Raw genomic sequence first — 106,220 nt, 5'->3', positions numbered from 1 at the left:
GCGCGATGTGCTGGAGCGCATGGTCGATGGCCACCCCATCAACCGCCTCGACGAGCTGCTGCCTTGGGCCTGGAAGAGCGGAAATCACGTCAACACCTGACCGACGTGCAGCGGCCGGACGCTTACGAGCAGCCAATCAGACCAAACCCGTCCTCTTCCGGCGACTTTCCCCATCATCAGCAAGCCCGGCTTCATCGGCCTGCCTGCGATGTGATCGGAGGAAACAGAGGCTCTTCGAGAGGCCCGGCCTGAACCTTCGAAGCTGCGAGAGCGCCGCTCACGAACAGACCCGAAGCACGCCATCCGACAAAATTGGGCGCGCGGTCGGGCCATTGCACCGACGCCATCCTGCCCACCCTCGCCCGCACGCGCGCGATGTAAGCAATGGTCTCCGGCGGCAGACTTTTTCTGCCGTCGAGGAACGCTTGGTAGCGCGCAGGGCCAGCATTGTAGGCGGCCAGAAACCCATCCTCGCCGTAGCGATCGAACATGCGACGCAGGTAGACAGCCCCGGCCACGAGGTTGTCGCGCTGGTCGAACGGGTCGCTTCCAAGCCCGAGATCTACCCGCAGCTCGCGCCAGGTTGCAGGCATGATCTGCATCATGCCCATCGCCCCCTTGGGCGAGATCGCCTCCGCCGCGCCGCCACTCTCGACCCAAGCGACGGCCCGGATCCAGCTCTCCGGAAGGCCCGATCGGCGCGACGCTTCGGCCACGTGGAGCCCAATCTCGGGCTGTTCGGCCCCAAGAGGCTGCGCCTGAACCGCCTCCGCTCGACCAAAAGCCAGAGAGATCGCCAGCACGCTGGCGACGGCGGACGCGCGCAGAGCACGCGAAATCTTTGCTCTCGACCCGACCACAAGAAGCGTGCGGCAGTGCTCGTCGCCGTCAAGGGAAGCGCGCAAGGCGCGCCGGCCATCCGGCCGCCCTTGACCGCGCCTGCGCGCGACCGCTGACGCGGTCTTGGCCGGGACGAGGAAAGGCGACGCAAGACGGCCGAACAAGGAAAGGAGATTGGGCAGCGTCACTTCAGCGCCCCCATGTCCAGATCGGATAAAGCCGTCCCATCACGGCTTGGCGCGGCAGCGGGCCGAAATATCGACCGTCGAGGCTGTGAGGCGCGTCGCTGTTGAGGAGAAAAACCTCCCCCTCTCCTACTCGCCGACAGCCGCGGATTCCCTGCAACGGTCTGCGTAGACCGTCATGGGTCAGGACCTTGGCGACCGCCTGGCCGTCTATCAGAACGCGACCGTGGTCACCGCAAACGATCTGACCCGTGACGGCGGCCACGCGCTTGATCAGCGGCACGTTCATCGGCAAGTAGCCGCGCATCGCCATCCAGCGCGCCAAAGGCGGCGGCGGACGAACAAGCGCCAGATCACCGACAACTGGCTCTTGGCCGGCAAGCCAGTAGAAGCCCAAGGGCGCGCTGGCCGTCGTATTGAGGACCAAGCGTTTGGTCGGCTGCACCAGGCCGCCAAAGGCCAAGAGCAGGCAGCTAACCCCGCCGGCGAGCAAGTACCGAGACGCGCCGCCGCTCATCGCCCAAGTCTCCGGCGCAGAAGCCAGGCGCGGTGGCGGGCGCGATCGTACGGCCTGGGCGCGAGCCCAACGCCGATCCGAGCGCCGACGTGACGCCAGTAATCCGGCGCGGCCAGGGCCGGCGCCACCCCGATCTTTTCGACACCGTCGACAGCCTCCAGGACTGATTGAACCCTGGCCCAGCCGCTAAGGCTGAGCAGGATTTCAGCGCCCGGCGCGACGCAGGGATAGGTGGTGAACGCCTCGCCCGGCGTGACGGCCCGCAAGATGGCGATGCGGGACTCGACGGTTCCGTACTCGCCCGCCCGCCACCGCACGAACGCGAAGACCGAGCCGGCTGCGAACTCGACGATGCGATTGCGTCGGTCGACGATCCGCTCGGCGGCGACCTTCCCGAAGCGGATCCAGCGCTCGATCTGGCCATCGAGCCAAAGGAGGTCGACCTGGGTGTTCATCACTTGCGGCCATCAGCATGCTGGAGCCGGGATCCCGCTCCAGGTGCCGGCGCGGGTTTGGCGGGCGACACGAACTGCGCGTCCGGATCGGTGGTCGAGCGCCGCGCGCCGCGCTCCGACCACGCCTGGAGGTCCTCCAGCGTGTAGACGACGCGACCACCGATCTTGCGATAGATGGGCCCGGTTCCGTATGACCGGTGCTTCTCCAGCGTGCGGTCGGAGAGCCCCAAGTAGCGCGCGGCTTCAGCGGTTTTCAGGTGCCGCTGCGGATCGGAAGGATTGTTGCTCATGACGTATCCTCGGCGACGCGTGGATAAGTCCGGCGTCGTCTGGATACGCTGAGGCGACAGGAGGCTCAGGGTGGATGACGAAGATGGGGGGCGCCAATTTCGTCACCCCCTCAGAGACCGCCCCGCAAGAGCTTCAAGTAGCCACCCGACATCAGGTCTCGGCCTGCCTTGACCAGGCGGATGGTCGCCGCTCGAACGGAGCTGGTTCGCCAGGCCTCACGCTCGACGGTGACTGCTCCGAAGATCGATTGCGCGATGTCGCGGTAGGTCTCGCCGGTTAAAGCGCCGTCCAGAGCCGTCAGACAGCGGGCCAAGCGCTCGCGATGCGCCGACGTCAAATGAGAAGGCGGCGCGGCCAGGCCCACAACCGCGCGGTTCAACCGCTCGACGGCGCGTACCCGCAGGCCGAAGTCCTGGTCGAAACCCAGCACCACCAGCAGCGGGCCATCGGGCCGCGCGCGGCCGCGATACTGCAACTGAAGCCCTTCGGGTAGGCGGACATGCAGCCCATCATCCGCGCGCCGGCCCGCGCTGCACGGATGCCACGAGCGCCGCCCGGTGCGCACCGCCGACCGATCCTCCTCGAATGGGACCACGAGGCCGGGCGCAGCCTCGGCGCGCCAGATCACCTCCGCCTCCGGTGCCGCAACTGTCGGGTCAGCGCCGAAGCGAAGTCCCCATCGTGGATCAATCTGGACCGGCCGTGTCGCGACCCTGGCATACTCCGCTGCGTAGTCGGCGTTGCGCCGCAAGAACTCCCACGCCAAATCGGGGACACTAAGCGTCAGCCGCGCGCGCCAACCGCCTCCGGCGCCACCACCGGGCGGCCGTCCCGATCCCGCAGGATGCGTGGGCGCTGCCATGGACGCATGGCGCCAGAAGCGTCACCGGCACGCACAGCTTGGCCTTAAAGAACGCGACGCTCAGAGCCTGGAGAACTGTTCATTGCGTGTTTTCACGCAACAGATTGACCGAAGGACGCAACTCTCCAGCGGTGTGTGCGCACGATCAGTGCGCCTACTCCGACAGCTATGCAGAGCGTCTCAGCTTCAGGGCTGCCGCAACGATCTCATCGACGAACTCAAGCTCGTCTGGTCCCAAAGGTGACAGTCGCGAGATAAGTCTGACGAGCGGATCCTCGCGCCCTTCCTTCGCGGCGTACTCACCCAGGCCGAAAAGATCGCGAACCTCAACTTTCAATGCGGCAGCAAACACCGAAAGAGACTCGAACAGCGGCGAAGACTCGCCGCGCTCAATTCGGCCAATGGTAACGGCGGTTCGATCGACCAGGTCGCCAAGATCCTGCTGCGACAGTCCAAGCTGCTCGCGATGGTGTCGCACGAGGTCGCCGAACTGCTCTTCCAAACTCGCCATACGTTTTGGACACCTGCGCCACTTGATGTCGGATGGTCAGGCAGGGCCGAACGGACACACAGATCGTCGAATGTATGATTTCGCCGTTTTCATACTTCCCTTGTTGCTTCGGCCGTAGGAATCTGTGGGGCAATTTCTGGTTGGAATTACCCTCGTGGACGGTTCGCTTCCCCCCACACCGAACTTGGCCGAACTTAACGCTGCGCTGGAACGCCTCTGCCGTCGCCATGACCGCTGGCTGCGCGACAAGCTTCGAAAGCGCTATGGCGCCGTGCTCGCCGACGATCTGACCCAAGACACCTATCTTCGCGCTGCTCCGTATGAGGTTGCCGGCAGGATCCAACATCCGAAGGCGTTCCTCATGGAGATCGCCGACAACCTGGCGCGAGACTGGTTTCGCAAAACCCGGCGCGAAGTCGGACAGGATGAGAGCGCCAAGGCTTTGGCAGAGGCGGCGGAACTCGCGCAGCAGGAGGACGAAATCAACCTTCGTCGAATCGTGCTGGCCCTGCCGTCTAAGTTGCGCGATGTTTTCCTTCTGACCCACGTCGAAGGCCTGTCCTATGCCGATGTCGCGCAGCTCCGGAACATTCCGGTGACAACGGTCCATCATCGTATGCGCGAGGCGCTGGCCCTGACGCGCCAGGCGTTGCGCGAGACGAATCCGCCGTCATGACCGCTGCGCAACCGACGACCGAGCAAAGGGATCTCGAGGCCGCGGACTGGTACGCGCGGATGAGCCGCACGCCGATCGAGACCGAAGAGCTCACGCGGTTCCAGCGCTGGAGCCGCGATCCCGACAATCTGGCCGCGTACAACCAGATCGAAGACATCAGCCGCGCTGTACGACGCATGCGCGACGATCCGGCGATGCGCGCAGCGGCGCGTGAAGCCTTGGAACGGCCGCCAGAAGCGCGCGGGGCCAAATTCGCTGGGGATTGGCGTGTTTGGGGCGGCGGATTGGCGTTCGCCGCTGTGGTTGGCGGGTTCGCCTTGGCGTTCGAGCCATTCTGGGCAGAATCCTACACCACGCGCGTGGGCGAGATTTCCAGCTTACGTCTCGATGACGGCTCGGAAGTTCGCCTGAACACCGACAGCAAGCTGCGCGTCCGCTTTTCGAAAGGCGCTCGGCGGGTCGAGCTTCTACGCGGCCAAGCCTACTTTGAGGTCGCTCATGATACCGCGCGTCCGTTTGTGGTCGCGGCTGGCCCCGCGTCGGTACGCGCGGTCGGAACGCAGTTCGACGTCCGAAAGACTGCCACCCAGGTCCGTGTTGTGCTTGCGCAGGGCCGCGTCGCGATCAACGAGGGAAAGGCTCAGCAGGGCGAATGGACCCTCTCGCCTGGTCAGGGCCTTGTTCTTGGCGCGCAGGCAAGTAAGCCGCACCCGATAGCTGTCGACGTCGCCGCAGCCACCAGCTGGCGCACAGGAACCCTCACGTTCCACAACGAAACTCTGGCCGGCGCGGTCGATGAGCTCAATCGCTACACCAAAATCAAGATCGTTCTGGACGCGTCCGCGCCTCGTCAGCTGGTCGTCAACGGCGCGTTCAAGGCCGGCGACACCGACGAGTTCATCGCGGCGGCCTCGCTGCTCTACGGATTGACGTCGAGACCCCGTCCCAATGGCGACATCGTCCTGAGCGCCGCGGGCGGCGCGTCGTGACGTCATAATTTTTTCATGAGCTAACTACCCGAGCCCCCCTGAGTGCGCGTCCCCTTCTCACCGCTGACGGCAAGAGCGCCTCGCCAAGATGGCGCACGTCAGCCTGGGGGACGGTCAATGGGAAGGTTTCAGGAACTGCTGCTGGGCAGCGCGGCGGCGATGGTGATGACGGCGCCCGCCTGGGCGGGCGATCCGGCTCAGGCGCAGACAAATCTGAAGATCAGCGCGGGTCCTTTAGATGCGGCCATACTCAGCCTCGCCGCTCAATCGCAGGTCCGAATCCTTTTCTCCCGCGATCTCGTAGTCGGCAAGCGCGCGGCCAAGCTCGAAGGGCGCTACAGCGCCTATGAAGCGCTTGATCAGCTCCTCGCTGGCTCGGGCATAGAGGTCGATACGGCAAAGCCGGGCGTGCTGATCCTGCGCGCGACGCGCCTGCCTGTGTCCACGGCTCCGCGTCCTCAGGTGCCCCGTGTTGAGGCTTCACCGCGTCAAGCGCCTGCGGCTGCCGCGCCCCGGATCGAAGCTGCTCAGTCCCCTGACGCCGTCACTGAACTTTCCGAGATCGTGGTCGGCTCGCACATTCGGGGTGTCAAACAGGGGGCTTCGCCGGTCATCGTGCTCGATCGCGCCGAGATCGATCGCGGCGGCTACGCGACCGTGGCTGATGCTCTCACAGCCGTGCCGCAGGCGTTCGGCGGCACCACCAGCGACGACACCGGGACGACGTCTTCGGACCCGACTACCACCAATGGCAATCGCGCCACCGCGATCAACCTGCGGGGCCTGGGCGCCGATGCGACGCTCGTCTTGATCAACGGCCGCCGCATGGCCGGCGCGGGCTTGATGGGCGACTTCGCCGATATTTCGTCGATCCCGCTGGCGGCCGTGGCGCGCATCGAAGTCCTGCTGGACGGGGCCTCAGCGCTCTACGGCTCCGACGCGGTCGGTGGCGTCGTCAATGTGGTGATGCGCGAGCGCTACGAGGGATCGGAGACCCGCGCCCGCATTGGCGGCTCGACGCGCGGCGATCTTGGCCAACGCCAGATCGCCCATACTTTCGGTCGCGGCTGGAGCAACGGCTCGATCCTACTGAGCGGCGAGTATCAACGGCGCAACATGCTGATGGCGTCATCGCGCGCCTACACCGCAGACGCTGACCTGCGATCCCTGGGCGGAACAGACCATCGGCTCTACTTCAGCCAACCGGCCACGATCCTTGGCGTTGATCCCGTAACCTTCGCGTTCACCCCGGCCTACGCCGTGCCGGCGGGACAGGACGGGACGAACCTGCGCCCAAGCGACTTCATTCCTGGGAAGAACCTGGCCAACTGGCGCAAGCCGATGAGCCTTCTGCCGACACAGGAAAGGGGTAGTCTCTATGTCGCCGCGAGCCAGGAGGCCGGCGCGTTCGTGACACTCACGGCAGACGCTCGCTACAGCGACCGCCGCTACTACGACTATTCGATCGCACCCCAGACGACGCTGACGGTGGGCCGCAACAATCCCTACTTCGTTTCGCCCAACGGGTCGGCCAGCCACTACGTGGCCTATTCCTTCCTCAATGAAACGACTGGCTTGAAGAGCGTCGGCGAAGTGCAGAGCCGCGGCCTGTCATTCGGCGCGAAGGTGCGTCTGCCGCACGACTGGCGGCTGGACGCCTACGTGCTGCACGCCGAAGAGCTGGGGACCAGCCGCTACACGACGATGCTCAACTCGACGTTCCTCAACGAGGCGCTGGGCAACACCCCGGACAATCCCGCGACCGCCTACAACGCCCCGCGAGACGGCTATTTCAATCCGTTCATTGGCGCCGGCCGCAACAAGCAGGCGGTCCTGGACTTCGTGACGTCAGGCTGGGAGACGCGTCGCACGGTGGGCCGGTTGGACACCGCCAGCGTGATGGCGGACGGTACGCTGTTTCGCCTGCCGGCCGGCGCGGTGCGTTTAGCCGTCGGCGCACAGCTGCGCGAAGAAAACCTCAAGACGATCGGCCTCTCGGCCGCGTCAAGCGTGACGCCCATACCGAACTTTTCTCGGTACGGCGATCGGACGGTCAGCGCGCTTTTCGCCGAGGGCCGCGTTCCCCTGTTTGGACCCGACAACCGTCGCCCAGGCCTTGAACGGCTCGACCTGTCGATGGCGGTGCGGCGCGAACACTATCAGGGCGGCGCGACCAGCACGGTGCCCAAGCTTGGGCTGCTGTGGTCGCCGGTCTCCGATTGGAGCCTGAAAGCGACCTACGGCGAGTCTTTCCGCGCGCCGTCGCTCGGCGAGATCACCGATCCGCAGCGCGTGACGCCAGTCAATATCAGCGCGGGCGCGAGCGGCACGGTGCTGACCTTGCTTCGCTACGGCGGCAACCCCAACCTGGCGCCCGAGACCGCCAAGTCGTGGACGACCGGGCTCGAATACGCCCCTGCCGCCCTCCCCCAGGTCCGCATCAACGCCACCCTTTGGAACACTGAATTCAAGGGCCGTATCGGCCAGCCGGCGATCAATAATCTGTCGACCGTGCTGACCGCCCCGGACCTCGCGCCCTTTCGGCAGTTCATCAGCCCAGCGACCAATCCGGCCGAACTGGCGCTGGTCAAGGATCTGCTGAAAGGCGCGACCGCTTCGACCGCCTCTCTCTATGCGCCCGAAGCCTACGGCGCGATCGCGGACGCGCGCTATGTCAACACGGGCGACTTCAAAGTGCGCGGCCTTGATCTTACCGGCTCGTACGGGCTGAGCGTTCGGGGCGATCCGCTCGTGATCACCGGCAACCTGTCGTGGCTGATGTCGTATGAGCGCCGGATCACGGCCGTTGCCAAGGGCGTGGAGCTGGCGGGGATGGCCGAATATCCCGCTGACCTGCGCGGGCGTGTATCAGCGACGTGGACCCACGGCGCCTACAACGTCACCACCATCCTCAACCATGTCGGTGACCTCCACACGGCCGCAGGCGTGCGGATCCCGTCTCAGACCACCGCCGACCTCCAGGTCGAGTACAGACCTTCGGCCGTCTCGGGACCTCTCAAGGGCCTTTCGCTCGCGCTGACCGTCCAAAACCTCTTCGACAGCGACCCGCCGTTCTACGACTCCCCAGCCGGCGTCGGGTACGACCCGGCCAACTACGATCCCTCCGGCCGGGTCGTGGCGCTGCAACTGACGAAGGCCTGGTAGGCCCCGCCTCCCACTCCAAAATGATCACGGAGACAACGATGCGAACTTTCGCAGCGCTGACGCTCGCCTGTGCGCTTGGCTTTACGCCCGCCCACGCCGAACGTCTTTTCACGGTCGAAGACCTTCTGAGCCTTGAAGACCTTGGGCGGGTCGCCTTCTCCCCGGACGAGCGATGGCTCGTTCTGGAGCGACAAGGCCCGTTCAAGGACGCGCCCAGCTTCGATCATGAATTCCTTCACCCGCAATCGGTCATGCGGCTGTTGGTTATGGACCTGAAGACAGGTGGCCCGCCAAAGCCGTTGCTACCGACCGATCCGCAGGCCGGCGACACCTTCGGGGCGTTCTCACCGGACGGCTCACGGGTCCTGGTGTTCCGGCTGAAGGATCGGCGGCGCGAACTGGGTGTGGTCACGCTGGCCACCGGCGCGGTCCGCTGGTCGGGCCTTACCGTTGAGCCGGAATACTGGACGGCCACCGCGCGCTGGCGCAGCGACCGCGAGCTCATCGTCATCGACAAGCCGCCTGAGGTCGCCTCGATGCTGCTCGGCGCCGGCTGGCAAACCCAGGATCGCCTCACCGCGGCCTGGGCCGATCACCGGCAGGGGCTCTACACGGGCGTGGTCTTCGGCAGCGGTCGCTATCGCGATCTGACGCCGTCGCCGCCGGCGCTGAACTTGGTCGCCTTCGATGTGGAGACCGGCGCCGTGCGCCCTCTGGCTAATGGCGCCTTCGCCGACATGCTGCTGTCACCGGATGGGGCGACGGCCGCGATGATCGAAGACGCCGAGCTAGTGCAGATCGACGCTTCGGTTCCGAAGGCGTTCGGCGGCCAGCCCGCGCGCTGGCGTCGTCTTGCCCTGGTCGACTTGGCGACTGGCAAGAAGACCCTGCCCTGCCCGCGATGCGACCTGCTGCATCACGCCTGGGCCTGGTCGCCGGACGGCAAGGTCTTGGCCGCTGGCGCGCGCGATGAAGGTCGCTATGGCGCGCCGTTCCGCTACTGGCGCTTCACCCTGGCGGGGTCCGCCAAGGCCCTCTCGCCGGACCTTGTGGTTGAAGAGCCCATGCGAGAGCTGATGGTCCGCCCACAGGGGCAAGTCGCTTGGCTCGGCGGTCACCCGGTTGTCTTGGCCCGACCCAGTTCCGGGAGCCGCACGGACTGGTGGAGCCTCGGGGACAAACCCGTCAACCTGACCGCCAGCCTTGATGCGCCGCTCGGTAGAGCGATGGCGATCGCGCCCGACAGCGTCCTGGTACGGACCGCTTCGGGTGTTTTTCGGGTCACGAGCCAAGGCAAGCCTCGCCTGGTGGCCCCGTCGCAGGCCCGACTGTCTCCGGGCCAGGTCCTGGTCGGGACCCAGCCGTCGTCCTTCCTCGACGCGCGCGGATCGCTATCGCGCCGCCTGGGGATGGACGGTGCGAGTCTGCCAGCCGCCGCCGTCGATCCGGAACAAGACGTCCTGGCCGTGGCGCCGCGCTCTGGCGCCGTCGTCGCAGCGTCCAAGGATCTCCACGGCGTCACGCGTGTGAACTTGCTGCGCTCAACAGCGCCATCAGTCCAGGTCTCGGCGATCAATGAGCCATTGGGCGAGATCGCATTCGCCGAAGCCATCGCCGTGCCGCATACCGGCATCCATGGCGAGGCCCTGACCTCATGGCTCTACCTTCCGCGGGGCCACAAGGCGTCCGATGATCGCGGCCTGGTCATCGTGCCCTACCCCGGGTCGCGCTACGACGCGCCGCCGTTCATCTACAAGCCCGGCGCCCTGCACTTCGAGACCAGCGTCCAGCTGATGGTCGCGAAGGGATATGCGGTCCTGGCGCCCAGCCTGCCCATGGCGATGGACGAACCGCCCGCGCCGCGCCTTGCTGAAGCGATGCTTCTGGCCGTCGACGCCGCCCGGCGTCAGCAGCCAGGCCTTTCGGCGAGCAAGCTGGCGATCTGGGGCAACAGCTATGGCGGCTACGGCGCCCTGCTGGCGGGCTCGGAGTCGGCGCGCTTCAAGGCGTTGATCGCCTCAGCCCCTCTCACCGACCTCTTCGGCGTCCACAACACCCAGAGGCTCAATACCCTGGCGATCCCCGAGATCACCATAAATGTTGGCACCTGGGCCGCCTTCACCGAGGCGGGACAAGGCCGTATGGGCGCGAAACCGCAGGACGCACCCGACCTGTACATAGCCAACAGCCCCCGTTTCCAAGCCGGCAAGATCTCGGCGCCGGTGCTGCTGCTGTTCGGGGATCTCGATTTCGGGATCCACCAGGCTCAGGGAATGTTCTCGGCCCTCTTCCGCGAAGGCAAGGACGCCCAGCTGGTCGTCTATCGCGGCGAACAGCATGTGCCGATCAATCCCGGAAACGTCCGCGATCTCTATCGGCGCGCCTTCGCCTTCCTGGAGGACGCCTTCGGCGGCCCTGAAACCGTCGCAGGCGCGCGCCCCTCAGCGCCCTGACGACGGGCCGCCGCGATCCTCCCCTCCCAATGGCCGATCCAGGCCTCAAGGGTCGCGGCGGCCAAGATCTCGACGGTTGCGTCCTTCCACACCATCGCATCGACTGTGAGCGCCGCATCGAGCCGCTCACGGTCGATCAGCCCCTCGGCCGCCAAGCGCCCATCCAACAGGAACGGCCGCAGAAAGCCGATACTGGCCGCCAGGCTGCGCCCGAAGAAGACGCTGATGTCGCCCTTCGAGCGGCGCTCGATGATCGAAGCCGGCAGCCGATCCGCGAACGCTTCCCGCGCGAAGCTGCGCTCTGTTTCGCCCGCGCTCAGTACTGTTGCGGGTATCGCCAGGCACAGTTCGATCACGGGCTGGCTCAACAGGGGGTGAGCCAAACGCGCCCGCTCGGCCCGTCCTGTCGCCCCATTCAAGGTCAGGCTGGTGACCAGGCCGAGGATTTGGGCTTGCTTGGCCGCCGTGTGACGGGTGGCTTCGACCATCCAGGGATGTTTGCGCTCGGGTTTGGCGCGCTTGAAAATCCCGGACGGCGCGACCAGCGACTCTGGAGACAGACGTCCCGGGCGCCTCTGCAGGGCCTCCAGCCCAAGGCTCCAGACCGACCGACGCGTGCGCCGGGCGACCTCGGCCAGGCGGCGCGCCCGCGAGCCTTCGCAAGGAGCCCCCGACAGGAGATCGGACGCCAGGCTTGCGGCGCCAACCTGCAGGAAGACAACATCGCCCCCATGACCGGTAAAGAGGACATCCGCGCCGGCCTGCTCGAGCGCTTGGGTAAGCGCCGCGTCATAGCCCGGATCAAGGGCGTTGAAGTTGGGCCGCACGGAAGCAGCGCTGCGAGCGAAGGCTTGCGCATCCAAGGCGAACGGATCGCGCCGCACGGTTTCCAGGGGCACGCCGGCCCGTTCCGCGGCCGCCTGGGCGTAGACGCGCTCGTCGGCTTCCGCCTGGTCACGATAGAAATTGATGGCGCGATCGGCGCGCCGGCCCACCGCGGTCAGACCCGTGGCGACGATGGCGCTGTCCAAGCCGCCGGAGATTTCACAGACGATCTTGTCGGCGCCGTTGGCAAGGGTGGCGATCGTGGCGTCGACGCAGGATCGCAGGTCCGCGCGGCTCGGCCACTGGCGCCTGCCGCCCGCAAACTTGGCGGGAGACCAAAGGGTACGTGACTGCCGCCCTTGCGCTCCCCACCGGCAGCTGCCGGGCCCAACGTCGACGATCCCCACTAGGGGAGGCGCGCCACCGCTGCGAGCGGGGTCAGCGAGGACGTCAGCGATCCGCTCCCAATCCAACGCCAGGTCACTCGGCGCGGCGAGTCCTTCGGGGATCGTCGAACCAATCAAGGTGACCCCGTCGCGGCTCCAGAGGAAGGCTTCGACGAAACCGGTCGGATCTCGGAGCACGGTCGGTGGCACGCGCCGGTCGCGCGCAAGCACGGCCACGTAGCCGCCCCACGCTTCCTCGATTAGCCGAGCGCAGACATCCTCGGGATCCTGATCAACAAGCCCGGCCAGATCGGCTGCCGCCAGCGCCACCGAGGGTCCATCGGAGCGGCGGAAGGCCTGACCGATCATGACCCCGCCGAGGCCGGCGGCGCCGTTCAGCGGCGTCACCGGCGGTGCGGCGCCTTGCACCAGGACCGCAAGGGCGAAGGCTTGCGACGCGATCGCCCACCCGCGGGCAACCAGGTCGCCGACCATGGCCGAGAAGACGATGCCAGGCTGACCAGGTTCGTGAACGAGCACCAGATAGGCCATCTCAGCGCACCATGATCGGATGATAGGCCGAGACGCGCTCGGCTTCATCGTCCAGGGCCACATCCCCTGCTTGAAGCCAGCAATGCGCCCGGAACGGCCAGGTGCGGACGCCGAACATCCAGTCGACCCGATGGCCCAGGGTCGTCAGGTAGGTGCGCAGGAGGTGGCTGCGATAGAGGCAAAGGCCATCCAACGGAAGCCAAGGCACGGTGCGTCGAAAGACGACAAGGTCAGCGAGCAGCGCGTCGCTCGGCGAAGGCGCGGGCGCGTGGTGGCCAGGCAGCAGCCGAGCGAAGGGCTGACGGCGGCCTCGCGCGGCTGCCAGCGCCGCCTTTGTCAGCGCGCGGACGTGGCGCAAACCTGGTCGAAGCGCCGGGAGATCACGCCCGGCGATGAGGGCTCGAGCGGTTCGCGCTGGGGTGGCGGGCGGCGGCTGGCGCGGCGGCATTACCAGATCCTGCGTCGCCAGACCCGAGGCGCCCAGGCCATCGGCCAAGGTGGGTTCGGTTGTCGACAGCGCCCCGCCCTGCAGAGACAGCACAGACCCGACGCCCGGAAGACAGAAGTAAGCGTCGGCGCGGACGTCGAGGAAGACGGCGTCGCCGTCGATCATCACGGCGTGGATGTCTTCGCCAAGGCGAAGCTGCATGACGGACCTCGCGGACTGATGAGAAGGATAAAGGGCCGCCGGACGCCCCGGCGACGGCCCGCACGGTCAGATCGGGTCGTACTTGAAGAGCATGTTGTCTTCGAGGAAGAGCGTTCCACCGGCCGACTGGGTCAGGGCAGAAGCCTTGCCCACGCGGGTGAGGACGAACGTGAACGTCATTGGCAAACTCCTTGGTCGAGCTGCCGCAGAAGTTGCGGCCCTCCAAGGAGGCCGCTCCGTTCACCTATATTCAAACCTATATTTCAGACGGCTGCGGAGAACGTCCGCTAGAGGTTGAAACGAAGGTTTGGCGCGATGTCCTCCGGATAAAGGACACCGTGGCTTTGGGTCATCCGACTGGCAGACCCCATGGGGATCAGTTGGTAGGTCTTCGTCATGTGACGTCTCCATTCCGCATCTAAGGAAGTCGGTGTCAGGACATCGCGGGCCGTCGCGGAGGGCGGCCCGCTTCGTCGATCACATCCAGCGGAGGGTGGTGAAGTCCTCCGGCAGAATGGTGCCGTTCCCGGCCTGGGTCAGGGCGTGGGCGCACCCCAGGCTGATCAGTTGGAAGCGCACGGCCATGGCGTGCTCCTTCTTCGAAAGTTGACGAGACCCCTGGCACGGTCACGCGATCGGGCCAGGAACGATGCGGCGCGGGCCGTCTCCGGCGACCCGCGCCGCACCCCGTTCAGAGCGGGGCGTAGCGCGGCGCGCCGACTTCCTCGGGCAGGATCGGCGGGCCGCCGCCCTGGGTCAGCTTCTTGGCGTCCCCGAGACGGATCAGGCGGATGGTGGTGGTCATGGTCGCCTCCTTCTGGCGTTTGTCACCGCGAGTTGCGGTGTCACCATCGGGCGCCTTTGGTTGAGTATAGACAACGCTATATTCGCGGATATCGCAGCAGGCCGTGGGCCAGGATCTCGGCGCTGCGTTCAATGCGCCGGCCGTAGTAGCGACGCACCGCCCGAACGAAGGCTTGGTCGCCATGCCCTTGGGCCACCGCCAGGCGCTCCCCCTCTTCCAACGCGTCGCCGCAGATAGCGGCTTCGTCGGCCGCCAACGGCGCGACTGCCGTCCACACCCGCGCAAAGGCCGTCTGGAAGGCTCGATTTCCGCCGCGCTCGATGATCCGAGCCATTACATCGTGGGCCTCGACGCGATCGGGCAATATGACAGCGCCGGACGGCGTACGCCGATGGGCGGCAAGGACGAGCAGCAGCGCCAACTCGTAGCATTGGGCCAGTTCATCGGCGTCGTAGGCCGCGCCGACATAACCGCTGCGCGTACGGCCGATCAGGCCTTCGCCAGCCAGCCAGGCCAACGCTTCGCGCACGGGCGTCTGGCTGACCCCAAGGTCGGCGGCCAGCAAATTGATCAGGAGCGGCGCGCCCTGCAGAGGGCCGGCAGAAATCAAGCGCTGGCGCAGCGCCTCGATTGTCCGCTCGAACTCATCTCGGTCTCGGCCCAAGCCGAAGCTCCCCAACAAAAGCCCGAAGCGTGGTCGCGCTAGTCGGCCGCGTCGATGGCCCGTGCGCCATCGACGCAGTTTCAGGCGCCGGAAATGGAGGGGTGCGGATCGACCCGCAGGCGGTGAAGCGCCCACGATCGATCGCTGGCGGGTCTAGTGCGCGATCGCTGCGGATTTGCGCGCAAGCGTGATGTTCGGAGCGGCCAAGGGAACAGAAAGTCCCTCGAACACTGGCCAGCCACGCTTCATCCGCGACCTGAGGAGATTTCCTCAATTGCACTGACCCGATAGTGCAGGGCTAATACCGATCTAAAGTTGTCCTGAGCCGTGTGTGGAGTGTGGCATGTCGGGCACGCCGTCGACCCCCTTGGCGCGTCAAGGGCAGCTGCTCAAGCGTATCCTCAAGATGGTCCGTAAGGAGCGTCGTCTGACGCAAGAAGAGGTTGCTGAGAGCATGCGCATGCCGCTCAGGACCTACCAGGAATTCGAGCGCGGCGTCGGGGCGTTGGACCTCAGAAAACTCCGGTTGTTCGCGCGCGCCACGCGGTCCGATCCAGTCGCCCTGCAACTGGCTCTGTTTTTCAAGCGCCCAGAGGTCGCGCTCTACACGCTCGACAGCAAGCTTCCCATGACCTTCTGGGTGGCGTTCTTTGAACTTCTGACCAGGGTGGGGCCCCGGCTGAACATCGTTCCGCCGGGGCTGGTGTTATCGGGCATGCGACGCATGACCGAAGAGATCGACGAGCACTTGGCCCGGCATGCCGCCAGCGCCGAGAGCTTTCTCGAAAAAGCCTGGGCCGATATCTACAGTGACGACATCGAGGATGCTGAGGAAGATGTCGTCGGCGAAGGCGGGGACGATGCCGATAGCGAGCGCTAGCCGGGCGGCGATTTGTCGGCGGGTTGTTCGATGCGCCGGAACCAGACGAACGGCAGCACCCCGTCCTCGGCGGCCATGATCCTCCCACTCAACGGCTCGGGCCAGGTCGGATCATCGATCTTCAGGCTCAGCACCGCGCCGCTGGTGTCATTGACCCGCCAGCCGGCGCCGCATTCGCGCTCTCCCGACCAGGCGATGAAATCCGGCGCCTTGGACGAGAACTTCTCGGCCGGCGTCAGGGTGATCAGGGCGTCGCTGGCGAAGGTGTCCAGCTTGCCGGTGAAGCCGTCGCCGTCGCGACGGAAGTATCCGATCGTCATCATGGGGCTCTCCTTTGAGCGCTGTCGTGGCCCCCGCCCGAAGGACGCCGGCGCCCGACCGGCGGCGGCTCGAGAGACCAGCTGGGGGGAGTTGAGCTGGTCGGTCGAGCCGCCGCCTCGCCGCGCTCCGGGGGGACGAGCGCGCGGCGATGGCGCGGGGGCGATGGGGACGCCTGGGCGGGCGGTTGGGGGCGTCCTCGCGTGTCCCGCAACACCCTTGTGAGCCGGCCGAACGGGCGTCTCAAGACGCCCAGAGGGTCGATCGTAGAAAGACAGGCCGTGGCGTGGAAAAGGCGGCGCCGCTGCCGGCCTGGGCTGATCAGAACCGTCTCTGAAGCCCCTGGCGCGCCGCGCCCGCCCCGCCGGATCGGCGGGGCGGGCTGGCCGCCTTAGTCTTCCTTGGGACCGGTGCTGCGCGACCAGACCAGGGTGTGGACCTTGTCGACGACCACCAGGGCGGCGTTGATCGCCGCGCCGAACGAGGGGTCGTCCAGCTTGACCGACAGGTACTCGTTGTTGTCCTTGCTGGTCTTCTGCCAGGCGGCCCCGAGGTTGGCGGCGCCGGCGGTGATGCGGAAGTCGGGGCTCTTGTCGCTGGGCTTTTCGGCGACCGGGCGGATCTGAACCTTCTTGAGGTTGATGGCCAGGGTGTGGATTTCGCCCGTGAACGAGCCGTCAGCGTTGGCGGTGAAGGTGCCGATGGTGGACATGGTGGTCTCTCCGATCTGATCCGGGCCGCGCCGATCGCGGCCTCGATGGCGATCGTTGGACCGGGGTCGAAGTCCGCCCTGCAGAGCGCGCCCTGCCCCCGAAATTGCAGGTTTGGGGGCGCGCTCCCGGAGCTTTGCGGAGGACCGAAGGCTCTTGAGTTTCTTGTCTCGCGAGGAATGGGGCGCTTAGCGCCCCAGGGGAAGAAAGGAGGAAGCCGAGGTTGCGGGGATGGACCGATCCCCGGTCAGATCAGGCCAGAAGAGGACGCGGTCGACGCGCCCGGCTCAGATCTCCACGGAGAGACCACCTGTCCGCCTCGGCGCCAAAGCCGCCAACCCTGACGGCGGGTTCACGGGCGAGATCCGCGCCCTGGCGATCGACCTCTCAGGTTCCGAGCCGCCCCGTCGCCGACAAGCCCAGCGACAAGAGCCCGCGCCTTGCGCAGCACCTCTGGCGCCGCCGACCTTAAGGCCGTCTGGCAGAAGACCAGCGAGGGCGGCAACCAGGCGCTGCTGATCGCGCTGGGCGGCCCCGGTCTCGGCGCGGCGATCAACGCCGCCCTGGTGGTCGTCGACGAGGCCCTCGCCCTGGCCTGGTCATGCGGCGCCGGTTCCAAGGAAGACTAAGGCGGCCAGCCCGCCCCGCCGATCCGGCGGCGGGCGCGGCGCGCCGCCGCCTTCGCAACCGGTTTCGAAAAGCCCAGGGCGTCGGCGGCGCCGCCGTTTGCACGCCACGGCCAGAGCGCCGCTGGCGGGCGGCGCGACGCAGGCTATAGGCAGCTGATGGCAGCCCTTCTCCTGGCCGGCGCGATCATCGCCTGCACCGCGCCCACCGTGCATGACGGCGACACCCTGCGCTGCGGCAAGACCTACACCCGTCTGTACGGCGTGGACGCGCCGGACGTGAAGCGCGGCAAGAGGCCGGCCGAGCCCTTGGCCTACGAGGCGCGCGACCTGTTGCTTAGCCTGACCCGTGAGCGAGTCGGGTGCCGGGTGGTGGAACAAGACCGCTACGGTCGGCAGGTGGCCAAGTGCTGGTCAACGGCCAGCCGCGATCTCAACGCCGCGATGATCCGCTCGGGCCTGGCCACCGAATGGCGGCGCTACAGCAAGGGCGCCTACACCGCCGCGCAGGACGAGGCGCGCCTTGCCCAGCGTGGGACCTGGGCGCCAGGCGCGATCCCGCGCCCGGCCCGCTAGGCCCGTGGGCGTCAGGCCTTGGCGTCCTCGCGGCTTTTGAGGTCTTCGAACGAGTCGGGGTCTTCGCCCATCGCCAAGGCTTCGGCGCGCGTCCAGACGCGGGTCTCACGGCCCTTGGCGACCTTGACCTGAATGCCGCGCGTGCGGATGCCCCGCCCCAGCGAGGTGCAGCAGGATGGAATTCTGGCGCCGATCCAATCATCCCGGTCAAAGGTGATCAGGCCAGGCCGCTCGCCCGCCTCGCCGGTCTTCTCGAACGCGGCTTGCATCTCCTCGAGGATGCGGTCGATCTGATCCTGGGTCATCGGGCGGCGATAGGTCGATTCCGCTCGGTCTCGACCGCCCATCCGGCGCGCGGCGCCGACGCTCCACAGGAAACCGGCGATGGCCAAACGAAAGCGGCCGATCCCAAAGGATCGGCCGCGCCGGTCTTGCCGGAAAGAAGACGGGCGGCCTTTGGCCGCCCGTCCCTCCCCTACTCGGCCGCTTCCAGCAAAGCTGCGACCTCTGCCTCGTCCGCTGCGGACTGCTCGGGCTCGACGCCGCCCAAGACCGCGTCCACGTCGGGCGCGACGTCCTCCTCGGCGTCCTGCGCCGCGCCGTCCGACACCTCGGACGCCCCCGACGCTTCGGGCGCTTCGGGCGCTTCAGGCGCGTCAGCCCCCTCGGAGGCCTCAGGCTCCGAGGCCGGGGCTTGATCGGCGGTCGGGCCATTGCCTTCGCCGGGCTCGTCCGCGCGCGCGCTGACGGTGCGCAGCACCGGCGGCAGCCATCCCGCCTCGACCAGCAGGGGCTCGGCCGCTTCGACCATCTGCGGCTTCTTGAGCCCCGACAGGCGCCCAGCCGCCTGCGCCGACACGCCATCGCTGACCGCCGCCGCGATCTGGGCCTTGGTCACGCGGTCCAGATAGCGGACGGCGGTGGGCTTCCAGTAGGCGCGCATGTCCAGGTCGAGCGCCGTGGCCAGGGTCTCGACATGGGCCAGGATCGAGCGCTCGCGGCGCTCCCAGGACCCCAAGCCATCGACCGTCAGGCTCACGCAGTGGGCCAGCAGACAGGCGCGGCTGTCACCGTCCAGGCCCACAACGAAGTCCCAGATGTCCTCGGGCTTGCTGGGGACTTGGCGCGCCCAGTGGCTGTGGCGCTCGGCGATGGAGAGGCCCGCCGGGCTCTCCTCGATGCCTTCCCCGAAGCCATTGAGGTTGCGAGACCCCCAACGGATGTCGAGGCAGGTCGCCGAAACCCCCATCGCGAAGACGCGGCTGACCAGGGCGTGGACCAGGGCGAGCTGGGCCAGGTCGGGGTTCTGGGCCAGGGCGTCGCGCAAGGCGGCGGTGCGGTGAGCGGTGAGTTCGGCGATCACCCGGTCGGGGAGCGGCGCGCTCGCGTCCTCGGCCGGTTCGTCGGCGTCCTCGGCTTCGGCGCCGGTCTCCTCTTCGCCGCCGTCCTCACGCTGGCCGTCTTCGGCCTCGCCCAGGAACCCGCCGGGCTCGTCGGCGCCCTCCTGCCCGTAGCCGGTCTCGTCGTCCGGTACGGGGGCGAGTTCGTCCTCGGGGCGGACAAAGCCCCGGTCGATCCGCAGATCGCCATACGGCAGCAGCACGACCATGACCCCGGCGCGCGCCTTTTCCTCAGCGGTGTGACCGTAGGTCTGGCCCAAGTCCTCCAGCTCGCCCTCGATGGCCTCGAAGCGGGCGGCGATCTCAGGGGGCAGCGGCTCGACGTCGGCCCATTGATCGGTCAGGGCCGCTGCTTCGGCTTGAAGGGCGTTGATGGCCTCGACCGCCTCGGGACCCTGGACCAACTCGTGTTCCCATATGCGCGAGAACCCGTGGGCGAGCGGGATTTCGAGGTGGGCGCTGGCCCACTTCCAGCCCTCGCGGTCCCGGGTTTCCTCGGCGATGGCGGCGAGCTTCTCGGCGACGAGACGGTCGAGCAGGACCACGTCCTCGACATAGCCGCCGCCGTCATCGGTGAAGAGGTCGCGCAGCACCGGCCCGCCCGCCGCGACGTACGCGTCCAAACCCAGGAACTGGACCCGGCGGTCGTCCGCCGCGACTTTCATCTCGGTCATGGCCCGACGGATGGCGTAGGGCTGGCGGTTGCCCGCCTGAAGCTGCCCGTAAACCTGCATCTGTCGCGCCGGGTCCGGATTGACCGCGAAGGCCTCGATCTGGGCGAGCGTCAGCGTCTCTTCGCGATAGAGGTCGAGCAGTTCGGGCGCGACCGCCCCCAGACGCAGCCGCTGGCGGACGAGTTCTGGCTTGACGCCGTGGCGGGCGGCGATCTCCTCGGCCCCGTAGCCCTTGCGCTCGGCCATGTCCTTGAAGGCTTCGAATTCGTCCGCAGGATGAAGCCGTTCGCGGGCAAAGTTCTCTTCAAGGGAGACCTCAGCGGGGTCGTTGACCGTATCGACCACGCAGCGCACCGGCGCCCCCTTGGCCAGCGCCTTGCGCTTGGCCAGCAGCCGCAGGGCTTGGCGGCGACCTTCGCCCGCGCTGACGAGGTAGTAGCCGGTCTCGCGCCCGTCCTTGATCTCGGGTTCGACGACGAGCGGCTGCAGGACGCCCTTGTAGGTGATCGAGGCCGCGCGGGACTCGATCACCTCGGCGCTGTGGCCGACGCGGCGGACGTTCTTGGGCGAGGCCTTGAGCCGGTTGAGGGGGATATCCCGGACCTCGCCGTACTGAACGACGATCTGTCCGGGGCTGGCGACCGACGCGTCAGCGACGGTCGCGGGGGTTTCTTGGGGGGTCATGTCTGCCTCCTTGGGCAAGGGTTGCAGGCACGCGGAAGGCGCGCCTGAAACCCTGCCAAGCGGCGAGCGCGGGGGTGCAAACGGAGGGGCGTCTTCGCGGGGACCCGCCTGCAGGGCGCGCCCTAGCGACGGCCGATCCCTGTCGCCAGGACCGAAGGTGGGCGGAAGACGATCCGAAGTGCGCCGGGGGCGGAGCCCTAAGCCCGCGGCCGCGGCAGCGGCCGGAAAAACAATCCCTTTGGGGTGCGTGGCGGCCCGCGTTGGCGAAAACGAGCGTCGTGGCCGCCGACCCCGGCCTACCCGAACCTCGCGCGCCATGCTCGCCCAAGACGCCCTGGGCGCGCTCAGACCTCGGGATCGGCCTTCGCAGAGATGGGCCCTCCGACGCGACCTTGGCGGCGTCATCCTCTCGGCGCGAGCCTTCGCAGAGATGGACCCTCGCCGCCCGATCGACCCGTCATCCGATCGCTGGCGGATCGACCCGGGCGTCCGGGTCGTTGTCCTGACAGCCGGCCCGCCAAGGCCGGCCGCTAGAGGATCGCTTGACCCGCATGACCACACCCGCCCCGGGCCCCTTCGAGCGCGACATCGCGCGTCTGGCCGAACTGCTCGGCGGCCGGCGCGAGCACGCCCGGTTCCTGTTCGACGACCTGGCCAGCGAGGCGGCCGCCACGGCCCGTCGCCATGGCGTCCCATTTTGCCGAGCCCTGCGGGCCGCGCTCACCGCCTTCCAGATCGACTTTGTCCAGTCGCGCGACGCGGCCATCGCCCATACCGCCGCATGCGCGCGTCTGGAGGTCTTCGCCCTGTTGTCGGGCAGTAGGGACTAGCGCCTGCCGCCATGGCCAAGCCAAGCCTCGCCAGCCAGAAGAAGGTCACCGCCGCCAACCTCGCCGGCCTTGGCGCCGAGCGCCTGGCGCAGATCCTGGTCGAGGTCGCGCAGACCCGCACCGATCTGAAGCGGCGCCTGCGCATGGAGCTGGCGGCCGGCTTGGGGGCGAGCCATCTCGTCCCCGAGATCGACCGGCGGCTGGGCGCGGTCGAGACCAGCCGCGGCCAGGTCACCTGGCGCCAGAAGCCGGCGTTCCTGCGCGACCTGGACGCCTTGCGCGGGCTGATCGCCGAGCGCCTGGGCGCAGAGGCGCCCGATGCGGCCGTGGAGCGGCTGTGGCGCTTCCTGGCCACCTACGCGCAAACCGGCCGGCGGCTGCGCGAGCGCGATGAGGCCTTCGAGACGGTGTATCAGGCCGCCGCGGCCGATCTGGGCGCCCGCCTGGCCGCACACGATCCACACCTGGCGGCCAATGCCTTGGTCGAGGCCGCGGCGCAGGCCCCGCAGGCCTGGGCGGTGTGGGCGCCAGGGGCCTTGTCCCCGTTGGCCCCGGAGACGGCGGCGATCGCGCTAAGCCGGGCCCGGGCGCGCGCGCTCAGCGCCCCAGGCTGGATGGTGTTCATCCGGCATCTGGCCGACGCGGCCGGCGACGTCACCGCCTATGCCGACACTTTCGCCCCAGGGGCTCGCGCCACGCCGCCCGTCGCCGTGGCCTTGGCGCGCCGCTGGCTGGCGGCCGGGCACCTCGTGCAAGCCGGCGCGGCCCTGCGCCTGGCCGCACCCAAGCCCAAGGGGATCCTGGGCCGCCTGGCCGCGCCGGATTTCGACTGGGAAAGCGCCTGGATCGACTATCTCGACGCCAGCGGCGATCATGACGGCGCCCAGGCGATACGCTGGGCCTCCTTCCAGAGGACGCTGGAGGTGTCGCGCGCCAAGGCCTATGTCGCCGGGTTCTCCGACTTCGACGATGTCGAGGCCGAGGGCCGCGTCCTGACCCTGGCCGGCGCCCATGCCGATGTCGAGAAGGGCCTGGCCGTGCTGATGGCCTGGCCGGCCCTGGCCGAGGCCAGCGCCATGATCCTGGCGCGCGGCCAGGAGGCGCGGATCGATCCTGAGTTGGCCGAGGCCTGGGCGGGCAAGTTGCGCCGGCGCTTCCCGCAGGCGGCCCACCGGCTGCTGCGCCGCGGCGCGGCCCTGGCCTTCCAGCGCGGCGCCCTGAAGGTCTCGCAGCGGCTCACCGAAGAGGCCGAGACCATCCCGGTCTAGCCGCCGCCGCGGGCTCTTGTGGGGTCGACGTGGCCACGTCCTCAGACAGGTACCCGCCGACCAGCTCGGCAAACCCGCCTTGGACCGGGCGACGATGATAATCATGCCAAGGAGTCGCGTAGACGCACGGCGAATTCATCGGCGTCTCCAAGAGCCTGCTCGCCCCGGACAATAGCGCGAGTGCTGCGTGGGGGCTGAACACTTGACGGCGACCTGAAGTAGCCGATGACGGCGACCTAACGGCGTGGCGGCCGAGCGATCGCGCCAAAGCATAACCTAGGATAATGCGCGGGCTTGGGTTCTTGGCAATCGGGGACCTATGGATGAGCAAGCAGCGGGGCGCGCCGTCGCGCCCGGGGCGCCGAAGGGACGCCAGGATGAAGTCTTTGATCTCAACGACACCGAGCGCGCGGCGCTGGCGGCGATCCTGGGCCCGGTCCAGCGCTTGCCCCGCGACCATGTCCTCAAGCGCGACGGAGAGGAACCGACCCACCTTTTCCAACTCGTCGACGGTTGGTTGGCCTCGTCCATCACCGTGGCGTCCGGCCGCCAGCAGACGGTCAAGATCCATTTGCCTGGAGACATGCTGGGCGCGCCGAGCCTTTGCGTCACCCGCACGGCCGAGTGCCTGACGGCCATCACCCCGATCGTGGTGCGGCCGATGTCGCGCGGCGACCTGATGGGCGTGTTGGCGCGGTTTCCGCGGATCGCGGCGGGGCAGTTCCTGAGCGCGCAGCGAGAGCGCGTGACCCTGATGGAAGCGTTGGCGCTGATGGGCCAGACCGACGGCTCGGCGCGCATCGCGGGCATGCTGGTCGACCTCTTCGACCGTTTGACCGTCCTGGGCCAGGTGAAGCAGGGCGCCATGCCGTTCCCGCTGACCCAGGGCCAGGTCGGCGACCTGGTGGGCTTGAGCCCCGTCCACGTCAGCCGAAAGCTCGGCGCGATGGAGCGGGCGGGTCTCATCGCCCGCGGCGTTCGCACAATGAGCCTCTTGGACATCCGGCGACTGCGATCGATGACCGGCCTGCCCCAGCATGCCTTCGTGCGCGATCCGGAGTGGATCAACTTCGCCTGATCCCGTGCGGCGCGGCGACCTGGCCGCCAGGGCCAGGGGTCCGCGCGCGCTAAACAGCCAAACCCCAGCGCGCCGGCCCACTCGCCGGTCCGGCGCACGCACTGCTTGGTCGCAGGGCCGGTTAGTCGGGGTCTGGGTCGGGGTCACCGAATAGCCGCACCATCAAGATGGCCGTCTTGTCGCCGTCGTCGGCCAGCTGAAGCCGCTGCGGGTGGCGCGGCTGAGGCGAGAAGATATCCAGATGGGCCTCGTGGACCTCGGTCCAGTCCTCGGTTTCTCCGGGCATGATGACCCGCATGTCCGGATCGAAACGCCGCAGTTGAGCGATCAGCTCGCCGACGCTCAGCGGCCCATAGGGCTGGTGGCGTCTGGTCCGGCGCGGAGCCCGCACCAGGAAGTCCAGAACCCGTCGCACGCGGCTCCAAGCGGGCCGGGCCGCGCGCGCCACCGTCGAGGCCTGGGCTCCGATCGCGGTCATCGGCTCGCGCAGAGGGGTAGGCCCGCGCCCGGCCTTGTGCCGTCGCCCAAGGCGAAAACGGGGGCGGCGTCGATCAGGATCAGCAGGACTGCCAACATCGCCGCGCGCCAGCGATAGGGTCCGACCGTTCTGGCGCGAGGCGGCGGTCGGGCCATCTCAGTGGGCGCTGCGCTGGACGTAGGCGCGCACCGCCTCGGCGCTGTTGCCGACCTCGACCACGGCCTTGGCCAGAGCGTCGCGGCTGACGCCCAGGGTCTTGGTCCAGTATTCGACCTCGTAGGGCTCGCTGAGGCTGATGCGCGAGGCGTCCGCCGGTCCGCGAAGGTCTTTGTCATCGGACATGAAAAAATACTCCGGCTCTAGAGCCTGAACGATCAAATGATGGCCTCTAGCGGTCGCGCAGATAGACCACCCGCGTGGTCGGGCCGCGCAGCAGCAGGCCCAGAAGGACGCCGACGCCGGCGGCGATGCCCAGGGCGCGCGCCGGCTTGAGCTGGACCCATGCCTCGAGATCGCCGTAGCCGTGCTGGATCTTGCTGGTCGCATCCTCGGCGACTTCACGCGCCCGCTCGCGAGCCTCGTCGATCACAACGCTGGCGGCCTCCTTGACGCTGGCGGCGGCCGCTTTGGCGGAGGTCTTGGCGGCCTTGAAGGTCGCGGCCGCTTGCGGCCCCGCCTCGCCGTTCGCGCGCGCGGCCAGGTCGCCGCCCAAGTCGCCGCTCAAGTCGCCGCCGAGCTCACCGATGAAACCTTCGCCATCGGCGCTGCGATAGTCGCTCATGTCTGTCCCCTGCGAGAAGATTGGATCGCCGCGATCGGCGTGCGGCTAAGAAAGCCTTGGCCCGTCCAGTTCGTTCCTGGCCGCGCGGCGGGTCGACCGCATCACACCGATGCGACCAAGCTCCCCAGGCGCCGGTCCCCGCCCCCCCTGCCCCCGCCTGCCCCGTACGACCGGCGGCGGTTTCTGCGAAGAACTGAGCTTGGGATGGCTGGCTCTTGCGCGCGCCTCGGCAACCGAAACTCAAGCTTTGCCGGGCATAGTCCTGCGCCATGCGGCCCTACACACGCCCCGAAGACCGTCACATCGAACGCCGATCGGCGCCGCGCCGCCGCACCTTGCTGGCCGGCAAGCTGGCCTGCGGCGATCCGGCCGTCACGATCGGCTGCGGGGTGCGAAACCTTAGTGAGACAGGGGCCCAGATCGAACTGGAAAGCCCCGCCCTGGTGCGCCCTCCCCTGCGGCTGCTGATGGCGCGCGATGGCGTCATCCACGAGGCGGACGTGATCTGGTCCTGGGGCAAGACCCTGGGCCTGTCTTTCACGGCGACCTATTCGGCTCAGGACGAGGTTCCGGACGCGCTCAGGGTGATGCGGGTGCTGTGGTCGGCGACCAGGGCCTGAACGCGACAGCGCCTCGGTTCCGGCCGCTCAGTGTGTCGTGTCGATCGCGTCAGACGCCGCCCCCGGCCGTCACGATCGCGAGGCGCCTCCGAAAAATAGCGCCTAGCCCACCATGCGCTCGGCGCGCCGGACCAGTTGTCTCAGCAGCGATTCAGCCAGGGCCTGCGGCGGGCGGCCATCGCGATAGGCATAGGTGGATCCGAACGCGCTATCGACCGTCAAGCGATCGTAGGCGCCGGCTTGCCAGGTCGCCCGATGCACCTGGCCGTCGATTTCAACTTCAAACGCTTGCATGTCTCTGCCCAAACCCCGTGTCGAGCTCCTTGACGCCCGACCGGACGCATGAGCGCGCCAGAGGCGTTTTGGTTGCGCGCCAGGACGCCGACCCCAAGCCAAGCGACCCTTGGCCCAACGATGCCAGGCCAAGACCCGGTTGGAACGACCCAGCGCGATAAAGGGCGCTCCACCGCATCCACGGGGCGCTCGTTGGGGCGCTCCTTGGGGCGCGCGCGTCGCGTTCAAGAGAGCAGGGTCGCGGCTTGCCTGTTTCGTTCCCCAGGCGTTGCGGCTTCGTGCGAAAACCGCGTCGATCTCCCGACAAAGCCCGTCGCGGCGCGACCGTGCTTGCGGTCAGGGCTTGGGGTCCAAGCCTCGGCGCCTGTGGGACCGCGCCGCCTCGAAGCTTTCCAGTCGTTCGGCGGCGTTGGAAGCCTGGACACACGGCCAGACCGGACTCGCTGTCGTGTTGTCGTGTTGACGCCGCCGCGCCCGATGCGGGCGCGGCGGCGCGCGGCTTTCAATATTCCTCCGCCAGCATCAAGGTCAGCACCCGCTTGGTGACCGCCGGATCGGCCGGATCGGGCGAAGCCATGCAAAGGTCGAGGTCGTAGTAGTCGATCTTCCAGAACAGCTTGGCCCCGCCGATCAGGAAGGCGCCGCAATCGCGCTCCCCGTGCGGATTGTTGTCCTTGTGGAAATCCTTGAATGCGGTGACGGCGGCGAACGCCGCCTGTTGGTCGGCCGCTGGCAGGGCGTGGACACCCTGGGTCATCACCCAGCCCGCGCCGGGCTCGGCGCGGCACGCGTCGTTGAGGGCCGCGATGACGGCGGTATGGTCTTGCTCGGTCATGTAAGTCTCCCTTCAGGGTTCGGGGTCAGGGCGCAAAGCGCGCCTGACCCCGACGCCCGTCGGCGAGACCGGGTGTGCAAACGGAGGGTCGTCTTCGCGGGGACCCGCCTGCAGGGCGCGCCCTGGCGATGGCCGATCCCTGTCGACGCGACCGAAGGTGGGCGGAAGACGATCCGAAGTGCGCCGAGGGCGCAGCCCTAAGCCTGCGCGCGCCGCCTATGGCGGGCGCCCTCTCACAATGAAGCCTGCACAGGAGCCCGCGCCCAGCGCGGGCGGGAGGCGGCGTCGAGCCTCCGGCGGCGGCGCCCAAGCCCGGCTTGGGGCCGCCTGAAAGGTCGCGCCCGAGGGAGCGGCGAAAGCCGCGGGACCGAGCGTGACCGCCGGGGGCTCTCCTTGCCTTTAGGCGTGGGCCAGCGCGAAAGCGCAGGCCCACGCCGCGTCTGGCCCATCATGCCAGGTTGGGTCCGACGCTGACTAGGATAGTCTGGCGGTGAGACCGAAAGGAGAAAGAGCCATGACCGAGGCGTCTTGGACCCGGACCGAGGAGCGGGCGCTTCAGCGCTTCACCCTGGCTCTGGTCGAGACCTGCGTGCGCAACACCGTGCTGGAGGACTGGCATGCTGGTCGCACCGTGGTCAGTCCGGCGGGAGACTTCAGCGACGTCAAGATTGTCAGCCCGGCCGGCGAAATCCCCTATCTGGATGCCTCGCGCATCTCGGACGCGGAGATGAAGGCGCTGATGAAGCAGGTGGTCGACGCGGTCTTCACCTTCCTCAGCTTTCCGGGCCAGCCGATCCGGCTTGGCGGCGCGTCCAGCTGGGATGCGCCCAAGCTCAACGCGGCGATGGTTGCGGGCATCCTGCGCCAGCGGGCCATCAGAGATGGCGCCGACCCCGCCGAGATCTATGGCGCCCTGCCCCGCCCGGAAGGCTGGCCGCAAGAGGACTAGCGTCCAGGCTGGGCAGCCTTGATGACCGGCGCCGCCGATCGCCTGTCTTTCCACGCCAGGGTACGCATGGCCCCCAGCTGGGCTTGCCGCGCGCTCAGCCGGCGACCTTAGTGGGCTCAAAGCCTGAGCCCGCCATGACCCAACACCCCCTCTCCCCGCCGCACCCCGTCGGGCGCGTGCCCGCCACCCGCCCGATCCGCAGGCCCGAACTGCGCAAGCTCGTGCCACTGGCCGACACCACGATCTACGAGATGGAAAAGCGGGGTGAATTCCCCCGCCGATACCCCCTGACCCGTCGCTGCGTGGTCTGGGACCTGGCCGAGGTCGAGGCCTGGCTGGCCGACAGAAAAAGGCAAGCCGATCCTGAGCCCGTTGAAGGTCCAGACGTCAATCTCAGGCGGGCACGGCCCGTCCGCTAGCGCTACGGCGCTTGCATCGCCGGCGCGGTCTAGGCGGCGATCTTCTCCGCGCCTTTCATTCGCGGGCACGTTCGACGGCGTCAAAGCCGCTGACCAGCAAGGCGACGGGAAAGCCCGAAAGCCGGACGACGCCGCCCTGCCGCCTCGGCCCAACCAGCATCGACTGGACCGCAACCCGCTCGGGGGGCGCGCCCAGGGCGCTCGATCTGGCCGTCGATTTCGTGGAGGAAGAAGCCCCGTCGATCGCGGTTGTCAAGGATGGCCGGGCTTTTCGCGCCCCGGTGGGCCTCAAGCCGCTCGCGCGGTGGCTGACTTCGGCGGCGGGTGAGCGCGAGCCGCTTGCGCTGATCCCGACCTATGCGGTGGCGCGGCTTCGCGCCGTCCGCTAACGGCTCGGACACCCATCGAGACCCTCCGGGAGGTCGCGTACCGTCTCGTTCAGCCCGGCTAGCGCGTCCGCACGACAATCGAGGGCGCGGCGGAATCGCACGGCGTACGCACGGCGATCCAGCACGCCCTACCCCAGGCTTGGTCGAAGCTCGTGAGCCGGGCGAGCGGCAGGGCCGCGCGCCGGCGGACACATCAACCGAACCGTTCCTGAAAGATCTCGATATCGCCCACGGCGGGTATCCGCTGCTATGCCAGGGCGAAAAACACCGATTGGAACGACCCGTTCCCAAGCCGCCTTCCGCAGTTCAAGCAAAGCTACCGCGAGGCGTCGCATGCCACGGGACAGCATCGGCTATGCGAAAGCTGAGCCATGGGGGCGCCGTCTTTGCTGATCGTCCTATCGACGCCACGCGTCTCGCGGCTTCTCAAAAGACGGACACGTGCGCGAGGGGGAACAGTCGCTCCGGCGCGCCGTTGGATCGGGGCCCTTCCGTAACGGAGACGATCCATGAGCCAGGACGACCGACTGCGCATGCAGGACCCGCGCGAGCAATATCCCAAGCCGCCGTTCCCCGCCCAGCCGCAGGCCGCGCCCGGCCTTGCCGCGAGAATGCATCCACGTCCCGACCACGGCGAGGAAAGCTACCGCGGCTCCGGAAAGCTTGTCGGCCGCAAGGCGCTGATCACCGGCGCCGATTCCGGTATCGGCCGCGCCGCAGCCATCGCTTTCGCGCGGGAAGGCGCGGACGTCGCCATCGGCTATCTGCCCAGCGAGGAGAGCGACGCGCGCGAGGTCATCGCTCTGATCGAGGCCGAGGGCCGCAAGGCGATCGCCCTGCCCGGCGACATCAAGGACGAGGCCTTCTGCCAGGATCTCGTGGCCAAGGCCGTCGAAGGCCTGGGCGGCCTGGATATTCTGGTCAACAACGCCGGCAAGCAGGTCAGCCGCCCCGACATCGGTGCGATCGACAGCGAGCAGTTCGACCAGACGCTCAAGACCAACCTCTATGCGATGTTCTGGATCACGCAGGCGGCCAAACCCCACCTGCGGCCCGGCGCCGCGGTGATCAACACCGCGTCGGTTCAAGCCTACGAGCCGTCAGAGAACCTGCTGGACTATGCCACCACCAAGGCTGGCATCGTTGCGTTCACCAAGGCTCTGGCCAAGCAACTGATCAAAAGCGGCGTGCGCGCCAATGTCGTAGCGCCCGGCCCGTTCTGGACGGCGCTGCAGCCGAGCGGCGGCCAGACCCAGGAGAAGGTCCAGCACTTCGGCGAACAAAGCCAATTTGGGCGTCCCGGCCAGCCGGTCGAGATCGCCCCCGTCTACGTCCTGCTCGCTTCACAGGAGGCCAGCTTCATCACCGGCGAGGTTTATGGCGTGACCGGCGGCGCAGGCATCGCCTGAGGCGTATGTCCGCTTCGGCTCGGTGGATGACGGCGACGGCCGCACACGGGCGGCCTGAGATATCGACGTCGAACACCGTGGCGTCGCCGCCCGCAGGTCGCTGGTGGTCCTCCAACGACATCCACCGTGACGTACCATCACCAAGGCTCTTGTAGCATCGTTCCACGGCGGACCTCGACGCTATCGAACCATTTGACCTAGCGCAAACACACGTGGTGATCATCGGGCCGGGGTAGACGACACTTTGTATTTCGGGCGTCAAATTGCCTTTGCATACGTGTCTGCAACATTGGCAATACGGTTCCAACGCGAGGACGGGGACTGAGTATGTTGGAATATGGCGATGCCTTCCTCGAACAAAATCGTAAAGCCCTGGCGGCTCTGCGAGCCATGTCGCCCGCCGCCTTCGCTGTGGCGGTTGAGATGACGCCGCAACAGGCTGAAGTGATGGACGACGAAGAAGAGCTGGCAGCAGCCTAAGCGTTAGAGCTCTGCCGACCAATTTTCCGCGAGAATATCCGCGCTGCAGGCAACTGTCGGGCGTCGAACTGACCCGCGCGGCTCGGCGCGGCCGGCTCTAGCTACGTGCCCTGATCATCTCTGGCTATGCCGACCTCGACGATATCGCGCCGGACCTGCCGCGCCTGTCCAAGCCTTTCCGCCAAGCCGAGCTTCTCGGCGCGATCAATCGTCTTGGCGAGACTGCGGTCACCGACTGATGGTTCGGCCCCTTTCCGGCCCGACCATGACCGGGTTACGCGAGGCTCAGAGCCGCACCTTGCTATCGTTGACGATCGGATCATCTTGCGCCCATGGCCAAGTATGACCCTTTGCGACGTTGCCTCGCCCGTCAAAAGACGGTCCGCGTTGAGTTGTCGTTCGCAGATGTCGAGCGACTGATCGGCGCCTACCTGCCCAAGGCCGCCACGCGGGCGGCGTGGTGGAGCGGCGAGGATCAGGGCCCCAATACCACCGTCCAGGTCCAAGCCTGGCGCGCCGCGGGCTATCGCGCGGCCCTGGCGGGCGGCGAAAGGGTTCTGGTCGAACGCAGATGATCCGATCGTCCGCAGGCCGATCCGCCGAAATCAAAAAGGCCCCCGGATCGCTCCGGGGGCCTTTTCTCTGATCATGCCGCGACGCTAGAGCGCGCGCCGGCCGGCCATGAGGTGATAGATGAACAGCACGACGACCGCGCCGACGGTGGCCACGAGCAGGCTGTAGAGGTTGAAGCCGGTGACCCCGGCGCTGCCGAATTGGTTGAATAGGAAGCCGCCCACCAAGGCGCCGACGATCCCGAGGACGAGGTCCAGGACCAGGCTGCCGCCGCTGCGGTTCACGAGCTTGCTGGCGATGAAGCCGGCCACGAGGCCAAGCACGATCCAAGCGAGAATGGACACGGAGGTCTCCATGTGATGCGCCGTCACCGGCTGATGCGGGTAATAAGCGGGTGACGCAGGCTTGGTTCCGCAAGCCTTGGCCTCAGCCCGCGCGCTTTCCGTCCAAATACGCGGGGACGGAGTCTTCTCGACTTCAGCGTCAAACTTAATGCGATTTCCACGCACGTGCTTACATCAAGGGCGAACCATAAGCTGTACGGTGTCAGTGGCCCCCGGGATCGAGTGTAACCCCGTGAGTGATTGAGGGCTGTAGGACGGGCGTATGGCGCCGACCCGCGACCCACGCGTCGATCATGTCAGCCCATTCCTGGAGCATGTGCATACGGGCGTGGGCATACTCGGCAACGTTATAGACCCGACGTGCCGTGCGGCGATCGATGTGCGCCAGGCACTTCTCGATCCAATCGCCATCGAAGCCCACCTCGTTGAGCAGTGTCGAACCTGTGCGTCTCAAGTCATGGACGGTGAAGGGTTCAAGGGGCTGCTGGTTCTTGCGCGCTAGCTCGGCGATCGCGGTCGTCACCCGATTGAAGGTCGCCCGCGACATGGGTTGATCGGCCTCATAACGCGACGGCAACAGATAGGGCGAATTGCCTGCACAGGTCTTGAGCGCGATCATGATGTCGAGCGCCTGGCGCGAGAGGTAGACGTTGTGGGGCTTGCCGCTCTTCATTCGCGCGGCAGGGATCGTCCAGACGGCGTTGACGAAGTCCACCTCGTCCCAGGTCGCCAGCACCAGCTCGCTCTTGCGCACCAAGGTCAGCAAAATGAGCTTCATGCCCAGGCGGATCGTGGGCAACGTCGGCACCATGTCCAGGAGCGGATACATGATCCGGATCTCCTTAGGGCTCAGGGAGCGCTCGCGAGGTATGAAAGTGGCGATCGACGAAGGCCGGACATCATTGGCCGGGTTCTCCACCTTCTCGCCGTTTAGCCGGGCGTTGGCGTAGACGAGCTTGATGACCTCGCGCACGTGCAAGGCTGTAGCGGGCGCGTCGCGGTCCTTGATCTTTTGGCAGAGGTTGCGGATGTCGAGCGGCTCGATCTCGGTCAGCAGCCTGTTTTGGAACGGCGCGGCGATATCACGCTCGTAGATGCTACGACGCAGAGCCCGGGTGCTGTCCGCCATCTTGGTGTTTTCGAGCCAGTCCAGCGCGAACTCCCCGAAGGTGCGGGCGGCCTGGAGCTTGGCCTTGGCGCGTTGCCTTTCGATCGCTGGCGAGCGTCCTTCTCGGACCGCCTTGCGGGCCTCCGTCCCCAGCTCCCTCGCTCGCAGCAGCGTGATGCCGTCGGGACCATAGCGCCCCAAGGTCAGGCTCTCGCGCCGCCCGTTTAGCCGGTAGTCGAGACGGAAGGTGATTGAGCCGGTCGGAAAGACCGTGACGTATATGCCGTCACGGTCGGCGACCTTGTAGAGTTTCTCCTTTGGTTTCAGCCCTTTAAGCTTGGTTTCGGTGAGCATGGACGGTCTCCGGCTTACCCGAAATCCCATCGAAAAGGCCGCAAAAATACGTCACCCGAAAATGCCCGGGTGGATTTGCCTTTTACGTAACGATTTCAGATTGTTAAGGTCGAAAAAAATACCGTCATGACGTATTTTCCTGACGGTATATCGCCCAACGTCAATTGGGCAAGGGACCCACCTTGCCGTCATCCGCACCGTAAAACGAAAAGAGCGCCGGCGATTGCCAGCGCCCCTTATAGAACGAAAACACGTTTTATTTCAGTAGCTTAATTCGGCTTGCCGATCACCTCGGAAAGTCACCGAACGACGTTCCGTCACTCCCACTCGATCGTGCCGGGCGGCTTCGACGTCACGTCGTAGACGACCCGGTTGACGCCGCGGACCTCGTTGATGATCCGGGTCGCGGTCTTGCCCAGGATTTCCCAGGGGAATTCGAAGAAGTCGGCGGTCATGCCATCGGTCGAGGTGACCGCGCGCAGGGCCAGGACGTTCTCGTAGGTGCGAGCGTCGCCCATGACGCCAACGGTCTTGACGGGCAGCAGCACGGCGAAGGCCTGCCAGATCTTGTCGTAGAGGCCGGCGTTGCGGATTTCTTCGAGGTAGATGGCGTCGGCGTCCTGCAGGACCTTGACCTTCTCGGGCGTGATCTCGCCGGGGATGCGGATGGCTAGGCCCGGGCCGGGGAACGGGTGGCGGCCGACGAAGGCCGGCGCTAGGCCCAGCTCAACGCCCAGCGTGCGGACCTCGTCCTTGAAGAGCTCGCGCAGCGGCTCGACCAGCTTCAACTTCATGTAGTCCGGCAGGCCGCCGACATTGTGGTGGCTCTTGATCACCGCCGACGGGCCGCCGCGGGCCGAGACGCTCTCGACGACGTCGGGATAGAGGGTGCCCTGGGCCAGGAACGCCGCGCCATCGATCTTGGCGGCTTCCTTGTCGAAGACGTCGATGAACAGGCGACCAATGGTCTTGCGCTTGGTCTCCGGGTCGCTGACGCCGGCCAGCTCGCCCAGGAACAGGTCGCCGGCGTCCACGTGGACCAGCGGGATGTTGTAGTGATCGCGGAACAGGGTCACGACCTGGTCCGCCTCGTTCTTGCGCAGCAGGCCGGTGTCGACGAACACGCAGGTCAGCTGGTCGCCGATGGCCTCGTGGATAAGCACGGCGGCCACCGAACTGTCGACGCCGCCCGACAGGCCGCAGATCACCTTGCCGTCGCCGACCTGGTCGCGGATCTTCTGGACCATCTCCTGGCGGAAGGCCGCCATGGTCCAGTCGCCCTTCAGGCCGGCCAGAGCCAGGAAGTTCCGGTAGATCTGGGGCCCGTTGACGGTGTGGTAGACCTCCGGGTGGAACTGCAGGGCGTAGATCTTCTTGGCGTCATTGGCGATGGCCGCGAACGGCGCGCCGGTCGAGGTGCCGATGACCTCGAAACCCTCCGGAATGGCGGTGACGCGGTCGCCGTGGCTCATCCACACGGTTTCCAGCTCGCCAACGCCAGCCAGGCCTTGGAACAGCGGGCTGGCCTTGCCCACGGTCAGCTCGGCGCGGCCGAACTCGCCAGCGTGGCCGCCCTCGACCTTGCCGCCCAGCACATCGCACAGCAGTTGCTGGCCGTAGCAGATGGCCAGCATGGGCAGGCCCAGGTCGAACAGCTTGCGACCGATGCGCGGGCTGTCTTCCTCAAGAACGCTGGCCGGACCGCCCGACAGAATGATGGCGGTGGGCTTGTAGGCGTCGACCAGCTCCTCGGCCTTGTCGAACGGATGGATCTCGCAATAGACGCCGGCCTCGCGCACGCGGCGCGCGATCAGCTGGGTCACCTGGCTGCCGAAGTCGACGATCAGGACGCGCTGGTGGTGGGTTTCGGTGGTCATCGGCAGGTCTCCAGCGGTCGGCGGGCGGCGGTGGTCAGGGCGTATGGGAGGATCGCTCCAGCACGGCGGCGAAGAAGCCATCCGTTCCGGCGCGATGCGGGGTCAGGCGCAGATAGCCCTCGGGGGTCACATGGGTGACGCCGTCCAGGGCGATCGGTCTTGAGGTAAATTCGGGGTGACGCTCGAGGAAGGCGGCGACACGATCCTCGTTCTCCTCGGTCAGCAGCGAACAGGTGACATACACCATGCTGCCGCCGGCCTTCACGAAGGTCGAGGCGTCCTCCAGGACCGAGTCCTGCTCGATCTGGCGCTTGGCCAGCTGGTCGGGCGACAGACGCCACTTGGCGTCGGGATGGCGGCGCCAGGTGCCAGCGCCGGTGCAGGGCGCGTCGACAAAGACAACGTCGATCTTGCCTTCCAGGCCCTTCAAGGGCTGGGCCTCGATCGGCGAGCGGATCTGCAGGTTGCGCACCCCTGCCCTTTGGCCGCGACGGATGGTGTCGGCCAGGCGGCGGGCGTCGCTGTCGTGGGCGAAGATCTGGCCGGTGTTGCCCATGGCGGCGGCCAGGGCCAGCGTCTTGCCCCCACCGCCCGCGCAGAAGTCCAGCACCTGCTTGCCTTTGACCTCGCCGGCGACGGCGGCGGCGATCTGCGAGCCCAGGTCCTGGACCTCGAACCAGCCCTTGGAGAAGGCCGGCACGGCCTCCACGGACGGGGTGCGGTCGGCGGCTTCGGGCGCAGGAATGCGGAAGGCGGTCGGCAGGACGCCGGCCGGGTCGGCGCCGATCAGCGCAACGGCCTTGGCCCCGCGCTCGGCGTCGGTCTTGAGCGTATTGACCCGCAGGTCGACCGGGGCACGCTCGGACAGCGCCTGCATCTCGATCGCCTGGTCGGCGCCCAGGGCACGCGCCAGGTGCGGTTCCAGCCAGTCGGGATAGTCGCCGGCGATCGGGGCCGGCGCGGCGTCCAGCGACACGGGATTGGCCAGGCGCTCACGCTCGGCGTCGGTCAGCGCGCCGAAGCCGTGCTCTTCCGCCCCCGCCTCGGCGATACGCTCGGGCGTCCAGCCCCAGGTGAAAGCCAAAACGCCCAGCATGACGGAACGCGGGCTCGCATCGCCCATCTTCCAGCCCAACGAGCGCTTGCGGCGCAGGGCGTCCAGCACGAGCCCCGAAACGAAGGCCCGGTCCTTGGAGCCGGCGTAGCGCGCGGCCTCGCCCCAACGCTTGAGCGCCATCTTGACCGGAAAATGCCGCGCCTCGATCTCGGTCAGAACCTCGATCGCTGCTGAAACCCGTCCGCCGTCCCGCATCAGACCACCAGGGCCGCGAGCAGCATCAGGATGCCGATCAGCGAGGCCAGCCAGGCGAGGCTGCGGACATAGGGCACGCCGAAGGCGTAAAGCGGGACGTAGACGGCGCGGGCGATCACATAGATCAGCGCGCCCTGAGTGGTGATCTCGCCCAGGCGGCCGCCCAGATAGTCGATCAGCACCAACGCCACGAAGAACGGGAACGTCTCGCGGAAGTTGGCGAAGGCGCGCTCGAGCCGGCCGGCCATGCCGGCCAGCTCGATCTTCTGGTCGCGAGGACCGGTATTCCACTTCAAGCCCCGCTGGGGCTGAGCGGCCGCGGCCGCCCACAGGAGGTTGACGATCCCGATCAGGACCGCCACCGCCACCATCTGGAGCTCGAAGGCCATCCGCATCGCCTAGACCGCGCTCGGATAGTTGGGGGCTTCGCGCGTGATCATCACGTCGTGGACGTGGCTTTCACGCAGGCCCGCGCCCGTGATGCGCACGAAGCGCGCGCGCTCCTGCAGCTCGGGGATGGTCGGCGCGCCGACATAGCCCATGGCCGCGCGCAGGCCGCCGACCAGCTGGTGCAGCACCGGCGAGATCGGGCCCTTGAACGGGGTCTGGCCCTCGATGCCTTCCGGCACCAGCTTAAAGCTGTCCGTCACTTCCTTCTGGAAATAGCGGTCGGCCGAGCCGCGGGCCATGGCGCCCACCGAGCCCATGCCGCGATAGCTCTTGTACGAGCGGCCCTGGTAGAGGAACACCTCGCCCGGCGCCTCTTCGGTGCCAGCGAACATCGAGCCCATCATGGCGGTCGAGGCCCCGGCCGCGATGGCCTTGGCCAGGTCGCCCGAGTACTTGATGCCGCCGTCGGCGATGATCGGCACGCCGGCCTCACGGCCCGCGCGCACGGCTTCCATGATCGCGGTCAGCTGCGGCACGCCCACGCCCGCGACGATGCGGGTGGTGCAGATTGAGCCGGGGCCGATGCCCACCTTCACCGCGTCGGCGCCAGCATCGATCAGGGCGCGAGCGGCGTCGTAGGTGGCGATGTTGCCGGCGACGATCTGGACGCGGTTGGCTTCGCGCTTAAGACGCGATACCGCTTGCGCGACCTGGCTGGAGTGGCCGTGGGCGGTGTCGATAACGACGACGTCGACACCGGCGTCCACCAGGCCCATCGAGCGCTCGAAGCCAGCGTCGCCGACGGTCGAGGCCGCGCCGACTAGCAGGCGGCCCTTGTCGTCCTTGGCGGCCAGGGGGTGAGCCTGGGCCTTCTCGATGTCCTTCACCGTGATCAGGCCGACGGCGCGATAGGCCTCGTCGACGACGATCAGGCGTTCGATCTTGTGCTTGCGCAGCAGCTGGCGCGCTTCGGTCTGATCGACGCCTTCGGCAACCGTGATCAGGTTCTCGCGGGTCATGATCGCCGAGGCCGGGACGTTGGCGTCGCCCTCGAAGCGCATGTCGCGGTTGGTGACGATGCCGACCAGCTTGCCCGAGCCGCGCTCGACGACCGGGAAGCCCGAGATCTTGCGGCGGGCCGTGATCTCGCGGATCTCGGCCAGGGTGGTGTCGGGGTGGATGGTCAGCGGATTGATGACCATGCCGCTTTCGTAGCGCTTGACCTCGCGCACCTGGTCCGCCTGTTCCTCGTTGGTGAGGTTACGGTGCAGGATGCCCAGGCCGCCGGCTTGAGCCATCGCAATGGCCAGGCGGCTTTCGGTCACCGTGTCCATGGCGGCGGACACGAGCGGAATGTTCAGACTGATTTCACGCGTGAACCGGGTCTCGGTCGTCACCTGGGTAGGCATGACGTCGGACGGGCCGGGTTCGAGCAAAACGTCGTCGAAGGTGAGCCCTTCGCGAATCTCCATCGGAGTCTCCATTTTGCGGCGCGGATATAGCCGCGAGGTCGGCGGTTGTCGAGGCGGTGGAGACGGGAAATGGCGAGGAATTTTGCGATGGCAATGTGACAGGGCTGTTCCCTTGCCCCGTCGCGACCAATAATAGATATTGACCACAAAGGAGACACCGCATGGCCATCAGCGTCGATCTAGGTCCGCAACTCGAAGCCGTCGTCACCGATCTGATCGAGAACGGCCGCTATGGCTCCAAGAGCGAGGTGCTGCGCGAGGGCGTGCGCTTGGTGCAGGAGCGTGAGGCCAAGCTGGCGGCGTTCCATGCGTTGATCGACGAAGGCCTCGCCGACGCTGAAGCTGGCCGCACGGTATCGCTGGAGGAAGCCTTCGCGCACATGGAGGCTGAACTCGACCTGTTGCTGGCTGAACCCGCCGGCGTAGCCGAACCGTCGCCCGACTATCTCGACAAGTGAAAACGCGGTTCGCCCAGGCTGCGCTTCAAGATCTTTCCAGGATTGCGCGCTGGATCGCTGACGATCGACCAAATGCATCCAAGGCCATTGCGAGGAGGCTACGGGCAAAGTGCATGGGGCTGGCCGATCACCCGCGCGCCTACCCGCTTTTACCCAACCAAGGAGAACGCGGCGTAAGGCGCGCGCCGCATGGACGATGGGCTATTTGCTATAGCGTCGACGACAACGGTGTTCTGGTCATCCGCATCCTGGACAGTGCTCAGGACGCCACCGACCTCTTCTAGCGCCCTACCGCCCCTTGAACCCCGTCGCGACCAGGAAGACCTCCGAGCTGTCGGCGCGGCTGGCCTTGGGCTTGAAGTGCTGGACGCGGTCGAAGTGCTTCTTCAGCCGGGCGATGACCTCGGCCGTCTCGCCGCCCTGGAAGGCCTTGGCGACAAAACTGCCGCCGGGCTTGAGGGTGTCGATCGCGAACTCGGCGGCGATCTCGATCAGGCCTACGATGCGCAGGTGATCGGTCTCGCGGTGCCCCACGGTGTTGGGCGCCATGTCGGACATGACCAGGTCGGGCGCGCCGTCCAGCAACTCCAGGATCTTGCCCGGCGCGTCGTCGGCCGTGAAGTCCATCTCCAGCAGGTGCGCCGGGGCCACCGGGTCGACGGGCAGCAGGTCGATGCCGACCATATCGGTCACACCGCGCTCGACGGCGATCTGCAGCCAGCCGCCGGGGGCGCAGCCCAGGTCGATGACTTTCGCGCCCTTCCTGAAGAAGCCGTACTTCTCGTCGATCTCGCTGATCTTGAAGGCCGCGCGGCTGCGATAACCGAGGGCGCGCGCCTTGGCCGAGAACGGATCGTTGATCTGCCGCTCCAGCCAGGCCTGCTGGCTGGGGGTGCGACCGTAGGCAGTCTTCAGGCGTGCGGGCTTGGCGCGACCGCTCTCCGTGCCGCCTGAGGGCGGCTTGACCATACGCTTGCGGGGGGGCTCTTCATCGCTCATGCGGCTACCGGCTTCTTGGATGCGCCGCCGCGACGGCGCCGGCGCGGGCGCTTCTGCTGGTCGGACATCAGGGACATCAGGAGGCCTTCTCTAAGCCCTCTGTCGGCGACGCGCACCCGCGAACATGGCCAAAGCTCCTGCACGGCCTGGAGGATGGCCGCGCCGGCCAGGACCAGATCGGCCCGATCCGCGCCAATGCAGGGCTCCTGCGCGCGCTCGGCGGCGGTCAGGCCCAGCAGACGGCCGGCGGCGGCGTCACAGTCGGTGCGGTTCATCCATAGGCCGTCGACCACGTTGCGGTCATAGCGCGGCAGGCCCAGATGCAGGCCCGCCAGGCTGGTGATGGCGCCCGAGGTGCCGACCAGATGCGCCCGCCCCTCCTCGAACACGGGACGCATCGCTTCGGCGTGCGGGAAGCCGTCGATACGGCTCTTCACGTCGTCGACCATGGCCCGGAACCAGGCTTCGTCGGCGCGCTCGCCTTCGGGGAAGCGCTCGGACAGGGTGACAACCCCCACCGGGATCGACAGCCAGGCCTTGATCGGCAGCTTCCAGGCCGCGAACTGGCGCGGCTTGGCGTCCAGGCCGCCGCCCTTCAGATCGACCCAGGACAGCTCGGTCGAGCCGCCGCCGACATCAACGACTAGGGCCGCGTCCTGCTGGCGATCGAACAGGCTCATGCACCCGGCGACCGATAGCTGGGCCTCTTCACGCGGGCTGATGATCTGCAGCTTCAGGCCGGTTTCCTCGTGCACCCGGCGCACGAAGTCGGGACCGTTGGTGGCGCCACGGCAGGCCTGGGTGGCCACGGCCTTGACGCGCAGCGCCTTGCGGCGACGGATCTTCTCGGCGCAGACCTTCAGGGCCGCCAGCGAGCGATCCATGGCCGCCTCGGACAGCTGGCCGGTTTGCGACAGACCCTCGCCCAGGCGCACGATGCGGGAATAGGCCTCGACGACGCGGAATCCGCGCGGCGAAGGCGTGGCCACCAGAAGGCGGCAGTTGTTGGTCCCCAGATCCAGCGCCGCATAACATGCGGCATCGTCCTGAGACCGCCGGCGCCGCCCGTTGGGAGCACCGGGCGCGCGGGGCGCGTCCGACATGGTCTCTACCTGTCTCGCAGGCCTCGCATACGGTTGCGAAGCCTCACTTCGAGTCGACCATAGCACGCCACTCGCGCGTCGGAAGGCGCCCGCTTGTCATCCGGGTTCGGAAGTCTCACCGTTCAGGTTTCAGTCAGGTGCGCCTGCTATCGTTAACGCCATGAACTCGAGACTCGCCAAATTCGCGATCGGCCAGGTCGTCAGGCACCGCATCTTCCCGTTCCGGGGCGTGGTGTTCGACGTCGACCCGGTGTTCGCCAATACCGATGAGTGGTGGGAGTCGATCCCGGAAGACATCCGGCCGACCAAGGACCAGCCCTTCTACCACCTGCTGGCCGAGAACGACGACAACAGCTACGTGGCCTATGTGTCCGAACAGAACCTGCTGCCTGACGACAGCGGCGAGCCGGTCGGCCATCCGCAGACGGCCGTGATCTTCGAGTCTTTCGATCACGGGCTGTACAAGCTTCGCCCCCGGATCTCACACTAAGCCGGCACATCTCTCCGCCGACCTGCCGTTTTGGCGCAAACTGCGAACAGCTTTTGCCAAATCCGGGGCGTACCGTCGTTCCATGAGCGCAGACGGTTTTAGCAACGGGCCGCCCCCGGGCGCCCGCCCCGATTGGACGATCGACCAGGGCTGGGAGACCTATTCCCAGGCCGAGCACGACGTCTGGATCACCTTGTACGAACGCCAGGCCGACATGCTGCACGGCCGCGCCTGCGACGAATTCCTGCGCGGTCTGGACGCGCTGGACCTTCACCGCTCGGGCATCCCCGACTTCAAGCGCATCAATGAAGAACTCCAGCGCCTGACCGGCTGGACCGTGGTCGCCGTGCCGGGCCTCGTGCCCGACGACGTGTTCTTCGATCACCTGGCCAACCGCCGCTTCCCGGCCGGCCAGTTCATCCGCAAGCCGCAAGAACTGGACTACCTGCAGGAGCCGGACATCTTCCACGATGTCTTCGGCCACGTGCCGATGCTGACCGATCCGGTCTTCGCCGACTACATGCAGGCCTATGGCCAGGGCGGCCAGCGGGCGCTCTCCCTGGGCCGCCTGGCCAATCTGGCGCGCCTCTACTGGTACACGGTCGAGTTCGGCCTGATGAACACCCCGGCCGGCCTGCGCATCTACGGGGCCGGCATCGTCTCGTCGCGCACGGAATCGATCTTCGCCCTGGACGATCCCTCGCCCAACCGCATCGGCTTCGACCTGGAGCGGGTGATGCGCACGAACTACCGGATCGACGACTTCCAGCAGGTCTATTTCATGATCGACTCGATCAAGACGCTGCAGGAGGTCACCCTCCAGGACTTCGGCGCGCTCTACGGCCGCCTGGCCGGCCAGAGCGACCTCGGCGTCGCCGAGATCGTCCCCGGCGACGCCATCATTACGCGCGGCACCCAGGCCTATGCCAAGGCCGGCGGCCGCTTGGCGGCGACCTCGGCCGGCTGACCTTTCAGGCCGAACAGGATCCGCACATAGGGGATGCGCCGCACGATCTCATAGGTCGCAAAGCAGCCGGCGAAGGTGCCAGCAACCAGGATCGCACCCTCCAGCCCCTGCGGCAGCCCCAGCTTGGCCAGGTGATGGGCCAAGACCACGGTCAGGGTCTGGTGGACCAGGTAGAACGGGAAGACGCCCAGCGTCAGATAGCGCAGCACAGGCCCGCCCTTGGTCAGGTGCTTGGCCCCGAACCCCAGGATGGCGACGATGGCGCACCAGGTGTCAGTAGCGAACACGAACCGCATGGCCTGGATCAGCGGCTGCGGCGGAACGGCGTCATCGGCGCGATAGACCCAGACATAGCTGGCCCAGCCTGCCCAGGCGGCGATCGCCAGCATCAGGGCCGGCCAGCGCACGGCGATCAGACGGTCACGCAGCACCTGCGACTTCGCCAGACCGAAGCCCAGCAGGAAGGCGCTGAACGAGACGGCGTGGACATAGTGGTCGCCGACCAGGGCGTGGGTCTCGCCGAAGCGGATCAGGAACGTGCGGGCCAGGCCTAGGAACAGGATCGGCCAGACGAACAGGCCCCAACCCTTCAGCACACGCTCAGCGCCCGCCTGGATGCGATCGCCAGCCTTGCGCCAGACGAGCAGGATCAGCGACAGAACCAGCGCGTAGAACAGCAGATAGGCCACGAACCACATGTGGTTCCAGGTCGGCGTCGTCACGCACTTGCCGTCCGTACCGCACCAGCGGCCTGCGCCTGTCATGTAGCGGATCCAGAAATTGTCGACGCTCAGCGTCGTGCCTGGATGAGCGGCGATGAACTCGACCACCTGATAGTAGGTCTGCGGCGGCACGATCACGACCATGGCGAAGATCAGCGGCGGCAGCAGGCGTGCGATCCGCGCCCAGGCCAGCTTTCCGACCGAACTCTTGTCGGCCATGAACCGCGTCGCAGCGCCCGACACCAGGAACAGCAAGGTCAGCCGCCAGGGGTTGGTCAGCAGCATGAACGGCATCAGCCCTTCGACCACGTGCGGCGTCTTCACGTGCCACTCCCACGGCACGTAGAACATGCCGGTGTGATAGAGGATCAGTAGGAAGAACGCGCCGACTCGGATCCAATCCAGATCGTATCGGCGGGTCAGGGGGACGGCGGTCGTGGTCATCAAGGGGCGTCCAGCTTGAAAGGTGATGCCGGCGACCTGAACCGCGCCGTCCACAGCGGCCAAGCCCTAGGGGATCAGCGGGCGCTGGCCGGGACGACCGGCGAGCCATCCGGGCTCAAAGGCGTGCTTTCAGGGATGACCGGCGAAGAGTGGCGACAGCTGCGACGCGCCTGGCTGCTGGGCCTGGCGATCGTGGCGATGATCGCCTTTATCAACATCCTCACCATCCAGCACGACGCGCCTGAGCTGGGCCTGGTCTCGCCGGTGATCTGGGAGACCAGCAGCGCCCTGGTCATCTTCGGCCTGTTGGGGATCCCCGCCGGCATGGCGCTGTGGATGATCCGCAAGCAGCCCCGATGGCGGGTCGCGGCCCCCGTCCATCTCGTCGCCGTGCTGATCTATTCGGCCCTGCACGTCGCCGGCTTCGTGGCGTTGCGCATCTGGGCGCACGCGAGCCTGGGCCAGCGCTATCACTTTGGCCCGCTGTCGACCGAGTTCCCCTACGAATTCCGCAAGGACATCATGTCCTACGGCCTGGCGACGATCATCTTCTGGTTGGCCCTGCGCCGGGGCGGCCAGAAGCCGACCGAGGCCCCGGCCCCGGCCGCACCAGCCACATTCGACATCCATGACGGCGCGCGGATGATCCGGGCCTCAGTGTCAGAGATCCTGGCCGTGCGTTCGGCCGGCAACTATGCCGAGTTCGTGCTGGCCGATGGCCGCCGTCCTCTCACCCGTGCGTCGCTGGGCGCGGTGCTGGAAGGGCTGGCCCCGCACGGCTTCGTGCGCAGTCACAAGTCCTGGCTCGTCAATCCGGCTCGCGTCACCGGCCTCAGGCCCGAGGGTTCGGGCGACTTCGCCATCGAGCTGGGCGACCTTGAGGTCCCGCTGTCGCGGCGCTTCCCGGACGCCTTGGCGGCGATCCGTCGCTAGCGTTGGAACGGGTAGAAGTCGCCGCCCAGGTCCAGGATCGTCGTTAGCTCATCTAGCGCCTCGCGGCTCTCGGTCAGCAGCAGCGGATCGGCCAGATCGGCCGGCGCGAGGCGGTCGCGATAGCGGCGCGTCACCCAGTCGGCCAGGGTCGTGTGCAGGCCGGGCGTGAAGCGCTGAGCCGGATTGGCCGCCTCCAGCTCGTCCTCCGTCAGCACCACCCGCAACCGCAGGCAGGCCGGACCGCCGCCGTTCCTCATGCTCTGGCGGACGTCGACATAATCCACCCGGCCGATCGGTCCGTTGGACGAGGCCAGCCCCTCGGCGACGGCAAAGGCGTTCGGGTTGTCGCGCGTCTCGGCCGGGGCCAGCAGCACCAAACGGTCCTCGCCGGGCACGACCAACAGCTGCGAATTGAACAGATAGCTGGCCACCAGATCGGCCATCGGCAGGTCGGCCTCTGAGACCTCGACGAAGGCAGGTTCGAACAGGTCGCCGGCCGCGGTGCGGACTTGGCGCTCCATCAGGGCGCGGTCCTCGAAGGCGCGCTCGTGGTAGAACAGGCATTCGCGCGTACCGACGCAGACCACGTCATTGTGGAACGCTCCGCCTTCGATCGCCGCCTTGCCCTGCTGCGGGAACACCGCCCGCGCCGCGCCGTGGCGACGCTGGATCGCCTCGAAGGCCTCGCGGGTCTGGCGCGCCGGAAAGCGACCGTCCCACGGCCCCCAGGCCTCGCGGCCCCAGACGAACAGGTTGACGCCCGGCGCGCCATGTTCGGCGCACAGCCGCACATGGTTGGCCGCGCCTTCGTCGGCGAAGTGCGGCTGGGTCGGCAGCGGCTCGTGGACGGCGAAGCGGCTTTCGTCTGGGAACAGCCGGCGCAGAGCGCGGGTGGTCTGTGGGCCTTCCAGGCTGCGGTGCAGGTTGGTCAGCAGGTTGGCCGGCGTGAGGTGGACGCGGCCGTCCTCGGTATCGGCGCTGGGCGTCACCGTCGCGGCGTTGGCGGCCCACATCGGCGAGGCCGAACAGGCGGCCGCGGCCAGGGCCGGCGCGTCCTTCCAAGCGGCTTCGATGACCGCGTCGTCGGAGCCCGAAAAGCCCAGCGACTTCAAGAGGTTTACGGCCGGACGCTCGTGCGGCGGCAGCACGAACTGCGGGATACCCAGGTCCGCAAGCCGGCGCATCTTGGAGAGACCCTCGAGCGCCGCACCGCGCGGGTTCGAGACCTCGCCCGCGTTCTTCGTACTGGCGAGGTTACCGGGCGACAGGCCGACATACGAGTGGGTCGGCCCGACCAGCCCGTCGCAATTGGCCTCGAACGCCGAACTCATCCGCGCAGTCCCTTGATATCCTTGAGGGTATCGGCGACCGCTTCCGCCTCGAAACTGGCGACCGGGTAGGCGCAATAGTCGGCGGCGTAATAGGCGCTAGGGCGGTGGTTGCCCGAGGCGCCAAGCCCCCCGAACGGCATCGAGCCCGCCGCCCCCGTGGTCGGTCGGTTCCAGTTGGCTACGCCCGCACGGATGCGGTTCAGGAACTGATCCCAACGCTTTGATTCAGCGGAAATAAGCCCCGCCGACAGGCCATAGCGCGTGGCGTTGGCGGCCTTTAGGGCGTCGTCGAAACAGGTCACGCGGCGCACCTGCAGCCACGGGGCGAACAGCTCTTCGTCGGGGGTGTCGACGCCGGTGACGTCAACGATGCCGGGCGTCACGAAGGCTTCGCTCAGCCCCTCGACGGCGCCCAGCGACCGGATGCGCTCGCCGCCCATGGTCGACGCTGCCGCACGGGCGGCGTTGGCGGCGCGGGCCGAGATCATCGGACCCATGAAGGCTTCGCCCTCGCCGTTCCATGGCCCAATGCTCAGGCGGTCCGCCAGGGCGGCGGTCGCCTCGATCACCGACCGGCCGAACGCGTCATCCGGCACGATCAACCGCCGGGCGCACGAGCAGCGCTGGCCGGTGGTGATGAAGGCCGACTGCACGACCAGGGCCGCCACGGCCTCGGCGTCGCCCGCGTCCCACACCACCAGCGGATTGTTGCCGCCAAGCTCCAGGGCCAGGATCACGTCGGGCCGGTCGGCGAAGTGGCGGCGGAAGAAGGTCCCGGCCGCCGCCGAGCCGGTGAACAGCAGGCCGTCGATCTCCTGGTTGATCAGCGCCTGCCCCGTCTCGCGGCCGCCCTGCACCAGGTTGACGACGCCGGCCGGAACGCCGGCCGCCTCCAGGGCCTCGACCATCAGTTGGCCAGCCAGGGGCGTCTCTTCCGAGGGCTTGAACACCACCGTGTCGCCCGCCAGCAAAGCCGGGACGATATGGCCGTTGGGCAGGTGGCCGGGGAAGTTGAACGGCCCCAACACCGCCATCACGCCGTGGGCCCGATGGCGCAGCACGGCGCGGCCGAAAGGCATGGCGGTCTCAGTGACGCCGGTGCGCTCGTCATAGGCGCGGATCGACAGATCGACCTTGCCAATCATCGAGGCCAGCTCGGCCTTGGTCTCCCACAGCGCCTTGCCGGTCTCGCGGCTCAAGGCTTCCGCGAAGGCCGGCGTGCGCTCGGTCAGGGCGTCCTTGTAGCGGCGCAGGACGGCGATCCGCTCTTCGCGCGGCCGGTCCGCCCACGCGGGGAAGGCCCGCCGCGCGGCCTCGACCGCGTGGGCGACGTCGGCCCCATCGGCCGTCGCTTCGCGCCAGACCGCCTCGCCGCTGGCCGGATCGGTCGAGACCAGTTCCGGCCCGCGCCCCGCGCGCCACTTGCCGTCGATGAACACGCCACTCATGCCTTCACCCGCACCATGTCGCCGTCCCGAACGCCCAGGGCGTCCAGCGCCTCGCGACCCAGGATGGCGGTCTCGCCGTCGATCAGCACAGGCGTCCGCACCGCCCGGAACCTGGCCACCGCGCCGGTCGAGACCAGCGCCTCCTCGCCGAACGCGTCCTCGCCGAGCTTGACCCGCAGGCGGCGCGCGTCGCGCACTGTGCGGATGTCGTCGCGCGGACAGGCCACGGTCGGCCCGGCGTCGAACAGGTCGACCAAGCCCTGGTAGCGGAAACCCTCGCGCTCCAGCATGGCGCGGGCCGCCTCGCCGTCGCGGTGGACGCGGCCGATGACGTCGCGCGCCGACTCCGGCAGCAGCTCGGTGTAGATGGGATGGCGCGGCGACAGGTCGAGGATGAACTGGCCGTCGGTCGAGGCGCTCATCAGGTCGGCCTGGTCAAACTCCAGGCGGAAGAACTTGCTGGCCACGTGGTCCCAGAACGGGCAGCGGCCGTCGTCGTCGAACCAGCCACGCAGCTCGGCCAACACCATCTCGGCGAAACGCTGCGGCTCGATGCCGATCAGCATGTAGCGCGACTGGGCCAGCAGGCGCCCCGCCCCGCCCTTGCGCTTCTCGGGCCGCAAGAACAGCGAGCCGACCTCGGACCAGCCGGCGCATTCGTTCACCAGAACGAGGGCGCTGTGGTCGAAGCGCATCTCCAGGGTCGGCGACGACTGGGCCAGGGTCACGACGCGGAACGAGAAGTGCGGACGCTTTAGGCCAACGCCGGCCTTAACCCCGGCCACGCCCTCGATCGCGCCCGCCTCCAGGTCCTCCAGCATCAGGGTGTACCATGCCTCGGGCGGGGCGACGCCGGCCTGGAAGCTGGCCTCGGAGAGAGCCAGGCGCGCGCGCAGGGTCGGCTCGTCCTCGGGCAGGCTGGTGAAGCCGCGCCCGGACAGCACGGCCAGTTCCATCAGCGCGTCGAAATCGGCGGAACCGGCAGGACGGACAACAAGCATTCAGACGCTCCCCATGGCTGCGCGGATCGCTCTGGCGTCGATCTCGCCGCTGGCCAGTTTCATCAGGATCAGGGCCGAAAGCTGGGCGCGTTCGACGAAGCTTTCGGGAAAGGCGTGTTCGGCCTCGCTGTGGATGTCTCCGCCGCGCACGCCCAGGGTGTCGACATTGGGCAGACCCGAGGCGAACAGGTTGTTGCCCTCGCAGACCCCGCCGGACGGCTTCCAGCTGATGTCCTGGCCGAGCAGGGCCCCGACATCCTTCACCGCGCCGAACAGCTGCTGCTGGGCGGCGTTGAAGGGCTTGGCGCCGCGGGTGATCATGCCGTGCAGGTGGGCGTGGAGGTCATCGCTCACACCTTCCACGATCCGGGCGACCTGCGCCTCGAACCAGGCGGCCGCCTCGGCCTCCGGGAAGCGGACGTTGAAGCGGACCACGGCGATGTCGGGCACCATGTTCAGCGGCGCGCCGCCGTCGATGCGCGAGACATTGACCGTCACCCCGTCGCGCTGGCCGTTCAGCCCGTGCAGGGCCTCGGCGACCCTTGCCGCGCCGATCACCGCATTGCGGCCGGCGGCGAAATCGCGGCCGGCGTGAGCCGCGCGGCCGTGGATGACGATGTGGAAATTGCCCGAGCCCTTGCGCGCCGAGGCCAGGGCCCCGTCGGCCAGGGCCGGCTCATAGGTCAGGCCGACATGGCCGCGCCGGGCGAAGTCGGCCAGCACCGGTCCGGAGGCGATCGAGCCGATCTCCTCGTCCGGCGACAGCAGCACGCGGTAGCCGACCTTGGCCGCCTCGGGATTGCGCTCGAACGCCTGCAGCGCCGCCAGCATCACCGAGAGGCCGCCCTTCATGTCGGCGATGCCCGGCCCGTGCAGCGCGCCATCGGGACGGGTGCGGACCAGCTGGAACGCGCTCGTCTCGGGATAGACGGTGTCGTAGTGGCCGGTCAGCACGACCTGAACCGGGGCTTCGGGTCGCACGACCACGGCCAGGCACGAGGGATGGGCGAACTCGGTCTCGCGGCCGTCGGCGGCGATCTCGCGCGAAGGCGACAGCGGGATCTCGATCGGCGCGGCCGGCAGGTCGGCGGCGGCGTCGAGCAGGATCTGCCGCTGCCGCTCCAGCCCGCTCAGATGGCGGCTGCCGGAGTTCACGGCGCACCAGTCCACGGCGCGGTCGACAATGCGACCGCCGTCCCGCGCGATGTGGTCCAGAACCGCGCGATCTTCTGAATCGAGACGCATGAAAAGCTGGTCCTCCCTCAGTCACGATAACCAAGGGCCGCGGGTAAATCGTGCTCACCTCCAGGGAGGAAACCGGTCACCCACGCAACAGCCTTGCCTCCTAGTAGTCCTTTCGCCAGCGGACGGAAAGCTTCGCGTCGTTCTGGCCGCCGATCCGCGAGACCAGCGACAGGGTCCGGCGAATCCGCCACTCGACCTGTGCCGCGGGACCTTCGCGGCCGCCGCCGATGATCTCCAGATAGACATCGTCGGTCACGTACTTGCCGCCCGAGACGGTCATGCCGGTGGCGCTTTCCGCAAAGGCCAGGCGATCGAGACGCGCGAAGCTGCGCAGGTTGCCGATTACGTCGAAGCCGCCGCCGCCGGCCATGGCGGCCAGGGCAGACGCCAGTTGCGCGGCCTCGATCGGCGACAGCTGGGCCGCCGACGAGCCGAACAGGACCTGGCTCAGCACCTCGTCACTGGGCAGTTCCGGGCGCGAGGTCAGGGTGATTTCCGGCTTGGCGGCTGTGCCCAGGATCCGCACCACGGCGGTCAGGGCGGCGTCCTCGCGGGTGGCCGACAGGTCCAGGCGGATGCGGTCCAGCTGGGTCGACAGATAGACCACGCCGTCGTCGTCGAACTCGAAGCGTTTGCCGGCGAAGTCATACTCGCCGCGCACCACGCGGGCGGTGCCGCCCAAGACCGGCGCCAGCGAGGTGCCGCCGACGTGAGCGTCCAGCGATAGCTCGACGTCCAGGCCGCGGCCACGCACGAACACCCGGCGAGCGGCCTTCAGGTCCAGGTCCAGGATCATGCCGCCGGTGGTCGGACGGCGCTGGAGGCCTTGATCCAGGTCCTGCGGACGATTGCGCTCGATGACGTCCATGGCCACGACGCCGGCCGGGGTCTTGCTCTGGGCCGAGACGTCGGCGCGGTCGATGGTCACCGCCCCCGACAGCTTGATCTTGCCGTCGGCCGAGCGGTTGACGCTGGCCTGGCCGGTCGCCACGGCCGAGGCTAGGTCGTTGTCGATCAGGCGGAAGCTCTTCATGTCGAGCTTGAAGTTGCCGACCCCGTCGCGAGCCAGGCTGATGCGCCCGGCGCCCGAGACTGAACCGCCCTGCCCGTCCTCGCCGATAGCCTGACTGACGTCGATGGCGTTGTCAGCCAGGGCCGCGCGCAGGGTGACGTTGCGCAGCTTCAGACCCGTCTGGCCGTCCTCGAAGCCGCCGCGATCGAGGGTCGCCTGGCCGATAAGGCGCGGGTCGGCCAGGGTGCCGCCCAGGCTGGCCTGCAGGTTGATCTTGCCCGACAGCGAGCGGTCGGCGCCCATCAGCAGGTTCCACAGCGGCTTGATCTCGCCCTGAGCCATGAACTGGCCCTGTACGCCGCGCTTTTTGTCGATCACCAGCCGCAGCGGCTTGGCCGAAGCCTCGACCGGCAGGGACAGGTTGGCTTCGGCCTTGAGGCCCTGGCTGTTGTCGCCGTCGGCGACGATGGTCAGGCGGCTGTCGGTGAGGTCGCCGTGAACCTTGGCGTTCAGCGACTGCTCGATCTTGGCCCCGCGCTCGCGGGCGTTGGCCAGGCGCATGTCGAAGTCGCCGGTCAGGGTCTCGCCCTGGCCGCGCAGGTTGAACGCCCCGTCGATGTCGCCGTCCAGGTCGGGATTGAAGGCGGTGATCGCCACCCCGGCCAGCTGCGCCTTCAGCATGGCGGTCGCGCCGCCCAGATCGGCGTCGATGTCGGCGCGGCCCTTGTCGATGGCCAGACGCAGGCGGGCCTGGGTGGGGCCGTCGCCGAAACGGACCTTGGCCGTCTCGCGCGTCTTGACCTCGGTGCGGCCCAGGCGGCCGGCAGCGTCCAGCGACAGGTCGAAGATCTTGCCGGTCTGGGCCAAGGCGCCCGAGCCGCCGATGCGCCAGCGGCCGCCCGGCGCGTCGCCGCGCGCGTCGATCGACAGCGGCAGGCGCGACAGCGGGCCGTCCGCCTTGATCCGCGCCGAACGCACCTTCCAGGCGCCGAAGGCCACCTCCTCGGCGGTCAGGTCAAGATTGGCGGTCGTCGAACTGCTGCCCGGGACGTCGACCAGCCTGGCCGCGCCCTTGACCTGGCCTTGCGGCAGGAAGGCGCCGGGGCCGACGGCCACGGTCAGGTCGGCGGTGGCCGGCAGGCCATTGCGCAGGGTGACCGCGCCCTTGGCCTTGGCCCCGCCGGCGTCGACGTCCAGCTCCGACAGCTCGATGCCGCCCTGCGAGAAGCGGAAGGCCGTGCGACCGCGCGCCGGGCCATAGGTGCTGTCGGCCTGCAGCGCCGCGACGCCGTCCGTGGCGTTGGGGCCGCGGGCGAAGGTCAGGGTCAGGTGCGCCTTGGTCAGCGGCAGTCTGGGCAGGTCGATGCTGTCGAAGTCGGCCTGCAGCTCGGCCTTCGGCGCCGACAGCGTGCCGCCGACATGGCCGTCGCCCGCCGCCTTGCCGGCGATCTCGACCGGACCGGCGCTGAAGGGCCCCGTGGCCGTCCAGTCCAGCTTGAAGTCCAGGCCCAGGCCCTGGGCGATCATCTTGCCCGAGGACTTGAGGCTGGCGTTGGTCCCGGCCAGCTGGGCGTCGGCGACGCTGAGTACGCCGTTGTTCCAGCCGGCCTTGGCGTTCAGGCGCGGCGTTGCGCCCAGCAGGCGGTCGATCTCGGCATAGCCGGTGGCGAAATTGGCCGCGCGACTGTCGACGGTGAAGCTCCAGGGGCGACCCGCAAAGCTGTTGGCCGTCCACTTGGCGGTGACCGAGCCTTTTGCGCCCGGTCGCACAGGGCCCAGGCTGGCCACCCGCATCTCGCCGTTGAACGACAGGCCGCCCAGAACGCCGCGCTCCCCCTTGCCGGTGACGATCAGATTGGGGGCGTCGATGCGGGCCGACTTGATCAGGAACTGGCCGCCCTTGACCCGCGCGCCTTCGAAGGTCGCCTTCGGGCTGCTGCCCAGCACCGCCAGCAGGCCCGTACCGCCGCCGCCCGTGCCGGCGGCTTGGACGGCGATGTCCAGCTCGCCCTTGGCCCAGCGGACCTTGGTCGGCCCCTTGGCGCGCTTGAGGCGGTAGCCCAGCAGTTCCAGGTCGGCGACATCGACGTCGCCCTCGACCGAGAAGCCGCCCGGTTCCAGGCGGAAGACGCCGTTGGCCAGACCCTGGCCCATCTGCGGAATGGTGACGATGCGCTTCAGCTGACCGATACGGGCGTTAAAGGCCAGGCCGTCGGGACCGGTGCGCTTCTTGGCTAGGTCCGCCAGACCGTTGGCCTGCAGGGTCAGGTTCTCGGCGCGGACATCCAGGGTCAGGGCCGAGAGGCCGTCGTTCGTCGCCTTCTTGCCGTCCAGGGTGAACTCGGCCTGCGGGCCGAAAATCTTGGCCGGGTAGCGGGTCAGGGTCGAGGCGGTCAGGTCCATGCGGCCGCGAGCCGAACCGCCCTCCTCATTCCAGGCCCCCTTGGCCTCCAGCGGCGTGGTGTTCCCCGAGCGGGCGATGACATCGAAGGCGGCGCGGCTGGTGGTGCCGTCGGCCTTGGCCTTCAGGTCGAACGGACGGTCGGCGGGCAGGCCCAGCGCGCCGGCGATGGCGCCGCCATTGGCCTCCGTGGCATCAGCCAGCAGGTGCAGGCTCTTGGAGCGCCCCAGGTCGAAATCGAGATTGGCGTGGTCGCCTGTGTGCAGGCGCGACTTGACCGCCAGATTGCCCTTCTGGCCGCCTTGGCGGGCCATCTCATAGGCGCCAGACACGTCGAAATCGCCATCGCGGCCACTGAAGGCCGGCCGGGTCACCAGACGCAGGGCGAAGGCGTCCAGGTCGACCGAGACCGGCGCGGCGCTGGACTTGCCCTTGGGCCCCATGGTCGGGCGGCGCAGCACGATGACGTCGCGGGCGTCGATGCGCTCGGCGTGGAAGCGACGGCCGAACAACTCGGTCGGACGCCAGGCCACGCGCACGTCGTGCGCCTCCAACCAGACGCCCTTCTCGTCGGAGATGGTCAGACGGCGGACCCCGAAGTCCTTCCAGATGTCGCCCGACAGGCCCTCGATATGCAGCTTGCCGATGCGGCCCAGCTTCAGGCCCGAGGCGCGGGCTTCCAGGAACATGCGGCCTTGCGGGGTGATCGGCGCAAAGCGCAGGCCGCCGGCCATGACTATCAGGATGCCGGCCAGGATCGCCGCGGCGATCAGCAACGCGCCGCCCCAACCGATCTTCTTGGCGACCTTGACGGCGGCCTCACCCGTCGCCTCTGCGGCCTGGGCGACCGACTCCGTCAGATCAGGCTTGTCCTGTTCGCCGCTCAAAAGCTCTGCCCGATGCTGAGATAGACCTGGAAGGCCGGGTCGCCCTTGCGGCGGCCCAGCGGGGCGGCGATGTCGGCGCGGATGGGGCCAAAGCCCAGGTCGTAGCGCACGCCGAAGCCCGCGCCGGCCCGGAAGTCTTCACGCTGCGGCGTCTTGTCGGTGCCGATGGCGCCGGCGTCGACGAAGGCCACGGCGCTCCATTTCGACGTGATCTTCTGACGGACCTCGAACGAGGTCTCGATCAGAGAAACACCGCCTTGCGGCGTGTTGTCGGTCAGTCGCGGACCGATGGCCTGGTAGCCGTAACCGCGCACCGAACCACCGCCGCCAGCGTAGAAGCGGCGGGACGCCGGAACCTCGGGAACGCCACCGCCCATGATAGCGCCCAGCTTCAGGCGGCCGGCCAGCACGGTGCTGGCCTGCTTGCCCAGCGGCAGATAGGCCGAGCCCTGGGTGGTCAGTTTCAGATACGGCAGGGTCGTGTCACCGACGACATAGGTGGGCTCGCCGCGAGCCTCGAGGCGCCAGCCGCGCTTGGGGTCCAGGATGTTGTCGGAGAAGTCCCAGGCATAGGCGGCCAGACCCGCGAAGGTGGCCAGGTTCAGCTTGCGTCCGGCCAGTCCGGTTTCCCGAGCAACCTGCTCCTTGGTCTGCGACAGGTCCAGCGAGACGCCGAAGGTGCGATAGGAGGTGGTCTGCCGCCGCTTGGTCAGATCGACGCCAACTGTGGCGCCGGTTTCGTTATAGGCGTCGGTATCGTTGCGGAAGACCGAGCTGTTCAGCTTCAGCGTCTGCTGCGGTCGCCGCCAGTGCGGCAGCGAGATCTCCGCGCCCAGGCGCTGTTCCAACTTGGCGAAGCGCAGCGCATAGGTCGTGGTGTCGGCGCGCTTCAGACGATTGTAGCGGATCCAGCGGGTGTCGATGCCCGCACCCTCGCTGGTCGAAAAGCCGGCGCCGACTTCGATGGTGCGCGACTTGCGGTCCGACAGGGTGACGACGACCGGCCTCAGCCCTTGCGGCGTCGCCTTGTCGGGACCGGCCAGCGAGACCGAGATCGAATCATAGACGGCCGTGTCGCGCAGCCGGCGCTCCAGCTCGGCGACGTCCTCGGGATCATAGACGTCACCCTCCTTCCAGGGCGCCAGACCCAGGATCCAGGGCGCACTGGTGCGGCCCTTGGTGACCACCTCGACGCCGTCCAGATGCACCAGCTCGCCGGACGAGATCTTGAAGGCCGGACGCACGGTGTTGTCGGCGTGGTCGACGATGACCTCGCGCGGCTCGGCGACGGCGTCGGCATAGCCCAGCTTGGCGACCTGGGCGACGACGCGCCCCTCGGCCCCGACGACATCGGCCGAGCGTCCGGGCTCGCCGACGGTGAGTCGCATGGCGACGGCGGCGCGTTGGCGAACGCCCTCGTCGGGCGGCGCGCCGGACCAGTCGATGCGGGGATCGGCGATGGTGAAGACCGAACCGGGCGTGACCTTGACCACGGCGCGGGGCGGCTCGCCGTCCAGCACATCGGGTTCGACGGTGTAGCCGTAGTAGCCTTCGGACCGCAGCACGGCGATCACGTCCTCGCCGGCCTGGCGGGCGCGGCGACGGGCCTCGGCGCGGCTTTGCGGAGCGGACTTGGATTGGGTCAGGGCGCGCTGAATGGCGTCGCGCAGGGCCTTGTCCTCGACGCCTTGGATCTGGGCCATCGGCTCGTCGGCCCAAGCGATCGTGGCGCTCAGCCACATCACAGCAGTCAAGGCCAGGGTGGTCCGCCCAAGCACCAAATCACGTTCCCCGCGCGAAGCGCCCCCGCCCCTGCTGTAGTCCGGGGCGCCGCTGCTGTCACGCATCGAAATGCAACGACTCTTGCCAAGCTGCGCTTAGCAATCGGGGGCGTGCGGCGCCCAAAAGCTGAGCAGGCGTGTGCAATCGCGTGGCGACGGTCGTTTCCGGCGCTTTCGACGTGCAGGACGCTCTAGGTTTGACAAGACGCGATCGCTTCGGCGTTCGCATCCAATGACTTAAATATGGGTCTCAAGGCGGAATATGGGCGTGGATAAGAGCGTGGCGGCACAGACCCCAACATCAGCGGATGCCCCGCCCCTGCCGATGACCAGCGCGGCGTATCTGCCGGGCGTCGCGTACGACGAGATGTTCACCGCAGAAGGCGACGTCCGCCGCCACTACGACCCGCTGCACGGCCGCATGTCGACGCTGGGCGCCGAGGAACTGGCCGGCCGCCAGCGCACGCTGGAGCGCTCGTTCCTGCTGCAGGGCATCACCTTCACGGTCTACGGCGCTGAAAACACCACCGAGCGGATCATCCCCACCGACCTCTTCCCGCGGATCATTCCGGCCGACGAGTGGAAGCGGATCGAGGCGGGCCTAATCCAGCGGCTGCAGGCGCTGAACCTGTTCCTGGCCGACATCTATGGCGACCAGCAGATCCTGATGGACGGCGTTGTGCCGCGTGAGCTCGTCTTGGGCGCGCCGTCGTATCGCCGCGAGATGCAGCACCTCTATGTGCCGCACAAGGCCTACGCCAATGTTTGCGGCAGCGACCTGATCCGCCAGCAGAACGGCGAGTTCGCGGTGCTGGAGGACAATCTGCGCGTCCCGTCCGGCGTGTCGTACATGCTGGCCAACCGCGACGCCGCCAAGCGCACCTTCCCCGGCACCTATCGCGCCGCCGGCGTGCGCCCCGTTGAGCGTTACCCCGACCTGCTGCTGTCGACGCTGAAGAGCATGGCCGCCGACTGGCGCAACGACCCGCAGGTCGTTGTGCTGACCCCCGGCGTCTACAACAGCGCCTATTACGAGCACGCCTATCTGGCCCGCCTGATGGGTGTGCCACTGGTCGAGGGGCGTGACCTCGTCGTGCACGAGAACATGGTCCACATGCGCACCACGACCGGCCTGCGCCGCGTGGACGTGATCTATCGTCGGGTCGACGACGACTTCATCGACCCCCTCACCTTCCGCCGTGATTCGTCGCTGGGGGCCGCGGGTCTCTTCAACGCCTATCGCGCCGGCAATGTCGTGATCTGCAACGCACCCGGCACCGGCGTCGCCGACGACAAGGCCGTCTATGCCTATGTCCCCGACATCATCCGCTACTATCTGGGCGAGGACGCCATCCTGCCCAATATCGAGACCTTCCTGTGCCGCGAGGCGCGGCAGCTGAGCCACGTGCTCGACAATCTCGACAAGTACGTGGTCAAGGCGGTCGGGGCTTCGGGCGGCTACGGCATGCTGGTGGGTCCGCACGCCAGCCAGAAGGAACGCGACGACTTTGCCCAGGCCATCAAGGCCGATCCCGAGAACTATATAGCCCAGCCGACCATCCAGCTGTCGACCGCGCCCTGCCTGGTCGACGGCCGCATTGAACCGCGCCACGTCGACCTGCGCCCCTTCATCCTGTCGGGCGAAAAGACGGTGGTGACGCCCGGCGCCCTGACCCGCGTGGCGCTGAAGCGCGGCTCGCTGGTCGTGAACTCCAGCCAGGGCGGCGGCTCCAAGGACACCTGGGTGTTGGCCGACGACAACGGTCACTCCAATGGCCACGGCAACGGGAGCGCCCGCCCATGATGCTGGCACGTGTTGCCGACAGCCTCTACTGGCTGGGCCGATACATCGAACGGGCCGAGCACTTGTCGCGCCTGTCGTCGGTGATGCTGAACGCCACCCTGGACCAGACGGATTCGGGGACCCAGGCCGTCTGGATCGCCATGGCCGCCGTGGGCGAGCCGGGCGACGGGATCGACCTCGGCTCCTTCGAGGCCGCCGAGGCCCTGGTGCTGGACCGTCAGGACCCCAACTCGGTGGTCTCCTCGCTCGCCCGGGCCCGCGAGAACGCCCGCCAGGTGCGTGACCAGATCACCACCGAGACCTGGGAACGGCTGAATCTGCTGTACCTGAAGGTCACCGACGCCAAGGCCGGCAAGGAGTTCTCGGACGGCTCGGCCAACTTCCTGCACGACATCATCGCCGACCTGCACCTGTTCAAGGGCGCGGCCGACACCACCATGAGCCACGGCGAGAACTGGCGGTTCATGATGCTGGGCATCTACATGGAGCGCGCCCAGCTGGTCTCGCGCCTCCTGGAGGTCTGCTTCGCCGAGTCCGAGCTGCGCGGACGGGTCGACGACCACGTGGCCCTGGTCAGCGTGCTGCGCATGGCCTGCGCGCTGGAGCCCTATCTGCGCGCGTACACCGCCGAGATCGAGCCGCGCCACATCCTGGAGTTCCTGGTCTTCGACGAGGACTTCCCGCGCTCGATCCGTTTCGCCACCAGCCAGATCGAACAGCACCTGACCGCCCTCGCCCGCCGGGTCTCGACCGGCGAACGCGGCGGTCCCGAACGGCTGGCCGGTCGCCTGAAGGCGCGCCTGCAGTATGCCGATGTCGACGAGCTGGAAGCCGTCGGCGCCGGCCCGCTGCTGACCACCGTCGTCAACGAATGCGCGCGGATCCACGAAGCGATCTACGAGACCTTCGTGGCCTATCCGCTCGAAACGCGCCTGCCCGCGTAAGGACCAGACCTGTGCTGCTCGAAATCCGCCACGTCACCCAGTACCACTACGAGCGCCCGGTCCGGGAAAGCCTGATGGAGCTGTGGATGCAGCCCCAGAAGACCGCCCGCCAGCGTCTGGTCAGTTTCGAACTGGACCTGGAGCCGGCCGCCCAGGTGTTTTCGTACGCCGACAGCTTCGGCAACGCCGTCTATCACTTCGACGTGCCCCAGCCGCACGACAAGCTGACCATCATCGCCCGCTCGGCGGTCGAGACCGAGGCCCCGGCCGAGCGTCCCGTCCACCTGGACACCGGCGAGTGGGACCGCCTGCGCAGCGAGTTCGTGCGCGGCGAATGCTTCGACTTCCTGCGGCCGCACGGCTTCGTCCAGACGACCGAGGCGCTGCAGACCTTCATCAACGAGCACGACCTGGACGCCCTCAAGCGCCGCGATCCGCTGACCGCCGTGCGCATGCTGTCGGAGACCATCTACAAGGCCTTCGAGTACCAACCGGGCGTCACCGACGCCGACAGCCCGATCGACTTGGCGCTCAGCGCCGGACGCGGCGTGTGCCAGGACTTCGCCCACATCATGCTGGCGGTCTGCCGCAGCTGGGGCGTGCCGGCGCGCTATGTCTCGGGCTACCTGTTCACCGACCGCGAGGCCGGCGACCGCTCCGATCCCGACGCCACCCACGCCTGGGTCGAGGTCTTCCTCCCCAGCCTGCGCTGGGTCGGTTTCGACCCGACCAACAACATGATGACCGGCGAGCGCCACGTGGCCGTGGCCGTCGGCCGCGACTATGCCGACGTCACCCCGTCACGCGGGGTCTACAAGGGCGATACGGAAAGCCAACTGGCGGTGGGGGTGACGGTGCGCCGCGCCCGCGCAGCCGTGGCCGAACCAGAGTTCCTGCGCATGGCCCGCCCGAGCTTCGCGGGCGGACGCCGCCGCCCCGACGCGGCCCTGCGCGAGGACCTGCATCAGCAGCAGCAACAACAGCAGCAGTAAAGCCTACTGCAGGATCTCGGGCGGCAGGTTGGCGGCGAACTTGCGGGCGATCTCCAGCGCGCCAGCGGCGCCGCCCGCGCGGGGACCGATGCGCTCGGTCTTGAGGAACTGCACGCCGGCCTCGGCGCCCGAGCGCCAGACGACTTCAGCCAGGTGAACCCGGCGGCCGCCCGCGTCCACGAAGATGAACTTGTCCGGCGGCACGGCGATGCCGGCCGTCGACAGACGCGCGCCGCGCTCGGCGATGTCCAGCAGCGAGCACTTCCACGAGCGCGGATCGTCGACGATGTAGATCTTGCGGGCCGCGGGCATCCGAGGATGTACGCGACGCTCCGCGCCCGAAGGCTCGATCATGGACATTCGACTTCAGAACTCCCGGTCAGCGCGTCACGGATTCTCGTTCAGGACGCATTTGATCCGGAGCGTGCTTAACAGAAAGCGCCTTACACGGCGTAAACGTGCGTTTTGCGTGCGGCGATCTTCACAACACCTTGGAAAAGAGCAGCCTCGGCGCGCGAAGCGCTGATTTCCAGCGGGCGACCGTCCAGGGTGGCGGCGCTGACGGCGGTCAGCGGCCCCTGCACGTGGGCGCGCTCGACCCGGACCTCGAAGCCGTTCGGATCCAGCACGAAGTCGTGCGGCCGGACATAGGCCGTGGCCGCGCCATCGCGCACGCCGGCGGCCGGCAGACGCAGAGCGCCGGCGGTGAACTGGCCGCCGCTGACCTGGCCTTCGAAGCAGTTGGCCTCGCCGACGAAGCCGCAGACGAAGGCCGTTTCGGGCTGGTCATGGACCTGGTCGGGCGTGCCGACCTGCTCGATTTGGCCCTTGTTGAGGATCGCCACGCGGTCGGCCAGCTCCAGGGCCTCTTCCTGGTCGTGGGTCACGAAGATGGTGGTGACGCCGGTGGCGTCGTGCACGCGGCGCAGTTCCTTGCGGAGCGACTTGCGGACCGTGGCGTCCAGGGCCCCGAACGGCTCGTCCAGCAGCAGCACGCTGGGCTGCACGGCCAGGGCGCGCGACAGGGCCACGCGCTGGCGCTGGCCGCCCGACAGCTGCGACGGGTAGCGCTTGCCCAGGCCATCCAGCTCGACCAGCTTCAAGAGCTCGTCGACCCGCTTCTCGATCTCGATCTTGGACGGCTTGTCCTTGCCCTTCCGCACGTCCAGGCCGAACGCGATGTTCTTGGCCACGGTCATGTGCTTGAACAGCGCGTACTGCTGGAAGACAAAGCCCACGCGGCGCGCCGCGGCCGAAGCGTAGGTCACGTCCTGATCGTGGAACAGCACCTGACCGGCGTCGGGAAACTCCAGGCCGGCGATCGTGCGCAGCAGCGTCGTCTTGCCCGAGCCCGACGGCCCCAGCAGCGCCAGAAGCTCACCGTCGGCGATCTCGAGATCGACCTTGTTGAGGGCCGGATAGCGACCGAACTTCTTGTCGACGGAGCGGATGGAGATGGTCATGGAAGGCCTTGAATCCGTTCAGTGTCCGCCACGCCCGGCGCCGGGCTGAGCAGCCTCGACCGCCGTCTTCAGCACCAGGGTCACCACGGCCAGCAGGCATAGCAGGGCCGCGACGGCGAAGGCGCCGACGAAGTCGTACTCGTTGTAGAGGATCTCGACGTGCAGCGGCATGGTGTTGGTCAGGCCGCGGATATGGCCGCTGACCACCGACACGGCGCCGAACTCGCCCATGGCGCGGGCGTTGGACAGCAGCACGCCGTACATCAGACCCCAGCGCACGTTCGGCGCGGTCACCCGCCAGAAGGTGTAGAGGCCCGACGCGCCCATCGAGATGGCCGCCTCCTCCTCGCTGGTCCCCTGCTCCTGCATCAGCGGGATCAGTTCGCGGGCCACGAACGGGAAGGTCACGAACACCGTGGCCAGCACGATGCCGGGCACGGCGAAGATGACCTTGATGTCGTTGTCGACCAGCCATTCGCCAAACCAACCCTGCATGCCGAAGATCAGCACGTAGATCAGGCCCGCCACCACGGGCGAGACCGAGAACGGCAGGTCGATCAGGGTGATCAGCAGTGGCTTGCCGCGGAACTCGTGCTTGGCGATCGCCCAGCTGGCGCACAGGCCAAAGACGGCGTTGAACGGCACGGCGATGGCGGCGGTCAGCAGGGTCAGCTTCACGGCGGCCATGGCGTCGGGATTGGCGATCGCCACCAGAGCGGCGTCGAGGCCGCGGCGTAGGGCTTCGGCGAACACGGCGACCAGCGGCACGATCAGGACCAGCGCCAGGAAGGCCAGCACCACGCCAATGACCAGGGCCTTGGCCCAGGCCGGATCGTCGGTGGCGCGGCGGCTGCGTGACGGAGCGACGCTCATCAGTCGAACCTCCGCGACCAGGCCTGGATGGCGTTGATGACCAGCAGCATCGTAAACGAGACCGCCAGCATGACCACGGCGATCGTCGCGGCGCGAGCGTACTCGAACTGCTCCAGCTGGATGATGATCAACAGCGGCGCGATCTCGGACTTGTAGGGCATGTTGCCGGCGATGAAGATCACCGAGCCGTACTCGCCCACGCCCCGCGCGAAGGCCAAAGCAAAGCCGGTCAGCCAGGCGGGCGCCAGGGCCGGCAGGATCACCCGCACGATGGTGTCAATGCGATTGGCGCCCAGGCTGGCGGCGGCTTCCTCGACATCGTCGGCGGCGTCGCGCAGCACGGGCTCGATGGTGCGAACCACGAACGGCAGGCCGATGAAGGTCAGGGCGATCACCACTCCGGCCGGATTGTAGGCGGCCTTGATGCCCAACGGCGTCAGGAACTGCCCCACCCAGCCGCTGGGCGCATAGAGCGTGGCCAGGGCGATGCCGGCCACGGCGGTCGGCAGGGCGAACGGCAGGTCGACCAGGGCGTTGACCAGGGTCTTGCCCGGAAACTCGTAGCGGACCAGCACCCAGGCCGTCAGCACGCCGAACACGCCGTTGACCACGGCCGCGACGAACGCCGCCCCGAAGGTCAGGCGATAGGCGGCCACTGCCCGCTCGGAAAAGGCCACGGCCCAAAACTCGGACGGCGACAGCTCGGCGGCCTTGATAGCTACGGCCGACAGCGGAATCAGCACGATCAGCGACAGGACGCTGAGCGTGATCCCCATCGTTAGTCCGAAGCCTGGGATAGCGGAGCGTCGGCGAAACAGCGGCCGCCGCGATGGCGCGCTAGCCCGGGTGGCGGCGGTGTCGGCGGTCATCGTCTGATCGTCGTCCTGGGTCCGGGCTCGCCAAATGGCACTAGGCTGAAATTGAACGCACGGACGCCCCGATAAGGCGCCGGCGGAGGTGAAACTGAGCCGCTTAAATCTCTAGCCTGTCGATGGGGCAACGGAGAAACCCCGACCAAGACCACAGAAAAACTGGCGCGACCTTGTCCGTCGTCATGCGGCCCAGCAATCGGCCAGCCACTGGCTGGGTCCCGGCTGCAACGCCTGGACCACGTAGTCGCGCACAGCCTGCGGGGCCTGGTCCAGCGGGCGGACGTCCTCCCCCTCCAGGAAGCCCAGGAAGGTGATCGAGGTGACGTCGTTGCGCAGGACGAAGCGAGGCCGCTCAGGACGATAGACGTGCGGCGCCGACACCTGGCCCGCCAGCGCCTGCAGATGGGCCTGGTTGGCCATCAGGTAGGCGATGTCGAAGTCCCACCACGGCGCAAAGGTCTCACGGGCGCGCAGCTTTCGGGCCGGGACGCCGGCATAGACGCCCAGCGCCTCGGCGTCCTTGGTGACCACCGAGGAGGCTCCGATCACCGCGCCATCGCCGATGCGCCGGCCGCTCATCACCTGGGCGTTCGCGGAGATCACCACTCCGTTGCCGATCGCGAAGGGCTCCAGCGGCTTCAGCCCGTACTGGTCGAAGGCCCCATTGACGATCGGCAGGCCCGAGAAGCAGATGTTCACCGGCTGGTCGTTGGCGTGCTCGCCGCGCACCAGGATACGGGCCGAAGGGTGCATCTCGCAGAAGCGGCCGATCTCGCCGACCTTGCCCACCTCGCCGGCCGGCACCAGCATGAGGTTGTTGACGCACGGCAGCGACCCCGCGCCAATGTTCACATACGAGCCGGGCGTGCAGTAGTAGCGGGTGTCGTAGTGCCCCAGAAACGTCAGCACCCGGCTCCAGGGCGTGGCGTTCGCGGGAAGATTGACCGTGATGGGTCCTGACCAGTTCATGCGCCCTGGCTAGCAGACCAGCACACGCCGGCGCAAACGTCGGTGTCGTCCGCGCCAGTGCGTGGACTCCCTGAAATCCTTGGATAATCAGAGGTTTGAAATGGTAGGCCGGGTGGGGTTCGAACCCACGACCATTCGATTAAAAGTCGAATGCTCTACCACTGAGCTACCGGCCCGCTCTCGATCCGGCGGGTACCGGGGGAAGCGGCGCGGACCATAGTCGGGGGCTTTGCGCGTCGCAAGCATGGTTTCGCCGTTTTTCGGATGGATGACGGTAAAGCTGTGAGCGGGTTAGGGTAGGACATGCGTAGAACCTTGCTTTTGGCGGCCGTTTGCGGCGCGACCCTGGTCGGAACGGCCTTCGCGAAACAGCAGCAGCCGCCGCCTTTGTTGGGCGCCCCGCCCCCGCAACACGAGGATTCGCCCGTCGAACCGACCGACGAAGGCCGAATCAAATCGACCTCCGAAGCCAATCGAGACGGAATCACCGGCGCCATGAGCGCGCCGCTGCGTGACGTGAACATCGTCCGCACCAAGATCCCGCGTGTCCTGCTGGAAGCGATGGACGATCCCTACCAGCGGCCGGTCGAGGCCAGCTGCAAGACGCTGATCGCCCTGATCCAGCCGTTGGACATCGCCCTGGGCGACGACATCGACCAGAATCCGCCGACCGAGGACGAGGACCTGATCGACCGCGGGCGCAAGGCGGCCGGCGGCGCGGCGCTGGGCGCGGTGGCCACGACCGCCCAGGGCCTGATTCCCATGCGCGGCTGGGTGCGGAAGCTGACCGGGGCCGAGCGTCACGATCGCCTGGTGCAGAGCGCGGTCGCCTCGGGCGCGGTGCGCCGGGCCTATCTGAAGGGCCTGGGCGAAGCGCGCGGCTGCAACCCGCCGGCGACGCCGCAGCACAAGCCGCCGGCCGCGCCGGTGGTCGTCGAGCCCGGCATGCCGCCGCCACGCGATCGCTACGGCCCGCTCAAGCCCCGCTTCCCGATCATCAAGGAAGAAGCCCCGCGCGTGCCGAAGGGCCCCGCCTACTAGCCGTTGGCCAGATGCCGGGCCCGGAAGTCGCGGCGGAACTGCTCGAAGCGGCCCTCCTCGATCGCCGCGCGCATGGCGGCGGTCAGGGCCTGGAAGAAGGCGATGTTGTGCCAGGACAGCAGCACCTGCCCCAGGATCTCCTCGGCCTTGAACAGGTGGCGTAGATAGGCCTTGGAATAGTCGCGGCTGGCGGGGCAGTCGCTGTCCGGATCCAGCGGGCTCTCGTCCTCGGCATATTTGGCGTTCTTGATGTTGATCGCGCCGTCCCAGGTCCAGGCCTGGCCATGGCGGCCCGAGCGGGTCGGCAGAACGCAGTCGAACATGTCGACGCCGCGCGCCACGGCCTCGACCAGGTCGATCGGCTTGCCCACGCCCATCAGGTAGCGCGGACGATCCTCGGGCAGCATGCCGGGCGCGTAGTCCAGCACGTCGCACATCGCCTCATGACCCTCGCCGACCGCCAAGCCGCCGATCGCGTAGCCGTCGAAGCCGATCTCGCGCAGGCGGTCCGAGGATTCGCGGCGCAGATTCTCGAACGTCGAGCCCTGTTGGATGCCGAACAGCGCCTGAGTGTCCCGCGTCCCGAACGCGGTCTTGGAGCGCACCGCCCAGCGGGCCGACAGTTCCATGCCCTGGCGCGCCCTCGCCTCCTCCGCCGGCCAGGCGACGCATTCGTCCAGCTGCATGACGATGTCGCTGCCCAGCAGGTCGGCCTGGATCTCGATCGACCGCTCGGGCGTCAGCACGTGCTTGGAGCCGTCGATGTGGCTGGAGAAGGTCACGGCCTCCTCGGTCAGCTTGCTGATCCCCGACAGGCTCATGACTTGGAAGCCGCCGCTGTCGGTCAGGATCGGCTTGTCCCAGCGCATGAACTTGTGCAGCCCGCCCAGGCGCTTCACCCGCTCGGCCGAGGGCCGCAGCATCAGGTGATAGGTGTTGCCCAGGATGATGTCGGCGCCGGTGTCCTTGACCTGGTCGACGGTCATGGCCTTGACGGTCGCGGCCGTGCCCACGGGCATGAAGGCCGGCGTGCGGATGTCGCCACGCGGGGTCTTCAGCACGCCGGTGCGGGCCTTGCCTTCGGTGGCTTTGATCTCGAAGGGGAACGCGGCCATCAGGAAGTCTCGTCTTTGAACAGCAGGCTGCCGTCGCCGTAGGAATAGAAGCGATAGCCGGTCGACACAGCGTGCTCATACGCCGCCCGCATCGTGGCCTGGCCGGCAAAAGCGCTGACCAGCATGAACAGGGTCGACTTGGGCAGGTGGAAGTTGGTCATCAGGATGTCGGCCGCGCGGAAGCGGTAGCCGGGCGTGATGAAGATGGCCGTCTCGTCGGCGAACGGCCGAACGACGCCGTCCTCGCCCGTGGCGCTTTCCAGCAGGCGCAAGGACGTAGTGCCGACACAGACGATGCGGCCGCCGGCGGCGTGCACGGCGTTCAGGGCGTCGGCGACATCGCGGGTCACCTCGCCAAACTCGGCGTGCATCTTGTGCTCGGAAACGTCGTCGGTCTTGACCGGCAGGAAGGTCCCCGCCCCCACGTGCAAGGTCACGAAGTGCAGCGACACGCCCTTGGCCTTCAGGCGCTCCAGAAGGTCCGGCGTGAAGTGCAGGCCGGCGGTCGGGGCGGCCACCGAGCCGTCCTCGCGGGCGTAGACGGTCTGGTAGTCGGCGCGGTCGCGCTCGTCCTCGCCCCGCTTGGCGGCGATATAGGGCGGCAGCGGCATGTCGCCGTGGCGGGCGATACCGATGTCCAGATCGGGACCGGAGACGTCGAAGGCCAGCAGCACCTCGCCCCCCTCGTGTTTCTCGACGACGGTGGCGTCCAGGCGGTCGGCCTCGCAGGCGCGATCATCGCGCGCGCCGAAGGCCACGCGGTCGCCAACCTTCAGGCGCTTGCCCGGGCGCATGAAGGCGCTCCACCGGTCGGGGGCGACGCGGCGGTGCAGGGTCGCCTCGACGGCCACCGGCGTGCCGTCGGCGCCGCCTGTCGTACGGCCCTCGCGCAGGCCGGCCAGGCGAGCGGGAATGACGCGGGTGTCGTTGAAGACCAGGGCGTCGCCAGCCCGCAGGAAGTCGGGCAGCTCACGCACCACGTGGTCCGCGAGAGGCTGGCCGGGGCGGACCACGAGGAAGCGCGCGGCGTCACGCGGCTCGGCCGGACGCAGGGCGATGCGGTCCTCGGGCAGGTCGAAATCGAAGTCGGAAAGGCGCATGGGCGCGTTTCAAGCGCACGATGGGCCGGTCAGGTCAAGACATACGCCGCCAGGCGAGCGCCATGGACAACCTGAACGGGTTGCGCGCACAGTTCGCATAACAACAATCTTCGGGGGAAGATCGCCATGAACCGCCTGCTCGTTTCCGCGCTCGCACTGCCGGTGCTGCTCACCGCCTGCGAGGCCAAGAAGGACACGTCGCCGACCCCGACCGCGCCGACCGAGAAGCGCACCGTGGCCACGACGATCGATGCTCCCGTCCCCGCTCCCGCCGCCTTCCAGCACGATCCGGCGGTGGAACTGGTCGGCTTCTACTTCGTGGAGGCCCAAGCCCAGGTCGGTCACTGGCGGCTGATGAACCTGTCGATCGGGCTCCCCAAGGACTTCGCGGCCTGGGAAGCAGGCCAGCGCGATCCGAAGAACCCGCCCATCACGCTGATCTTCGCCAATGTCGACAGTCCGGCGAAGAAGGATGAGATGGAGCAGACCGTCCATCAGAACGGCCTGACCCTGGTCCCTGACGCCTATCAGGTCGACGGTCAACGCGTGTTCCTGCACGCCAGATCCGCGGACCTGGGCGAGGTGGTGCTGGAACTGACGCCGGATCTGGCGGCCTACAAGGCCGGCCGGAGCGGGGGGCCGAACGGCGGGGCGCAGCGCGTCTTCACCGGCAGTTTGCAGATCGGCGCCGAACGCCTCCGCAATATCAGCTTCTTCCACCACCCCGGCGAGTAGGGCGGCGCATCCGTTACAGAGCCGTGTTATGGGCGGCTCATGCGCCTGATCGTCCAGCTCCTGAGTCTCCTGGTGCGCGGCACCGCCCTGATGCTGGGCCTGGTCGGCTTCGGCCTAGCCCTCACCTGCCTGGGCGGCGCCTGGAGCGACCGACTGGACGCCTTCACCCACGCCGCGCCTCTGTGGCTGCTGATGGGCGTGGGCGCCACGATCCTGGGCGGACTGTTCGCCCGTGGCAGCGAGCGCTGGGTCATGATCGGCCTAGGCGGAGCCACGATCGCCGCCTGTGGCGTGCTGATGCTGCCCGAGCTGGTCGCCGCCTGGCGCTTCAAGCCCGCCACCGTCACCGCCAGCGACCTGAAGGTCATCCAGTTCAACATCTGGCACGACAACCGCACGCCGGAGAAAAGCCTGGAGTGGATCCGGGCCCAGGACGCCGACGTGGTGATCCTGGAAGAAGCCGGCGGCTACGCCATGCCGGTCATCAAGGCGCTGCGGCAGGACTACCCGTTCGCCTCGTGCGACAAAGCCGCCCGCTGCGAGACCTGGATCTTTTCGCGCAAGAAGATGCTGGCCCGTGGCAGCGTGCCGACCGACAAGCCTTATCTGGCCGGCGCCTGGGCGACCCTGGCTGATCCCAAGGGCCCGTTCACGGTGGCCGGCGTGCACTACACCTGGCCGATCCCGGCCGGCCCGCAGCAGGCCCAGTCGCGCAAGCTGATCCAGACCCTGGCCCCGTTCGGGACCCAGAGCACCATCCTGACCGGCGACTTCAACTCCACGCCCTGGTCTTTCGCGCTCAAGCGCCAGGACAAGGCCCTGGGCCTGCGCCGCTGGACCCGCGCCCTGCCCTCTTGGCCGGCCGGCAAGTTCTCACGCGTCGCGGCAGCCCCCGCGCCCTTCCTGCCGATCGATCACGTCTATGCGGGCTCGGAATGGCATGCGGTGCGGGTCGAACGCGGCCCGGTCCTGGGCTCGGACCACCGGCCGATGGTGGTCACGCTGCGTCGGACGGTGAAATGAAAAAGCCCCCGGATCGCTCCGGGGCCTTTCTCTTTTGAGCGCTTGCAAAGCCCTTAGGCGTCGGCGGCGATCTTGGCGCTGACGATCTTGCCCGGCGCGCGCGGCGGCTCGCCCTTCGGCAGAGCGTCGACATTGTCCATGCCTTCGGTCACCTGGCCCCAGACGGTGTACTGCTTGTCCAGGAACGTGGCGTCGTCGAACACGATGAAGAACTGGCTGTTGGCCGAGTCGGGGTTCGGGGTGCGGGCCATCGAGCAAACGCCGCGCACGTGCGGCTCGTCGTTGAACTCGGCCTTCAGGTCCGGCTTGTCCGAACCGCCGCGGCCGGTGCCCGACGGATCGCCGCCCTGGGCCATGAAGCCCGGGATCACGCGGTGGAAGACGACGCCGTCATAGAAGCCCTCGCGCACCAGTTCCTTGATGCGGGCGACGTGGCCCGGCGCCAGGTCGGGACGCAGCTTGATCGTGACCGGACCGGTCTCGAGGGTCAGGATCAGGGTGTTTTCGAGGTCAGCCGACATGGTCTTCCCTTGGGGTGACAAGTGTTGTGACGCGCCTTCTAGCGCGGATTGCGCGCAGCTGTGAACCGGCTCGCGTCCGAAACCGGTAATGGGTTAGCGAACCTCGACCGGCAGGTCGATGTCGCAGACCGAAAAATCCGCGCCCCTCAGCGTGCGCAGACGCTTGGTCTCGGCCGCGAACCAAGGGCCTTGAGGATCGATCACCCGCACCTTGGGGCGCTGGCTCTCGGGGATGTCGGACAGCAGGCGCACCCGCTGCATCTGGTCTTGTGGCGCGGGCACGGGCTCGCCGGTCTTGATAGCCCGCACGGCGCCGAGGCCGCTGATCACCCGGCCGAAGGCGGTGTAGCGCTTGTCCAGCGACGGATAGGGCTGGCGCATCAGGAAGAACTGGCTGTTGGCCGAGTTGTTGTCCTCGTCGCGCGCCATGCCGATCACACCGGGACAATAGGTCCCCCAGGCCGCCACCTTGCGGTCGGCGGTCATGTCGGCCCAGCTCCAGGCCTGGCTGACGACCGGCAGCGACTTGACGAAGCCGACCTCCAACCCGGCCGGCGCGGCCATCGGGATAAAGGCGGTATCGGCGGCGCGGCGGAAGGTGAACTCGGCCTTGAGGTTAGGCCGGTCGGAGCCGCCCTCGCCCGTATTGGTCGGATCGCCCGTCTGGGCCATGAACCGGTCGATGACCCGGAAGAAGGTCCGGCCGTTATAGATGCCGGCGCGGGTCAGGTCCTGCAGCCGCGCGACATGGTTCGGCGCAACCTCAGGGATCAGCTCGACCAGCACGCGGCCCTTGTTGGTGTCGATCACCATGACCGTATCCGGCGCCGGCGTCCGCCAGTCCTGTTCGGCCGGCTTGCCCGAAACAGAAGGGACAGGTCCCGCCGCGAGCGCCGGAGCCGAGATCGCCGCCAGGCTGAGCCCGGCCGCCAGCGCGCGGAGCATCATGTCACTTCACCTGAGCCGGGATCTCGACGTCGCAATTGCCGAAGGCCGCGCCGACCTCGGCCTGACGCTTGGTCACCAGGGCCTGGAAGGCAGCCGAGCGGGTGTCCATCACCTGGATCGAGGGGCGCTTGTCGGCGGGCAGGTCGGCCAGCAGCTTGACGCTGACCATCTTGTCCTGCGGATCGGCCACCGGCTCGCCGGTCTTGATGGCCCGCACGACGTCCAGGCCCGAGATCACACGGCCGAACGCGGTGTAGACCTTGTCCAGCGACGCGTTGTGCTGGCGCATGAAGAAGAATTGACTGTTGGCGCTGTTGGGATCGGTGGCGCGCGCCATGCCCAGCACGCCCGGGCAGAAGTTGCCCCAGCTGGAGACCTTGCGGTCGGCAGTCATCACCGCCAGGGCCGCCGGCTGGCTGGTCACCGGCAGGACGCCGATCCAGCCGGAATCGTTCGAGCCGACCTTGAAGGTCGAGCTCAACGGCAGGTCCCCGCCACGGCGGAAGTTGAACTCGGCCGTCAGGTCCGGCTGGTCGGAGCCGCCCTGCCCGGTGTTTTGCGGGTCGCCCGTCTGGGCCATGAACTCGTCGATGACCCGGAAGAAGGTCAGGCCGTCGTAGAAGCCGGCCTTCACCAGACCACGCACGCGCTCGATGTGGTTGGGCGCAGCCTCAGGATAGAGCTCGGCGATGATCCGGCCCTTGTTCGTCTCGACGACGATGACGTTGTTGGGGTCAGGCGTGCGCCATTCGGCAGTCTGGGCCGAGGCCGTGGTAGCGGCGAGCGCCAGCACGGCGGCGGTCATGGCGAGCTTCATCGAATACCCCGAACAGAATAGGTCGGGGTCGGCGTAGAACGACACGACCGCCCCGACAAGTGCGGCGACTGTTGAAGCTGATGATTCCGGCCGCTTCTGGGCGGTTTAGTTCGCAAGCTGCGGCGGGAAATCCAGTTCGAACTCCGACAGGGTCGGCGCGCCGCCGAAGGTCGACTCGCCGTTGCGGCCGGCATGACGGTCCAGCAGCGTTGAATAGGTGGTGAAGCGGATCTTCTTGGCGTCGGTGTCGAAGGCCATGAACCGCATCCAGCCCGCGCCGCCATTGGCCGAGCCGGGCTTGCCGTCCGGACCGATGGTGTTGCCCTGATAGTCCTGGATCAGCTGGTAGACCGGGTGGCCCGCGTCGTTGCGGTCGATCCGCAGGTTCTCGCCTTCCGACTTGCCCTCGACGGCCGGGGTGTAGGCGTGGCCGCACAGGACCATGAAGATCATCGCGTTCTTGCGGATGAAGCGATCCCAGACCTGGTCGGGCGACAGGTGGTCGCTATTGGGGAAATAGGACGCCTGACCGTTGGAGCGCGGGGCCTTGCGCGGTTCCAGCCATTCGTGGGTCGTGACGATGGTCGGCAGGCCCGGATGGGCGTCGATCACCCCCTGGGCCCAGTCCAGCGCCGATTGCGGTGGCTCCATCTCCAGCGACAGGTGCAGGAAGCGCTTGCCTCCGCCGGTGAAGGTCTGGAAGCTGTTCATGCCGTTGGCCGACGCGCCGCCGTACCAGGCCTTGCCGGCGAAGTGGCGCGACTGCGGACCGAAATAGAAGCTCCAGGCCCGACTGCCGGCCAGGGGCTTGGACGGGCCCAGGCCCGCTTCCGGCCAATAGCTGTAGTTGTCGTAGTCGTGGTTGCCCGGGACCATGCCGAACGGCACGCCGCTGGCGCCCAGGATCGAGACGGCGCGATTGGCGATGTCCCACTCCTGGCGGGTGTCGAAGGTCTCGTACTGGCCCACGGCGTCCGGGCGGGCGCGGCGGAACTGGCCGTCGCCGTGCTGCACCAGGTCGCCGACGAAGGTGACGAAGGCCAGGTTCTTGGCCTGGCGCGTGTCGGCCAGGTAGCGCATCTGCTGCTCGAAGGTGTTGGACCCGCGCGGCTGCGGCAGGGTGATGTCCGAGTAGTTCTGGGTGTCGGAAACCACGGCCACGGTGAAGACCTCGGCCAGCGCGGCGGTCGCCGTCGCAGCCAGCGCCAAGCTCAGAGCCAGGCCGGCTCCCAAACGCCCAAGGGTTTTCATCCGTGCACTCCCGATAACCGAAGCGCAGGCCATACGACGCAATTGTGAACCTTTGACCGGCGGGCCGGCCTTACGCCTTGCCCACCTTGGCCAGCAGCTGCTGCGCCACGCCGGCGGGCACGAACTTGCCGATGTCGCCGCCCAGCGCGGCGATCTCCTTGACCAGGCGCGAGGCGATCGCCTGGTGGCGCGGGTCGGCCATCAGGAAGACGGTCTCGATCTCGCGGTCCAGCTGCTGGTTCATCGCCGTCATCTGGAATTCGTATTCGAAGTCGGCCACGGCCCGCAGGCCGCGCACGATCATCTGGGCGTTCACCTCGCGAGCGAAGTGCATCAGCAGGCTCTCGAAGGGCCGCACCTCGATCTGGGCGAACTTGGTCAGGTGCGCCGTTTCCTGTTCCAGAATGGCGACCCGCTCCTCCAGCGAGAACAGCGGACCCTTGCCGCTGTTCACAGCCACGCCGATCACCAGCTTGTCGACCAGCTTGACCGCCCGACCGATGATGTCGAGGTGACCGTTGGTGACCGGATCAAAGGTCCCGGGATAGAGCCCAACCCGCATGCAACCCCCTGCCTAATGAGCGCTACGGGGTCTCATCCGCCCCGCTGTCGTCGCCCTGGTTATCGTCGCCGCCGGAATCGGCGAGACGCTCGACGCTGACGACGTGCTCGTCCTGCGCGGTGCGGAAGATGGTTACGCCCTGAGTATTCCGCGCTGCAACACGAATTTGCGAGACGGGCACCCGGATCAGCTGACCGGCGTCGGTGACCAGCAGGATCTGGTCGGTCTCGTCGATCGGGAACGAGCCCACCAGACGGCCGCCGCGCTTGCTGAGGTCTTGCGCCGCAAGGCCCTGGCCGCCACGGCCCGTACGACGGAAGTCATAGGCGCTGGTGCGCTTGCCAAAGCCCTCCGACGACACGGTCAGCAGGATTTCCTCGGCCGCGCCCAGTTCGGCGATGCGTTCCGGCGTCAGGGTGGTTTCGTCGCCATCCTCTTCGCCGTCTTCCACGGCAGCCGGAGCATCCTCGCCCTCCTCGCCCGCGGCGCGCAGCATGGCGCGCTGGTGCTTCAGATAGGCGGCGCGTTCGGCCGGGGTGGCGTCAACGCTGCGCAGCACGGCCATCGAGATGACGGTGTCCTCGCCCGCCAGCTTCACGCCGCGCACGCCCGTGGAGTCGCGGCTGGCGAACACGCGAACCTCGTCGACCGAGAAGCGGATGCAGCGGCCAGCTGCCGTGGTCAGCAGCACGTCCTGGTCGGCGTTGCAGACCGACACGCCGACGATGCCGTCGCCTTCGTCCAGCTTCATGGCGATCTTGCCGTTGCGGCGGACGTCCACGAAATCGCTGAGCTTGTTGCGACGCACGCTGCCCGAGCGGGTGGCGAACATCACGTCCAGGGCGCCCCAGGTCGCTTCGTCCTCCGGCAGGGCAAGGATCGAGGTGATGGTTTCGCCCGGCTCGATCGGCAGCAGATTGACGAACGCCTTGCCGCGCGAATTGGCGACGCCTTGCGGCAGACGCCAGACCTTCAGCTTGTACACCTTGCCGCCCGAGGTGAAGAACAGCAGCGGGGCGTGGGTCGAGGCCGAGAACACGCGGGTGACCGCGTCCTCGGTCTTGGTCGCCATGCCCGACTTGCCCTTCCCGCCCCGATGCTGGGTGCGGTAGTTGGCCAGCGGCGTGCGCTTGACGTAGCCGCCCATGGTGACGGTGATGACCATGTCCTCGCGGACGATCAGGTCCTCGTCTTCCACGTCGGCTTCGCCGTCGACCATCTGGCTGCGGCGCGGGATGGCGAACTTCTCGCGGACCTCGACCAGTTCCTGGCGGACCACCGCCATGATGTTGGCGCGGTCCGACAGCAGCTCCAGATAGCCGCGGATGGCGTCGGCCAAGGCGGTGGCCTCGTTGCCGATCTCATCGCGGCCCAGGCCGGTCAGACGCGACAGGGTCAGGGCCAGGATGGCGCGGGCCTGCTCGTCGGTCAGGCGGATCAGATCTCCGTCTTCCTGCACGGTGCGCGGGTCGGCGATCAGCTCGACCAGCGGCAGCATGTCGCCCGCCGGCCAGGCCTTGGCCACCAGGCGCTCGCGCGCCTCGGTCGGATCCTTGGACGAGCGGATGATGTGGATGAACTCGTCGATATTGGCGACGGCGATCGTCAGACCGACCAACACGTGGCCGCGATCGCGGGCCTTGCCCAGCTCGAACTTGGTCCGGCGGACGACGACTTCCTCACGGAACTCGACGAACAGCTGCAGCAGCTTGTGCAGGCCCATCTGCTCGGGCCGGCCGCGGTTCAGGGCCAGCATGTTGACGCCGAACGAAGTCTGCAGCGCGGTGAAGCGGTACAGCTGGTTCAGGATCACTTCGCCCGAGGCGTCGCGCTTCAGCTCGACCACGATGCGCATGCCTTCGCGGTTCGACTCGTCGCGGATGTCGGCGACGCCCTCGATCTTCTTATCGCGGACCAGTTCGGCGATGTACTCGACCAGGTTGGCCTTGTTCACCTGATACGGGATCTCGGTGATGATGATGGCCTCGCGGCCGGCGCGCAGCTCTTCAACGCTGGCCACGCCGCGCATGATGACCGAGCCGCGGCCCGTCAGCAGCGCCTGGCGCGGGCCCGCGCGGCCGATGATCTCGCCGCCCGTCGGGAAGTCGGGACCGGGCACCAGGTCCAGCAGCTGATCGGTCGTGACCTCGGGGTCGTCGATCAGCAGCAGGCAGGCGTCGATGATTTCGCCCAGATTGTGCGGCGGGATGTTGGTCGCCATGCCGACGGCGATGCCGCCCGCGCCATTGACCAGCAGGTTGGGAATCCGCGACGGCAGGACGGTCGGTTCCTGCTCCTTGCCGTCGTAGTTGTCAGCGAAGTCGACCGTGTCCTTGTCCAGGTCGGCCAGCAGCGACATGGCCGGCGGGGCCATGCGGCACTCGGTGTAACGCATGGCGGCGGGCATATCGCCGTCGACCGAACCGAAGTTGCCCTGGCCGTCGATCAGCACCAGGCCCATCGAGAACGACTGGGTCATGCGGACCAGGGTGAAGTAGATCGAGGCGTCGCCGTGCGGGTGATACTTACCCATGACGTCACCGACCACGCGGGCCGACTTGACGTACGGACGCTCCGGCGTCTGGCCCTGCTCGTGCATCGAGAACAGGACCCGGCGGTGGACCGGTTTGAGACCGTCGCGCGCGTCCGGTAGGGCGCGGCTGACGATGACGCTCATGGCGTAATCGAGATACGAACGACGCAGTTCGTCCTCGATGTTGATCGGTGCGACATCCCCGCCCGGAGCTTCAGGAGGGATGGTGTTTTGATCGTCGCTCAAAGGGATTTTTCGCCGTCAGAATCGGACACGGAACCGTTGAAAACCGTTAGCATTTCGATGGGGAAGGCGCCACCTTCCCGGGCGTTTCGTCCCCATCGTTCGCTTGATCCAGAAGGAAATCCGCATGCGTAGCCTCCCCGCCGCGACCGCGCTCGCCCTCGCCGCCGTCCTCGCCGCCTCGCCCGCCCTGGCTCAGACGACCGCGACCGCTCCGGTCAAGCTGGGCGACGGCAAGGACGCCGGCGTGATCACCCTGACCGAAGCCCCGCACGGCGTTCTGCTGAAGCTGGAGCTGAAAGGCCTGACGCCGGGCTGGCACGCCATCCACTTCCATGAGAAGGGCGATTGCGGCACGCCGGACTTCAAGTCGGCCGGCGCCCACGTCCACACCACCGCCCAGGTCGTCCACGGCCTGCTGAACGCGGAGGCCAACGACAACGGCGACCTGCCCAACGTCTTCGCCCACGCTGACGGCGCGGCCACGGCCGAGGTCTATTCGACCCTGGTGTCGCTGAAGGGCGCTGGCGGCCGCCCCGCCCTGCTGGACGCCGACGGCAGCTCGATCGTCGTCCACGCCAGCCCCGACGACCACAAGAGCCAGCCGATCGGCGGCGCCGGCGCTCGCGCCGCTTGCGGCGTGATCAAGTAGTCATGCGCACCTGGCGGCTGTCGCTTCTCACTCTGATGCTGGCCGCGACGGCCGCCTGCCATGACTCCAAGCCGGCCCAAAACGCCGGCAAGGACGTCAAACCACCCGTCGCGGCCGCGCCGCCGCCGACGGAGCTGGTCACCCTGGCCTGGACGCCAGCGAACGCGAACCAGAACCTGCAGTCCTTCGATCTCCAGCTGACCGGCGCTGAGGTCATCTCGGTCTGCCGCAAGCCGCCCGGCTGGGTGCTGGAGCGTGTCGAGGGCGGGATCAAGGGCTACGCCACGGTCGGCGCCGGCTTCGTCAGCGTCGAGCACCTGGGCGACCTGAACGACCTCTTCCTGATCCGCCCGCAGGCCGGCCAGACCCTGGGGGTCAAGGGCAAGCTGCTGACGGGCATCTATGCCGACGACGGCGGCCAGAGCGAGATCGCGGCGACGCCGGCCCTGCTGCGCCGCTCGCCGGCGAAGGACTGCCCGAAGACCTAGGCCGTTTCGGCCAGCTGTTCCTCGGGCTTGCCGCGCTTCTCGGTCAACGCCACCAGCGCCACCCCGACCATGGTCGCCGCCCCGCCGATCAGCAGCTGGGCCGACAACTTGTCGCCTAAGAACGCCACGCCGATCGAGCAAGACACCAGCGGTGTCAGCAGGAAGTACGGCGTCACCCGGCCCGGCTCGCGGCGCTGGACCAGCCAGAACAGTAGAGCGCTGGCTCCGACGGTCGAGATCAGGCCGGCAAACAGGACCGCCGCCCAGGCGATCGGAGGGGCTGCCTGGACCTTGGCGACCTGATCGGTTTCGAAGATCAGCGACAGGATCAGCAGCACCGGCGCGGCGACCAGGGCCGTCATGCCCTGCATCTTCAGCGGCTTGATGCCCGGCGTCTGGCGCACCAGCACCGTGGCCACGGCCCAGCAGGCCCCGGCGAAGACGATCAGCGCGATGGCCGGCAAGTCGCCGATGGCGTGTGGGTCCAGGCTCATCCAGGCCACGCCCAGGAAAGCGATGACCAGGCCCAGGGCGGCAGGAACCCGCATGGTCTCGCCCAGCATCCGCCAGGCGAACAGCGCCGTGAACGGGATCCACAGCTGGCTGGCCACGACCAGCGGGCTCAAGGCGTCGGCCATGCTGAAGGCCACATAGATCACGCCGAAGTGGATCGGCCCGGTCAGCAGCATGATGACCAGCAGCTTCCGGAAATCCGGGAACGGCGGCTTGATGAACGGGAACAGGAACGCCAGCGCCGCCAGGAAGCGCAGGCTCCCCATCAGCATCGGCGGCAGGTACATCGTCGCCACCTTGGCCGCGGCGTTGTTGATCCCCCAGGTCAGGATGATCCCCGCGATGGCGAGGTATTCCAGACCAGACAGCGGGGAGGACTTGGCGGACATGGGCCGCTTGGACCAGACCCGCCCCTGCAGGTCAATCGACCCCGACCACCTTGCGCACAGCCGATGTCAGCAGGTCCAGATCCGCGTCGGGCGTCGTGAACGCCGGGGTCAGGTAAACCACCTTGCCCATCGGCCGGATCCAGGCGCCCAGCTCGGCAAAGCGCGCGCACAGATCACCCACGGCCACCGGCGCCTCGAACTCGACGACGCCAATCGCGCCCAGGACACGGACGTCGACGACACCCTCCCCCGCCCGACACGGCTCCAGGCCTTCGGCCAGCGCCGCCGACACGCGCACCACGTCCTGGACCCAGCTACCGTTCTCGAACAGATCCAGCGAAGCGTTGGCCGCCGCGCAGGCCAGCGGATTGGCCATGTAGGTCGGACCGTGCATCAGGGCCGCCCCCGCGTCGTCGGACCAGAAGGCCTCGAACACCCTGGTGGACGCCACGGCGGCCGACAGCGGCAGGGTGCCGCCGGTCAGGGCCTTGGACAGGGTGACGATGTCGGGCTCGATCCCCGCCGCCTGCATGGCGAATAGGGTTCCCGTGCGGCCAAAGCCGGTGAAGATTTCGTCGAAGACCAGCAGCACCCCTTGCTTGTCGGCCAGGCGGCGCAGGGTGCGCAGCACCTCGGGCGGATGCAGCAACATGCCGCCTGCGCCCTGGACCAGCGGCTCGACCAGGATCGCCGCGACCTCGTGGCCGCGTTCCGCCAACAGCGCATCCAGCGCCGCCTCGCCGGCCGCATCGCGCGGCAGGTCGGCGATCACCTGGGCGGGCATGACGCCGGCGAACAGGCTGTGCATCCCCTCCTCCGGATCGCAGATGGTCATCGTCGCCAGGGTGTCGCCGTGATATCCGCCGCGGAAGGCCAGGAACTTCGTGCGCCCCTTCACGCCGCGATTGATCTGGAACTGCAGCGCCATCTTCATGGCGATCTCGACCGAGACCGAGCCGCTTTCGGCGAAGAACACGTGGTTCAGGTCGCCCGGCATCAGCTTGGCCAGCCGTGTGGCCAGGCGATAGGCCGGCTCGTGCGCCAAGCCGCCGAACATCACGTGCGGCATGGTCTCGATCTGCGCTCGCAGCGCGTGGGCGATGTGCGGATGGTTGTAGCCGTGGCAGGCCGTCCACCAGGAGGCCAGACCGTCGACCAGTTCGCGCCCGTCGGCCAGCACCAGCCGCGAACCCTTGGTCGCCACGACCGGCAGCGGCGGCCCCGCGGTCTTCATCTGGCAGTACGGGCGCCAGACGTGCGGTGCGCCTTCAGTCAGCCAGGCGGGTTCGGACATGGATACGCTTTCCGTTTGCGGACTCAGGGCGCTCTGCCTATTCCCGCGCCTCGGCTGCCGCAAAGGGAAACGACATGCAGAGCCTCGACGCCTTCGCCGGCGAGAAGCTGGCGGCCCTCGACGCCAAGAGCCTGCGGCGACGCCTGAAGACCACCCGCCGCCACGACGGCGCGGTCGTCGAGCGCGACGGCAAGCGGCTGATCTCGTTCTCGTGCAACGACTATCTGGGTCTGTCGCAGCATCACCTGGTCCGCGCCGCCGCCGCAGAGGCAGCGTTGAATTACGGGGCCGGCGCGGCCGCCTCGCGCCTGGTCACCGGCGACCATCCGCTGCTGGCCGACCTGGAAAAACGCCTGGCGCGCCTGAAAGGGACCGAGGCCGCCTGCGTGTTCGGCTCAGGCTATCTGGCCAATACCGGCGTCATCCCCACCCTGGTCGGGCCGGGCGACGCGGTGTTCGTCGACGCTTGGGCCCACGCCTGCATCTGGGCCGGCGCCCAGCTGTCGGGCGCGAAGATCGTCAAGTTCGGCCACAACGACGTCGCTGACCTTGAGCGCCTGCTCAAGGCCGAACGTCCGCAGGCCCGCCGCGCCCTGGTCGCCACCGACGGGGTGTTCTCGATGGACGGCGACGTCGCGCCGCTCGATCACCTCGCCAAGCTTTGCGAGCAACACGACGCCTGGCTGCTCAGCGACGACGCCCACGGGGTCGGGGTGCTGGCGGAAGGCCGGGGCTCCGCCGCCCTGTTCCCGGAAGCCCACATCCCCCTGCAGATGGGCACCCTGTCCAAGGCCCTGGGCTCGTACGGCGGCTATCTGTGCGGCTCGCAGGCGATCGTCGACCTGCTGAAGACCCGCGCCCGCACCCTGGTCTACGCCACCGGCCTGCCGCCGGCCTCGGCCGCCGCGGCCCTGACGGCGCTGGACCTGATCGAGACCGATCCCGCCCTCACCCAGCAGCCGCTGGCCAAGGCGCGCCTCTTCACCCAGCGCCTGGGCCTGCCAGACGCCGTCAGCCCGATCGTGCCGGTGATCATGGGCGAAGCCGACGCCGCCCTGGCCGCCTCGACCGCCCTGGAGGCGCAAGGCTTCCTGGTCGTGGCCATCCGCCCGCCGACGGTGCCGGAAGGAACAGCCCGCCTGCGCGTGGCCTTCAACGCCGCTCATGACGACGCCGACGTCATCCGCCTGGCCGACGCGATCGGAGCCCTGCGATGAAAGCTGTCTTCGTCGCCGGGACCGGCACGGACCTGGGCAAGACCCACGTCGCCTGCGCCCTGCTCCGCGCCGTTCAGGCCCGAGGCCTGCGCGCCGACGCCTTCAAGCCCGTGGTCAGCGGCTTCGATCCGGCCGAGCCCGAGACCAGCGACCCCGCCCGCCTGGCCGCCGCGCTTGGCCGCCCCGACGCCTGGGCGCAGATCTCGCCGAAGCGCTACCGCGCGCCTCTGGCCCCGAACCTGGCCGCCCGACTGGAGGGCGCGACACTGGAAATGGCCGACCTCGTCGCCGACTGCCAAGCCTGGCTGGCCGACTGCGACGCCGACTTCGCCCTGGTCGAAGGCGCCGGCGGCGTCATGTCGCCGATGACCGACGACGCCACCAATCTGGACCTGATGGTGGCGCTGAACCTGCCCGTCCTGCTGGTCGCCGGCAGTTACCTGGGCACGGCCAGCCACCTGCTGACCGCGCTGGAGGTCCTGCGGGCGCGCGGCCTGACGGTGGCGGCGATCGTCGTCAGCGAAAGCCTGGACGCGCCGGACCTGAGCCAGACGGTGGAGATGCTGCGCGCCTTCGAGCGCCGGACGCCGATCGTCGTGGCGCCACGCGAGCAGGCCTGGGACGCCGCCGAGCTGGCCGACTCACTTCTCTAGGCGCGCCATCAGGCTGGACGTATCCCAGCGGTTGCCGCCCATCGCCTGGACCTCGGCATAGAACTGATCGACCAGGGCCGTGGCCGGCAGCTTGGCGCCGTTCGCGCGGGCCTCGTCCAGGGCGATGCCCAGGTCCTTGCGCATCCAGTCGACGGCGAAGCCGAAGTCGAACTTGCCCTGGGCCATGGTCGCCCAGCGGTTCTCCATCTGCCACGACTGGGCCGCGCCCTTGGAGATGGCGGCCAGCACGTCGTCGGTCGGCAGGCCGGCCTGCTTGGCGAAGTGCAGCGCCTCGGCCACGCCCTGGACCACGCCGGCGATGGCGATCTGGTTGCACATCTTGGTCAGCTGGCCCGCGCCCGGCGCGCCCATGCGGCGCACAGCCTTGGCATAGACCTCGATCACCGGCAGCACGCGGGCGTAGGCCGCCTCTTCCGCGCCGACCATGATGGTCAGCTGGCCGTTCTCGGCGCCCGCCTGACCGCCCGACACCGGAGCGTCGACGAAGGCGCGACCGCCTTGCGCCAGCAGCGCCGCCATCTCGCGGGCCACCGTAGCGGAGGTGGTGGTGTGGTCGACGATGGTCGCGCCCGGGGCGAGGGCCGGCAGGGCCTGCGCCACGACGTCGCGGACGTCATGGTCGTTGCCGACGCACAGCAGAACGACCTCCGCGCCCGCCACGGCCTCGGCAATGGTCTCGAACGCCTGGCCGCCGTGCTTTTCGGCCCATTTGTGGGCCTTTGAGGCGGTGCGGTTATAGACGGCGACCTCGTGGCCGGCGGCCTTCAGGTGGCCCGCCATCGGAAAGCCCATCACGCCCAGGCCGATAAACGCCGTCTTCATGCCGCTGCTCCTTGCGATGCGCGCCGGGATTACGCGCGCCAGCCCCTCGGCGGCAACCCCATCTTAACGACCTTCAGGCAGGTTCCGGGCTTCAAGGTTAACCAGGCTTAAGCACGATGGCGGTCAATAGCGAACAGCCGATCATCATCAAGAAGGTGAAGAAAGGCGGCGGACACGGTCACCACGGTGGCGCGTGGAAGGTCGCCTATGCCGACTTCGTGACGGCCATGATGGCCTTCTTCCTTCTGATGTGGCTGCTGAACACGACCAGCCCCGAGCAGAAGCAGGGCATCGCCGACTATTTTGCACCGGCCTCGATCTCGTCCACGACCAGCGGTTCGGGCGGCATCCTGGGCGGCACCTCGCTGGGCGACGACGGCGCCAAGGCCGACGGCAAGATGTCGGTCATCCAGCAGATGGCTCCCGAAGCCCCCGACACCGTCAGCAAGGACGGCCAGTCCAGCGACTCGGCCAATTTGGACGCCGCCAGCGAGGAGGCCCTGCGCGACGCCCTGGCCAAGAAGGAACAGGACGCCTTCGCCTCGGCCGCCCAGTCGCTGCGCCAGTCGCTGCAGGACATGCCTGAGCTGGCCGAGCTGTCGAAGCAGATCATGATCGACCAAACCCCGGAAGGCCTGCGTATCCAGCTGGTCGACCAGGAAGGCCGCTCGATGTTCCAGGAGAACTCGAAGGCCCCCAACGACCGCGCCCGCATCCTGCTACGCGCCGTGGCCAAGATCATCAACCAGCTGCCCAACCGTGTGACCATCTCGGGCCACACCAGCGCCAACGCCTATGGCAAGAAGCAGGACGCCGACTGGTCGCTGTCGGCCGCCCGCGCCGACAGCTCGCGCCAGATCCTGCGCGCGGCCGGCGTCGACGACGACCGCATCTACCAGGTCTCGGGTAAGGCCAATTCCGAACCGCTGTACGCCGACGACCCGACCCTGGCCGGCAATCGGCGGATCTCGATCGTTCTGCTGCGCGAGAAGCCGGTCCTGCCGGACGGCCTGTAGCCTGCAAGCTGTGACCGTTCGACGCGCAGCGCCTCTGCGACGCTTGCGCAACTGAACGCTATGCCCCCTAATCCCGTTCAGGGCTGAACAAGATCGACGAGAGGGGTTAGGGGTTCCGTGACGCAGCATTTTCCGACGCGCCAGCTTCGGTTCTTTCTGACGGCGCCCACGCCTTGCCCGTACCTGCCCGGTCGCGAGGAGCGCAAGGTGTTCGCCCACCTGCCGCTCTCCGACGGTCCCAGCGTCAATGACGGCCTGACCCAGGTCGGCTTCCGTCGCTCCCAGAACATCGCCTATCGCCCGGCCTGCGAGACCTGCCGGGCCTGCCAGTCGGCCCGCGCGCCGGCGGCCGAGTACGTGCTGTCGCGCTCCGAGCGCAAGGTTCTGAACCGCAACACCGATCTCGAGCGCCATCTGGTCGAGGCCGAGGCGACCCTGGAGCAGTTCGAGCTGCTGCGCCGCTATCTGCTGGCCCGCCACGCCACCGGCGGCATGGCCGAAATGACCTGGCCCGACTACGTGGCCATGGTCGAGGACACCGCGGTCCGCACCCACCTGATCGAATACCGCACCAAGTCGCAGGACCGCGGCCCGGGCGACCTGATCGCCTGTGTGCTGGTCGACGTGCTCGCCGACGGTCTGTCGCTGGTCTACAGCTTCTACGACCCGGACCTGGTCAAGCGGAGCCTGGGCTCGTTCATCATCCTGGACCACATCGTCCAGGCCCAGGAAGGCGCCCTGCCCTACGTGTATCTGGGCTACTGGGTCCCGGGCAGCGAGAAGATGGCCTACAAGGCGCGCTTCTCGCCGCTGGAGATCCTGAAGCCCGGCGGGTGGTCCCTGATGTCGGCCCGCGAACGCGGCGCCCGTCCGCCCAGCGGCAAGGTCGCGGCCAAGGATCTTGGCGTTGACCTTCCGATGAGCGACGCCGAGCCGGCCGGGATCGTGGAGCTCGGCTGAGCCCCCTCTTCCGCCTACTCCGGCTTCGAGACGCAAGCTCCGTACAACTTATCGAGTTCGGCGAGATATTCGGTCATCGGCTGCAAGCCGACAGCGGCTCGCCTCCCCTCCAGCCCTTGCGGCGCTTCAAGATCGGTCGGAATGGCATACCGCCCCTCCCGACACGTCGTCCCCTGCGTGCCATAGCGCTGAGGATGGCCGTCGACAGTCGCCAGCCGATCGTACAGCCGCGCATAGTCTTCGGGCCGGGCTTCGCCAGACTTGGCGAGCGGCTCCAGGAGCGCCAGAACGCGCCGCTGAAACGCGAGGTCGAACCCGGCGTGATTGGCGAGAGTCACCGCCGCCATCGCGGTGCGTTGAGACGTTTCCGAGATTTTCGGCCAGCCATGCTTGGCGATCAGGGCCTTCAGCCGCTCTACATGAAGCTTATCTTGGGCGACAATCAAAGCCCCCGCTTGCGCTTGCAGAGCGGTGCGCTGCTCCGACGGAAGCTTGCTCGTCGCGTCCAACATGGCCACCCGCATGGCCCGATCCACTTCGGCCATACCCGTGATCACCTCGATCATCTCGGCGCGACCAGCGATCCCCTTCATCCGAGCGACAACGGGTGGGCCTGCCTCTTCAGCGACCACGGCCTGGGCAGGAACGACGCCCAGGCACGCGGCCAGCGCCATCATCCGCATCATCCGCATCATCCGCATCATCCGCTTCATGCAAGCCCCTCCGCCGCCATCGACAACAGGAGGCTGCATTTGGCATATGGCGCGACGATGGCGCGAAGCCCGTCACCGCGCGAAGCTGACCCCGCCGTCCACCGTCACCGCAGACCCCATCACGTAGTCGCCTGCCCGCGAGGCCAGGTAGATGGTCGCGCCCGCCATGTCTTCGTCCTGGCCGATGCGGCCGGCGGGGATGGCCTTGGAGACCGCATCAGCGTGGTCGCGAGCGACCTTGTTCATGTCCGAGGCGAAGGCGCCGGGGGCGATGCAGCTGACGGCGATATTGTCGGCGGCCAGGCGCAGGGCCATGCGCTTGGTCATGTGCAGCAGGCCGGCCTTGGACGCGCCATAGGGATAGGTCTCGTCCCTGGTCACCGACTGGCCGTCGATCGAGGCGATGTTGATGACCTTGGCGACGCGCTCCTTGCCCGCCGCGCGCAGCTCGCCGATCAGGGCCTGGGTCAGGAAGAACGGCGTCTTCATGTTGAGGTCGACGGTCTTGTCCCAGCCGGCTTCCGGGAACTCGTCAAAGCCCGCGCCCCAGGCCGCGCCGGCGTTATTGACGAGAATGTCGAGCGTGGTCTCGCGCTCCTTGATGCGGTCGGCGAGGCCCTGGATGCCTTCCATGGTCGAGATGTCGCCCGGCAGCGAGACGCACTCGCCATACTGGCTGAGCGCTTCGGCGGCGGCGTCGCAGGCGGCGGCCTTGCGGGCGGTGATGTAGACGCGGCTGGCGCCGTAGACGAGGAAGCCCTTGGCGATCATCGCGCCGATGCCGCGCGAGCCGCCGGTCACCACGGCCACGCGGCCTTCAAGCGAGAACAGATTCTGCATAATCGTAACTCCTAGAAGCTGCGCGTCGCAGCCAGGGCGCCGAGGCGTCCGGTGATGTCGTGGAACTGGGCGACCGTCTCGTCGATGATCGCCTGGGCCGTCTTGACCTCGTCGATCAGGCCGACGGTCTGGCCGGCCAGCGCGGGCGCGGCCTCCATGTCGCCGCCGAAATAGACGTCGAGGATGTTCTTCAGCACGTCGGGCGGCATGACGCCGGCGTCGTGGATTTCCTTGGTCAGCTCGGACTTGATGGCCCGGATACAGGGACTGGCCTTCTTGTTCAGCACCCAGGTGCCGGTTTCCTTGGCCCCGGTGATGGCGGCCTTGTAGTTGGCGTGGACCGGGCTCTCGGCCGAACTGACGAAGCGGGTGCCCATCTGGATCGCCTCGGCCCCCAGGGCGAAGGCCGCCGCCATGCCGCGTCCGTCGCAGATGCCGCCGGCCGCGATCAGCGGAACCTCAGTCCGGGCGCGGATCGCCTGCAGCAGAACCAGGGTCGAGACCTCTTCCGGGTTCTTGAAGCCGCCGCCTTCGGCGCCCTCGACCACCAAGCCGTCAATCCCGGCCTCGACGCATTTGACCGCCGCGTCGACCGTGGGAACGGCGTGATAGACGACGATACCGGCGTCCTTCAGCGGGCCGACAAACTTCGCCGGACTGCCGGCCGAGGTGGTGACGAACTTGACCCCGCTCTCGCAGACGAAGCGCAGCATGGCGTCGTCGCGCAGGAACATGATCGGCAGGTTCACCCCGAACGGCAGGCCGCTGGCCGCCATCTTGCTGATCTCGGCCTTGCAGTTTTCGGTCTCGCCCGATGAGGTCTCGATGATCCCCAGCCCGCCGGCCTTAGAGACCGCCGAGGCCAGCGGGTAGCGGGCGATCCAGCCCATCGGGGCCTGGATGATCGGGTACTTGGCGCCCGTGTGCTTGAGGACCCGGTTCATGGGATGAGCAGCACCCGGCCGACGGCCTGGCGGCTCTCGATATAGGCGTGGGCGGCGGCGGCTTCGGCCAGCGGGAAGGTCTTGTCGATGACCACCTCCAGCTCGCCCTTGGCGGCGCGGTCGATCAGGCCCTGGATCATGTCGTGGATGCGGTCGGTCATGATCTCCGCGCCCAGGAAGACCCCGGTTAGCGAGCGGTTGCCGCCCATCAGCGACGAGACATCGACCTTCATCGGCTCGCGCCCGGCATTGCCGACCAGCGAGATGCGGCCGCGATAGCCCAGCGCGCCGAGGCTGCTCTGCAGGGTGGCGCCGCCGACCGGGTCGACGACCAGGTCCACGCCCTTGCCGCCGGTCAGCTTCATCACCTGCTCGACGAGGTCGTCACGGCCGTAGTTGATCCCGTGGTCCATGCCGAAGACCTTCAGGCGCTCCAGCCGCTCATCGCTTGAGGCCGAGGCGATCACCGTCGCGCCGGCCTGCTTGGCCAGCTGGATGGCGGCTAGGCCCACGGCCCCTGCCCCGGCCTGGACCAGCACGGTCTCGCCGGCCTTCAGGCGACCCGCGCCGAACAGGCACTCGTGGGCCGTGCCGAACGGCACCGGGATGGCCGAAGCCTTCTGGATGTCGAAGCCGTCCGGGATTGGCCAGGCGTTGCGGGCCGGCACGGCGCGGTACTCGGCGTGCGAGCCGAAGGCGTTCACGGTGACGACCTTCTGGCCGACCTTGAGGTGGGTGACCTGGGCCCCGACCTCGACGATCTCGCCGGCGGCCTGGTAGCCGACGATATGCGGGCTGCCCGCCATCTGGCCGCCGCCGCGATTGAGAGTGTCGCCGCCCTCAATGCTGACGGCCTTGACGCGGATGATCACGCCCTGCGGATGGCTGGTCGGGTCGGCGACCTCCTCGTAGCGAAGGACGTCGGGCGCCCCGGTCTCGTAATAGACGGCGGCCTTCATGGCGTTTTCTCCCTTGTTTTTATTCTTGTCGGCTCCTTTGCGGAGCCCCTACTTCTTTGGATCGACCAGCGCCCCGTAGACGAGCTTGGCGCTGTCATCGTCGATATTCTTGATGGCCGGATCGCCGCCCTTGTTGAGGATGTGGATCATCCCCAGGAAGAACAGGTCGTTGGTCGGGTCGATCCAGAACCAGGTGCCGGCCGCGCCGCCCCAGCTGTAGGTCCCCTGCCCCTGCGGGCCGGCCTTGGCGCTGTCCTCGACGATGGCGAAGTCGAGGCCGAAGCTGCGGCCCTTGGCCGTACTGAACTCGGAAACGTCGGAGTTCATGATCGTGTCGCTGAGCATGTTGGTGCGCATCAGCTTGACGGTTTCCGGCTTGAGGATCCGCTGGCCGTCCAGTTCGCCGCCGTTCAGCAGCATCTGGGCGAAGCGGGCGTAGTCGGCGTTGGTCGAGACCAGGCCGCCGCCGCCCGAGGCCACGACCGGCGGCTTGGTGATGTCCAGCACCATGAAGCCCTCGGCCGGCGCCAGCTTGTTTTCCTTAGGGTTCCAGAAATAGAGCGAGGCCAGACGGTCCATCTTGCTGGCCGGCAGCCAGAATCCGGTGTCGGTCATCTTCAGCGGCGCGAAGATGCGCTTCTGCATGAAGTCGCCCAGCGATTGGCCGGTCAGCTTCTCGACGATCATGCCCTGGATATCGACCGAGACGCTGTACTTCCAGCGCGTGCCCGGCTGGGCGACCAGCGGCAGCGCCGCGACCTTCTGTGCGAACTCCTGCGAGGACTTGCTGCCCAGCACGCCGGTCGAGACATAGGCCTTGTCGATGGGATTGTCGGGGACCAGGCCATAGGCGAAACCGCCCGAGTGGCTCATGACCTCGCGCATGGTCGGCGGACGATCGGCCGGCACGGTGTCGAACGAGCCGTCGGCGTTGACGCCCTTGAACACTCGCAGATTGGCGAACTCGGGGATGAACTTGCTGACGGGGTCGTCGAGCTTCCACTTGCCCTCTTCGAACAGGATCATCATCGCCACGCCCGTGACCGGCTTGGTCTGGGAATAGATGCGGAAGATCGTGTCCTTGGTCATCGGCGGGCCGTCGAAGCCCTTCTTGCCGTGCACCTGGTAGTTCACAACCTTGCCGTGGCGGACCAACATGGTCGTCACGCCCGGCAGGTGGCCGCCGTCGACCAGCCCCTGCATGTGGGCGTCCAGCTTCTTCAGGCCCTCAGCCGAGAAGCCCGCGCTCTCCGGCGCGGCGACGGCGATGGCAGGGGTCTTGGCCTCGAAGGCCAGCGCCGAGCCACTGCTGAGCAGAGTCGTGGCCAGCGCGGCCACGATCAGTTTGCGGAACACCAAGTCGCCACTCCCGAACAGATGTTTGAAGCGACCCTAGATCGCTAACCGAGTTGTTGGAACTGGTTTTTGTGACAGTCGTGCGAGCCGCGCCTGCTCGTCGTAAGGTTAAGGTTATTTCATGAGCGCATGGGTTGAACGAACGGCGTTCACGTATATTTTTAACTGCACGAGGGATTACGAAATATTTAGGCAACAAGAGACCATGGCGACGCTCGACAATCTGACCACGCTCTACCGCAACGTTCACCGCCTGCCCGCGAGCGTGGAGCTGCCGACTTCGGCTGCGACCCAGCTGACGCTGATGGCGCAAGGCATCGACATCGCCCGCAGCGGCCAGCAGGCCGGCGACATCTGGAGCTATGCCAGCGCGGCCCGCTGGATCCAGGACAGCGCCAGGGCCACGACCCAGGTGGCTGTGATGTCCTACGGATTCCTGGCCGATCTCAGCCTCAGCAACATCGGCGTCGACTATCTGGTCGCGGCGAACGGCGGCAATCCGAACAACCTGAGCAGCGCGGCCTTCGCGCCGTTCAACACGGTCAATCGCTACATCAACTTCGCGGTCAGCCTGGTGAAGAACGGCGACGCCAAGGACGCCTTCATCCGAGACTACGGCGCCAACGGCACGGCGTTCGACACCTTTACCAAGGCCTATTTCAAGCTGTTCGGCGTCCACAAGACCCAGACCGAAGCGTTCGAGATGCTCAACGAGGAGGTGCCGAACGGCCGCGGCGGGACCTACACCCGCGGCGAGTTCTTCGCCGAGGCCGGCGGCGACGGCGGTAACGGCCTGGGCATGCGGGCGGCCATGGTCGGCTGGCTGATGGCCGTGGCGGCGCAGGAGCAGAAGGGCCCCTATTTCGAGGCCATGCGCGCCTATCTCGCCGACCTTGGCCTGGACGGAAAGGCCGAGGCGGTTTCGGTGTTCATGTCGGTCTACGGTCCCGGCGGCGAATATGCGTCCGGCGGTCCCTCCGATCCGGGCCTGCCGGGCGAGAAGGCCAAGTTCGAGCACGACTGGAATGTCGACGCCGCCAACCACGAGCCCGCGCACGACACCCACCTGCTGGCCAGCGACGGCAACGACATGATCAGTCCGGTAATGGCCGACCAGGGCGGGCTGGACGCCGGCCGCCACATCCGCACCGGCGGCGGCAACGACATGGTCCGCGTCGACAACGGCGTGATGCGTGGTCTGATCGACACCGGAACCGGCAACGACATCCTCCTGATCGAGAAGTTCGATGGCCGGATCATCACCGGCAGCGGCTATGATTCCATCGACCTGGGGGCCTTCGCCCCCATGCACCTGGTGGGCGGCAAGGCGGCGGACATTGCGGTGATCGAGGACTTCCAGAAGGGCTTCGACACCCTGGGCTTCCCCGGCTTTGTCGGTCCGGGCGAGAAGAAGCAGCTGGCCTTCGTCGCCACCGCCACCTTCGACGACGCCCTGCAGGCCTATGCCGGCGGCACGGCCGCCAATAGCAACACAGTCTTCGAGTGGAACGGCGACACCTATGTCTTCCACCAGAACGCCGTGGCGGGACTGGACGCGGGCGATGGCCTGATCCGGCTGGCCGGCGTCACGGGTCTGACCGTCGGCAAGGGCGAAGGCTCAGCCGATATCGTGTTCATGGCCTGAGGACATCAGCCTCCCTTTGGCCCTGAAGGAGCTCCCCTCGCCTGGCGGGGGGAGCTTTTTCGTGCGCTAGCGGGTCGTGCCCGGCTTGACGGGCGTCGTCGGCCGGGCGGGCTGCTGGTTGGTGACCGGCGGCTTGGCCGGCTGGGCGCCCGGGGGGGGCGCCGGCGCAGGCGGACGCTCGATGGCCTGATAGACCAGGGTTCGCGACTGGGCGTCGAGACCGCCGCCCACGCCGCCCAGGCGCTGGATCATGCCGATGAAGAAGAGGTCGTTGGCGGGGTCGATCCAGAACCAGGTGCCGGCGCTGCCGCCCCAGCTGACCGTGCCCGGTCCCACGGGCGCGCCCGAGGCGGCCGGATCCACGGCCACGGCCAGGTCGATGCCGTAGCCCATGCCGGCGGCGAACGGGAACGGACGCGGTCCGGGCTTCAGCACACCCGTGGTGCCGTTGGTCGTCACCACGAAGCCGGCCGGCAGGTGGTTGCGGGTCATCAGGGCCACGGTCTCGGGCTTGAGGATCCGCGCGCCTTCCAGGCTGCCCTTGTTCAGGATCATCTGGGCGAAGCGGGCGAAGTCGCCGGCGGTCGAGACCAGACCGCCGCCGCCCGACGGCGCGGCCGGCATCTTGCTGACGTCGCGCCAGGCGCCTTCGACGGCCGGCACCAGCTTGCCGGTCACCGGATCGCCGTCATAGATCGCCGCCAGACGCGGCAGCTTCTGCTGCGGCACGTAGAAGCCGGTGTCGCGCATCTTCAGCGGGCCAAAGATGCGGGCCTGCATGAAGTCCGGCAGGCTCTGACCCGACAGCTTCTCGACGAGATAGCCCTGGATGTCGGCGGCGACGCTGTAGCGCCACTGCACACCCGGCTCTGAGAACATCGGCAGGTCCGCGATCTTGCCGACCATGTCCTGCAGCGAGGCCGATTGCAGCACGCCAGCCTGGTAGTAGGCCTGGTCCGACGGACTGCTGGGATCATCCGCGATGCCATAGGCGAAGCCCGCCGTATGGGTCATCAGCTCGCGCATGGTCGGCGGCCGCGAGATCGGGGCCAGCACCGGCTTGCCCTCGGCGTCAACGCCATTGGCGATGCGCAGATTGGCGAACTCCGGCACGTGCTTGGTGACCGGGTCGTCCAGCTTCCACAGGCCCTGCTCGTACAGGATCATCATGGCCACGCCGGTGACCGGCTTGGTCTCGGAGCGGATGCGGAAGATGGCGTTGACCGGCATGGGCTGCCCGCCCATCACCCGCTGACCGAAGGTCCTGACGTGAACCACCTTGCCGTGGCGGGCCAGCAGCGTCACCGCGCCAGCGACCTGGCCGCCGGTGACCATGGACCGCATGTGCTCGTCCAGCCGCTTCAAGCGCTCGGCGTTGAAGCCCACCTCCTCGGGCTTGGCGCGTGGCAGCACCCAGGCCGCGGCCGGGGTCGCGGCGACAGCCGCGCAACCGAAGACGCTGGCCGCAAGGCGCAGCGCGCGACGACGCAGCTGTCCCATCATCACTTCGGTTTGAACCGCTTGTTGGTCGCGAAGCCCTTTGGCGCCAGCTTGCCGGCGCCCGCACGGCGACCGACCCATTCCTTCCACTCGGCCCACTCGCGGCGACGGCCGGCGGTGTCGATCCAGTAGGCGCCGGTCTCGGCATTGAACGACAGACCGTCGCGCAGGCCGCCCTCGCGGTAGGCTTGCAGCTTGACGCCCTTGCCGCGCGGCATCTCCGGCAGCTCTTCCAGCGGGAAGATCAGGATCTTGCCGTTGTCGCCCACGACCGCGAACTGGTCGCCGACGGCTTCCAGGCAGAAGGCCGCGCCGGCGGCGTCGACGTTCAGGACCTGCTTGCCGGCCTTGCGGTTGGCCAGGGCTTCTTCCTCGGGCATCAGGAAGCCATAGCCGGCTTTCGAGGCCAGAATGCGTTTGCGCCCGGCCTTGAACGGGAAGACGTCGGCGATCTTCACCTTGTCGTCCAGCTCGATCATCATCCGCACCGGCTCGCCATGGCCCCGCGCGCTGGGCAGCTTGTCACAGCCCAGGGTGAAGAAGCGGCCGTCGCTGGAGAAGATCAGCAGCTTGTCGGTGGTCTCGGCCGGGACCAGGAAGCCCAGCTTGTCGCCTTCCTTGAACTTCAGCTCGGACGGATCGTCGACCTTGCCCTTGGCGGCGCGGATCCAGCCGCGCTCGGACAGGATGATGGTGATCGGTTCACGGACGATCATCGCCTCGATGGCGGCGTCGGCGTCCACGACCGGGGCGTCTTCGAAGATCGAACGGCCGGTCACGCCGGTCGGACGACCGTCCTTGTCCAGCGGGTGCTTGATCTTCAGCAGGGTGGCGCGGACTTCCGACAGGCCCTTGCCGACCAGCTTCCACTGCTTCTCTTCGCTGGCCAGCATAGCCAGGATGCCGTCGCGCTCTTCCACCAGTTCGGCGTGCTCGCGGCGGATCTCCATCTCTTCCAGCTTGGCCAGTTGGCGCAGGCGGGTGTTGAGGATGGCGTCGGCCTGGATCTCCGACAGCGCGAAGGTCGAAATCAGCGTTTCCTTCGGCTTGTCCTCATAGCGGACGATCCGAATGACCTCGTCGAGGTTCAGATAGGCGATCAGCAGGCCGTCCAGGATGTGCAGACGGGCTTCGATCTTGGCCAGGCGGTGGCGGGCCCGGCGGGTCAAGACTTCCCGGCGGTGGGCCAGGAACGCCATCAGCGCCGCCTTCAGGCCCATGACGCCCGGCGTGCCGCGCGCGTCCAGCACGTTCATGTTGACCGGAAAGCGGCTCTCCAGCGCCGAGAGCTTGAACAGGCTCTCCATCAGCACTTCGGGCTCGACGTTCTTGGACTTCGGCTCGAGCACCAGGCGGATGTCCTCGGCGCTCTCGTCGCGGACGTCGCCCAGCAGGGCGGCCTTCTTGCTGTCGATCAGGTCTGCCAGCTGCTCGACCAAATCCGACTTCTTCACCTGGTACGGGATCTCGGTGACGACGATCTGGTAGGTGCCGCGACCGGTGTCTTCCTTCTCCCACTTCGCGCGGATGCGCACGCCGCCGCGGCCGGTCTCGTAGGTTTCCAGCAAGCTGGCGCGCGGCTCGACGATGACGCCGCCGGTTGGGAAGTCGGGACCCGGCACCTTTTCCAGCAGCTGCTCGGTCGTGGCGTCGGGGTTCTTCAGCAGCAGCTGGCAGGCGTCGATCAGCTCGGCGGCGTTGTGCGGCGGGATCGAGGTGGCCATGCCGACCGCGATGCCCGACGAGCCGTTGGCCAAGAGGTTCGGGAAGCCCGACGGCAGGACCACCGGCTCCTCGTCCTGGCCGTCATAGGTGGGCCGGAAGTCGACCGCGTCCTCGTCGATGCCGTCCAGCAGCAGCGTGGCCGCCTGGGTCATCTTGCATTCGGTGTAACGCATCGCCGCGGCGCTATCGCCGTCGATGTTGCCGAAGTTGCCCTGCCCTTCGACCAGCGGAATGCGCTGGCTGAACTCCTGGGCCAGGCGGACCAGGGCGTCATAGATCGAGGCGTCGCCGTGCGGGTGGAAGTTACCCATGACCTCGCCGACCACCTTGGCGCATTTACGCGCCGCGGACTCGGGGTTCAGGCGCATGTTGCTCATCGCGTAGAGCACGCGACGGTGCACGGGCTTGAGGCCATCGCGCACGTCGGGCAGCGCCCGCGAGCCGATCGTCGACAGCGCGTACGCCAGATAGCGTCGCGACAGCGCCTCGGTCAGCGGCTCGTCGAGGATGCGGTCGCCGTCACCGGGGCCGCCAGGAGGGAGGACAGGTTTGTTCATCAGGCAGATTCGTTATGCGAGAGGCCACCTTAGCAGAACTCTTCGGCCCGATTCGAGCCATCAGGCCTGAACGATCCCCGTCTTTCCCGCCTCCAACGCCCATTTCGCCCGCGTCGACAGCTTGCCGTCGGTGCGACGCACCGAATCCAGCACCTTGAACTCGGTGACGAAGGCTTTCGGCGTCACGTCGCAGATCGCATAGCCGCGCTGGTTGTTGTTGAACTTGAGGATCGGGTTGGCGGCCTGCAGCTTGGCCATGTCGGGGCGCTGGTCATTGCCGTCGCCGCCCGAGGTGATCGAGGTGATCACGAACTCCGAGGCGATCGGCGCGCCTTCGGCCTTGGCGCCGTCGATATACAGGTCGCCGGCGAAGTTCTGGTGCTCGTCGCCGGTCAGGACCACCACATTGCCGACCTTGCGGTCGCGGATGGTCTTCAGCAGACGGGCGCGCGGGATGCTGTAGCCGGCCCAGGAGTCGGTATTGACGTTGCGCCCCGGCTCCGGAAGACGGTCCAGGTCCATCATCATGATCTGCTGGGCGATGACGTTCCAGGTCGCCTTGGAGCCGGTCAGGCCGTCGTTCAGCCACTTCTCCTGAACCTCGCCCATCACCTGGGCCTTGGCCGCGTCGATCTGCGCGCAGGACGCGCCGTACTTGTCGTCGCACGGTTGGTCGGTGCGGTACTGGCGGGTGTCCAGCAGATTGAGGTTCAGCAGCTGACCATAGGCCGCGCGGCGATAGATCTGCATCGACGTGCCGGTCGGGAAGCTCGAGGCCCGCAGCGGCATGTTCTCGTAATAGGCCTGGACGGCGGCCTGGCGGCGCAGGTTGAACAGCTTCGGATCCGTGCCGTCCTGGTCCAGCTCGCCAACCCAGTTGTTGTCGATCTCGTGGTCGTCCCAGACGGTGAACCAGGGCGCGGCGGCGTGGGCGGCCTGCAGGTCGGTGTCCATCTTGTACTGGGCGTAGCGGCGGCGATAGTCGTCCAGGGCGTAGATCTCGCCGCCGAAGTGCTGGCGGACGTTCTCGTGCGGACCGCCCGCGCCCGTGTACATCCGATTGCCACGCCCCTCGTAGATGTAGTCGCCGTAGCAGAAGACGAAGTCGGGATTGTCCTCGGCCAGGCGGCGATAGGCCGTATAGTAGCCGCTCTCATAGTGCTGGCAGCCGGCGACAGCGAAGCGGACGCGGTCCAGGACCGCGCCCAGGGCCGGCGTGGTGCGGGCGCGGCCGACGATGCTGCGCTCCTTGCCGGCGGTGAAGCGGTACCAGTAGTCGCGACCCGGCTGCAGGCCGCCGACCTCGACGTGGACGGCATGACCCAGCTCCGGCGGCGCGATCGCCGTCCCCTTGGCCACGATGTTGCGCATGTTGGCCGCGTCGGCGACTTCCCATTCGACCGCGACGGGGGCCATGGGCATGCCGTAGCCGATCTCGAACGGCTCGGGGGCCAGGCGGGTCCAGATCACAAAACCGTCCGACGACGGATCGCCCGAAGCGACACCCAGCTGGAACGGATAGGACCGGAACGGGACCTGGGCCAGCGCCTTGCCGCTTTCCAGCGGGATCGCCAGGGCCGTGACAGCCGAGGCGCCGAACACGCCCAGCAGGCGGCGGCGGCTGAGAGCATAGCGATCGAGGACGGACATAGCGGGACGCTCCGGGAAGGAACCCCGCCGATAGCGCCGCTGTGTGACGGTTCTTAAAGCCTGCCCGCTTCCGTCAGGCGGTCCAGCAGCCACATCCGCGCCGGCGGCAGCGGCCGGTTCAGCGGGCCGAACACAAACTGCTCCAGGAAGTGGCCGGTGATAGTCAGGCCGGCGCTCACGTCGCCATCGGCCAGGCCGCCCTGCGAGGACAGCATGAACTGGGGCAGCGGCAGCAACTTGTCGTGATAGGGCTTGCCCGCCCCACGGCTGACGGCGCGGCCGGTGCGCGGGCTGACATAGACGAGGTCGTCAAAACTGCCGGTGGCGGCGCACTTTGACAGGTCCAGGCCAAAGCCCAGCTCCTGCAGCAGGCCCATCTCGTAGCGAACATAGACCGCCGGCCAGATCTCCGGGATTTCCAGCACGCGGATCAGGGCTTCAAGGGCGTGGAAGGCGCCGGGATGGGCCTCGCGCTCTGGCAGGGCCGAGGCGGCGACCGAGGCCGCCGAGGAGAGCCCCGCCAGCGCCAGGCGGTCGTCGAACAGGCTGGACGGCCCCTCGCCCATCGGCTCCAGGCTGGCCGAGCCCAACTGGCCTTCGATCCGGGTGCGATAGCGGGCGATGACCCGCGCGCCGGGCTGCAGGAACGGCTTCATCCGCCGCGATGCGGCGCCGGCGACATGGGCGGCGATCTTGCCGCGACCTTCGGTCAACAGCTCGACGATGGCCCCCGTCTCGCCGTGCGAGCGGGCCGAGAGGACATAAGCTTCGTCCTCCCACTCCTGGCTCAAGCGGGCGTCCCCCAGGCCACGACCTTCTCCAGCACCGGACGCCAGTCGGGCGCGACCGACAGGCCGATCACGTCGCGCAAGGTCGCTTCCAGCTCGTCAACGGTCAGGTCGCGCTGCTCGACCACGGCGCCGGTCAGGTCGCGGTGGGTGAAGCGGTTGTTCTTCAGGGCGTAGCGGGCGGCCTGTGTCGTGCGCCCCACCGTCATGCTCCAGGTGAAGTGCGAACTGGGGTGGGTGTAGGTGAAGAAGTTGGCCTGTTCGTAGTCGACCTCGGCCCAGGCGCCCTTCGACACCTGGTACAGCGGCGCCCAGCGCCCCGAGAGATAGGCCTGGACCTGACGCTCGGCGACGCCGTCGGTCGCCGTGTCGACGATGCGGAACTGGCCGTGCGGGCTGTCCTGGACCTCGTCCGAGAACAGGCGCAGCGGCGCGGTCAGCACACAGCCGCCGAAGCCGGCGTCGACCAGCCAGGTCTCACCCTCAATCGTGACGCCCAGCACCTGGTGCGAGCGCGGCGGGGCGCCGGCCGGGGCCATCCACAGCACGCGGGCCATCAGGCCCTCGACCTGGAAACCCAGGGTCTGCAGCACGCGCTTCAGCAGCCCGTTCTGCTCGTAGCAGTAGCCCCCTCGCCCACCGGCGATCAGCTTGGCGTCGACATCGGCCCGGGCGATGCTGATCCCGCGCCCCAACAGGACGTCGAGGTTCTCGAACGGGATGGCGTCGGGGTGCTTCAGCGCGATAGCGCTCAGCACGTCTAGCGTCGGCGCGCGCGGGCCGTCGTAGCCGATCCGCCTGCAATAGGCGTTCAGGTCGACGGCCGACGCGGCGGCGTCAAACATCGAAATCCAGGCCGATGTCGCTGAACAGGCCGCGTTCCTCGGCCCAGTTTTCCTTGACCTTCACGTGCAGGAACAGGTGCACCTTGCGGTCCAGGATATCGCACAGCTCCTCGCGCGAGGCCTGGCCGATCCACTTCAGGGTTTGGCCGCCCTTGCCGATGACGATGATCCGCTGGCCTTCTCGCTCGACCAGGATGGTCTGTTCGATGCGGACGCTGCCGTCCTGGCGCTCCTCGAAGGCCGTCGTTTCCACGGTGGCCGCGTAGGGCAGCTCCTCGTGGACGCGCAGATAGACCTTCTCGCGGGTGATCTCGGCGGCCAGCAGGCGGGCCGGCAGATCGGCGGTCTGGTCTTCCGGATAGAGCCAGGGGCCTTCCGGCATCAGGGTGACCAGCTTGGCGGTCAGGTCCTCGACGCCCGCGCCGGTCGCGGCGCTGATCATGAAGACGTCGGTGTAGACGCCCTGGTCGAAGAAGTCCTTGGCGATGGCCAGCAGGGTGTCGCGCTTGACGCCGTCGATCTTGTTCAGGGCCAGGATGACCTTGCGATCGGCAGCCTTCAGGCCCTCGATGATGGTCTGGACGTCCTGGGCCGAGCGGAACTCGCCCGGCGTGGCCTTGTCGGCGCGGCTGGCCAGCTCGGCCTGCACGTCGACCAGGTGGACGGTGGCCTCGGCGTCTTCCGAGCCGGCCCAGGCCGAGCGGACCATGGCGCGGTCCAGGCGGCGGCGCGGGCTGAAGATCCCGGGGGTGTCGACGAGCACGATCTGCGCATCGCCCGCGATGGCGACGCCGCGCACGGGGAAGCGGGTGGTCTGGACCTTTTGGGTCACGATCGAGACCTTGGCCCCGACCATGCGGTTGACCAGGGTGGACTTGCCGGCGTTCGGGGCGCCGATGATGGCGGCGAAACCCGCGCGGGTGTTTTTGGAGGTGGTGTCAGTCATTGCGCGTGCGTGTAGCACCGATTGGACGCCGCGTCGCGATCAGGTCGCGGGCAACACCAGCTCGAAGGTCGAACCGGCGTTATGCGGCCGATGCCGGATGGCGCCGCCGTGCGCCTGGGCGATCTGGCGGACTACGGCCAGGCCCAGGCCGCTGCCTTGCGTCCGCGTCGAGGCGCGCTGGAACGGCTCGAAGATCACGGCGGCGGCCTCCGGCGAGAGACCCGGCCCCTCGTCCTCCACCGCCACACCGACCTCCCCCGCCGCGAGCGGTCCGGACCGGATGGTCAGGGGCCCCGGCGTGGCGTGGACCAGGGCGTTCTCGATCAAGGCCAGCAACGCCTGGCGCAGTCGGATCGGGTCGCCGAGGACACGCGCCGGTTCCAGTCGCCAGTCACAGACGAAACCGGCCTCGGCCAGACGCGGTCCCACGGCGGCCTGCAGCTCGCCGACGACCTGCGCCAGGTCGATCAGTTCGGGGCGCAGATCCAGCCGGCCGACATCGGCCAAACTGACCACCCGCAGGTCCTCGATCAGGCGGGCCAGGCCGTCGACCTGGCGCAGCAGGCTGGTCAGGGTGCGCTCGTCGATCTCGAACACGCCGTCCGCTACGCCCTGAAGCCGCCCTTTCAAGATGGTCACCGGCGTGCGCAGTTCGTGGGCGATCGCGGCGTTCCAGTCGACCATGCCGGTAGTCAGGCTCTCCAGCCGATCGGCCATGCGGTTGAAGTCCTCGACCAGGGTCGCCACCTCCCCCGCCGTCTCGTCGTCGACATTCGCCCGGGCCTTGAGGTCGCCGCCGGCGATGCGCCGGGCGGCCTCGGCCAGGCCGTTCACCGGCATGACGATCCGTCGCGCCAGCTGCGCCCCCGCGACGATGGCGATCAGCACTGCCGCCCCCACCGAGACGGCGATGACCAGATAGTCGATCTCGTGCGGGATCCACTCGCTGGGCCGCGGAGCCGCAGTCGAGTGGTTCTCGAACACCCAGGCATAGAGGAACAGAGCCGCGAAGGCCGCGCAGGCGAAACCCGCCAGTGTCACCAGCGCCATGCGCGTGGCGATCTTGCGCCACAGGCTGGCGCGACGGGTCATTCGGCGGGTTCCAGCCGGTATCCGACCCCGCGAACATTGACCAGCAGCCCCGGCGCGCCGCCGGCGTCCAGCTTGCGGCGCAGGTGGCTGACATGGCTGTCGACGGTGCGGCCGGCGACGTCCTGGTTGGGGAAGCAGGCCTCGGTCAGCTCGGCGCGGGTGAAGACCCGCAGCGGGATGCGCGCCATGTGGGCCAGGATGCGGAACTCGGTCAGGGTCAGGTCCAGCCGGCGGCGGCCCTCGGGCTGCACGACGGTGGCCAGATAGTTCTCGATATTGACCTCGACCACCCCGACCCGCAGCAGCTTGGCGTCGGGTGCGCCTACCCGGCGGCGCAGGATCGCCTGCACCCGGGCCACGACCTCGATCGGGTTGAACGGCTTGACCAGATAGTCATCGGCGCCGATGCGCAGGGCTTGCAGCTTGTCGAGGTCCTGGTCCAGGGCCGTGACCATCACCACCGGCGTCTCGCCGCGGCGGCGCAGTTCGCCCAGCACGTCCCAGCCGTCACGGACAGGCATCCGCACGTCCAGCAGCACCATGTCGGGCTTGAGCGAGGCGTGCAGGTCCAGCGCCGCCTGGCCGTCGGCCGCCAGGGCGGTGCGGAAGCCTTCGCGACGCATGTAGGCGTCGAGGATCTCGGCGATCTCGGCCTCGTCTTCGGCGATCAGGATCAGGCTGCTCATGTCGTTCTGGTCCGGCGAAAACTCGCTCCGATCAAGGAAAAAACGAAACCCCTCCCGCCAGACGGCGGAAGGGGCGCGTTCAGATCGCTAGGGGATGAGCGATCAATAGCGGACCGAGAACTCCACGCCGTAGGTGCGCGGCGTGTTGAAGTTGCCGTAGTCGCCCAGCGTGTTCCGGTTGGCCGGGTCACGACGGTAGACATATTCTTCGTTCAGCAGGTTGCGCGACCACAGCGACATGGTCAGCAGCGCGCCTTCCTTGACCTGCACGTCGGCCAGCGACAGGCGGGCGTTGACGATGAACGACTTGTCGTTCTTCACGTCCGTCTGGTCGAAGGTCTGGGTGGCGTCCGAGTAGTTGGCGTCGATGTGGCCGCGGAAGGTCGCGTTCCACAGCGGGGCCTCGTAGTCGGCCGAGACGCTGCCGGCGTTCTTGGGCGTGAAGACGATGAACACGGGCTGGACCAGACCGCTGAAGGGGTTGCGCGTCGCCGGCACCTTGGTGTCGGTGTAGGCGTAGGCCGCCGAGAGGGTCAGGCCTTCGGTCACCCGCAGGGTGCTCTCGACTTCCAGGCCCTTGATCTTGGTGACGCCCGGAGCGTTGATCGTTTCCAGCGTGTTGCGGGTCGAGGAACCGGTCACCGTCACCAGGCTGAAGTCGATCTGGCTGCCCGTGCGATCCATGGCGAAGGCGGCCACGTTCAGGCGCAGGCGGCGATCGAACAGGTCGGTCTTGGCGCCGATCTCGTAGGCCTTGACCTCTTCCGGACCGAACTGGCGATAGGTCAGCGAGCGCGAGCTGGCGCCGCCGGCGCGATAGCCGGTCGAGTACTTGGCGTAGAGGTGCATGTTCGACGAGGCGTCGTAGGCCACCGTCACCATCGGGTCGAACCGGTCGTTCTTCTGGGCGAAGGTCAGATTCGTCGGGGCGTTGCTGACGATGTAGAGCTCACCGCTCTTGTCGTCCCAGGTGTAGCGACCGCCCAGCGTCAGGTGCAGGGCGTCGTTCAGCATGGCCGGGGTGTAGGTCGCCTGGCCGTAGACGGCGTAGCTCTCGGCCTCGGCGCGCGAGGCGCGGTCGATCGAGCGCGAACCGCGGATGGTCGGGGTCGGATCGTTGATCGTGTAGCCCGTGCCGTCGGCGTTCCAGCGGTTGGTGCTGGGGGTGGCGGCGTCGTCGCTGGCGTTTTCGTGGAAGTAGTAGAGGCCGGCCACGTAGTCGATGCGGTCGGTGCTGCCGACGGCCTGGAACTCCTGGCTGAACTGGTGCTGCCACAGGCCCGCCAGGCTGTAGCGGCTGAAGTTGGTGTTCGGCGAGTAGGCCGGGATGCGGTGAGCGCCGCCCGAGTTGTCCCACTGGTCGACGTCGACTTCGCGATAGGCGGTGATCGAGCGAAGTTCCAGGTTCTCGTTGACCTCGTACTTCAGGTTCAGCGAGACGCCGTTGGTGTTGTCGATGCTCCACTGCTGCGGCACGCCGATGTCGGCCACCGACATGCGGTCGCTGCCGAACTTGACGATCGAGGGCAGCGGACGGATCTGGCCGGCCGGCAAGGTGCCGGTGGCCGGACCGACGACCAGATTGTTGGGGTTGTAGCCCAGCAGCTGGCTGTAGAACGGGGTGTTCTTGTCCTTGCCGATGTCGGCGGCCAGGTCGGCCTGGAACTTGTCGGTCGGGCGCCAGCGGACCTGGGCGCGCAGGCCGCGGCGGTCATAGGCGCCCCAGCCGATGCTGCCCGGCAGCGGGTTCTTGGTCACCGCGTCCTGGCGCTGCAGGGCGCCGTCGATCTTGAACGAGAAGTCGCCGACCGAGGGCAGGTCCAGGTGCATCTCGGCGTTATAGGCGCCGTAGTTGCCGACGCCGGCGGTGGTGCGCAGTCCGAACTCGCCGGTCGGGCCGCGGGTGACCATGTTCAGGGCGCCGCCTTCGGTGTTACGGCCAAACAGCGTGCCTTGGGGGCCCTTCAGGACTTCCAGACGCTCGATGTCCAGCAGCGCGGCGCCCAGGCCGTGCTGGCGGCCCAGATAGACGCCGTCGACATAGACGCCGACGCCCTGCTCGCGGGCGGGCTGGTTGGCGTCCAGCGGAACGATGCCGCGGATGCCGATGGTCAGGGCCGACTGGCGAGCTTCGAAGGTGGCGACGCGCAGGCCGGGAATGGCGCCGTCGGCCAGGTCCATCAGGCTCTGGACGTGGCGCGATTCCAGCGCCTTCTGGTCCATCAGCGAGATCGCGATCGGCGTCTCTTGCAGCTTGGTTTCGCGACGGGTCGCGGTGACCGTGACGTCGCTCAGGGCGGTGGGGCTGTCGGCCGGCTCGGCCGCGGCGACTGCGGCGTCGGCCGGGGCGGTTTCAGCGGCGAAGGCTGCGACCGGCGCAACCAGAAGCGCAGCGGTGGCGAAGAGATAGGCGCGCGATTTGAGAGAGGTCTTCATTTTTCTTGATCCCCTGAAGAGGGGTCGAGACCTACGAGCGCCGCGTGAAGCGTATTTCGCACATTCTTAAATGTTTCAAATAAGTTTCACGAAACGGATACTTCAAATACACGCTTGGATTTCGCACCAACTCCACGCCATCTCCACACTTCGTGGAAATACGCGCGCAGGTGTCGCGGCACGGGGATTGGCGGGTCCGTTTCCCCGGCGTTCGCGACCCTGGATTGAACGAAATCAAGCGCTTGTCGATTTTACGAGACGTCGAATGATCCGTGTTCGCGACCGCTCGATAATCATCCCACCTGATGGCTTGAAAGGGACGTCCGGCCGGCGACTTGGGCGGCTGTCAGGGGTGGTCGAGCGGGAAAGGCCCGGGCTGAAATCGCCCAGGCGTTCCGGGACTGGGGTTCGTCGCCTCGGCCCGCCCGTCGGGGGCCTAAGGTCGGGAGCGGGTTAAGACCCCGCGTCTCGCAGGCTCATCGGATAACGGCTGCGCGGAGCGCTTAGGCTTCGTCGAAACGGTACTTCTGCTTCAAACCCTCCGGGCGTCGCCCGGGCGCTCCGCAGTCCCTTTCACGACCTTCAGCGGGCAGCCGCGTGAGGCGGCGGACGTGTGTCGAAATAGATGCTCCCCCGTGATACGGGGGAGCTGTCGCGGAGCGACTGAGGGGGCTAATGCGGCATATGTCCAGCTCGCCCCCTCCGGCCCTCCGGGCCACCTCCCCCGTATCACGGCGGAGGATCTAGCTACCCCGCCCCTTCGCGTTCCAGCAGGGCCTTGGCGGCGGCTTTCTCGGCCTCCTGCCTGGACTTGCCCTTGGCGATCGCCGGATCGACGCCAACCACCGTGGCCTCCACCGTGAACACCGGCGCATGATCGGGCCCCGTGCGGTCCAAAACACGATAGGTCGGCAGCGGCCGGCCCTTGCCTTGAGCCCATTCCTGCAGCGCGGTCTTGGGATCGCGCGGACGCCCCTCGCCGGCCCGGTCGAACTCGTCGGCCCACAGGGTCAGGAACACATGGCGCGCGGCGTCGAGACCACCGTCCTGATACAGGGCGGCCATCAAGGCTTCGGTGGCGCCGGCCAGGATGGATTCGGTCTCGCGACCGCCGATCTTGCTGGACGATGCCGACAGGCGCAGGGCTGGACCCATGTCGGCGGCGCGCGCCACCCGGGCGCAGGTCTCGCGGCTGACTAGGGCGTTCAGGCGCGGGGCTAGTTCGCCTTCCTTGGCCTTGGGGAACCGCTGGGCCAGGGCCTCGGCGGCCAGCAGACCCAGCACGCGGTCGCCGATGAACTCCAGCACCTCGTTGTCGCGGACCTTCTTGGCCCCGTCCCCGACGCTGGCGTGCGTCAGGGCGCGTTCGAGCAGTTCGCGGTCCTTGAACTGATGGCCGATGCGGCGCTCGAGGTCGCCGACGGCGGCGACCCGTCTATCCATGGCCAAAAGAACCTGGTTTGATCACTTGAGCACGTGGAAGAAGCGGCTGGGACGGGCGTTCAGGAACCAGGTCCAGGGCTTGAACAGGCTGGCCTCGGCGTTCCACGACAGCAGGATGATCTGGGCGCGGCCGACCAGGTTTTCCTCCGGCACGAAGCCGACGCCGACCTCGTCGCCGATGTACTGGTCCAGCTCGTAGTCCCACTTGCAAGCGCTGTCCTTGAACGGCGAGACGCCCGGATCGAAGCGGCTGTCGGCGGAGTTGTCGCGGTTGTCGCCCATGAAGAAGTAGCAGCCGGCCGGAACGGTATAGACGCCGGTGTTGTCGCCGCGGCTGTCAGGACCGTAGTCCTGGGTCGCGTACTGGCGGCCTTCCGGATTGGTTTCCTCGAAGCGCTGGACCTGTTGGGTGAAGCCGTAGCCGGTGTCGACCAGCGCCGGGGCCATGCCCTTGCGCGGCAATTCCTTGCCGTTGATGTAGACCACGCCGCCGCGGATCTGGACCTTGTCGCCCGGCATGCCGATCAGGCGCTTGATGTAGTCGGTGCGATTATCGCGCGGCAGCTTGAAGACGATGATGTCGCCACGGGTCGGGGCGCGGCCCAGCAGGCGGCCCTTGATGATCGGCGGGCTGAACGGGATCGAGTGCTTGCTCCAGCCATAGCTGAACTTCGACACGATGATGTAGTCGCCTTGATAGAGGTTGGGCTCCATCGAGGCCGACGGGATCGTGAACGGCTGGAACAGCAGAACGCGCAGCACCAAGGCGATGCCCAGGGCGTAGGCCACGGTCTTGATGATCTCGATGAACTCGGCGACGGCGCCCTTGTCTTCGGGCGGCGTGATGTCGGCGTCGGTCATGGGCCCCGGGGCTCTGGAATGGTCGGTCGAGAGACCGTCGTCTCCGCCTTGCTAGACGGGCCGACGGTTCTGGGCAAGTCGATGCTAGCGCCTAGCTTGTGCTCATGGCGGGACAATGGCGACGCTTCAGTCCGCCTTCGGCAGCGCTTCGATGATCACGAAAGCCTGGGCGTACGGATGATCATCGGTCAGCGAGAGGTGGATCACCGCCTCCATGCCGGGCGGGGTCATCTCCTTGAGCCGCTCCAGCGCGCCGCTGGTCAGCGCCATGGTGGGCTTGCCCGACGGCAGGTTGACCACGCCCATGCCGGCCAGGTGCACGCCGCGCTTAAGCCCCGTGCCCAATGCTTTCGAGCAAGCCTCCTTGGCGGCGAAGCGCTTGGCGTAGCTGGAGGCCCGGTCGGGCTTGCGCTCGGATCGCTTGCGCTCGATCTCGGTGAAGACCTTGTTGGTGAACCGGTCGCCGAAACGCTCGAGGGACTTCTCGATCCGGCGGATGTCGCACAGGTCCGAGCCGATCCCGATAATCACGCGGCGACCTCCAGGCGGGCGGCGTCCATCAGGGCGCGCATCCGCTGGATGGCCTGCGGCAGGCCCACAAAGATGGCCTCGCCGATCAGGAAGTGGCCGATGTTCAGTTCGGCGATCTGCGGGATGGCGGCGATCGGCTTGACGGTGGCGTAGTCGATGCCGTGACCGGCATGGACTTCCAGGCCGAGGTCAGCGGCCAGGGCCGCGCCGACCTTCAGGCGCTCCAGGATGGCCTGCGCCCTATCGGCGTGGCCTTCCCGGAAGGCGTCGCAATAGGCGCCGGTGTGCAGCTCGACGACCTGGGCGCCAGCGGCGGCCGAGGCGCGGATCTGGTCGGGATCAGCCTCAATGAATAGCGACACCCGCGCGCCGACGGTGCGCAGGCGCGCCGTGGCGTCGGTGATGCGGTTCTGGCCCTTCACGACGTCGAGGCCGCCTTCAGTGGTCACCTCCTCCCGGCGCTCGGGCACCAGGCAGGCGGCGTGCGGCTTGGCGCCCAGGGCGATGCCGACCATCTCGTCGGTCACCGCCATCTCGAAGTTCAGCGGCTTGCCACGCTTGTGGCAGAGATCGGTCAGGACGGCGATGTCGGCGTCGCTGATGTGCCGACGGTCTTCACGCAGGTGCGCGGTGATGCCGTCAGCTCCGGCGGCCAGGGCCAGCTCGGCGGCCCGGACCGGCTCGGGATAGGAGGAACCGCGGGCGTTCCGGATCGTCGCCACGTGGTCGATGTTGACGCCCAGACGCAGCATGGCTTTAGCCCTTCAGACGGCGGGAGCCGGGATCCTCGATCGGGATCGCGGCCAGTTCAGGCGGCAGGGCGTCGGCGGGATAGGCCGGCACTTCCAGGCTGCACAGCGAGATCAGCGGCACGCCGACGTCGACCTTGCCACCCGAACGATCGACGATGCAGGCCGCGGCGATGACGTCGCCGCCGGCCTCCTGGATCGCCTGAATGCATTCGCGCGACGACAGGCCGGTGGTGACGATGTCCTCCACCATCACGACCTTCTGGCCGGGCTCCAGATGGAAGCCGCGACGGAACTTGAAGCCGCCGGCTTCGCGCTCGACATAGATCGAGGCCACGTTCAGGTGACGGGCGGTCTCGTAGCCGGGGATGATGCCGCCGACGGCCGGCGAAACGGCGACGTCGGGCTGGCCCACCGTGGCGATGATCTTCTCGGCCAGGGCCTTGCATAGGCGCTCGCAGCGCTCGGGGCGCATGAACACGAGGTTCTTCTGCAGGAACACCGGGCTGTGCAGGCCGGAAGACAGCACGAAGTGACCTTCGCGCAGAGCGCCAGCGGCGCGGAATTCGTCGAGGACGTCATCGTTGGTCATGAGCGACGGATATAGAAGCACGGGCCTGAGTCTTCAAACGCCGCCTTGCCTGACGCGAGCGTTTCGGGTTCTACCCCGCTTCATGAGCGAAGAGATCCAACGCCCTCGCGTCGGCTGCGGCGCGGCCATCCTCGACGACCAGGGCCGGCTGCTGCTGGTCAAGCGGGTCAAGAACCCCGAGGCCGATCACTGGGGCGTGCCCGGCGGCAAGCTGGACTGGGGCGAGGCCGCCCATGTCTGCGCCGAGCGCGAAACGCAGGAAGAGCTGGGCATCACGGTGAAGACCGGCCGCCTTCTGTCGGTCACCGACATGGTCGCCGAAGACTATCACTGGGTGGCGATCACCTATGGCGTCG

At 67.8% G+C, this 106,220-nt stretch carries 102 protein-coding genes, 1 tRNA gene and 1 pseudogene (1 of these 104 cut by a window edge); 35 read left to right on the top strand and 69 right to left on the bottom strand.

What is annotated here, in order from left to right; all coding sequences use genetic code 11:
• Positions 1 to 191: 191 nt before the first annotated feature.
• From ABDW31_RS13440 to ABDW31_RS13415, 6 genes are all read right to left on the bottom strand, one after another.
• Entirely contained in the window at positions 192 to 1,028 is an 837-nt protein-coding gene (locus ABDW31_RS13440) for a lytic transglycosylase domain-containing protein (RefSeq protein WP_343698934.1), read from the bottom strand.
• 1 nt (position 1,029) lies between these two features.
• Complete coding sequence (locus ABDW31_RS13435) at positions 1,030 to 1,542, bottom strand: S26 family signal peptidase (protein WP_343698933.1); 513 nt, start codon at positions 1,540 to 1,542, stop codon at positions 1,030 to 1,032.
• Positions 1,539 to 1,997, bottom strand: coding sequence for a DUF2840 domain-containing protein (locus ABDW31_RS13430; protein ID WP_343698932.1), 459 nt, complete (start codon positions 1,995 to 1,997; stop codon positions 1,539 to 1,541). The genes ABDW31_RS13435 and ABDW31_RS13430 overlap by 4 nt, the downstream gene beginning before the upstream one ends.
• Entirely contained in the window at positions 1,997 to 2,287 is a 291-nt protein-coding gene (locus ABDW31_RS13425) for a helix-turn-helix domain-containing protein (RefSeq protein ID WP_343698931.1), read from the bottom strand. The genes ABDW31_RS13430 and ABDW31_RS13425 overlap by 1 nt, the downstream gene beginning before the upstream one ends.
• Positions 2,288 to 2,397: 110 nt before the next feature.
• On the bottom strand, positions 2,398 to 2,916 hold the full coding sequence (locus ABDW31_RS13420) for a DUF2285 domain-containing protein (protein ID WP_343698930.1): 519 nt from the start codon (positions 2,914 to 2,916) through the stop codon (positions 2,398 to 2,400).
• Positions 2,917 to 3,316: 400 nt separating this feature from the next.
• Positions 3,317 to 3,652: a helix-turn-helix transcriptional regulator gene (locus tag ABDW31_RS13415; RefSeq protein ID WP_343698929.1), complete on the bottom strand. Its 336-nt coding sequence runs from the start codon at positions 3,650 to 3,652 to the stop codon at positions 3,317 to 3,319.
• Between the two features lie 163 nt (positions 3,653 to 3,815).
• On the opposite strand from ABDW31_RS13415, the gene ABDW31_RS13410 reads away from it, so the two are divergent.
• The 4 genes from ABDW31_RS13410 (at position 3,816) to ABDW31_RS13395 (ending at position 10,944) form a co-directional block, all read left to right on the top strand.
• A complete protein-coding gene (locus ABDW31_RS13410; protein ID WP_343698928.1) occupies positions 3,816 to 4,337 on the top strand; it encodes an RNA polymerase sigma factor in 522 nt (173 codons plus the stop codon).
• Positions 4,334 to 5,326: a FecR family protein gene (locus ABDW31_RS13405; protein WP_343698927.1), complete on the top strand. Its 993-nt coding sequence runs from the start codon at positions 4,334 to 4,336 to the stop codon at positions 5,324 to 5,326. Before ABDW31_RS13410 ends, ABDW31_RS13405 begins: the two co-directional genes overlap by 4 nt.
• Positions 5,327 to 5,443: 117 nt before the next feature.
• A complete protein-coding gene (locus ABDW31_RS13400; RefSeq protein WP_343698926.1) occupies positions 5,444 to 8,491 on the top strand; it encodes a TonB-dependent receptor in 3,048 nt (1,015 codons plus the stop codon).
• A gap of 38 nt (positions 8,492 to 8,529) precedes the next feature.
• On the top strand, positions 8,530 to 10,944 hold the full coding sequence (locus tag ABDW31_RS13395) for a prolyl oligopeptidase family serine peptidase (RefSeq protein WP_343698925.1): 2,415 nt from the start codon (positions 8,530 to 8,532) through the stop codon (positions 10,942 to 10,944).
• Here the strand turns inward: ABDW31_RS13395 and ABDW31_RS13390 are convergent.
• From ABDW31_RS13390 to ABDW31_RS13380, 3 genes are all read right to left on the bottom strand, one after another.
• Complete coding sequence (locus tag ABDW31_RS13390) at positions 10,863 to 12,707, bottom strand: asparagine synthase C-terminal domain-containing protein (RefSeq protein WP_343698924.1); 1,845 nt, start codon at positions 12,705 to 12,707, stop codon at positions 10,863 to 10,865. The genes ABDW31_RS13395 and ABDW31_RS13390 overlap by 82 nt on opposite strands.
• A gap of 1 nt (position 12,708) precedes the next feature.
• Complete coding sequence (locus tag ABDW31_RS13385) at positions 12,709 to 13,356, bottom strand: lasso peptide biosynthesis B2 protein (RefSeq protein WP_343698923.1); 648 nt, start codon at positions 13,354 to 13,356, stop codon at positions 12,709 to 12,711.
• Between the two features lie 881 nt (positions 13,357 to 14,237).
• Positions 14,238 to 14,825, bottom strand: coding sequence for a GntR family transcriptional regulator (locus ABDW31_RS13380; protein ID WP_343698922.1), 588 nt, complete (start codon positions 14,823 to 14,825; stop codon positions 14,238 to 14,240).
• Between the two features lie 343 nt (positions 14,826 to 15,168).
• On the opposite strand from ABDW31_RS13380, the gene ABDW31_RS13375 reads away from it, so the two are divergent.
• Positions 15,169 to 15,705 carry a helix-turn-helix transcriptional regulator gene (locus ABDW31_RS13375; protein ID WP_343698921.1) on the top strand — a complete coding sequence of 179 codons (537 nt, stop codon included), beginning with the start codon at positions 15,169 to 15,171 and terminating at the stop codon, positions 15,703 to 15,705.
• Here the strand turns inward: ABDW31_RS13375 and ABDW31_RS13370 are convergent.
• The gene (locus tag ABDW31_RS13370; RefSeq protein ID WP_343698920.1) at positions 15,702 to 16,028 is read right to left on the bottom strand and encodes a DUF736 family protein; all 327 of its coding nucleotides are present in this window, start codon (positions 16,026 to 16,028) and stop codon (positions 15,702 to 15,704) included. The genes ABDW31_RS13375 and ABDW31_RS13370 overlap by 4 nt on opposite strands.
• 386 nt (positions 16,029 to 16,414) lie before the next feature.
• Complete coding sequence (locus ABDW31_RS13365) at positions 16,415 to 16,735, bottom strand: DUF736 domain-containing protein (protein WP_343698919.1); 321 nt, start codon at positions 16,733 to 16,735, stop codon at positions 16,415 to 16,417.
• A gap of 438 nt (positions 16,736 to 17,173) precedes the next feature.
• On the opposite strand from ABDW31_RS13365, the gene ABDW31_RS13360 reads away from it, so the two are divergent.
• On the top strand, positions 17,174 to 17,362 hold the full coding sequence (locus tag ABDW31_RS13360) for a hypothetical protein (protein WP_343698918.1): 189 nt from the start codon (positions 17,174 to 17,176) through the stop codon (positions 17,360 to 17,362).
• A gap of 156 nt (positions 17,363 to 17,518) precedes the next feature.
• Positions 17,519 to 17,935, top strand: a complete 417-nt coding sequence (locus tag ABDW31_RS13355; RefSeq protein WP_343698917.1) for a thermonuclease family protein — start codon at positions 17,519 to 17,521, stop codon at positions 17,933 to 17,935.
• Positions 17,936 to 17,946: 11 nt separating this feature from the next.
• On the opposite strand, the gene ABDW31_RS13350 is transcribed toward ABDW31_RS13355, so the two are convergent.
• The gene (locus ABDW31_RS13350; protein WP_343698916.1) at positions 17,947 to 18,327 is read right to left on the bottom strand and encodes a hypothetical protein; all 381 of its coding nucleotides are present in this window, start codon (positions 18,325 to 18,327) and stop codon (positions 17,947 to 17,949) included.
• Positions 18,328 to 18,410: 83 nt separating this feature from the next.
• A complete protein-coding gene (locus ABDW31_RS13345; protein WP_343698915.1) occupies positions 18,411 to 20,693 on the bottom strand; it encodes a ParB/RepB/Spo0J family partition protein in 2,283 nt (760 codons plus the stop codon).
• A 551-nt stretch (positions 20,694 to 21,244) separates the two neighbouring features.
• Between ABDW31_RS13345 and ABDW31_RS13340 the strand changes: the two genes are divergently transcribed.
• The 3 genes from ABDW31_RS13340 (at position 21,245) to ABDW31_RS13330 (ending at position 23,869) form a co-directional block, all read left to right on the top strand.
• The gene (locus tag ABDW31_RS13340) at positions 21,245 to 21,523 is read left to right on the top strand and encodes a hypothetical protein (protein ID WP_343698914.1); all 279 of its coding nucleotides are present in this window, start codon (positions 21,245 to 21,247) and stop codon (positions 21,521 to 21,523) included.
• Positions 21,524 to 21,534: 11 nt separating this feature from the next.
• Entirely contained in the window at positions 21,535 to 22,791 is a 1,257-nt protein-coding gene (locus tag ABDW31_RS13335) for a DUF6880 family protein (RefSeq protein ID WP_343698913.1), read from the top strand.
• A 319-nt stretch (positions 22,792 to 23,110) separates the two neighbouring features.
• Positions 23,111 to 23,869: a Crp/Fnr family transcriptional regulator gene (locus ABDW31_RS13330; RefSeq protein ID WP_343698912.1), complete on the top strand. Its 759-nt coding sequence runs from the start codon at positions 23,111 to 23,113 to the stop codon at positions 23,867 to 23,869.
• Positions 23,870 to 23,990: 121 nt separating this feature from the next.
• Here ABDW31_RS13330 and ABDW31_RS13325 read toward each other — a convergent pair whose 3' ends face one another.
• From ABDW31_RS13325 to ABDW31_RS13315, 3 genes are all read right to left on the bottom strand, one after another.
• A complete protein-coding gene (locus tag ABDW31_RS13325; protein ID WP_343698911.1) occupies positions 23,991 to 24,347 on the bottom strand; it encodes a hypothetical protein in 357 nt (118 codons plus the stop codon).
• Between the two features lie 156 nt (positions 24,348 to 24,503).
• A complete protein-coding gene (locus tag ABDW31_RS13320; RefSeq protein WP_343698910.1) occupies positions 24,504 to 24,689 on the bottom strand; it encodes a DUF3606 domain-containing protein in 186 nt (61 codons plus the stop codon).
• Positions 24,690 to 24,735: 46 nt separating this feature from the next.
• A complete protein-coding gene (locus ABDW31_RS13315) occupies positions 24,736 to 25,128 on the bottom strand; it encodes a hypothetical protein (RefSeq protein WP_343698909.1) in 393 nt (130 codons plus the stop codon).
• A gap of 269 nt (positions 25,129 to 25,397) precedes the next feature.
• Here ABDW31_RS13315 and ABDW31_RS13310 point away from each other — a divergent pair, with 269 nt between their 5' ends.
• Entirely contained in the window at positions 25,398 to 25,748 is a 351-nt protein-coding gene (locus ABDW31_RS13310) for a PilZ domain-containing protein (RefSeq protein ID WP_343698908.1), read from the top strand.
• Between the two features lie 102 nt (positions 25,749 to 25,850).
• Here ABDW31_RS13310 and ABDW31_RS13305 read toward each other — a convergent pair whose 3' ends face one another.
• Positions 25,851 to 26,042: a hypothetical protein gene (locus ABDW31_RS13305; protein WP_343698907.1), complete on the bottom strand. Its 192-nt coding sequence runs from the start codon at positions 26,040 to 26,042 to the stop codon at positions 25,851 to 25,853.
• Between the two features lie 502 nt (positions 26,043 to 26,544).
• The gene (locus tag ABDW31_RS13300; protein ID WP_343698906.1) at positions 26,545 to 26,877 is read right to left on the bottom strand and encodes a DUF3768 domain-containing protein; all 333 of its coding nucleotides are present in this window, start codon (positions 26,875 to 26,877) and stop codon (positions 26,545 to 26,547) included.
• Between the two features lie 514 nt (positions 26,878 to 27,391).
• On the opposite strand from ABDW31_RS13300, the gene ABDW31_RS13295 reads away from it, so the two are divergent.
• The 6 genes from ABDW31_RS13295 (at position 27,392) to ABDW31_RS13270 (ending at position 31,098) form a co-directional block, all read left to right on the top strand.
• Positions 27,392 to 27,826, top strand: a complete 435-nt coding sequence (locus ABDW31_RS13295) for a hypothetical protein (RefSeq protein WP_343698905.1) — start codon at positions 27,392 to 27,394, stop codon at positions 27,824 to 27,826.
• A gap of 134 nt (positions 27,827 to 27,960) precedes the next feature.
• Positions 27,961 to 28,245 carry an AlpA family phage regulatory protein gene (locus ABDW31_RS13290; RefSeq protein WP_343698904.1) on the top strand — a complete coding sequence of 95 codons (285 nt, stop codon included), beginning with the start codon at positions 27,961 to 27,963 and terminating at the stop codon, positions 28,243 to 28,245.
• 11 nt (positions 28,246 to 28,256) lie between these two features.
• A complete protein-coding gene (locus tag ABDW31_RS13285; RefSeq protein ID WP_343698903.1) occupies positions 28,257 to 28,634 on the top strand; it encodes a hypothetical protein in 378 nt (125 codons plus the stop codon).
• Positions 28,635 to 29,143: 509 nt separating this feature from the next.
• Positions 29,144 to 30,043 (top strand): SDR family oxidoreductase, encoded by a 900-nt coding sequence (locus tag ABDW31_RS13280; RefSeq protein ID WP_343698902.1) that lies wholly within the window; start codon positions 29,144 to 29,146, stop codon positions 30,041 to 30,043.
• Between the two features lie 327 nt (positions 30,044 to 30,370).
• Positions 30,371 to 30,523, top strand: coding sequence for a hypothetical protein (locus tag ABDW31_RS13275; protein ID WP_343698901.1), 153 nt, complete (start codon positions 30,371 to 30,373; stop codon positions 30,521 to 30,523).
• A gap of 392 nt (positions 30,524 to 30,915) precedes the next feature.
• Positions 30,916 to 31,098 carry a hypothetical protein gene (locus ABDW31_RS13270; protein WP_343698900.1) on the top strand — a complete coding sequence of 61 codons (183 nt, stop codon included), beginning with the start codon at positions 30,916 to 30,918 and terminating at the stop codon, positions 31,096 to 31,098.
• An 84-nt stretch (positions 31,099 to 31,182) separates the two neighbouring features.
• Here the strand turns inward: ABDW31_RS13270 and ABDW31_RS13265 are convergent, their stop codons facing one another.
• The 6 genes from ABDW31_RS13265 to guaB form a co-directional block, all read right to left on the bottom strand.
• Positions 31,183 to 31,440 carry a GlsB/YeaQ/YmgE family stress response membrane protein gene (locus ABDW31_RS13265; RefSeq protein WP_343698899.1) on the bottom strand — a complete coding sequence of 86 codons (258 nt, stop codon included), beginning with the start codon at positions 31,438 to 31,440 and terminating at the stop codon, positions 31,183 to 31,185.
• Between the two features lie 202 nt (positions 31,441 to 31,642).
• Positions 31,643 to 32,902, bottom strand: a complete 1,260-nt coding sequence (locus tag ABDW31_RS13260) for a tyrosine-type recombinase/integrase (RefSeq protein ID WP_343698898.1) — start codon at positions 32,900 to 32,902, stop codon at positions 31,643 to 31,645.
• Positions 32,903 to 33,219: 317 nt separating this feature from the next.
• Positions 33,220 to 34,779, bottom strand: coding sequence for a glutamine-hydrolyzing GMP synthase (gene guaA, locus ABDW31_RS13255; protein ID WP_184719068.1), 1,560 nt, complete (start codon positions 34,777 to 34,779; stop codon positions 33,220 to 33,222).
• A gap of 34 nt (positions 34,780 to 34,813) precedes the next feature.
• Positions 34,814 to 36,091 carry an RsmB/NOP family class I SAM-dependent RNA methyltransferase gene (locus ABDW31_RS13250; protein ID WP_184719066.1) on the bottom strand — a complete coding sequence of 426 codons (1,278 nt, stop codon included), beginning with the start codon at positions 36,089 to 36,091 and terminating at the stop codon, positions 34,814 to 34,816.
• On the bottom strand, positions 36,091 to 36,486 hold the full coding sequence (locus ABDW31_RS13245; protein WP_184719064.1) for an MAPEG family protein: 396 nt from the start codon (positions 36,484 to 36,486) through the stop codon (positions 36,091 to 36,093). Before ABDW31_RS13245 ends, ABDW31_RS13250 begins: the two co-directional genes overlap by 1 nt.
• 3 nt (positions 36,487 to 36,489) lie before the next feature.
• On the bottom strand, positions 36,490 to 37,953 hold the full coding sequence (gene guaB, locus ABDW31_RS13240; RefSeq protein WP_184719062.1) for an IMP dehydrogenase: 1,464 nt from the start codon (positions 37,951 to 37,953) through the stop codon (positions 36,490 to 36,492).
• Between the two features lie 161 nt (positions 37,954 to 38,114).
• On the opposite strand from guaB, the gene ABDW31_RS13235 reads away from it, so the two are divergent.
• Entirely contained in the window at positions 38,115 to 38,411 is a 297-nt protein-coding gene (locus ABDW31_RS13235) for a type II toxin-antitoxin system ParD family antitoxin (protein ID WP_184719060.1), read from the top strand.
• Between the two features lie 288 nt (positions 38,412 to 38,699).
• On the opposite strand, the gene ABDW31_RS13230 is transcribed toward ABDW31_RS13235, so the two are convergent.
• Together ABDW31_RS13230 and ABDW31_RS13225 are read right to left on the bottom strand one after the other, a co-directional pair.
• Complete coding sequence (locus ABDW31_RS13230; protein WP_184719056.1) at positions 38,700 to 39,410, bottom strand: RlmE family RNA methyltransferase; 711 nt, start codon at positions 39,408 to 39,410, stop codon at positions 38,700 to 38,702.
• A complete protein-coding gene (locus ABDW31_RS13225; protein ID WP_184719054.1) occupies positions 39,407 to 40,513 on the bottom strand; it encodes a Ppx/GppA phosphatase family protein in 1,107 nt (368 codons plus the stop codon). The genes ABDW31_RS13230 and ABDW31_RS13225 overlap by 4 nt, the downstream gene beginning before the upstream one ends.
• Positions 40,514 to 40,673: 160 nt before the next feature.
• On the opposite strand from ABDW31_RS13225, the gene hspQ reads away from it, so the two are divergent.
• Together hspQ and phhA are read left to right on the top strand one after the other, a co-directional pair.
• Positions 40,674 to 41,003, top strand: coding sequence for a heat shock protein HspQ (gene hspQ / locus ABDW31_RS13220; RefSeq protein ID WP_184719052.1), 330 nt, complete (start codon positions 40,674 to 40,676; stop codon positions 41,001 to 41,003).
• A gap of 82 nt (positions 41,004 to 41,085) precedes the next feature.
• Positions 41,086 to 41,970 (top strand): phenylalanine 4-monooxygenase, encoded by an 885-nt coding sequence (gene phhA, locus ABDW31_RS13215; RefSeq protein WP_184719050.1) that lies wholly within the window; start codon positions 41,086 to 41,088, stop codon positions 41,968 to 41,970.
• On the opposite strand, the gene ABDW31_RS13210 is transcribed toward phhA, so the two are convergent.
• The gene (locus ABDW31_RS13210) at positions 41,925 to 43,136 is read right to left on the bottom strand and encodes an acyltransferase family protein (RefSeq protein WP_184719048.1); all 1,212 of its coding nucleotides are present in this window, start codon (positions 43,134 to 43,136) and stop codon (positions 41,925 to 41,927) included. The two genes, phhA and ABDW31_RS13210, sit on opposite strands and share 46 nt — an antisense overlap.
• Positions 43,137 to 43,151: 15 nt before the next feature.
• Between ABDW31_RS13210 and ABDW31_RS13205 the strand changes: the two genes are divergently transcribed.
• Positions 43,152 to 44,069, top strand: coding sequence for a LytTR family DNA-binding domain-containing protein (locus ABDW31_RS13205; protein WP_184719046.1), 918 nt, complete (start codon positions 43,152 to 43,154; stop codon positions 44,067 to 44,069).
• Here the strand turns inward: ABDW31_RS13205 and astB are convergent.
• The 6 genes from astB to ABDW31_RS13175 all read right to left on the bottom strand — a co-directional run bounded on the left by astB (position 44,066) and on the right by ABDW31_RS13175 (position 55,175).
• On the bottom strand, positions 44,066 to 45,400 hold the full coding sequence (astB, locus tag ABDW31_RS13200) for an N-succinylarginine dihydrolase (protein WP_184719044.1): 1,335 nt from the start codon (positions 45,398 to 45,400) through the stop codon (positions 44,066 to 44,068). The two genes, ABDW31_RS13205 and astB, sit on opposite strands and share 4 nt — an antisense overlap.
• Positions 45,397 to 46,848, bottom strand: coding sequence for a succinylglutamate-semialdehyde dehydrogenase (astD, locus tag ABDW31_RS13195; protein WP_184719042.1), 1,452 nt, complete (start codon positions 46,846 to 46,848; stop codon positions 45,397 to 45,399). The genes astB and astD overlap by 4 nt, the downstream gene beginning before the upstream one ends.
• Positions 46,845 to 47,849 (bottom strand): arginine N-succinyltransferase, encoded by a 1,005-nt coding sequence (locus tag ABDW31_RS13190; protein ID WP_184719040.1) that lies wholly within the window; start codon positions 47,847 to 47,849, stop codon positions 46,845 to 46,847. Before ABDW31_RS13190 ends, astD begins: the two co-directional genes overlap by 4 nt.
• Positions 47,850 to 49,094: a hydrolase gene (locus ABDW31_RS13185; RefSeq protein ID WP_184719038.1), complete on the bottom strand. Its 1,245-nt coding sequence runs from the start codon at positions 49,092 to 49,094 to the stop codon at positions 47,850 to 47,852.
• A gap of 100 nt (positions 49,095 to 49,194) precedes the next feature.
• A complete protein-coding gene (locus tag ABDW31_RS13180; protein WP_184723853.1) occupies positions 49,195 to 53,367 on the bottom strand; it encodes a translocation/assembly module TamB domain-containing protein in 4,173 nt (1,390 codons plus the stop codon).
• A gap of 23 nt (positions 53,368 to 53,390) precedes the next feature.
• Positions 53,391 to 55,175, bottom strand: a complete 1,785-nt coding sequence (locus tag ABDW31_RS13175) for an autotransporter assembly complex family protein (RefSeq protein ID WP_184719036.1) — start codon at positions 55,173 to 55,175, stop codon at positions 53,391 to 53,393.
• Between the two features lie 280 nt (positions 55,176 to 55,455).
• On the opposite strand from ABDW31_RS13175, the gene ABDW31_RS13170 reads away from it, so the two are divergent.
• Genes ABDW31_RS13170 through ABDW31_RS13160 form a run of 3 tightly spaced genes read left to right on the top strand, consistent with a single transcriptional unit; the run spans position 55,456 to position 58,915 of the window.
• On the top strand, positions 55,456 to 56,979 hold the full coding sequence (locus ABDW31_RS13170) for a circularly permuted type 2 ATP-grasp protein (RefSeq protein WP_184719035.1): 1,524 nt from the start codon (positions 55,456 to 55,458) through the stop codon (positions 56,977 to 56,979).
• On the top strand, positions 56,976 to 57,923 hold the full coding sequence (locus ABDW31_RS13165; RefSeq protein WP_184719033.1) for an alpha-E domain-containing protein: 948 nt from the start codon (positions 56,976 to 56,978) through the stop codon (positions 57,921 to 57,923). Before ABDW31_RS13170 ends, ABDW31_RS13165 begins: the two co-directional genes overlap by 4 nt.
• An 11-nt stretch (positions 57,924 to 57,934) precedes the next feature.
• On the top strand, positions 57,935 to 58,915 hold the full coding sequence (locus ABDW31_RS13160; protein ID WP_184719031.1) for a transglutaminase family protein: 981 nt from the start codon (positions 57,935 to 57,937) through the stop codon (positions 58,913 to 58,915).
• 3 nt (positions 58,916 to 58,918) lie between these two features.
• On the opposite strand, the gene ABDW31_RS13155 is transcribed toward ABDW31_RS13160, so the two are convergent.
• From ABDW31_RS13155 to ABDW31_RS13130, 6 genes are all read right to left on the bottom strand, one after another.
• Positions 58,919 to 59,275 (bottom strand): PilZ domain-containing protein, encoded by a 357-nt coding sequence (locus ABDW31_RS13155; protein WP_184719029.1) that lies wholly within the window; start codon positions 59,273 to 59,275, stop codon positions 58,919 to 58,921.
• Between the two features lie 83 nt (positions 59,276 to 59,358).
• Positions 59,359 to 60,378 carry a sulfate/molybdate ABC transporter ATP-binding protein gene (locus ABDW31_RS13150; RefSeq protein WP_184719027.1) on the bottom strand — a complete coding sequence of 340 codons (1,020 nt, stop codon included), beginning with the start codon at positions 60,376 to 60,378 and terminating at the stop codon, positions 59,359 to 59,361.
• An 18-nt stretch (positions 60,379 to 60,396) separates the two neighbouring features.
• On the bottom strand, positions 60,397 to 61,251 hold the full coding sequence (gene cysW / locus ABDW31_RS13145) for a sulfate ABC transporter permease subunit CysW (protein WP_184719025.1): 855 nt from the start codon (positions 61,249 to 61,251) through the stop codon (positions 60,397 to 60,399).
• Positions 61,251 to 62,120: a sulfate ABC transporter permease subunit CysT gene (gene cysT, locus ABDW31_RS13140; RefSeq protein WP_184719023.1), complete on the bottom strand. Its 870-nt coding sequence runs from the start codon at positions 62,118 to 62,120 to the stop codon at positions 61,251 to 61,253. The genes cysW and cysT overlap by 1 nt, the downstream gene beginning before the upstream one ends.
• A 183-nt stretch (positions 62,121 to 62,303) precedes the next feature.
• The gene (locus tag ABDW31_RS13135) at positions 62,304 to 63,092 is read right to left on the bottom strand and encodes a hypothetical protein (RefSeq protein WP_184719021.1); all 789 of its coding nucleotides are present in this window, start codon (positions 63,090 to 63,092) and stop codon (positions 62,304 to 62,306) included.
• A 101-nt stretch (positions 63,093 to 63,193) separates the two neighbouring features.
• Positions 63,194 to 63,268: transfer RNA gene (locus tag ABDW31_RS13130), tRNA-Lys, on the bottom strand.
• Between the two features lie 127 nt (positions 63,269 to 63,395).
• Between ABDW31_RS13130 and ABDW31_RS13125 the strand changes: the two genes are divergently transcribed.
• Complete coding sequence (locus ABDW31_RS13125; protein ID WP_184719019.1) at positions 63,396 to 64,133, top strand: hypothetical protein; 738 nt, start codon at positions 63,396 to 63,398, stop codon at positions 64,131 to 64,133.
• On the opposite strand, the gene tgt is transcribed toward ABDW31_RS13125, so the two are convergent.
• Both tgt and queA read right to left on the bottom strand, forming a co-directional pair.
• Positions 64,130 to 65,248, bottom strand: a complete 1,119-nt coding sequence (tgt, locus tag ABDW31_RS13120) for a tRNA guanosine(34) transglycosylase Tgt (protein ID WP_184719017.1) — start codon at positions 65,246 to 65,248, stop codon at positions 64,130 to 64,132. The genes ABDW31_RS13125 and tgt overlap by 4 nt on opposite strands.
• Positions 65,248 to 66,348: a tRNA preQ1(34) S-adenosylmethionine ribosyltransferase-isomerase QueA gene (queA, locus tag ABDW31_RS13115; RefSeq protein WP_184719015.1), complete on the bottom strand. Its 1,101-nt coding sequence runs from the start codon at positions 66,346 to 66,348 to the stop codon at positions 65,248 to 65,250. Before queA ends, tgt begins: the two co-directional genes overlap by 1 nt.
• A gap of 126 nt (positions 66,349 to 66,474) precedes the next feature.
• Here queA and ABDW31_RS13110 point away from each other — a divergent pair, with 126 nt between their 5' ends.
• The gene (locus ABDW31_RS13110) at positions 66,475 to 67,083 is read left to right on the top strand and encodes a hypothetical protein (RefSeq protein ID WP_184719013.1); all 609 of its coding nucleotides are present in this window, start codon (positions 66,475 to 66,477) and stop codon (positions 67,081 to 67,083) included.
• A 39-nt stretch (positions 67,084 to 67,122) separates the two neighbouring features.
• Positions 67,123 to 68,106, top strand: coding sequence for an endonuclease/exonuclease/phosphatase family protein (locus ABDW31_RS13105; protein ID WP_184719011.1), 984 nt, complete (start codon positions 67,123 to 67,125; stop codon positions 68,104 to 68,106).
• A 53-nt stretch (positions 68,107 to 68,159) separates the two neighbouring features.
• Here the strand turns inward: ABDW31_RS13105 and ABDW31_RS13100 are convergent, their stop codons facing one another.
• The 6 genes from ABDW31_RS13100 to gyrA form a co-directional block, all read right to left on the bottom strand.
• On the bottom strand, positions 68,160 to 68,627 hold the full coding sequence (locus ABDW31_RS13100; protein ID WP_184719010.1) for a peptidylprolyl isomerase: 468 nt from the start codon (positions 68,625 to 68,627) through the stop codon (positions 68,160 to 68,162).
• A 93-nt stretch (positions 68,628 to 68,720) separates the two neighbouring features.
• Positions 68,721 to 69,575: a peptidylprolyl isomerase gene (locus ABDW31_RS13095; protein ID WP_184719009.1), complete on the bottom strand. Its 855-nt coding sequence runs from the start codon at positions 69,573 to 69,575 to the stop codon at positions 68,721 to 68,723.
• Position 69,576: 1 nt separating this feature from the next.
• Positions 69,577 to 70,392 carry a peptidylprolyl isomerase gene (locus tag ABDW31_RS13090; RefSeq protein ID WP_184719008.1) on the bottom strand — a complete coding sequence of 272 codons (816 nt, stop codon included), beginning with the start codon at positions 70,390 to 70,392 and terminating at the stop codon, positions 69,577 to 69,579.
• A gap of 105 nt (positions 70,393 to 70,497) precedes the next feature.
• The gene (locus tag ABDW31_RS13085) at positions 70,498 to 71,643 is read right to left on the bottom strand and encodes a metallophosphoesterase (RefSeq protein WP_184719007.1); all 1,146 of its coding nucleotides are present in this window, start codon (positions 71,641 to 71,643) and stop codon (positions 70,498 to 70,500) included.
• A 70-nt stretch (positions 71,644 to 71,713) separates the two neighbouring features.
• On the bottom strand, positions 71,714 to 72,205 hold the full coding sequence (gene coaD / locus ABDW31_RS13080; RefSeq protein ID WP_184719006.1) for a pantetheine-phosphate adenylyltransferase: 492 nt from the start codon (positions 72,203 to 72,205) through the stop codon (positions 71,714 to 71,716).
• 22 nt (positions 72,206 to 72,227) lie between these two features.
• A complete protein-coding gene (gene gyrA, locus ABDW31_RS13075; protein WP_184719005.1) occupies positions 72,228 to 74,984 on the bottom strand; it encodes a DNA gyrase subunit A in 2,757 nt (918 codons plus the stop codon).
• A 124-nt stretch (positions 74,985 to 75,108) separates the two neighbouring features.
• On the opposite strand from gyrA, the gene ABDW31_RS13070 reads away from it, so the two are divergent.
• Both ABDW31_RS13070 and ABDW31_RS13065 read left to right on the top strand, forming a co-directional pair.
• On the top strand, positions 75,109 to 75,633 hold the full coding sequence (locus ABDW31_RS13070; RefSeq protein ID WP_184719004.1) for a superoxide dismutase family protein: 525 nt from the start codon (positions 75,109 to 75,111) through the stop codon (positions 75,631 to 75,633).
• Between the two features lie 2 nt (positions 75,634 to 75,635).
• Complete coding sequence (locus ABDW31_RS13065; RefSeq protein ID WP_184719003.1) at positions 75,636 to 76,121, top strand: hypothetical protein; 486 nt, start codon at positions 75,636 to 75,638, stop codon at positions 76,119 to 76,121.
• Here ABDW31_RS13065 and ABDW31_RS13060 read toward each other — a convergent pair.
• A pseudogene (locus tag ABDW31_RS13060) lies at positions 76,118 to 77,058 on the bottom strand (EamA family transporter). The gene ABDW31_RS13065 and the pseudogene ABDW31_RS13060 overlap by 4 nt on opposite strands.
• Positions 77,055 to 78,317 (bottom strand): adenosylmethionine--8-amino-7-oxononanoate transaminase, encoded by a 1,263-nt coding sequence (locus tag ABDW31_RS13055; protein WP_184719001.1) that lies wholly within the window; start codon positions 78,315 to 78,317, stop codon positions 77,055 to 77,057. Before ABDW31_RS13055 ends, ABDW31_RS13060 begins: the two are co-directional and overlap by 4 nt.
• Before the next feature lie 74 nt (positions 78,318 to 78,391).
• Here ABDW31_RS13055 and bioF point away from each other — a divergent pair, with 74 nt between their 5' ends.
• Together bioF and bioD are read left to right on the top strand one after the other, a co-directional pair.
• Positions 78,392 to 79,534 carry an 8-amino-7-oxononanoate synthase gene (bioF, locus tag ABDW31_RS13050; protein WP_184719000.1) on the top strand — a complete coding sequence of 381 codons (1,143 nt, stop codon included), beginning with the start codon at positions 78,392 to 78,394 and terminating at the stop codon, positions 79,532 to 79,534.
• Positions 79,531 to 80,187 carry a dethiobiotin synthase gene (gene bioD, locus ABDW31_RS13045; RefSeq protein ID WP_184718999.1) on the top strand — a complete coding sequence of 219 codons (657 nt, stop codon included), beginning with the start codon at positions 79,531 to 79,533 and terminating at the stop codon, positions 80,185 to 80,187. The genes bioF and bioD overlap by 4 nt, the downstream gene beginning before the upstream one ends.
• On the opposite strand, the gene ABDW31_RS13040 is transcribed toward bioD, so the two are convergent.
• The gene (locus tag ABDW31_RS13040; RefSeq protein WP_184718998.1) at positions 80,176 to 81,030 is read right to left on the bottom strand and encodes an NAD(P)-dependent oxidoreductase; all 855 of its coding nucleotides are present in this window, start codon (positions 81,028 to 81,030) and stop codon (positions 80,176 to 80,178) included. The two genes, bioD and ABDW31_RS13040, sit on opposite strands and share 12 nt — an antisense overlap.
• 116 nt (positions 81,031 to 81,146) lie before the next feature.
• On the opposite strand from ABDW31_RS13040, the gene ABDW31_RS13035 reads away from it, so the two are divergent.
• Together ABDW31_RS13035 and ABDW31_RS13030 are read left to right on the top strand one after the other, a co-directional pair.
• Positions 81,147 to 82,046, top strand: a complete 900-nt coding sequence (locus ABDW31_RS13035) for a flagellar motor protein MotB (protein WP_184718997.1) — start codon at positions 81,147 to 81,149, stop codon at positions 82,044 to 82,046.
• Positions 82,047 to 82,163: 117 nt separating this feature from the next.
• The gene (locus ABDW31_RS13030; protein ID WP_184718996.1) at positions 82,164 to 83,006 is read left to right on the top strand and encodes an arginyltransferase; all 843 of its coding nucleotides are present in this window, start codon (positions 82,164 to 82,166) and stop codon (positions 83,004 to 83,006) included.
• A 14-nt stretch (positions 83,007 to 83,020) separates the two neighbouring features.
• Here ABDW31_RS13030 and ABDW31_RS13025 read toward each other — a convergent pair whose 3' ends face one another.
• From ABDW31_RS13025 to ABDW31_RS13005, 5 genes are all read right to left on the bottom strand, one after another.
• Positions 83,021 to 83,719 (bottom strand): DUF6624 domain-containing protein, encoded by a 699-nt coding sequence (locus ABDW31_RS13025; protein WP_184718994.1) that lies wholly within the window; start codon positions 83,717 to 83,719, stop codon positions 83,021 to 83,023.
• Positions 83,720 to 83,791: 72 nt separating this feature from the next.
• Entirely contained in the window at positions 83,792 to 84,559 is a 768-nt protein-coding gene (locus ABDW31_RS13020) for an SDR family NAD(P)-dependent oxidoreductase (RefSeq protein WP_184718992.1), read from the bottom strand.
• Between the two features lie 11 nt (positions 84,560 to 84,570).
• The gene (locus ABDW31_RS13015; RefSeq protein ID WP_184718990.1) at positions 84,571 to 85,503 is read right to left on the bottom strand and encodes a nitronate monooxygenase family protein; all 933 of its coding nucleotides are present in this window, start codon (positions 85,501 to 85,503) and stop codon (positions 84,571 to 84,573) included.
• On the bottom strand, positions 85,500 to 86,462 hold the full coding sequence (locus ABDW31_RS13010) for a zinc-binding alcohol dehydrogenase family protein (RefSeq protein WP_184718988.1): 963 nt from the start codon (positions 86,460 to 86,462) through the stop codon (positions 85,500 to 85,502). The genes ABDW31_RS13015 and ABDW31_RS13010 overlap by 4 nt, the downstream gene beginning before the upstream one ends.
• 48 nt (positions 86,463 to 86,510) lie before the next feature.
• Positions 86,511 to 87,821: a serine hydrolase domain-containing protein gene (locus ABDW31_RS13005; protein WP_184718986.1), complete on the bottom strand. Its 1,311-nt coding sequence runs from the start codon at positions 87,819 to 87,821 to the stop codon at positions 86,511 to 86,513.
• 202 nt (positions 87,822 to 88,023) lie between these two features.
• On the opposite strand from ABDW31_RS13005, the gene ABDW31_RS13000 reads away from it, so the two are divergent.
• Complete coding sequence (locus ABDW31_RS13000) at positions 88,024 to 89,463, top strand: hypothetical protein (RefSeq protein WP_184718984.1); 1,440 nt, start codon at positions 88,024 to 88,026, stop codon at positions 89,461 to 89,463.
• A 66-nt stretch (positions 89,464 to 89,529) separates the two neighbouring features.
• On the opposite strand, the gene ABDW31_RS12995 is transcribed toward ABDW31_RS13000, so the two are convergent.
• The 14 genes from ABDW31_RS12995 to pyrE form a co-directional block, all read right to left on the bottom strand.
• Positions 89,530 to 90,969, bottom strand: coding sequence for a serine hydrolase domain-containing protein (locus ABDW31_RS12995; RefSeq protein ID WP_184718983.1), 1,440 nt, complete (start codon positions 90,967 to 90,969; stop codon positions 89,530 to 89,532).
• Entirely contained in the window at positions 90,966 to 93,245 is a 2,280-nt protein-coding gene (gene parC, locus ABDW31_RS12990; RefSeq protein WP_184718981.1) for a DNA topoisomerase IV subunit A, read from the bottom strand. Before parC ends, ABDW31_RS12995 begins: the two co-directional genes overlap by 4 nt.
• A 60-nt stretch (positions 93,246 to 93,305) precedes the next feature.
• Positions 93,306 to 94,895: an alkaline phosphatase gene (locus tag ABDW31_RS12985; RefSeq protein ID WP_184718979.1), complete on the bottom strand. Its 1,590-nt coding sequence runs from the start codon at positions 94,893 to 94,895 to the stop codon at positions 93,306 to 93,308.
• A 53-nt stretch (positions 94,896 to 94,948) separates the two neighbouring features.
• Positions 94,949 to 95,686 carry a DNA repair protein RecO gene (gene recO, locus ABDW31_RS12980; RefSeq protein ID WP_184718977.1) on the bottom strand — a complete coding sequence of 246 codons (738 nt, stop codon included), beginning with the start codon at positions 95,684 to 95,686 and terminating at the stop codon, positions 94,949 to 94,951.
• On the bottom strand, positions 95,683 to 96,528 hold the full coding sequence (locus ABDW31_RS12975) for an arylamine N-acetyltransferase (RefSeq protein WP_184718975.1): 846 nt from the start codon (positions 96,526 to 96,528) through the stop codon (positions 95,683 to 95,685). Before ABDW31_RS12975 ends, recO begins: the two co-directional genes overlap by 4 nt.
• On the bottom strand, positions 96,521 to 97,474 hold the full coding sequence (gene era / locus ABDW31_RS12970) for a GTPase Era (protein WP_184718973.1): 954 nt from the start codon (positions 97,472 to 97,474) through the stop codon (positions 96,521 to 96,523). Before era ends, ABDW31_RS12975 begins: the two co-directional genes overlap by 8 nt.
• Positions 97,475 to 97,513: 39 nt before the next feature.
• The gene (locus ABDW31_RS12965; RefSeq protein ID WP_184718971.1) at positions 97,514 to 98,566 is read right to left on the bottom strand and encodes an ATP-binding protein; all 1,053 of its coding nucleotides are present in this window, start codon (positions 98,564 to 98,566) and stop codon (positions 97,514 to 97,516) included.
• Complete coding sequence (locus ABDW31_RS12960; RefSeq protein WP_184718970.1) at positions 98,563 to 99,252, bottom strand: response regulator; 690 nt, start codon at positions 99,250 to 99,252, stop codon at positions 98,563 to 98,565. Before ABDW31_RS12960 ends, ABDW31_RS12965 begins: the two co-directional genes overlap by 4 nt.
• A gap of 102 nt (positions 99,253 to 99,354) precedes the next feature.
• Positions 99,355 to 101,688 (bottom strand): TonB-dependent receptor, encoded by a 2,334-nt coding sequence (locus ABDW31_RS12955; protein WP_184718968.1) that lies wholly within the window; start codon positions 101,686 to 101,688, stop codon positions 99,355 to 99,357.
• A gap of 747 nt (positions 101,689 to 102,435) precedes the next feature.
• Positions 102,436 to 103,131 carry a ribonuclease III gene (rnc, locus tag ABDW31_RS12950; protein ID WP_184718966.1) on the bottom strand — a complete coding sequence of 232 codons (696 nt, stop codon included), beginning with the start codon at positions 103,129 to 103,131 and terminating at the stop codon, positions 102,436 to 102,438.
• Positions 103,132 to 103,152: 21 nt separating this feature from the next.
• Positions 103,153 to 103,992, bottom strand: coding sequence for a signal peptidase I (lepB, locus tag ABDW31_RS12945; RefSeq protein ID WP_184718964.1), 840 nt, complete (start codon positions 103,990 to 103,992; stop codon positions 103,153 to 103,155).
• Between the two features lie 126 nt (positions 103,993 to 104,118).
• On the bottom strand, positions 104,119 to 104,523 hold the full coding sequence (acpS, locus tag ABDW31_RS12940) for a holo-ACP synthase (protein ID WP_184718962.1): 405 nt from the start codon (positions 104,521 to 104,523) through the stop codon (positions 104,119 to 104,121).
• Positions 104,520 to 105,275, bottom strand: a complete 756-nt coding sequence (locus tag ABDW31_RS12935) for a pyridoxine 5'-phosphate synthase (RefSeq protein WP_184718960.1) — start codon at positions 105,273 to 105,275, stop codon at positions 104,520 to 104,522. The genes acpS and ABDW31_RS12935 overlap by 4 nt, the downstream gene beginning before the upstream one ends.
• 4 nt (positions 105,276 to 105,279) lie before the next feature.
• Positions 105,280 to 105,864 (bottom strand): orotate phosphoribosyltransferase, encoded by a 585-nt coding sequence (gene pyrE / locus ABDW31_RS12930; protein WP_184718958.1) that lies wholly within the window; start codon positions 105,862 to 105,864, stop codon positions 105,280 to 105,282.
• Positions 105,865 to 105,946: 82 nt separating this feature from the next.
• On the opposite strand from pyrE, the gene ABDW31_RS12925 reads away from it, so the two are divergent.
• Positions 105,947 to 106,220, top strand: the 5' portion of a protein-coding gene (locus tag ABDW31_RS12925; protein ID WP_184718956.1) for an NUDIX domain-containing protein. 134 nt of this gene lie beyond the right edge of the window; 274 of the gene's 408 nt are visible here — the first part of the coding sequence; it begins with the start codon at positions 105,947 to 105,949; its stop codon lies beyond the right edge, outside the window.

The organism is Caulobacter sp. (assembly GCF_039596335.1).
Classification (GTDB): Bacteria; Pseudomonadota; Alphaproteobacteria; order Caulobacterales; family Caulobacteraceae; genus Caulobacter.
The sequence above is the reverse complement of the archived record's forward strand: the minus strand, read 5'-3'. Positions and strand labels throughout refer to the sequence as shown.

What these genes read in the sequence shown, in the direction of transcription:
- ABDW31_RS13340 (WP_343698914.1), top strand. Translation starts at nt 21,245, where the DNA reads ATGACCACACCCGCCCCGGGCCCCTTCGAGCGCGACATCGCGCGTCTG.
- ABDW31_RS13400 (WP_343698926.1), top strand. Translation starts at nt 5,444, where the DNA reads ATGGGAAGGTTTCAGGAACTGCTGCTGGGCAGCGCGGCGGCGATGGTG.
- ABDW31_RS13300 (WP_343698906.1), bottom strand. Translation starts at nt 26,877, where the DNA reads ATGACCGAGCAAGACCATACCGCCGTCATCGCGGCCCTCAACGACGCG.
- rnc (WP_184718966.1), bottom strand. Translation starts at nt 103,131, where the DNA reads ATGGATAGACGGGTCGCCGCCGTCGGCGACCTCGAGCGCCGCATCGGC.
- ABDW31_RS13110 (WP_184719013.1), top strand. Translation starts at nt 66,475, where the DNA reads ATGAACCGCCTGCTCGTTTCCGCGCTCGCACTGCCGGTGCTGCTCACC.
- ABDW31_RS13010 (WP_184718988.1), bottom strand. Translation starts at nt 86,462, where the DNA reads ATGAAGGCCGCCGTCTATTACGAGACCGGGGCGCCCGACGTCCTTCGC.
- ABDW31_RS13330 (WP_343698912.1), top strand. Translation starts at nt 23,111, where the DNA reads ATGGATGAGCAAGCAGCGGGGCGCGCCGTCGCGCCCGGGGCGCCGAAG.
- ABDW31_RS13235 (WP_184719060.1), top strand. Translation starts at nt 38,115, where the DNA reads ATGGCCATCAGCGTCGATCTAGGTCCGCAACTCGAAGCCGTCGTCACC.
- era (WP_184718973.1), bottom strand. Translation starts at nt 97,474, where the DNA reads ATGACTGACACCACCTCCAAAAACACCCGCGCGGGTTTCGCCGCCATC.
- ABDW31_RS13315 (WP_343698909.1), bottom strand. Translation starts at nt 25,128, where the DNA reads ATGAGCGACTATCGCAGCGCCGATGGCGAAGGTTTCATCGGTGAGCTC.
- ABDW31_RS13345 (WP_343698915.1), bottom strand. Translation starts at nt 20,693, where the DNA reads ATGACCCCCCAAGAAACCCCCGCGACCGTCGCTGACGCGTCGGTCGCC.
- guaB (WP_184719062.1), bottom strand. Translation starts at nt 37,953, where the DNA reads ATGGAGATTCGCGAAGGGCTCACCTTCGACGACGTTTTGCTCGAACCC.
- ABDW31_RS13230 (WP_184719056.1), bottom strand. Translation starts at nt 39,410, where the DNA reads ATGAGCGATGAAGAGCCCCCCCGCAAGCGTATGGTCAAGCCGCCCTCA.
- ABDW31_RS13025 (WP_184718994.1), bottom strand. Translation starts at nt 83,719, where the DNA reads ATGAAGCGGATGATGCGGATGATGCGGATGATGCGGATGATGGCGCTG.
- ABDW31_RS13155 (WP_184719029.1), bottom strand. Translation starts at nt 59,275, where the DNA reads ATGTCCATGATCGAGCCTTCGGGCGCGGAGCGTCGCGTACATCCTCGG.
- ABDW31_RS13430 (WP_343698932.1), bottom strand. Translation starts at nt 1,997, where the DNA reads ATGAACACCCAGGTCGACCTCCTTTGGCTCGATGGCCAGATCGAGCGC.
- ABDW31_RS13040 (WP_184718998.1), bottom strand. Translation starts at nt 81,030, where the DNA reads ATGAAGACGGCGTTTATCGGCCTGGGCGTGATGGGCTTTCCGATGGCG.
- cysT (WP_184719023.1), bottom strand. Translation starts at nt 62,120, where the DNA reads ATGACCGCCGACACCGCCGCCACCCGGGCTAGCGCGCCATCGCGGCGG.
- ABDW31_RS13015 (WP_184718990.1), bottom strand. Translation starts at nt 85,503, where the DNA reads ATGAACCGGGTCCTCAAGCACACGGGCGCCAAGTACCCGATCATCCAG.
- phhA (WP_184719050.1), top strand. Translation starts at nt 41,086, where the DNA reads ATGAGCGCAGACGGTTTTAGCAACGGGCCGCCCCCGGGCGCCCGCCCC.
- tgt (WP_184719017.1), bottom strand. Translation starts at nt 65,248, where the DNA reads ATGGCCGCGTTCCCCTTCGAGATCAAAGCCACCGAAGGCAAGGCCCGC.
- ABDW31_RS12960 (WP_184718970.1), bottom strand. Translation starts at nt 99,252, where the DNA reads ATGAGCAGCCTGATCCTGATCGCCGAAGACGAGGCCGAGATCGCCGAG.
- ABDW31_RS13435 (WP_343698933.1), bottom strand. Translation starts at nt 1,542, where the DNA reads ATGAGCGGCGGCGCGTCTCGGTACTTGCTCGCCGGCGGGGTTAGCTGC.
- astB (WP_184719044.1), bottom strand. Translation starts at nt 45,400, where the DNA reads ATGAGTTCGGCGTTCGAGGCCAATTGCGACGGGCTGGTCGGGCCGACC.
- ABDW31_RS12985 (WP_184718979.1), bottom strand. Translation starts at nt 94,895, where the DNA reads ATGTCCGTCCTCGATCGCTATGCTCTCAGCCGCCGCCGCCTGCTGGGC.
- ABDW31_RS13395 (WP_343698925.1), top strand. Translation starts at nt 8,530, where the DNA reads ATGCGAACTTTCGCAGCGCTGACGCTCGCCTGTGCGCTTGGCTTTACG.
- cysW (WP_184719025.1), bottom strand. Translation starts at nt 61,251, where the DNA reads ATGAGCGTCGCTCCGTCACGCAGCCGCCGCGCCACCGACGATCCGGCC.
- ABDW31_RS12975 (WP_184718975.1), bottom strand. Translation starts at nt 96,528, where the DNA reads ATGTTTGACGCCGCCGCGTCGGCCGTCGACCTGAACGCCTATTGCAGG.
- guaA (WP_184719068.1), bottom strand. Translation starts at nt 34,779, where the DNA reads ATGACCACCGAAACCCACCACCAGCGCGTCCTGATCGTCGACTTCGGC.
- bioF (WP_184719000.1), top strand. Translation starts at nt 78,392, where the DNA reads ATGCAGAGCCTCGACGCCTTCGCCGGCGAGAAGCTGGCGGCCCTCGAC.
- ABDW31_RS13405 (WP_343698927.1), top strand. Translation starts at nt 4,334, where the DNA reads ATGACCGCTGCGCAACCGACGACCGAGCAAAGGGATCTCGAGGCCGCG.
- coaD (WP_184719006.1), bottom strand. Translation starts at nt 72,205, where the DNA reads ATGCGGGTTGGGCTCTATCCCGGGACCTTTGATCCGGTCACCAACGGT.
- ABDW31_RS13275 (WP_343698901.1), top strand. Translation starts at nt 30,371, where the DNA reads ATGTTGGAATATGGCGATGCCTTCCTCGAACAAAATCGTAAAGCCCTG.
- ABDW31_RS13070 (WP_184719004.1), top strand. Translation starts at nt 75,109, where the DNA reads ATGCGTAGCCTCCCCGCCGCGACCGCGCTCGCCCTCGCCGCCGTCCTC.
- ABDW31_RS13295 (WP_343698905.1), top strand. Translation starts at nt 27,392, where the DNA reads ATGACCGAGGCGTCTTGGACCCGGACCGAGGAGCGGGCGCTTCAGCGC.
- ABDW31_RS13290 (WP_343698904.1), top strand. Translation starts at nt 27,961, where the DNA reads ATGACCCAACACCCCCTCTCCCCGCCGCACCCCGTCGGGCGCGTGCCC.
- ABDW31_RS13370 (WP_343698920.1), bottom strand. Translation starts at nt 16,028, where the DNA reads ATGATGACGATCGGATACTTCCGTCGCGACGGCGACGGCTTCACCGGC.
- ABDW31_RS13090 (WP_184719008.1), bottom strand. Translation starts at nt 70,392, where the DNA reads ATGAAGCTCGCCATGACCGCCGCCGTGCTGGCGCTCGCCGCTACCACG.
- ABDW31_RS13000 (WP_184718984.1), top strand. Translation starts at nt 88,024, where the DNA reads ATGGCGACGCTCGACAATCTGACCACGCTCTACCGCAACGTTCACCGC.
- ABDW31_RS13310 (WP_343698908.1), top strand. Translation starts at nt 25,398, where the DNA reads ATGCGGCCCTACACACGCCCCGAAGACCGTCACATCGAACGCCGATCG.
- ABDW31_RS13105 (WP_184719011.1), top strand. Translation starts at nt 67,123, where the DNA reads ATGCGCCTGATCGTCCAGCTCCTGAGTCTCCTGGTGCGCGGCACCGCC.
- ABDW31_RS12965 (WP_184718971.1), bottom strand. Translation starts at nt 98,566, where the DNA reads ATGACCCGTCGCGCCAGCCTGTGGCGCAAGATCGCCACGCGCATGGCG.
- ABDW31_RS13150 (WP_184719027.1), bottom strand. Translation starts at nt 60,378, where the DNA reads ATGACCATCTCCATCCGCTCCGTCGACAAGAAGTTCGGTCGCTATCCG.
- ABDW31_RS13335 (WP_343698913.1), top strand. Translation starts at nt 21,535, where the DNA reads ATGGCCAAGCCAAGCCTCGCCAGCCAGAAGAAGGTCACCGCCGCCAAC.
- ABDW31_RS13135 (WP_184719021.1), bottom strand. Translation starts at nt 63,092, where the DNA reads ATGAACTGGTCAGGACCCATCACGGTCAATCTTCCCGCGAACGCCACG.
- ABDW31_RS13085 (WP_184719007.1), bottom strand. Translation starts at nt 71,643, where the DNA reads ATGAAAACCCTTGGGCGTTTGGGAGCCGGCCTGGCTCTGAGCTTGGCG.
- ABDW31_RS13185 (WP_184719038.1), bottom strand. Translation starts at nt 49,094, where the DNA reads ATGCGTCTCGATTCAGAAGATCGCGCGGTTCTGGACCACATCGCGCGG.
- lepB (WP_184718964.1), bottom strand. Translation starts at nt 103,992, where the DNA reads ATGACCGACGCCGACATCACGCCGCCCGAAGACAAGGGCGCCGTCGCC.
- ABDW31_RS13385 (WP_343698923.1), bottom strand. Translation starts at nt 13,356, where the DNA reads ATGCAGCTTCGCCTTGGCGAAGACATCCACGCCGTGATGATCGACGGC.
- ABDW31_RS13055 (WP_184719001.1), bottom strand. Translation starts at nt 78,317, where the DNA reads ATGTCCGAACCCGCCTGGCTGACTGAAGGCGCACCGCACGTCTGGCGC.
- hspQ (WP_184719052.1), top strand. Translation starts at nt 40,674, where the DNA reads ATGAACTCGAGACTCGCCAAATTCGCGATCGGCCAGGTCGTCAGGCAC.
- ABDW31_RS13305 (WP_343698907.1), bottom strand. Translation starts at nt 26,042, where the DNA reads ATGCAAGCGTTTGAAGTTGAAATCGACGGCCAGGTGCATCGGGCGACC.
- ABDW31_RS13250 (WP_184719066.1), bottom strand. Translation starts at nt 36,091, where the DNA reads ATGCGGGACGGCGGACGGGTTTCAGCAGCGATCGAGGTTCTGACCGAG.
- ABDW31_RS13355 (WP_343698917.1), top strand. Translation starts at nt 17,519, where the DNA reads ATGGCAGCCCTTCTCCTGGCCGGCGCGATCATCGCCTGCACCGCGCCC.
- ABDW31_RS13210 (WP_184719048.1), bottom strand. Translation starts at nt 43,136, where the DNA reads ATGACCACGACCGCCGTCCCCCTGACCCGCCGATACGATCTGGATTGG.
- ABDW31_RS13125 (WP_184719019.1), top strand. Translation starts at nt 63,396, where the DNA reads ATGCGTAGAACCTTGCTTTTGGCGGCCGTTTGCGGCGCGACCCTGGTC.
- pyrE (WP_184718958.1), bottom strand. Translation starts at nt 105,864, where the DNA reads ATGACCAACGATGACGTCCTCGACGAATTCCGCGCCGCTGGCGCTCTG.
- ABDW31_RS13280 (WP_343698902.1), top strand. Translation starts at nt 29,144, where the DNA reads ATGAGCCAGGACGACCGACTGCGCATGCAGGACCCGCGCGAGCAATAT.
- ABDW31_RS13320 (WP_343698910.1), bottom strand. Translation starts at nt 24,689, where the DNA reads ATGTCCGATGACAAAGACCTTCGCGGACCGGCGGACGCCTCGCGCATC.
- ABDW31_RS13165 (WP_184719033.1), top strand. Translation starts at nt 56,976, where the DNA reads ATGATGCTGGCACGTGTTGCCGACAGCCTCTACTGGCTGGGCCGATAC.
- ABDW31_RS13020 (WP_184718992.1), bottom strand. Translation starts at nt 84,559, where the DNA reads ATGCAGAATCTGTTCTCGCTTGAAGGCCGCGTGGCCGTGGTGACCGGC.
- ABDW31_RS13325 (WP_343698911.1), bottom strand. Translation starts at nt 24,347, where the DNA reads ATGACCGCGATCGGAGCCCAGGCCTCGACGGTGGCGCGCGCGGCCCGG.
- ABDW31_RS13260 (WP_343698898.1), bottom strand. Translation starts at nt 32,902, where the DNA reads ATGCTCACCGAAACCAAGCTTAAAGGGCTGAAACCAAAGGAGAAACTC.
- ABDW31_RS13375 (WP_343698921.1), top strand. Translation starts at nt 15,169, where the DNA reads ATGTCGGGCACGCCGTCGACCCCCTTGGCGCGTCAAGGGCAGCTGCTC.
- ABDW31_RS13100 (WP_184719010.1), bottom strand. Translation starts at nt 68,627, where the DNA reads ATGTCGGCTGACCTCGAAAACACCCTGATCCTGACCCTCGAGACCGGT.
- ABDW31_RS13425 (WP_343698931.1), bottom strand. Translation starts at nt 2,287, where the DNA reads ATGAGCAACAATCCTTCCGATCCGCAGCGGCACCTGAAAACCGCTGAA.
- queA (WP_184719015.1), bottom strand. Translation starts at nt 66,348, where the DNA reads ATGCGCCTTTCCGACTTCGATTTCGACCTGCCCGAGGACCGCATCGCC.
- ABDW31_RS12955 (WP_184718968.1), bottom strand. Translation starts at nt 101,688, where the DNA reads ATGAAGACCTCTCTCAAATCGCGCGCCTATCTCTTCGCCACCGCTGCG.
- ABDW31_RS13190 (WP_184719040.1), bottom strand. Translation starts at nt 47,849, where the DNA reads ATGCTTGTTGTCCGTCCTGCCGGTTCCGCCGATTTCGACGCGCTGATG.
- ABDW31_RS13245 (WP_184719064.1), bottom strand. Translation starts at nt 36,486, where the DNA reads ATGCGGATGGCCTTCGAGCTCCAGATGGTGGCGGTGGCGGTCCTGATC.
- ABDW31_RS13225 (WP_184719054.1), bottom strand. Translation starts at nt 40,513, where the DNA reads ATGTCGGACGCGCCCCGCGCGCCCGGTGCTCCCAACGGGCGGCGCCGG.
- ABDW31_RS13035 (WP_184718997.1), top strand. Translation starts at nt 81,147, where the DNA reads ATGGCGGTCAATAGCGAACAGCCGATCATCATCAAGAAGGTGAAGAAA.
- ABDW31_RS13365 (WP_343698919.1), bottom strand. Translation starts at nt 16,735, where the DNA reads ATGTCCACCATCGGCACCTTCACCGCCAACGCTGACGGCTCGTTCACG.
- parC (WP_184718981.1), bottom strand. Translation starts at nt 93,245, where the DNA reads ATGAACAAACCTGTCCTCCCTCCTGGCGGCCCCGGTGACGGCGACCGC.
- bioD (WP_184718999.1), top strand. Translation starts at nt 79,531, where the DNA reads ATGAAAGCTGTCTTCGTCGCCGGGACCGGCACGGACCTGGGCAAGACC.
- astD (WP_184719042.1), bottom strand. Translation starts at nt 46,848, where the DNA reads ATGAGTGGCGTGTTCATCGACGGCAAGTGGCGCGCGGGGCGCGGGCCG.
- ABDW31_RS13390 (WP_343698924.1), bottom strand. Translation starts at nt 12,707, where the DNA reads ATGGCCTATCTGGTGCTCGTTCACGAACCTGGTCAGCCTGGCATCGTC.
- ABDW31_RS13065 (WP_184719003.1), top strand. Translation starts at nt 75,636, where the DNA reads ATGCGCACCTGGCGGCTGTCGCTTCTCACTCTGATGCTGGCCGCGACG.
- ABDW31_RS12935 (WP_184718960.1), bottom strand. Translation starts at nt 105,275, where the DNA reads ATGCTGCGTCTGGGCGTCAACATCGACCACGTGGCGACGATCCGGAAC.
- ABDW31_RS13095 (WP_184719009.1), bottom strand. Translation starts at nt 69,575, where the DNA reads ATGATGCTCCGCGCGCTGGCGGCCGGGCTCAGCCTGGCGGCGATCTCG.